The organism is Comamonas aquatilis (assembly GCF_965139575.1).
GTDB lineage: Bacteria > Pseudomonadota > Gammaproteobacteria > Burkholderiales > Burkholderiaceae_C > Comamonas > Comamonas aquatilis.
In genome coordinates this window covers 285,601-399,495 of record NZ_CBCSIW010000001.1, presented here as the reverse complement: position 1 = coordinate 399,495, position 113,895 = coordinate 285,601, and the positions used below count along the sequence as shown (strand labels likewise).

At 60.8% G+C, this 113,895-nt stretch carries 102 protein-coding genes and 5 tRNA genes (2 of these 107 cut by a window edge); 57 read left to right on the top strand and 50 right to left on the bottom strand.

Annotation, left to right across the window (positions count from 1 at the left end; all coding sequences use genetic code 11):
- The 4 genes from ACNAZA_RS01795 to recJ form a co-directional block, all read left to right on the top strand.
- Positions 1-810: the 3' portion of a Bug family tripartite tricarboxylate transporter substrate binding protein gene (locus tag ACNAZA_RS01795; RefSeq protein WP_415794676.1), read on the top strand. 198 nt of this gene lie to the left of the window's left edge; 810 of the gene's 1,008 nt are visible here — the last part of the coding sequence; its start codon lies beyond the left edge, outside the window; it ends in the stop codon at positions 808-810.
- A gap of 47 nt (positions 811-857) precedes the next feature.
- Positions 858-2,183, top strand: coding sequence for a sulfatase family protein (locus ACNAZA_RS01790; protein ID WP_415794675.1), 1,326 nt, complete (start codon positions 858-860; stop codon positions 2,181-2,183).
- 153 nt (positions 2,184-2,336) lie between these two features.
- A complete protein-coding gene (locus tag ACNAZA_RS01785) occupies positions 2,337-3,299 on the top strand; it encodes a phosphoglycerate mutase (RefSeq protein ID WP_415794674.1) in 963 nt (320 codons plus the stop codon).
- A complete protein-coding gene (gene recJ / locus ACNAZA_RS01780; RefSeq protein ID WP_415794672.1) occupies positions 3,296-5,035 on the top strand; it encodes a single-stranded-DNA-specific exonuclease RecJ in 1,740 nt (579 codons plus the stop codon). The genes ACNAZA_RS01785 and recJ overlap by 4 nt, the downstream gene beginning before the upstream one ends.
- A gap of 105 nt (positions 5,036-5,140) precedes the next feature.
- Here the strand turns inward: recJ and ACNAZA_RS01775 are convergent, their stop codons facing one another.
- Positions 5,141-6,847, bottom strand: a complete 1,707-nt coding sequence (locus ACNAZA_RS01775) for a methyl-accepting chemotaxis protein (protein ID WP_415794671.1) — start codon at positions 6,845-6,847, stop codon at positions 5,141-5,143.
- A 408-nt stretch (positions 6,848-7,255) separates the two neighbouring features.
- Positions 7,256-9,001 carry a methyl-accepting chemotaxis protein gene (locus ACNAZA_RS01770; protein WP_415794670.1) on the bottom strand — a complete coding sequence of 582 codons (1,746 nt, stop codon included), beginning with the start codon at positions 8,999-9,001 and terminating at the stop codon, positions 7,256-7,258.
- A 187-nt stretch (positions 9,002-9,188) separates the two neighbouring features.
- On the opposite strand from ACNAZA_RS01770, the gene ACNAZA_RS01765 reads away from it, so the two are divergent.
- Positions 9,189-10,055 (top strand): 3',5'-nucleoside bisphosphate phosphatase, encoded by an 867-nt coding sequence (locus tag ACNAZA_RS01765; protein WP_415794669.1) that lies wholly within the window; start codon positions 9,189-9,191, stop codon positions 10,053-10,055.
- A gap of 47 nt (positions 10,056-10,102) precedes the next feature.
- The gene (locus tag ACNAZA_RS01760; protein WP_120966458.1) at positions 10,103-10,747 is read left to right on the top strand and encodes an L-threonylcarbamoyladenylate synthase; all 645 of its coding nucleotides are present in this window, start codon (positions 10,103-10,105) and stop codon (positions 10,745-10,747) included.
- Positions 10,748-10,852: 105 nt separating this feature from the next.
- On the opposite strand, the gene ACNAZA_RS01755 is transcribed toward ACNAZA_RS01760, so the two are convergent.
- Positions 10,853-12,085: a methyl-accepting chemotaxis protein gene (locus tag ACNAZA_RS01755; protein ID WP_415794913.1), complete on the bottom strand. Its 1,233-nt coding sequence runs from the start codon at positions 12,083-12,085 to the stop codon at positions 10,853-10,855.
- Positions 12,086-12,314: 229 nt separating this feature from the next.
- Between ACNAZA_RS01755 and ACNAZA_RS01750 the strand changes: the two genes are divergently transcribed.
- From ACNAZA_RS01750 to ACNAZA_RS01730, 5 genes are all read left to right on the top strand, one after another.
- Positions 12,315-12,983 (top strand): site-2 protease family protein, encoded by a 669-nt coding sequence (locus ACNAZA_RS01750; protein WP_415794667.1) that lies wholly within the window; start codon positions 12,315-12,317, stop codon positions 12,981-12,983.
- Positions 12,984-13,024: 41 nt separating this feature from the next.
- Positions 13,025-14,326: a tryptophan--tRNA ligase gene (locus ACNAZA_RS01745; protein WP_415794666.1), complete on the top strand. Its 1,302-nt coding sequence runs from the start codon at positions 13,025-13,027 to the stop codon at positions 14,324-14,326.
- A gap of 87 nt (positions 14,327-14,413) precedes the next feature.
- Complete coding sequence (locus tag ACNAZA_RS01740) at positions 14,414-15,127, top strand: response regulator transcription factor (protein WP_415794665.1); 714 nt, start codon at positions 14,414-14,416, stop codon at positions 15,125-15,127.
- Between the two features lie 18 nt (positions 15,128-15,145).
- Positions 15,146-16,933 (top strand): FecR family protein, encoded by a 1,788-nt coding sequence (locus ACNAZA_RS01735; protein WP_415794664.1) that lies wholly within the window; start codon positions 15,146-15,148, stop codon positions 16,931-16,933.
- Positions 16,934-17,053: 120 nt separating this feature from the next.
- Positions 17,054-19,417, top strand: coding sequence for a CHASE2 domain-containing protein (locus ACNAZA_RS01730; RefSeq protein ID WP_415794663.1), 2,364 nt, complete (start codon positions 17,054-17,056; stop codon positions 19,415-19,417).
- 74 nt (positions 19,418-19,491) lie between these two features.
- Here the strand turns inward: ACNAZA_RS01730 and ACNAZA_RS01725 are convergent.
- Positions 19,492-19,568: transfer RNA gene (locus tag ACNAZA_RS01725), tRNA-Arg, on the bottom strand.
- A 249-nt stretch (positions 19,569-19,817) separates the two neighbouring features.
- On the opposite strand from ACNAZA_RS01725, the gene ACNAZA_RS01720 reads away from it, so the two are divergent.
- Together ACNAZA_RS01720 and ACNAZA_RS01715 are read left to right on the top strand one after the other, a co-directional pair.
- Positions 19,818-19,961, top strand: a complete 144-nt coding sequence (locus ACNAZA_RS01720; protein WP_415794662.1) for a hypothetical protein — start codon at positions 19,818-19,820, stop codon at positions 19,959-19,961.
- A 34-nt stretch (positions 19,962-19,995) separates the two neighbouring features.
- Positions 19,996-22,230, top strand: coding sequence for a phosphocholine-specific phospholipase C (locus ACNAZA_RS01715; protein WP_415794661.1), 2,235 nt, complete (start codon positions 19,996-19,998; stop codon positions 22,228-22,230).
- Positions 22,231-22,564: 334 nt separating this feature from the next.
- Here the strand turns inward: ACNAZA_RS01715 and ACNAZA_RS01710 are convergent.
- A tRNA-Ile gene (locus ACNAZA_RS01710) sits at positions 22,565-22,641 on the bottom strand.
- A gap of 62 nt (positions 22,642-22,703) precedes the next feature.
- Entirely contained in the window at positions 22,704-23,711 is a 1,008-nt protein-coding gene (hrcA, locus tag ACNAZA_RS01705) for a heat-inducible transcriptional repressor HrcA (RefSeq protein WP_415794660.1), read from the bottom strand.
- A gap of 29 nt (positions 23,712-23,740) precedes the next feature.
- Here hrcA and ACNAZA_RS01700 point away from each other — a divergent pair, with 29 nt between their 5' ends.
- The 7 genes from ACNAZA_RS01700 to ACNAZA_RS01670 all read left to right on the top strand — a co-directional run bounded on the left by ACNAZA_RS01700 (position 23,741) and on the right by ACNAZA_RS01670 (position 31,349).
- Positions 23,741-24,637, top strand: coding sequence for an NAD kinase (locus ACNAZA_RS01700; RefSeq protein WP_415794659.1), 897 nt, complete (start codon positions 23,741-23,743; stop codon positions 24,635-24,637).
- A complete protein-coding gene (recN, locus tag ACNAZA_RS01695) occupies positions 24,638-26,377 on the top strand; it encodes a DNA repair protein RecN (RefSeq protein WP_415794658.1) in 1,740 nt (579 codons plus the stop codon).
- Positions 26,378-26,380: 3 nt separating this feature from the next.
- Positions 26,381-27,292 (top strand): RNase adapter RapZ, encoded by a 912-nt coding sequence (rapZ, locus tag ACNAZA_RS01690; RefSeq protein WP_415794657.1) that lies wholly within the window; start codon positions 26,381-26,383, stop codon positions 27,290-27,292.
- A 16-nt stretch (positions 27,293-27,308) separates the two neighbouring features.
- Positions 27,309-28,034, top strand: a complete 726-nt coding sequence (creB, locus tag ACNAZA_RS01685) for a two-component system response regulator CreB (protein ID WP_415794656.1) — start codon at positions 27,309-27,311, stop codon at positions 28,032-28,034.
- Positions 28,035-28,039: 5 nt separating this feature from the next.
- The gene (gene creC / locus ACNAZA_RS01680; RefSeq protein ID WP_415794655.1) at positions 28,040-29,503 is read left to right on the top strand and encodes a two-component system sensor histidine kinase CreC; all 1,464 of its coding nucleotides are present in this window, start codon (positions 28,040-28,042) and stop codon (positions 29,501-29,503) included.
- Positions 29,504-29,610: 107 nt separating this feature from the next.
- On the top strand, positions 29,611-31,068 hold the full coding sequence (creD, locus tag ACNAZA_RS01675) for a cell envelope integrity protein CreD (RefSeq protein ID WP_415794654.1): 1,458 nt from the start codon (positions 29,611-29,613) through the stop codon (positions 31,066-31,068).
- Entirely contained in the window at positions 31,065-31,349 is a 285-nt protein-coding gene (locus tag ACNAZA_RS01670; protein WP_415794653.1) for a hypothetical protein, read from the top strand. The genes creD and ACNAZA_RS01670 overlap by 4 nt, the downstream gene beginning before the upstream one ends.
- 57 nt (positions 31,350-31,406) lie before the next feature.
- On the opposite strand, the gene mutY is transcribed toward ACNAZA_RS01670, so the two are convergent.
- From mutY to mutM, 3 genes are all read right to left on the bottom strand, one after another.
- A complete protein-coding gene (gene mutY, locus ACNAZA_RS01665; RefSeq protein ID WP_415794652.1) occupies positions 31,407-32,480 on the bottom strand; it encodes an A/G-specific adenine glycosylase in 1,074 nt (357 codons plus the stop codon).
- A gap of 4 nt (positions 32,481-32,484) precedes the next feature.
- Complete coding sequence (locus ACNAZA_RS01660) at positions 32,485-34,464, bottom strand: dynamin family protein (protein ID WP_415794651.1); 1,980 nt, start codon at positions 34,462-34,464, stop codon at positions 32,485-32,487.
- Positions 34,465-34,756: 292 nt separating this feature from the next.
- Entirely contained in the window at positions 34,757-35,584 is an 828-nt protein-coding gene (gene mutM / locus ACNAZA_RS01655; RefSeq protein ID WP_415794649.1) for a bifunctional DNA-formamidopyrimidine glycosylase/DNA-(apurinic or apyrimidinic site) lyase, read from the bottom strand.
- 83 nt (positions 35,585-35,667) lie between these two features.
- Between mutM and ACNAZA_RS01650 the strand changes: the two genes are divergently transcribed.
- The 7 genes from ACNAZA_RS01650 to pth all read left to right on the top strand — a co-directional run bounded on the left by ACNAZA_RS01650 (position 35,668) and on the right by pth (position 41,541).
- Positions 35,668-37,419 (top strand): tetratricopeptide repeat protein, encoded by a 1,752-nt coding sequence (locus tag ACNAZA_RS01650; protein ID WP_415794648.1) that lies wholly within the window; start codon positions 35,668-35,670, stop codon positions 37,417-37,419.
- The gene (locus ACNAZA_RS01645; protein WP_415794647.1) at positions 37,416-37,952 is read left to right on the top strand and encodes a lipoprotein insertase outer membrane protein LolB; all 537 of its coding nucleotides are present in this window, start codon (positions 37,416-37,418) and stop codon (positions 37,950-37,952) included. Before ACNAZA_RS01650 ends, ACNAZA_RS01645 begins: the two co-directional genes overlap by 4 nt.
- 76 nt (positions 37,953-38,028) lie before the next feature.
- Positions 38,029-38,892 carry a 4-(cytidine 5'-diphospho)-2-C-methyl-D-erythritol kinase gene (ispE, locus tag ACNAZA_RS01640; protein ID WP_415794646.1) on the top strand — a complete coding sequence of 288 codons (864 nt, stop codon included), beginning with the start codon at positions 38,029-38,031 and terminating at the stop codon, positions 38,890-38,892.
- 30 nt (positions 38,893-38,922) lie between these two features.
- Positions 38,923-38,999: transfer RNA gene (locus tag ACNAZA_RS01635), tRNA-Gln, on the top strand.
- 45 nt (positions 39,000-39,044) lie between these two features.
- Entirely contained in the window at positions 39,045-40,004 is a 960-nt protein-coding gene (locus ACNAZA_RS01630) for a ribose-phosphate pyrophosphokinase (protein ID WP_120966438.1), read from the top strand.
- Between the two features lie 154 nt (positions 40,005-40,158).
- Positions 40,159-40,782: a 50S ribosomal protein L25/general stress protein Ctc gene (locus ACNAZA_RS01625; protein ID WP_415794645.1), complete on the top strand. Its 624-nt coding sequence runs from the start codon at positions 40,159-40,161 to the stop codon at positions 40,780-40,782.
- Between the two features lie 129 nt (positions 40,783-40,911).
- The gene (pth, locus tag ACNAZA_RS01620) at positions 40,912-41,541 is read left to right on the top strand and encodes an aminoacyl-tRNA hydrolase (protein ID WP_120966436.1); all 630 of its coding nucleotides are present in this window, start codon (positions 40,912-40,914) and stop codon (positions 41,539-41,541) included.
- 83 nt (positions 41,542-41,624) lie between these two features.
- Here the strand turns inward: pth and ACNAZA_RS01615 are convergent, their stop codons facing one another.
- Complete coding sequence (locus ACNAZA_RS01615; RefSeq protein WP_120966435.1) at positions 41,625-41,882, bottom strand: YfhL family 4Fe-4S dicluster ferredoxin; 258 nt, start codon at positions 41,880-41,882, stop codon at positions 41,625-41,627.
- Positions 41,883-42,195: 313 nt separating this feature from the next.
- Here ACNAZA_RS01615 and ACNAZA_RS01610 point away from each other — a divergent pair, with 313 nt between their 5' ends.
- The 5 genes from ACNAZA_RS01610 (at position 42,196) to ACNAZA_RS01590 (ending at position 47,594) form a co-directional block, all read left to right on the top strand.
- Positions 42,196-43,158 carry an ABC transporter permease gene (locus ACNAZA_RS01610; protein ID WP_415794644.1) on the top strand — a complete coding sequence of 321 codons (963 nt, stop codon included), beginning with the start codon at positions 42,196-42,198 and terminating at the stop codon, positions 43,156-43,158.
- On the top strand, positions 43,155-44,060 hold the full coding sequence (locus ACNAZA_RS01605) for an ABC transporter permease (RefSeq protein ID WP_415794643.1): 906 nt from the start codon (positions 43,155-43,157) through the stop codon (positions 44,058-44,060). Before ACNAZA_RS01610 ends, ACNAZA_RS01605 begins: the two co-directional genes overlap by 4 nt.
- Before the next feature lie 18 nt (positions 44,061-44,078).
- Complete coding sequence (locus tag ACNAZA_RS01600) at positions 44,079-45,113, top strand: ABC transporter ATP-binding protein (RefSeq protein ID WP_415794642.1); 1,035 nt, start codon at positions 44,079-44,081, stop codon at positions 45,111-45,113.
- Complete coding sequence (locus tag ACNAZA_RS01595) at positions 45,110-45,949, top strand: ATP-binding cassette domain-containing protein (RefSeq protein ID WP_415794641.1); 840 nt, start codon at positions 45,110-45,112, stop codon at positions 45,947-45,949. The genes ACNAZA_RS01600 and ACNAZA_RS01595 overlap by 4 nt, the downstream gene beginning before the upstream one ends.
- A 157-nt stretch (positions 45,950-46,106) precedes the next feature.
- Positions 46,107-47,594 (top strand): ABC transporter substrate-binding protein, encoded by a 1,488-nt coding sequence (locus ACNAZA_RS01590; protein ID WP_415794639.1) that lies wholly within the window; start codon positions 46,107-46,109, stop codon positions 47,592-47,594.
- 117 nt (positions 47,595-47,711) lie between these two features.
- Here ACNAZA_RS01590 and ACNAZA_RS01585 read toward each other — a convergent pair whose 3' ends face one another.
- The 17 genes from ACNAZA_RS01585 to ACNAZA_RS01505 all read right to left on the bottom strand — a co-directional run bounded on the left by ACNAZA_RS01585 (position 47,712) and on the right by ACNAZA_RS01505 (position 66,284).
- Positions 47,712-48,359 (bottom strand): LysE family translocator, encoded by a 648-nt coding sequence (locus ACNAZA_RS01585; RefSeq protein WP_415794638.1) that lies wholly within the window; start codon positions 48,357-48,359, stop codon positions 47,712-47,714.
- 73 nt (positions 48,360-48,432) lie between these two features.
- Positions 48,433-49,287, bottom strand: coding sequence for a DUF429 domain-containing protein (locus ACNAZA_RS01580; protein ID WP_415794637.1), 855 nt, complete (start codon positions 49,285-49,287; stop codon positions 48,433-48,435).
- 4 nt (positions 49,288-49,291) lie between these two features.
- A complete protein-coding gene (locus ACNAZA_RS01575; RefSeq protein WP_415794912.1) occupies positions 49,292-50,182 on the bottom strand; it encodes an EamA family transporter in 891 nt (296 codons plus the stop codon).
- Between the two features lie 99 nt (positions 50,183-50,281).
- Entirely contained in the window at positions 50,282-51,004 is a 723-nt protein-coding gene (folE, locus tag ACNAZA_RS01570) for a GTP cyclohydrolase I (protein WP_120970698.1), read from the bottom strand.
- A gap of 150 nt (positions 51,005-51,154) precedes the next feature.
- Complete coding sequence (locus ACNAZA_RS01565; RefSeq protein ID WP_120966427.1) at positions 51,155-51,919, bottom strand: endonuclease/exonuclease/phosphatase family protein; 765 nt, start codon at positions 51,917-51,919, stop codon at positions 51,155-51,157.
- Positions 51,920-51,933: 14 nt separating this feature from the next.
- Positions 51,934-52,434, bottom strand: coding sequence for a dihydroneopterin triphosphate diphosphatase (gene nudB, locus ACNAZA_RS01560; RefSeq protein WP_415794636.1), 501 nt, complete (start codon positions 52,432-52,434; stop codon positions 51,934-51,936).
- Positions 52,435-52,670: 236 nt separating this feature from the next.
- Positions 52,671-54,476 carry an aspartate--tRNA ligase gene (gene aspS, locus ACNAZA_RS01555; protein ID WP_415794635.1) on the bottom strand — a complete coding sequence of 602 codons (1,806 nt, stop codon included), beginning with the start codon at positions 54,474-54,476 and terminating at the stop codon, positions 52,671-52,673.
- Between the two features lie 39 nt (positions 54,477-54,515).
- Positions 54,516-55,139 (bottom strand): DUF502 domain-containing protein, encoded by a 624-nt coding sequence (locus ACNAZA_RS01550; RefSeq protein ID WP_415794634.1) that lies wholly within the window; start codon positions 55,137-55,139, stop codon positions 54,516-54,518.
- A gap of 14 nt (positions 55,140-55,153) precedes the next feature.
- Entirely contained in the window at positions 55,154-55,453 is a 300-nt protein-coding gene (locus ACNAZA_RS01545; protein WP_415794632.1) for an FmdB family zinc ribbon protein, read from the bottom strand.
- A gap of 102 nt (positions 55,454-55,555) precedes the next feature.
- Entirely contained in the window at positions 55,556-57,007 is a 1,452-nt protein-coding gene (locus ACNAZA_RS01540) for a high affinity choline transporter 1 (RefSeq protein ID WP_415794631.1), read from the bottom strand.
- Between the two features lie 35 nt (positions 57,008-57,042).
- Positions 57,043-58,611, bottom strand: coding sequence for a ubiquinone biosynthesis regulatory protein kinase UbiB (gene ubiB / locus ACNAZA_RS01535; protein WP_415794630.1), 1,569 nt, complete (start codon positions 58,609-58,611; stop codon positions 57,043-57,045).
- Entirely contained in the window at positions 58,608-59,216 is a 609-nt protein-coding gene (locus ACNAZA_RS01530; protein ID WP_415794628.1) for a hypothetical protein, read from the bottom strand. The genes ubiB and ACNAZA_RS01530 overlap by 4 nt, the downstream gene beginning before the upstream one ends.
- 135 nt (positions 59,217-59,351) lie before the next feature.
- Positions 59,352-60,383: a Tim44 domain-containing protein gene (locus ACNAZA_RS01525; RefSeq protein WP_415794627.1), complete on the bottom strand. Its 1,032-nt coding sequence runs from the start codon at positions 60,381-60,383 to the stop codon at positions 59,352-59,354.
- Between the two features lie 58 nt (positions 60,384-60,441).
- Positions 60,442-61,173 (bottom strand): bifunctional demethylmenaquinone methyltransferase/2-methoxy-6-polyprenyl-1,4-benzoquinol methylase UbiE, encoded by a 732-nt coding sequence (ubiE, locus tag ACNAZA_RS01520; RefSeq protein WP_120966419.1) that lies wholly within the window; start codon positions 61,171-61,173, stop codon positions 60,442-60,444.
- A gap of 261 nt (positions 61,174-61,434) precedes the next feature.
- Positions 61,435-61,854, bottom strand: coding sequence for a gamma-butyrobetaine hydroxylase family protein (locus ACNAZA_RS01515; protein ID WP_415794626.1), 420 nt, complete (start codon positions 61,852-61,854; stop codon positions 61,435-61,437).
- Between the two features lie 63 nt (positions 61,855-61,917).
- A complete protein-coding gene (locus tag ACNAZA_RS01510; protein WP_415794625.1) occupies positions 61,918-62,358 on the bottom strand; it encodes an HIT family protein in 441 nt (146 codons plus the stop codon).
- Positions 62,359-62,366: 8 nt separating this feature from the next.
- Positions 62,367-66,284 (bottom strand): DUF3683 domain-containing protein, encoded by a 3,918-nt coding sequence (locus tag ACNAZA_RS01505; protein ID WP_415794624.1) that lies wholly within the window; start codon positions 66,282-66,284, stop codon positions 62,367-62,369.
- Positions 66,285-66,795: 511 nt separating this feature from the next.
- Between ACNAZA_RS01505 and ugpB the strand changes: the two genes are divergently transcribed.
- The 5 genes from ugpB to ugpQ all read left to right on the top strand — a co-directional run bounded on the left by ugpB (position 66,796) and on the right by ugpQ (position 71,963).
- On the top strand, positions 66,796-68,109 hold the full coding sequence (gene ugpB / locus ACNAZA_RS01500; protein ID WP_415794623.1) for a sn-glycerol-3-phosphate ABC transporter substrate-binding protein UgpB: 1,314 nt from the start codon (positions 66,796-66,798) through the stop codon (positions 68,107-68,109).
- A gap of 118 nt (positions 68,110-68,227) precedes the next feature.
- A complete protein-coding gene (gene ugpA / locus ACNAZA_RS01495) occupies positions 68,228-69,109 on the top strand; it encodes a sn-glycerol-3-phosphate ABC transporter permease UgpA (protein ID WP_120966415.1) in 882 nt (293 codons plus the stop codon).
- A 57-nt stretch (positions 69,110-69,166) separates the two neighbouring features.
- On the top strand, positions 69,167-70,015 hold the full coding sequence (gene ugpE / locus ACNAZA_RS01490) for a sn-glycerol-3-phosphate ABC transporter permease UgpE (protein ID WP_120966414.1): 849 nt from the start codon (positions 69,167-69,169) through the stop codon (positions 70,013-70,015).
- Between the two features lie 50 nt (positions 70,016-70,065).
- Positions 70,066-71,073: a sn-glycerol-3-phosphate import ATP-binding protein UgpC gene (locus ACNAZA_RS01485; RefSeq protein ID WP_415794622.1), complete on the top strand. Its 1,008-nt coding sequence runs from the start codon at positions 70,066-70,068 to the stop codon at positions 71,071-71,073.
- Positions 71,074-71,186: 113 nt separating this feature from the next.
- The gene (gene ugpQ / locus ACNAZA_RS01480) at positions 71,187-71,963 is read left to right on the top strand and encodes a glycerophosphodiester phosphodiesterase (protein WP_415794621.1); all 777 of its coding nucleotides are present in this window, start codon (positions 71,187-71,189) and stop codon (positions 71,961-71,963) included.
- A gap of 157 nt (positions 71,964-72,120) precedes the next feature.
- Here ugpQ and ACNAZA_RS01475 read toward each other — a convergent pair whose 3' ends face one another.
- The 4 genes from ACNAZA_RS01475 to ACNAZA_RS01460 all read right to left on the bottom strand — a co-directional run bounded on the left by ACNAZA_RS01475 (position 72,121) and on the right by ACNAZA_RS01460 (position 77,032).
- Complete coding sequence (locus tag ACNAZA_RS01475; RefSeq protein ID WP_415794911.1) at positions 72,121-73,068, bottom strand: Bug family tripartite tricarboxylate transporter substrate binding protein; 948 nt, start codon at positions 73,066-73,068, stop codon at positions 72,121-72,123.
- A 207-nt stretch (positions 73,069-73,275) separates the two neighbouring features.
- Positions 73,276-74,904, bottom strand: coding sequence for a tetratricopeptide repeat protein (locus ACNAZA_RS01470; protein ID WP_415794620.1), 1,629 nt, complete (start codon positions 74,902-74,904; stop codon positions 73,276-73,278).
- Positions 74,905-75,116: 212 nt separating this feature from the next.
- Positions 75,117-76,013: an N-formylglutamate amidohydrolase gene (locus ACNAZA_RS01465; protein WP_415794619.1), complete on the bottom strand. Its 897-nt coding sequence runs from the start codon at positions 76,011-76,013 to the stop codon at positions 75,117-75,119.
- A gap of 14 nt (positions 76,014-76,027) precedes the next feature.
- Complete coding sequence (locus ACNAZA_RS01460; RefSeq protein WP_415794618.1) at positions 76,028-77,032, bottom strand: tripartite tricarboxylate transporter substrate binding protein BugE; 1,005 nt, start codon at positions 77,030-77,032, stop codon at positions 76,028-76,030.
- Between the two features lie 148 nt (positions 77,033-77,180).
- Here ACNAZA_RS01460 and ACNAZA_RS01455 point away from each other — a divergent pair, with 148 nt between their 5' ends.
- Complete coding sequence (locus ACNAZA_RS01455) at positions 77,181-78,143, top strand: LysR substrate-binding domain-containing protein (RefSeq protein WP_415794617.1); 963 nt, start codon at positions 77,181-77,183, stop codon at positions 78,141-78,143.
- On the opposite strand, the gene ACNAZA_RS01450 is transcribed toward ACNAZA_RS01455, so the two are convergent.
- Entirely contained in the window at positions 78,108-78,383 is a 276-nt protein-coding gene (locus tag ACNAZA_RS01450) for a hypothetical protein (protein ID WP_415794616.1), read from the bottom strand. The genes ACNAZA_RS01455 and ACNAZA_RS01450 overlap by 36 nt on opposite strands.
- A gap of 74 nt (positions 78,384-78,457) precedes the next feature.
- Between ACNAZA_RS01450 and hemA the strand changes: the two genes are divergently transcribed.
- From hemA to paeA, 7 genes are all read left to right on the top strand, one after another.
- The gene (hemA, locus tag ACNAZA_RS01445) at positions 78,458-79,774 is read left to right on the top strand and encodes a glutamyl-tRNA reductase (RefSeq protein ID WP_120966406.1); all 1,317 of its coding nucleotides are present in this window, start codon (positions 78,458-78,460) and stop codon (positions 79,772-79,774) included.
- A 155-nt stretch (positions 79,775-79,929) separates the two neighbouring features.
- Positions 79,930-81,009, top strand: a complete 1,080-nt coding sequence (gene prfA / locus ACNAZA_RS01440; protein ID WP_415794615.1) for a peptide chain release factor 1 — start codon at positions 79,930-79,932, stop codon at positions 81,007-81,009.
- An 11-nt stretch (positions 81,010-81,020) separates the two neighbouring features.
- Positions 81,021-83,024, top strand: a complete 2,004-nt coding sequence (locus tag ACNAZA_RS01435; RefSeq protein ID WP_415794614.1) for a PEP/pyruvate-binding domain-containing protein — start codon at positions 81,021-81,023, stop codon at positions 83,022-83,024.
- The gene (gene prmC, locus ACNAZA_RS01430) at positions 83,021-83,857 is read left to right on the top strand and encodes a peptide chain release factor N(5)-glutamine methyltransferase (RefSeq protein ID WP_415794613.1); all 837 of its coding nucleotides are present in this window, start codon (positions 83,021-83,023) and stop codon (positions 83,855-83,857) included. Before ACNAZA_RS01435 ends, prmC begins: the two co-directional genes overlap by 4 nt.
- Positions 83,858-84,007: 150 nt before the next feature.
- A complete protein-coding gene (gene grxD / locus ACNAZA_RS01425) occupies positions 84,008-84,328 on the top strand; it encodes a Grx4 family monothiol glutaredoxin (protein ID WP_120966402.1) in 321 nt (106 codons plus the stop codon).
- A 93-nt stretch (positions 84,329-84,421) separates the two neighbouring features.
- Complete coding sequence (locus ACNAZA_RS01420) at positions 84,422-84,859, top strand: ribonuclease HI family protein (protein WP_415794612.1); 438 nt, start codon at positions 84,422-84,424, stop codon at positions 84,857-84,859.
- A gap of 102 nt (positions 84,860-84,961) precedes the next feature.
- Positions 84,962-86,341: a polyamine export protein PaeA gene (gene paeA / locus ACNAZA_RS01415; protein WP_415794611.1), complete on the top strand. Its 1,380-nt coding sequence runs from the start codon at positions 84,962-84,964 to the stop codon at positions 86,339-86,341.
- A gap of 109 nt (positions 86,342-86,450) precedes the next feature.
- On the opposite strand, the gene ACNAZA_RS01410 is transcribed toward paeA, so the two are convergent.
- Both ACNAZA_RS01410 and ACNAZA_RS01405 read right to left on the bottom strand, forming a co-directional pair.
- Positions 86,451-87,101, bottom strand: coding sequence for a lytic transglycosylase domain-containing protein (locus ACNAZA_RS01410; protein WP_120966400.1), 651 nt, complete (start codon positions 87,099-87,101; stop codon positions 86,451-86,453).
- A gap of 12 nt (positions 87,102-87,113) precedes the next feature.
- The gene (locus ACNAZA_RS01405) at positions 87,114-88,856 is read right to left on the bottom strand and encodes a proline--tRNA ligase (RefSeq protein ID WP_415794610.1); all 1,743 of its coding nucleotides are present in this window, start codon (positions 88,854-88,856) and stop codon (positions 87,114-87,116) included.
- A gap of 94 nt (positions 88,857-88,950) precedes the next feature.
- On the opposite strand from ACNAZA_RS01405, the gene ACNAZA_RS01400 reads away from it, so the two are divergent.
- A complete protein-coding gene (locus tag ACNAZA_RS01400; protein ID WP_415794609.1) occupies positions 88,951-89,658 on the top strand; it encodes an RNA pyrophosphohydrolase in 708 nt (235 codons plus the stop codon).
- Positions 89,659-89,726: 68 nt separating this feature from the next.
- Here ACNAZA_RS01400 and proB read toward each other — a convergent pair whose 3' ends face one another.
- The 4 genes from proB to rplU form a co-directional block, all read right to left on the bottom strand.
- The gene (gene proB, locus ACNAZA_RS01395; RefSeq protein WP_120966397.1) at positions 89,727-90,866 is read right to left on the bottom strand and encodes a glutamate 5-kinase; all 1,140 of its coding nucleotides are present in this window, start codon (positions 90,864-90,866) and stop codon (positions 89,727-89,729) included.
- A gap of 110 nt (positions 90,867-90,976) precedes the next feature.
- Entirely contained in the window at positions 90,977-92,092 is a 1,116-nt protein-coding gene (gene cgtA / locus ACNAZA_RS01390) for an Obg family GTPase CgtA (protein WP_120966396.1), read from the bottom strand.
- Between the two features lie 158 nt (positions 92,093-92,250).
- Entirely contained in the window at positions 92,251-92,508 is a 258-nt protein-coding gene (rpmA, locus tag ACNAZA_RS01385; RefSeq protein WP_120966395.1) for a 50S ribosomal protein L27, read from the bottom strand.
- 14 nt (positions 92,509-92,522) lie between these two features.
- Positions 92,523-92,834 carry a 50S ribosomal protein L21 gene (gene rplU / locus ACNAZA_RS01380; RefSeq protein WP_099738605.1) on the bottom strand — a complete coding sequence of 104 codons (312 nt, stop codon included), beginning with the start codon at positions 92,832-92,834 and terminating at the stop codon, positions 92,523-92,525.
- A 237-nt stretch (positions 92,835-93,071) separates the two neighbouring features.
- On the opposite strand from rplU, the gene ACNAZA_RS01375 reads away from it, so the two are divergent.
- From ACNAZA_RS01375 to ACNAZA_RS01340, 8 genes are all read left to right on the top strand, one after another.
- A complete protein-coding gene (locus tag ACNAZA_RS01375) occupies positions 93,072-94,001 on the top strand; it encodes a polyprenyl synthetase family protein (RefSeq protein ID WP_415794910.1) in 930 nt (309 codons plus the stop codon).
- A gap of 39 nt (positions 94,002-94,040) precedes the next feature.
- Positions 94,041-94,117 (top strand) — tRNA-Pro (locus ACNAZA_RS01370).
- A 126-nt stretch (positions 94,118-94,243) separates the two neighbouring features.
- The gene (gene pilB, locus ACNAZA_RS01365) at positions 94,244-95,986 is read left to right on the top strand and encodes a type IV-A pilus assembly ATPase PilB (protein WP_415794608.1); all 1,743 of its coding nucleotides are present in this window, start codon (positions 94,244-94,246) and stop codon (positions 95,984-95,986) included.
- Positions 95,987-96,018: 32 nt separating this feature from the next.
- Entirely contained in the window at positions 96,019-97,236 is a 1,218-nt protein-coding gene (locus ACNAZA_RS01360) for a type II secretion system F family protein (protein WP_415794607.1), read from the top strand.
- Positions 97,236-98,105: a prepilin peptidase gene (locus ACNAZA_RS01355; RefSeq protein ID WP_415794606.1), complete on the top strand. Its 870-nt coding sequence runs from the start codon at positions 97,236-97,238 to the stop codon at positions 98,103-98,105. Before ACNAZA_RS01360 ends, ACNAZA_RS01355 begins: the two co-directional genes overlap by 1 nt.
- A 3-nt stretch (positions 98,106-98,108) precedes the next feature.
- The gene (coaE, locus tag ACNAZA_RS01350; RefSeq protein ID WP_415794604.1) at positions 98,109-98,753 is read left to right on the top strand and encodes a dephospho-CoA kinase; all 645 of its coding nucleotides are present in this window, start codon (positions 98,109-98,111) and stop codon (positions 98,751-98,753) included.
- Positions 98,754-98,840: 87 nt separating this feature from the next.
- Entirely contained in the window at positions 98,841-99,596 is a 756-nt protein-coding gene (zapD, locus tag ACNAZA_RS01345; RefSeq protein WP_415794603.1) for a cell division protein ZapD, read from the top strand.
- 92 nt (positions 99,597-99,688) lie between these two features.
- Positions 99,689-99,898 (top strand): DNA gyrase inhibitor YacG, encoded by a 210-nt coding sequence (locus ACNAZA_RS01340; protein ID WP_120966388.1) that lies wholly within the window; start codon positions 99,689-99,691, stop codon positions 99,896-99,898.
- Positions 99,899-100,020: 122 nt separating this feature from the next.
- Here ACNAZA_RS01340 and ACNAZA_RS01335 read toward each other — a convergent pair whose 3' ends face one another.
- From ACNAZA_RS01335 to secA, 4 genes are all read right to left on the bottom strand, one after another.
- Positions 100,021-100,491, bottom strand: a complete 471-nt coding sequence (locus tag ACNAZA_RS01335) for an NUDIX domain-containing protein (protein WP_415794602.1) — start codon at positions 100,489-100,491, stop codon at positions 100,021-100,023.
- A gap of 25 nt (positions 100,492-100,516) precedes the next feature.
- On the bottom strand, positions 100,517-101,464 hold the full coding sequence (locus tag ACNAZA_RS01330; RefSeq protein WP_415794600.1) for an ATP-binding protein: 948 nt from the start codon (positions 101,462-101,464) through the stop codon (positions 100,517-100,519).
- Positions 101,465-101,728: 264 nt separating this feature from the next.
- On the bottom strand, positions 101,729-102,958 hold the full coding sequence (gene argJ, locus ACNAZA_RS01325) for a bifunctional glutamate N-acetyltransferase/amino-acid acetyltransferase ArgJ (protein ID WP_415794599.1): 1,230 nt from the start codon (positions 102,956-102,958) through the stop codon (positions 101,729-101,731).
- 144 nt (positions 102,959-103,102) lie between these two features.
- Positions 103,103-105,862, bottom strand: a complete 2,760-nt coding sequence (gene secA, locus ACNAZA_RS01320; protein WP_415794598.1) for a preprotein translocase subunit SecA — start codon at positions 105,860-105,862, stop codon at positions 103,103-103,105.
- Positions 105,863-106,169: 307 nt separating this feature from the next.
- Here secA and ACNAZA_RS01315 point away from each other — a divergent pair, with 307 nt between their 5' ends.
- The gene (locus ACNAZA_RS01315) at positions 106,170-106,475 is read left to right on the top strand and encodes a hypothetical protein (protein WP_415794597.1); all 306 of its coding nucleotides are present in this window, start codon (positions 106,170-106,172) and stop codon (positions 106,473-106,475) included.
- An 84-nt stretch (positions 106,476-106,559) separates the two neighbouring features.
- Here the strand turns inward: ACNAZA_RS01315 and ACNAZA_RS01310 are convergent.
- The 6 genes from ACNAZA_RS01310 to petA form a co-directional block, all read right to left on the bottom strand.
- Positions 106,560-106,635: transfer RNA gene (locus ACNAZA_RS01310), tRNA-Thr, on the bottom strand.
- A gap of 103 nt (positions 106,636-106,738) precedes the next feature.
- Complete coding sequence (locus ACNAZA_RS01305; protein ID WP_415794595.1) at positions 106,739-107,248, bottom strand: ClpXP protease specificity-enhancing factor; 510 nt, start codon at positions 107,246-107,248, stop codon at positions 106,739-106,741.
- A gap of 87 nt (positions 107,249-107,335) precedes the next feature.
- Positions 107,336-107,947, bottom strand: coding sequence for a glutathione S-transferase N-terminal domain-containing protein (locus tag ACNAZA_RS01300; protein ID WP_120966382.1), 612 nt, complete (start codon positions 107,945-107,947; stop codon positions 107,336-107,338).
- Between the two features lie 105 nt (positions 107,948-108,052).
- Positions 108,053-108,808 carry a cytochrome c1 gene (locus tag ACNAZA_RS01295; protein ID WP_415794594.1) on the bottom strand — a complete coding sequence of 252 codons (756 nt, stop codon included), beginning with the start codon at positions 108,806-108,808 and terminating at the stop codon, positions 108,053-108,055.
- Between the two features lie 17 nt (positions 108,809-108,825).
- Entirely contained in the window at positions 108,826-110,241 is a 1,416-nt protein-coding gene (locus ACNAZA_RS01290) for a cytochrome b (RefSeq protein ID WP_415794593.1), read from the bottom strand.
- A 14-nt stretch (positions 110,242-110,255) separates the two neighbouring features.
- Positions 110,256-110,858, bottom strand: a complete 603-nt coding sequence (gene petA, locus ACNAZA_RS01285; RefSeq protein ID WP_415794592.1) for a ubiquinol-cytochrome c reductase iron-sulfur subunit — start codon at positions 110,856-110,858, stop codon at positions 110,256-110,258.
- A gap of 149 nt (positions 110,859-111,007) precedes the next feature.
- On the opposite strand from petA, the gene mscL reads away from it, so the two are divergent.
- Complete coding sequence (gene mscL, locus ACNAZA_RS01280; protein ID WP_415794591.1) at positions 111,008-111,442, top strand: large conductance mechanosensitive channel protein MscL; 435 nt, start codon at positions 111,008-111,010, stop codon at positions 111,440-111,442.
- A 131-nt stretch (positions 111,443-111,573) separates the two neighbouring features.
- Here mscL and pdxA read toward each other — a convergent pair whose 3' ends face one another.
- Positions 111,574-112,647: a 4-hydroxythreonine-4-phosphate dehydrogenase PdxA gene (gene pdxA, locus ACNAZA_RS01275; RefSeq protein ID WP_415794590.1), complete on the bottom strand. Its 1,074-nt coding sequence runs from the start codon at positions 112,645-112,647 to the stop codon at positions 111,574-111,576.
- Between the two features lie 71 nt (positions 112,648-112,718).
- Positions 112,719-113,471, bottom strand: coding sequence for a Nif3-like dinuclear metal center hexameric protein (locus ACNAZA_RS01270; RefSeq protein WP_415794589.1), 753 nt, complete (start codon positions 113,469-113,471; stop codon positions 112,719-112,721).
- A gap of 224 nt (positions 113,472-113,695) precedes the next feature.
- Here ACNAZA_RS01270 and ACNAZA_RS01265 point away from each other — a divergent pair, with 224 nt between their 5' ends.
- Positions 113,696-113,895, top strand: partial view of a hypothetical protein gene (locus ACNAZA_RS01265; protein ID WP_415794588.1) — the 5' portion only. Its footprint extends 172 nt past the window's final position; only the first 200 of its 372 coding nucleotides appear in the window; its start codon is at positions 113,696-113,698; its stop codon lies beyond the right edge, outside the window.

The following is a 113,895-nucleotide window of genomic DNA, read 5'->3' as shown; positions in this document are numbered from 1 at the left end:
GAGGTGCTGCAACGCGAACTCAAGCAGCCTTTCGTGGTGGACAACCGCCCTGGTGCCGGCGGCAATATCGGCACGGACAACGCGGCCAAGGCGCCGGCAGACGGCTACACGGTACTGGTCGGAATTGATACCACCTTCACCGTAAACCCCTTCATCTACAAAAGCATGCCATTCAAGAACAGCGACTTGAGAGCCGTCATGCTGATTGCCTCGCAAGGCATGATGGTGGCCGTGAACCCCAAGACCGGTATGAAGACGTTGGAGCAGTTCATTGATCGCGGCAAAAAAGAGGGCCTCACCCTGAGCTCCGCCGGCTATGGCACACCAGGCCATCTGGCCTCGGCCATTCTCACGCATGAGACAGCAGCCAAGGTCAGCCACGTGCCCTACAAAGGCAATGCACCTGCCAGCACCGCTATCATTTCAGGCGAGGTGGATGGCGGCATCATCAGCTCCTCTGCCCTACTGGGCCAGGTGGCGGCAGGCAAGGTCACCCCGCTGGCGGTGACCACCGCCAAGCGCAACCCGCTGGTGCCCAATGTGCCTACCGTGGCGGAGTTGGGCCACAAGAATCTGGAGCAGGAAGTGCTGTTTGCCTTGTGGGTGCCGGCCGCCACGCCCGAGCCCTTGGTGTTCAAGATTCAGAGCGCGCTGGAAAAAGCCATGAAAGACACCCAGCTGCGCGAGCGCATGCGCAGCAACGACCTGGTCTACGAAGGCCTGACAGGAGAGCTTGCTGCCAAGCGCCTGCAGACCACGACCGAACGCTACAAGAGCGTGATCCAGGCCACCGGCATGAAGATGGAATGAGCGTATCGCCAGACTCATTTTCTTGCGACAAAAACGACAAGCAACTCATGAACCGCCCCAACATCATCTTTATCGTGGCCGACGACCTGGGCTATGCCGACCTGGGCTGCTACGGCGGGCGCGAGGCCGAATTCGGCGCGGTCTCGCCCGTGCTCGACTCCCTGGCCCAGAACGGCCTCAAGCTCACCCAGGGCTATGCCAACTCGCCCGTGTGCTCGCCCACCCGCTTTGCACTGGCCACGGCCCGCTACCAGTACCGCCTGCGCGGTGCGGCCGAGGAGCCCATCAACAGCAAGACGCGCGGCACGCCCCTGGGCGCCAAGCTGGGCCTGCCGCCCGAAATCCCTACCGTGCCATCGCTGCTCAAGGACTCGGGCTACCGCACGGCGCTGATAGGCAAGTGGCATCTGGGCTACCCGCCCCATTTCGGCCCGCTGCGCTCGGGCTATGAGGAGTATTTCGGCCCCATGTCGGGCGGCGTGGACTACTTCACCCATCTGAGCTCCTCCGGCCAGCATGATCTGTGGGTGGGCGAGGAAGAGCACCACGACGAAGGCTATCTGACCGATCTGCTATCCCAGCGCAGCGTGGACTTTGTCAACCGCATGAGCGAGGGCGATACGCCTTTTTTCCTGAGCCTGCACTACACGGCTCCGCACTGGCCCTGGGAGACACGCGACGACCGCGAAACCGCCGAGCAACTGGGCGCGGGCATCGCCCATCTGGCGGGCGGCAACATCCACCAGTACCGCCGCATGATTCATCACATGGATGAAGGCATTGGCTGGATCGTCGATGCGCTGCGCAAGAACGGCCAGCTGGACAACACCCTCATCATCTTCACCAGCGATAACGGCGGCGAGCGCTTCTCGGACAGCTGGCCTTTGGTGGGCGGCAAGATGGACCTGACCGAAGGCGGCATTCGCGTGCCATGGATTGCCCACTGGCCCGCCGTGATTGCACCCGCACGCACCAGCACCCAGCAATGCATGAGCATGGACTGGTCTGCCACCGTGCTCGATGCCGCTGGCGTAGCCGCCGACCCCGACTACCCGCTTGATGGCGTCTCCCTCCTGCCCGTGCTGCAGGGCGAGGGCGCGGAATTTGGCCGCCCGCTGTACTGGCGCATGCTTTACCGCGGCCAACGCGCCTTGCGCGAGGGCGACTGGAAATATCTGCGCGTGGAAGACAACGAATACCTGTTCAACATTGCCAGCGACGAACGCGAGCGCGCCAACCAGGCGGGCCTGCAACCCGAGCGCCTGCAGGCCATGCGCGCTAGCTGGGAAGCCTGGAACGCCAGCATGCCGGCCATTGCCGACGATGCCAGCTACAGCCTGGTCTATACCAGCAAGAACATGCCATCGCGCTGAGCGTCACACAGCTCCATGCTGCAGCGCTGCATTCAAGGACTTGAAGCCAAAACAGGCTCAAGTCCTTTATTCATAAGCGTAAAAAGCTATACATTCAATAGCAATACACCCTGCCACCGACCTGTGTGCCACGCATGCCCGACAATAGCGGCCATGTCTTTGACCGCGCCTTTGATTCCGGCAGCCCAGGCTGCCGGTGCCACGCAAATCATCATCGCCTACGCCAGCGGCCCCGCCACCGCTGCCGCTTGGGACGATTTGCAACTGCCCAACCTGCAGGCCGTGCTGGCCCGGATGTCGCCCGACACGGCGATCTCCGGCGATGAACTCGATTTCTCCCCCCCACATGAGCGCATGCTGGCGCGCAGCCTGCAACTGCCCGAAGCGCCCGGCCTGATTGCCTGGGCGGCGCTGGCAGCCCGACAAACAGAGCAGGCCTGCGCCTTCATCACGCCCTGCCACTGGCATATCGGTGCGGATCAGGTGGTGCAAAGCGATCCCGCGGCTGCGCCACTGGGCGAAGAAGAGTCGCGCCAGTTGCTGGCCCTGATTTCGCCCTGGTTTGCCGACGATGGGATTGCCATCGACTATCTGCAACCCGATCTCTGGCTGGCGCGCGGCGCGGCCTTCGAGCAACTGGCCACGGCCAGCCTGGACCGGGTGCAAAACCGCGATGTGCGCCCCTGGTTCCCCGATGCCAAGCAGGGCGCCGTGATCCAGCGCCTGCAAAGCGAGCTGCAAATGCTGCTCTACACCCATGTATTCAACGACCAGCGCGCCGAGCGTGGCCTGCAGCCCATCAACTCCTTCTGGGTGCATGGTGCAGGCCGCCTGACCCAGCTGCCGCAGCCCGACACCGCTGCCGCCTGCGTGAATGATTTGCGCATCCCGGCCCTGCAAGGCGATGTGCAGAGCTGGCGCCAGGCCTGGCAGCAGCTCGATGGCAGCTTGATGGCCCATCTTGGGCAACGCCTGACCCAGGGCGAGGACATCCGCCTGACCTTGTGCGGCGAGCGCAATGCCGTGACCTGGCGCCCAGCCAAACCAGGCCTCATGGACAAGTTCAAGAGCATTTTTGGCGCGAAGCCCTTGCCAAATCTGCGCGAAATGCTATGAAAATCATTCCCCGCCAGATTCCCTCCGACAGCGTTTCTGCCCTGCTCAAGGCCAATGTTCATCCGCTGCTGGCCCAGCTTTATGCGGCACGCGGCGTGTGCTCGGCCGATGAGCTGGACGACGCTCCGGCCAGACTGCTGGCACCTTCCGGCCTGCGCGGCATGGACGCTGCCGTGCAACTGCTGGCCGATGCCATAGCGCAGCAAAAGCGCTTATGCATCGTGGCAGATTACGACTGCGACGGCGCCACGGCCTGCGCGGTGGGCGTGCGCGGCCTGCGCTTGCTGGGCGCGGCCCATGTCGACTATCTGGTGCCCGACCGCGTGGTGGACGGCTACGGCCTCACGGCGCCCATCTCGCGCCGCGTCAAGGAAACCGGTGCCGACATGCTGATCACCGTGGACAACGGCATTGCCAGCGTGGAAGGCGTGGCCGTAGCCAAGGAGCTGGGCCTGGCCGTGCTCGTCACCGATCACCACCTGCCCGGCGACCACCTGCCGCTGGCGGACGCCATCGTCAACCCCAACCAACCGGGCTGCGAGTTTGCGAGCAAGTCCATGGCCGGCGTGGGCGTGATGTTCTATGTACTGCTGGCCCTGCGCACCGAGCTGCGCAACCGCGGCCGCTTTGACCGCCACAGCCAGCCGCGACTTGAAATCCTGCTGCCTCTGGTCGCCCTGGGCACGGTGGCCGATGTGGTCAAGCTCGATGCCAACAATCGCCGTCTGGTGGCGCTGGGCCTCAAGCAGATTCGCAAAGGCCAGATGCAACCAGGCATACGCGCACTGTTTGATGCCGCCGGCCGCCGCCTTGACATGGCCACCACCTTTGACTTCGGCTTTGCCCTGGGCCCGCGCATCAACGCCGCCGGGCGCCTGGCCGATATGACGATCGGCATTGAATGCCTGACCACCGAGGACGCAGGCCGCGCCGAGAATCTGGCGCGCATGCTGGACAGCATCAATCGCGAGCGACGCGAGATTGAGGTCGGCATGCGGGAGCATGCTTTTCTGATGGCCGAAGGCCTGTGCGAAGACGGCATGACGCCGCCGGCCGCCATCAGCGTATTCGACCCCGACTTTCACGAAGGCGTGGTCGGCATCGTGGCCTCGCGCATCAAGGACAAGCTGCACCGTCCCACTTTTGTGTTCGCCGCCAGCGGCGCACCCGGCAAAGAGCACGAACTCAAGGGTTCGGGCCGCAGCATTCCCGGCTTTCATCTGCGTGATGCGCTGGACCTGGTCAGCAAGCGCCACCCCGGTCTGCTGCTGCGCTTTGGCGGCCACGCCATGGCGGCCGGTTGCACGCTTGAAGAAGCGCGCTTTGACGAGTTCGAGCAGGCCCTGGCCCAGGTGGCCCAGGAATGGCTGGACGCCGCCACGCTGACGCGCCGCATGGAAACCGACGGCCCGCTGTCGCCACAGTGGCTGGATACGACGCTGATCGACCAGTTGCAACTGGCCGTCTGGGGTCAGGGCTTTGCCGCACCCACCTTCAGCGAGGAACTGGAAGTGATGTCTCAGCGCCTGGTAGGCGAGAAACACCTGAAACTGGAGCTGCTGCATCACGGCTCCAAGATTGACGGCATCTGGTTCAATCACACCGATCCGCTGCCCAGCCGCATGACGCTGGCCTACCGCCTCGACATCAACGAATGGCGCGGCGAGCGCAAAGTGCAGTTCCTGATCGAAGCCGCCCAAGGCTTTGAAGGCGGTGCGGGCAATATGGGACTTTGATCAGACAGCCACTCAAGCCCTTTGCTCATCACCGTTTGCAGCTATTCATTGCATAGTCAGCCCCCTCATCTGCCAGTCGATGAGGGCGGCTGCTGTCTGCAGACCTTAATACTTTTCCCATTCTTCCTCTGACCTCACGAGCCGCCTGACCGAAGACGTCGGCCTGGGCAAACGGGCGGCCGCAGTTCGCTGCACCCCGTTGGCGGAAATCAAGGCTGGAGCCAGCGTCGGAGCTGAAAATCCATAGTCCATAGTCTCGGCATCGCGGCTCCCCAGTCTGAAGACCGAAACCACTTCCGATAGACGCTGTGCCTGTTCCTGCATGGACAAGGCAGCCGCACTGGACTCCTCCACCAGGGCCGCATTCTGCTGCGTCATCTGGTCCAAATTGCTCACGGCCTGATTGACTTGATTGATACCGTCGCGCTGCTCGGTGGACGAGGCCGTGATCTCACCGATCAGATCGCTTACACGGCGCACGCTGGAAACGATGTCTTCCATGCTCTTGCCCGCCAGCTCCACCTGCTGCGAGCCGGACTGCACGTTGTCCACGCTCGCGGTGATCAGTTGCTTGATCTCCTTGGCCGCTTCGGCACTGCGCTGGGCCAGGTTGCGTACCTCGCTGGCCACCACGGCAAAGCCACGGCCTTGCTCGCCGGCACGGGCCGCTTCCACGGCGGCGTTTAGCGCCAGGATATTGGTCTGAAAGGCAATCGAGTCGATCACGCCGATGATGTCGGCAATCTTGCGGCTGCTGTCGGTGATCTGCTGCATGCTGTTCACCACTTGCTGCACCACCTGGCCGCCCTGCTCGGCCGCTTGTGCTGCCGTTGCCGCCAGCTGGTTGGCCTGACGGGCCGTGTCGGCAGACTGACTGACTGTTGCCGTCAGCTCTTCCATGCTGGCTGCAGTCTCTTCCAGGTTGGCGGCAGTCTGCTCGGTGCGGGCCGACAGGTCCTGGTTGCCGGTGGCAATCTGCCCCGAAGCGGAGGAAACCGACTCCACCCCCGAGCGCACCTGGCCGACCACGGAGCGCAGGCGGGCTGTCATCGCATTCAGCGAGCTGAGCAAATGTCCCAGCTCGTCATGGCGCTCATGCTGCGCCGAGGCGCTCAGATCTCCGCCGGAGATGGCATCGGCCAGCTCCACAGCCTGCTTCAGCGGACGGGTAATGGAACGCATGATGAACACGCCCGTCACCAAGCCCAGCAAGATGATCAAGGCGCAGATGATGCCGCTGATCAGATGGGCGCGCTGGCGCAAACTCTCACCCTGAGCCAGGGCCTGCTGCCGATAGCGTTCCTGCAGCTGCGCATAGGCATCCAGTGCGGCATAGTACTTCTGGACCGCAGGATTGAGTTCGCTGGCAATCAGTTGCTGAGAACGTTCGAACTCATGGGCGCGGCGCGCCTGATCAAGCACCTTGTTGATATCAATCAGCTTGTCGCGGTGCGCCGAGACTTCATCCAGCATCTTCTTGGCTTCGTCCGTGGTGGCCCCCGCTACCACCTTGTCGCGCAAGGCATTGATGGAGGCGATCAACGGCGCCAGCAGCTTGTGCTGCGCCGCTATCAGATTGTCATCCGTGGAGTTGGCAGCCGCCGCAAAACGGTCCATGCTCATTTCGGTCAGCTGACGCCATTCGCGCGCCTGTGCCGCCCCCGCCTGCGCCCTCACCACATCGGCCAAGATGGCCTGATTGACCCGATTGGAATACGTCAGGCTGCCCACTGTCACCAGCAACATGCCACCCAGAAGACCGATCACCAGGGCCCATAGCTTTTGGGCAACGGTGAATTGAAACCACTTCATGAACAAACCCATCTGCAAAGCGCAACCGACAGACCAAGGACACCGCCACACCAGCGTTCATGGCCGCGCAGCAGCCCAACAGCAGACGAAAGACGCAGCCCTCCCCCACAGATTGGCTTCACGCGAATCTGTAATTAAATATTAATAATTGTTACAACTTTTTTGCAACCCACATATGGAGCAGTCTTGTCGGGGGTTACCCCAGGCTGCGTTTTGGGCCATGGCTTCCTGAATCTCGGCTTTCAGTCCTGAAGGGATTCAACGCAAAGCAAGCAATCACAGCATAGAAAATCTCAAGCCATTTGCAATCAAGGGCTTGGCTGGCATGCGCAATCGGCTATCAAAATAGACAAAAAGCCCGCGCTCCTCAAACAGAAGAGCGCGGGCTTTTTTTAGAGAAAGAGTGACTTAAAAGGTTTCCCAGTCGTCGTCAGATTCAGCCGTTTTTGCCAGCGCGGGCTTGGCAGCGGGCACGACCCGAGTCTGGGCCGCAACCTTGACCGGTGCCGGCACCTTGGGAGCTGCAGCAGGCTTGGCAAACACGGGCTTGGCTACGACAGGTCTTACGGCTGCCGCCACGGGCGCGGAAGGACGCAAAGCATAGCTATCCTGGCCCAGCTTGAAGGTGGAAACCACTTCCGACAGACGCTGTGCCTGCTCCTGCATGGACAAGGCGGCCGCACTGGACTCCTCCACCAGGGCCGCATTCTGCTGCGTCATCTGGTCCAGATTGCTCACGGCCTGATTGACCTGGTTGATACCGTCGCGCTGCTCGGTTGACGAGGCCGTGATCTCACCGATCAGATCGCTGACGCGGCGCACGCTGGAAACGATGTCTTCCATGCTCTTGCCCGCCAGCTCCACCTGCTGCGAGCCGGACTGCACGTTGTCCACGCTCGCGGTGATCAGTTGCTTGATCTCCTTGGCCGCTTCGGCACTGCGCTGGGCCAGGTTGCGTACCTCGCTGGCCACCACGGCAAAGCCACGGCCTTGCTCGCCGGCACGGGCCGCTTCCACGGCAGCGTTCAGCGCCAGGATATTGGTCTGAAAGGCAATCGAGTCGATCACGCCGATGATGTCGGCAATCTTGCGGCTGCTGTCGGTGATCTGCTGCATGCTGTTCACCACTTGCTGCACCACCTGGCCGCCCTGCTCGGCCGCTTGCGCTGCCGTTGCCGCCAGCTGGTTGGCCTGACGGGCCGTGTCGGCAGACTGACTGACTGTTGCCGTCAGCTCTTCCATGCTGGCTGCAGTCTCTTCCAGGTTGGCGGCAGTCTGCTCGGTGCGGGCCGACAGGTCCTGGTTGCCGGTGGCAATCTGCCCCGAAGCTGAGGAAACCGACTCCACCCCCGAGCGCACCTGGCCGACCACGGAACGCAGGCGGGCCGTCATCGTATTGAGCGACTGCAGCAATCGCCCCAGCTCGTCATGGCGGTTGTTGGTAACCGAGGCCGTCAAGTCACCAGCGGCAATCGCGTCTGCCAGTGCTACGGCTTCGCTCAACGGACGGGTAATGGAGCGCATGATGACAGCGCCCGTGAACAGCCCCAGCAGCACGATCACGCCACACACCATGGCAATCACCAGATAGGCGCTGCTACGAGCACTCTGGCCCTGAGCCACGGCCTGGGCCCGGCGCTCGTCCTGCAGACGCACAAAGCTTTGCTGGGCAGCCATATAGGATTTGGCTTCCGGCTGCAGCTGCTTTTCCACAATATCGAACGCCGTCGCGAAATCATTGTTGATGCGGGCCTGCTGCACGGCGGTGTTGGCCGCCAGCGTCTTGCGACGGTGCTCGGCAATGACTTCCAGAGCCTTGCGAGAGGCTTCATCCTGCGCGCCATCCACCAGCTGCTTTTGCAGCTCGGTGATGCGGGCAATGCCCTCGGTCATCAGCTTGCGCTGCTGCTCGACCAGATTTTCTTCGGAAGAAATCGCCGCCACGATGGAGCGGTCCACGCTCAGCTGTGTCGAAGCCATCCATTCGCTGGCCAGATTGGCCGCTGTCTGGGTGCGATTGACCTGCTCTGCGATCTCCGCATTGACCTGGTGCAGATACGCCAGACTGCCTGCGGTAACCAGCAGCAAACCTGCCAGCAAACCCGCCACCAGAGCCCAAAGTTTCTGGGATACCGTGAACTGATTGAACTTCATGAAATTACCTGTTTCCTGACCGCCGCCCCGCGCCAAGCCTTGCAGACATGGCCCGTATTCACGGGTTTCGGCATCCGAGTAGAAATATTAACTATTGTTACACCTACCAACAACGCGGCGTGCCATCAAGGGTTGCCCCCAGCCCTCGCAAATCACGGCGCAAAGCACTGCGCCCTACAATGGACCTGTGCCAAAAACCTACTTGAACGCTGATCTGCACAGCCATTCCGTCGTGTCAGACGGCACCTTGACCCCCGAACAACTGGCCCAGCGCGCCGCCAGCAAAGGGGTAGAGCTATGGGCGCTGACGGATCACGACGAGGTGGGCGGCCAGCATCGCGCTGCAGCTGCGGCCCATGCCTGCGGCATGGACTATCTGACAGGAGTGGAAATTTCGGTCACTTTTGCCGGCGCCACGGTGCACATCGTGGGGCTGGGCTTTGATGCCGACGATGCGCAGCTGAGCCAGGGCTTGTACGACACCCGCAACGGCCGCGAGCCTCGTGCCAGGGAAATGGCGCAGCAACTGGAAGCCGCAGGCATTCCAGGCAGCTTTGCAGGGGCGCTGCGCTTTGCCGGCAATCCCGAGCTGATTTCGCGCACCCACTTTGCCCGCTTTCTGGTGGAGACCGGTGTCTGCTCCGATACCTATGAGGTGTTTCGCAAGTATCTGACCGAAGGCCGCCCCGGCTATGTGCCCCACACCTGGTCGCGTCTGCGCGATGCCGTGCGCTGGATTGTGGACGCGGGCGGCGTGGCCGTGATTGCCCACCCGGCGCGCTACAACTTCACGGCCAATGAGGAATACGCGCTGTTCACCGAATTCAAGCACCACGGCGGCAGAGGCGTGGAGGTAGTGACCGGCAGCCACCGCCCGCACGAGTATGCGATCTACGCCGATATGGCCAAGGAGTTCGAGCTGGCCGCATCGCGCGGCAGCGATTTTCACAGTCCCGAGGAGTCGCATACCGACCTGGGCGATCTGCCTCCTCTGCCAAGCCAGCTCACGCCGGTTTGGGAGCTGCTGCATGAGCGCATTCAACGCGCGCAATAAGCAAGACTCAACGCGCCCGACAAGATATCTGCATCGAGAGGCTGTTTATGACAATACGCTTTGAAGTCTATCCCGCGAACCCGCAGCCCCGCATCATCAAACAGGCTGCCGACATGCTGCGCAAGGGTGCCATTCTTGCCGTCCCCACGGACTCCAGCTATGCCCTGGTCTGTCATCTCGACGACAAGAATGCCGTGGACCGCATGCGCCGCATTCGCCAGATCAATGACAAGCACCACCTGACGCTGCTGTGTCGTGACCTGTCCGAGCTCTCCAACTACGCCCGCGTGGACAACCGTCAATACCGTTTGCTCAAGCTGGCCACGCCCGGCCCCTACACTTTTATTCTGGAAGCCAGCAAGGAAGTGCCCAAGCGCCTGAGTCACCCCTCGCGCAAGACCATAGGCCTGCGCGTACCCGACCGCAAAGGCCTGCAACTGCTGCTCGAAGAGCTTGGCGAACCGCTGCTGGCCACCACGCTGATTGCACCCGGCGAAACTGAGCCGCTCAATGATGCCGACTCCATCCTCGAACGCTTTCCGCATGAGCTGGATGCGGTAGTCGATTCAGGAGGCTGCCCCCAGGAACCAACCACGGTGCTGGATCTCACGCCCATGGCGATGAACAACCCTCCCACGGTGGTGCGCCAGGGTGGCGGCCCGCTGGAAGCGATTGGCTTGCAGGCGGTTTAAACCGCTGCAGCAATGAAAAAAAGAGGCGCTTGGCCTCTTTTTTATTAAAATTAATAGCTTAAATCGCTTTTCCCATATGAACCTCAAGCGCTTCGCGCACTGAAATCAAGCTTCTTCGTACTCCAGCACTTTCTGGCTGGCTCGCGCCGATGGCCGCACACCCATGGCGCGCGGTGCGGCGACGCCAGTCATAAAAGCTGCCGAGCGCTGCCAGGCGACTTGCGCGGCATCTTCCTCATCCAGTTTGAAAGCGCCCACCGCCTGCTGCAAATCCTGGGTGCGAGCATTCAAGGCCGCAGCCGCCTGCGTGGCCTGCTGCACCAGCACGGCATTTTCCTGGTTGGTGCTGTCCATGTGCGCCACAGCAGTGTTCACATGGGCAATGCCCTCGCTTTGCTCCTGCAAGGCATGGGAGATCTCGCCCAGCAGACCGCTGACCTGGTCCACGGCCTGCATGATGTCATTCATGGTGCTGCCAGCTTGACCCACCAAGCCTGCACCGCTTTCCACCTGGCTCACGCTGGCAGTGATCAGCTCCTTGATCTGCTTGGCCGCATCGGCGCTGCGCTGCGCCAGGGAACGCACTTCGCTGGCCACCACCGCAAAGCCTCGGCCCTGCTCGCCGGCGCGGGCCGCTTCCACGGCGGCATTGAGGGCCAGGATATTGGTCTGAAAGGCAATGCCTTCAATCACCTGGATGATGTCCACAATCTTGCGCGAGCTGCCGCTGATAGCGTCCATGGTGTGCACCACTTGGCCCACCACAGCACCTCCCCGCTCGGCCGTGGCCGATGCATTGACAGCCAAGGAACTGGCCGAGCGCGCCCGGTCTGCATTCTGGCGTACAGTGGCCGTCAGTTGCTCCATGCTGGCAGCCGTCTCGGTCAGTGCACTGACTTGGGTTTCGGTTCGACTGGAAAGATTGGTATTGCCCGCATCAATCTCACCCGCGCTGATGCTGATGGAGTCAGTGGACTGCTTGATATCACCCACCAGCTCGGTCAGCGTGTCTTCCATGGTGCCAAGCGCCGTGAGCAAACGGCCAAAGTCGCCCTGGATATCGGATGAGAACTCCTGGCTCAAATCACCGGCGGCCACCGTCTCGGCAATCAAAATGGCTTGCTGCAGCGGCTCCACAATGCCGCGACGCAGGCTGAACCAGGCCAGCGCGCACACGACGCAAACCAGGCCGCCCAGGCCCAGCACCCAATACCTGGCGTTCTCCACGTCGGCGAGCAGACCTTTGATTTCGGCAGGCTGCAACTTGCCTGTCTGCAGGCTCTGACTCACATGCCCCAGGGCGCTGAAACCGATAGCTACCAGCAACACCATCAGCATGCTGATAATGCCAAACACAATCACCAGCCGCACGCTGATGCGCAGTCTTGCAAAAATTCCCACGATTGATTCCTTGCCTCATTTTCGGAGAATGAAACAGCCACTTGCGGTTCCAACTCTTTATCAGCGTTGCATTTTGCTACATTCCAGGAGGGTCGCAAGCCAGTGCAAACCTGCAGCAAGCCAGCACAGCCTCACGACAAAGGCTGGCGTCTGAGACAATCGAGCCGTGCAAATCTCCGAACTCATCCAAACCGTACTGATCTACGCACTTCCCGTGCTGTTCGCCATCACCATCCATGAGGCGGCGCACGGCTATGCGGCGCGTCATTTTGGCGACAACACGGCCGCCATGATGGGCCGTATCACGCTCAATCCCATCAAGCACATAGATCCCGTTGGCACCATCCTGATGCCTCTGGTGCTGTACTTCGCCACTTCGGGCGCTTTTCTTTTCGGCTATGCCAAGCCCGTACCCGTACGCTTTGACCATTTGCGTCATCCCAAGCGCGACATGATCTGGGTCGCCCTGGCGGGCCCGGCCTCCAATTTCGTGCAAGCCATACTCTGGGCCGCGCTGCTGCTGGTACTGCTTGGTGCGGGCGTGAACGAGCGCTTTTTCATTGCCATGTGTCGCGCAGGCATCATGGTCAACTTGGTGATGTGGGCCTTTAATCTGTTCCCTGTGCCGCCGCTCGATGGCGGCCGCATCCTGGTCGGCCTGCTGCCTTGGAAGCAGGCTCAATGGGTGGCCCGCATCGAGCCCTATGGCTTTTTCATCGTCATGGCATTGGTGATTGCCGGCGTGATCGGCAGCGTGTGGTTGAGCCCGCTGATGAATCTGGGCCTGTCCGCCATCGACCTGCTTCTCTACCCCTTGATGACCTTGCTGCGCTGAAGCGCCAAGGTCTTGAACTTCGATTCTTCGCTATCTCCGTTATGAGCAATACCCGTTTTCTGACCGGCATCACCCCCAGCGGAACGCCTCATCTGGGCAATTACGCAGGCATGATGCGCCCCGCCATCGATGCCAGCCGCGCCAAGAATGTGGAGAACTTCTACTTTCTGGCCGACTACCACGCCCTCATCAAATGCCAGGATCCCGAGCGCATCCAGCGCTCCACCATCGAGATCGCCGCCAGCTGGCTGGCTGCGGGTCTGGATCCAGAGCATGTGACCTTCTACCGCCAGTCCGATATTCCCGAGATTCCCGAGCTGACCTGGTTTCTCACCTGCGTGACCGGCAAGGGCCTGCTCAACCGCGCCCACGCTTATAAGGCATCGGTGGACAAGAACCATGCAGCTGGCGTAGATGCCGATGACGGCGTGACCGCAGGCCTGTTCATGTATCCCGTGCTCATGGGTGCCGACATCCTGGCCTTCAACGCCCACAAGGTTCCCGTGGGCCGCGATCAGGTCCAGCATCTGGAGATGGCGCGCGACATGGCTTCGAGCTTCAACCATATCTATGGCGGCGAATATTTCGCTCTGCCCGAAGCCGTGGTGGAAGAAAGCGTGGCCACGCTGCCGGGTCTGGACGGCCGCAAGATGAGCAAGAGCTACAACAACACCATTCCGTTGTTTGCTCCGCGCGAACAATTGAAAAAGCTTATCAACAGCATCACCACCGATTCGCGGGCTCCTGGCGAAGTCAAGGAAACCGAAGGCTCGGCCCTGTTCCAGATCTACCAGGCCTTTGCCAGTGCCGAGGAAACCGAAGCCCTGCGCCAGCAATATGCGGCGGGCATCGCCTGGGGTGACGCCAAACAGATGCTGTTCGAGCGCATAGACCGCGAAATCGCCCCCATGCGCGAGCGCTACGAATACCTGATCGCCCACCCGGCCGAGCTGGAAGCGATTTTGCAGGCCGGAGCCGTCAAGGCCCGCAAGCTGGCAACGCCGCTGTTGGCCGAGTTGCGTTCTGCCGTGGGTCTGCGCAATCTGGCCGCCACCGTCAAGAAAGCGGCCAAGGCCGGCAAAGCTGCTCTGCCCCAGTTCAAGCAGTACCGCGAATCGGATGGTCAGTTCTACTTCAAGCTGGTGGCAGCCGACGGCAAGTTGCTGCTGCAAAGCCAAGGTTTCGCCGCGCCCAAGGAAGCCGGCCAGAGCATTGCACAGCTGCAGCGCGAAGGTGCACAGGCTTTGAACGCTCTGCAAAGCCGGCTGCAAATAGTGGACGGCGTGGAAACCGATCAAGTGCTGCAAGCATTGGAGCAACTGCGCGAAGCCGCAGAACAGTAAACTTCTGTCAAAAGAGGGCTGCCCGGCTGCTTAATCCACAAGCATCAGGCAGTATGGATTCATTCCTTTATACGAAAGGAACGGCATATGCGTATCGCTGCTTTGGATGACGATCCCCTGCAACTGGAAATGTTTCGCCAGGTCTGTGCCGAGGCCGGACACAACTGCCACACCTATCTCAAAGGTGCGGCGCTGCAGCAAGACATGCGCCGCGAGAGCTTTGACCTGCTGATCGTGGACTGGCAGTTGCCGGACATGGAAGGCACGGACATCGTGCGCTGGACCCGCAATCACATCAGCAAGGATCTGCCCATTCTCTTTGTCACCCACCGCAGCGAAGAAGCCGACATTGTCGAAGGCCTGAGCTGTGGGGCCGACGACTTCATGATCAAGCCCGTGCGCGTTGCCGAGCTGCGAGCCCGCATGGCCGCCCTGCTGCGCCGCGCCTACCCCGTGCCAGCGCAAAGCGTGCTGGCCTTCGGCCCCTACCATTTCATCACGGCAACCAACGGCATCGAAATCGACGGCCAACCCGTGGAAATCACTCACCGCGAATACACGCTGGCACTGACCCTCTTTCAGAATCTGGGACGGCTGCTCTCACGCGACCATTTGCGCGAAGTCGTCTGGGGCCATAGCGCCGAAGTGCAATCTCGCTCGCTGGACACCCATGTCTCGCGCCTGCGCAACATCCTTAATCTGCGCGCCGGTCAACCCTATGCCATCTCAGCCGTTTATGGATATGGCTACCGGCTGGATGCTCCCGAGTCTGCAGCGCAGGCCCCAGAGCCTGCACATTAACTCTTGCCTCCAACGCCCATGCTCCCGAATCCGCTGCCCCCCATCTCCAACTCCCGCTCCATCGAGCCGGGAACTGTCGGATGGCGCACGGTCTGGGCCGTATGGGGCCTGGCCGGCTTAAGCCTCCCGGGAGTGGCGTTGGCTCAGATCACGCCCATGCCCCGAGGCGGTGATGTCATCGCCCACAAGGTGGTCACCGGCGATACGCTGGAACAGCTTGCCGCCCAGTATCTGGGCGACCACAAGCGCTGGTCGGCGCTACAAACCCATAATCGCGTCAGTGACCCTCACCGCCTGCTTCCAGGCTCGGTACTGGAAATTCCCATCCGCCTCATGCACATGGCTTCCGCGTCCGTGGAATTCGTGCGCGGCGATGTGCGTTCAGCGCGCTCGTTGAGCCACCTGGGAGAAAGCGGCGATGGGTCTGGTGCGCAAGACCTTGGCCCGGCACAAGCCGTACAAAAAGGCCAGTCGCTGCAGGAAGGCGAGCTGCTCAAAATCGCACCCGATGCCTTTGTCTCGGTCCGCCTGGCGGATGGTTCTCTGGTACGCGTGCAATCCGAATCCGAAGTGCAGCTGCGTCAGATGCGCCGCAAAGGCCGTGCCGGCAATCTGCAATCGGTGCTGGATCTGCGCGAAGGCGGCCTGGAAATTTCGGTACCCAAACTCGCCAATGGCGAGCGCCGCTTTGAAGTGCGCACCCCTGCCGCCTCCACTAGCGTGCGCGGTACGCAGTTTCTGGTGCAGAACAATTCGCAAGGCGGCACCACGGCCTCAGTCGATGAAGGCTCGGTCGCCGTTCAGTCAGGCCAGCCTTCCACCTTGCTGCACCCCGGTCAAGGTGTTGCCGTCAACGAGAAAGGCCAGTTGGGCCAAATCACCAGCATGTTGCCAGCCCCCGACATCAGCAACTGGCCCACCTTGGCTGAAGACGCCAACTGGGTCAGCCTGCCCCTGCCGGTGCAGGCGGGTGCCGTGCGCTATCAGGTGCAACTGGCCAAAGACAAGAGCTTGACCGAAGTGCTGCGCAGCGCCCAATTCACCCAATCGCCGCTACGCCTGACGGGCGTGGAAGATGGCGACTATGTGATCGCCATCCGTGGACTGGATGCCAGCGGAATTCCTGGCGCACGCAGCCTGCATGCGCTGCGCGTCAAGGCCCATCCCATGCCACCGCTGTATGAAGCGCCAGCCCAGGACGGCACGGTAGGCAAGGGCCAAGGCGGTCTGCAGTGCACCCAGGTGACAGAAGCCTCCGGCTACCGGATTCAGGTCGCGGCCGCAGGCTCCGACTTCTCGGCTCCCGTGCTCGATGCCAAGGACCTCAAGGACTGTGTATTGCCAGCCCAGGCTTTGGCCGTGCTGCCCGTGGGTTCGTATCAGTGGCGCGCGGCCAGCATTCGCACCCTGAGCAGCGGTCAGGCCGATCAAGGCCCGTTTGCTGCAGCGCAGAACATGAAGCTGGCCCAAGCCCCTCAGCTGCCAGATCTGAAAATGGGCGGCAGCGCCGGAGAAGGCAGCCGCAATATCCGCTGGGCTGGTGAAGAAGGGCAGCGCTACCACTTGGTCGTCGCGACGGAACCCAGCTTTGCCGTGCCGCTGATAGACACCTGGATCGATCAGCCCCAGTGGAGCACCGAAGCCCTGCCTGCGGGCAGCTACTACCTGCAGATGCAGGTGCAGGACAGCAACGGCCTGCGCAGCAATTTCACCAGCGCCAGCCAATTTCGGACCGGCAACTGGGTCACCGGAGGCAACGGCCAGATGCTGACCACCGGAGACGGCTCACGCTTGAGCCGCCAGTAGACAGCAAATGCATAGCTGCTTGCGCTTGATTTCATTGGGCCTCAGATATGTTTGATGCCAAGACCCAGCAAATGATGGTGCCTTCTACTATCAAATTTGTGGTGCATCCGCCATTCCTGCATGGCTGAACGCCTGACCTCTTCGCCTGCCAGCCCGCTGCAGCGACGCCACCAGAATCTGCGCCGTGACTGGCTGCTGCTCAGCGTTTTTCTGCTCTCCCTGGTGTACTGGCTCAGCGGCCCCGGGCAGCTGGACCGCATCAACGGACTGATTCAGGACACTTCTTCCTGGCTGCACCAGCGTCCCGCATCGCCAGACATCGTCATTGTGGCCATTGACGACGACAGCGTGGACACCATAGGCCGCTGGCCCTGGCGCCGCGCCCTGCACGCGGCGCTGCTGGAGCGCATTGCCCTAGGCAAACCCCGCGCCATCGGCCTGGACGTGGTGTTCAGCGAAGAAGATCAGGATTACCCCGGAGATGATCTGCTGCTGCAGCAAGCAATCCAGCAAAGCAGCAAGGTAGTGCTGCCCGTCACCCGCAGCGGTCAGGGTCAGGCCATGCCGCCGCTGCAAAGCTTTTCCCGCACGGCTGCAGCACTGGGACACACCCAGCTGCCCGTGGATGACGACGGCGTGGTGCGACGCTTTTTCACCCAGGAAGGCGATGCCTCACAGCAGTGGTGGCATATGGCTTTGAGTCTGCACTGCATGGGCGAAACCGGCCGCGCCTGCACCAATCCGACGCTCGCGGCAGCCGCCTCGCCCACGCAAACAGGCTCTGGCTGGTATCGCCAGAATGCGCAGGTCATCACCTTTGGCAGTGCAGCTTCAGACCGCCAGCAGCATTCCCCCTTTGTCACTTACTCCTATATCGATGTGTTGCGTGGCGACATTCCCCCCGCCACCTTTCGCGGCAAATATGTGCTGATCGGCGCTACGGCGGCCGGGCTGGGCGAGAAGTTCACTGCCCCGCTAGGCATGGATGCGCGCCTGGTCTCGAACGTGGAGATGCTCGGCCACATACTCAGCGGCGTGCTGCAAGGCACCCATCTGGAACCCGCCACGCCCACACTCGACCGCCTGCTCAACCTGCTGCCCGTGCTGCTGGGCTTGCTGGCTCTGGCGTGGGTGGGCCCATCCGGCGGCCTGATTGCCTGCCTGGGCCTGGCCGTCTGGAGTCTGCTGGTTGCGGGACTGGCGCCACGCTGGGCGCAGGTGCAAACCGCTCCGGCTGCTGCCCTGCTAGGCCTGGCACTGGCCTACCCGCTGTGGAGCTGGCTGCGCCTTCGCGCCGCCGCCAGATTTCTGGCCATGGAGTTGCATGATCTGCAGGGCCAGGGCCTACCGGTGGCCACCTCCACTGCTTTCACCCGCGATGTGCTGGATCAGCGCATTGCAGCGGTGGAACAGGCCTCGCGCCAGTTGCGTGCACTGCACCACTTTGTGAGCGAAAGCCTGCGCCAACTGCCTTCGGCCACTTTTGTCTGTGATGCCAATGGCTCGCTGCTGCTGGCCAATGCCGCCGCACATGTCTATGCCCAAAGCCTGGGGGTTGTGCTGCAGCCCGGCGAAGATGTGATTGCACTGCTGTCCAATCTGCGCTCCAGCGGGGACGACGACAGCCGTCACGCAAGCGCACTGCTCACCCGCGATGCCCTGCAACACAAGCAACTGCCCAAGCATGTGGAAGGCAAGGATGCACAAGGACGCCATCTGATGCTGCTCGCCCAGGCTTTTGAGACGGCAGCCACCTCCGGCTGGTTGATCACTCTGGTCGATATCAGCGATCTGCGCAGTGCCCAGGCCCAGCGCGACCAGGCCATGCAGTTCATCTCGCACGATATACGCGCGCCCATAGGCTCCATCATCACCTTGCTGGAAATGCAGCGCTCTTTGCCCGATGCCTCGGCCAGCACCGACCTGCTGCCGCGCATAGAAAACTATGCCCACGCATCGCTGCAACTGGCCGATGATTTTGTGCACCTCGCTCGCGCCCAACAGCAAAGTTACCGCCAAGAAGCTTTGGATCTGAGTCTGCTCGCCGATCAGGCAGTTTCGGACTGCTGGACTCAGGCCCGCCAGCACAAAGTCAATTTGCAGTTTTCCCTGCCCGAAACCGAAGCCATGGTCCAAGGCGATCCTGGCCTGCTGCAGCGTGCCATTACTAATTTGCTCACCAACGCCATCAAATACGGCCAAGCCGACAACGCAAACACCACGGCCGTCGTGGAATGCAGCATCGTGCAGCAGGACAGCTGCTGGGGTTTTGCCGTGCGCGATCACGGCCCCGGCATGGATGCTGAATCGCTGGCCCGTCTGAGCCGCCCATTCGAGCGCCTGGAACAGCATCAGCGCATGAGCGGCGTGGGCCTGGGTCTGGCCTTTGTGCGCACAGTGGCCACGCGCCACAACGGCCAGTTGAAAATTATCAGCGCGCCAGGTGAAGGCAGCACCCTCACCTTGCTCATCCCCAAGGCCTGAACTTCTCTCACGGCAAAACGGAAAACTGCAAACGAAAAAGCCTCAGAACTTTTCAGTTCTGAGGCTTGTCGTTTTGGTGCGGCTGGCAGGAATCGAACCCACGACCCCTTGGTTCGTAGCCAAGTACTCTATCCAGCTGAGCTACAGCCGCAATACGATGTATTCTAACAGCAGGAAATGCGCCCTCAGATCGAACTGGGCACTTTTTTCCAGAACGGCGGAAAAAAGTCTGCCAGCCATGTCTTCGCATCCAACGGACAAGCGACTAGAGCCGGTCGCTGTGCTCCATCACTGCACAGCTTGTGCCACAGAACCGTCATCGCCATGACATGCGCGATTTCTAGCATTGCGGACTTTCAACAGTACATCGCTTCCCAATGCAAAGGACTCCATGCCGCACATGCGTTTGATCAAGGCACTGACCCTCGCTTGCCTGACTGCCATCGCTCTGACCGCCTGCGGCGGCAACGATGACGAACAACCCGTCGCGCCCCCCACCAATCCTTCCGAACCGGCCAAGCCGGAGTTGCGCTGCGCCCCCTGAACGCCCACGCATTTTCAATCTTCACGACCACCTCATGATCTCGCGCCGCAACTTACTGCAGGCCGGCAAGAATGCCGCCTTTTCCGCCGCTGCCATGGCAGCCTTTCCACCCAGTATTCGCCGCGCTTTGGCCATTCCCGCCAACAACGTCACCGGCACCATCATGGATGTGCAGCATGTGGTGATCCTGATGCAGGAAAACCGCTCGTTCGACCACTACTTCGGCACACTCAAAGGCGTGCGCGGTTTTGGCGACAGATTGACCATCCCCATGCCCAACGGCCGCAAAGTCTGGCAGCAGGAGCGCAGCAACGGCACGGTCATCACACCCTACCACCTGGACGGAACGGCCAACAATGCGCAGCGCGTATCCGGCACGCCTCACTCGTGGGTAGACAGCCAACAGGCCTGGGACAATGGTCGCATGTCACGCTGGCCGGTAGCCAAGACCGATACTTCGATGGGCTACTTCAAGGAGCAGGAGATTCCCTACCAGTTTGCGCTGGCCAATGCCTTCACCATCTGCGATGCCTATCACTGCGCCATGCACACCGGCACCGATGCGAATCGTTCGTTCCACATGACAGGCACCAACGGCGCAATGCCGCAAAGCGTGGCCTTTGTGAACAACGAATGGGATGCGATCAACGGCGTGCCCAGTGATGCCAACATCGGCTATACATGGAAGACCTACGCGGAACGCCTGGAGGAAGCCAAGGTCAGCTGGATCAGCTACCAGAACATGCCGGACGAATGGGGCGACAACATGCTGGGCGCGTTCCAGACGTTCCGGCGCGCCAATCTGGCATCGGGTTTCCCGGTCTCCAGCGGCGGCGCGCCGGGCTCGCCATACTCGAACACCGGACAGGCGCTGCCATATCGCGCCTACGATGCCGCTACCGACAACGCGGCCAACCCTTTGTACAAAGGCGTGGCCAACACGCTGCCTGGCAACAAGCCCGAAGAATACCTCGATGCCTTCAAGCGCGATATTCGCGAAGGCAAGCTGCCACAAGTGTCTTGGGTCAACGCACCGTCGATCTACTGCGAACATCCCGGGCCTTCGAGCCCGGTTCAAGGCGCCTGGTTTCTGCAGGAAGTCATGGATGCATTGACGGCCAATCCCGATGTCTGGAGCAAAACCGTCCTGCTGATCAACTTTGATGAAAACGACGGCTACTTCGACCACGTTCCGTCGCCATCGGCACCATCACAGAATCCCGACAAGACCTATGCGGGCAAGACCACGCTGGCCGAAGCGGACCTGCAAGCCGAGTACTTCACCCATGGCGCACCGGCAGGCAGTCGCAGCCAGCCAGCTGCGGACGGCCGTGTCTATGGCCCCGGGCCGCGTGTTCCGCTCTACGTCATCTCGCCATGGAGCCGCGGCGGCTGGGTCAACTCGCAAGTGTTCGACCACACTTCGGTACTGCGCTTTCTCGAGGCCCGCTTTGGCGTGAGCGAACCGAATATCAGCCCCTTCCGTCGTGCGGTATGCGGCGATCTGAGCAGCGCTTTCAACTTCAAGACGCCGAACAACGAAACCTTGCCCACACTGGGCGGACGCTCCACGCGCGATGCCGCAGACAAGCTGCGTGCCGATCAGCAAAAGCTGCCAGCCGTGCCCGTGCCGCGCGACATGCAGCAACCGCTGCAGGCCGCCGGCACACGTCCGTCGCGCGCCCTGCCCTACGAGTTGCATGCCAGTGCACGCTGCCAGGCCAGCGGCCAGGTGGAGTTGCTGTTTGCGAACACCGGTGCACAGGCTGCCGTCTTCCATGTCTACGACCGCCAGAAACTCGACCGCAATCCGCGCCGCTATATGGTGGAAGCAGGCAAGACGCTGTCCGACACCTGGGATGCCGCGCGCGACAACTTCGGCAAGTACGACCTCTGGGTGCTGGGCCCCAACGGCTTTCATCGCCACTTCAAGGGCGACTTGAACCGCCTCGCCGGCACACAGGCGGCGCCTGAGATTCGCGTCTGCTATGACATCACCAACGGCAATGTTTACCTTGATCTGATGAACAAGAGCGGCCAGCCGTCCGTGTTCACCATAACGCCCATGGCCTATCGCACGGATGGCCCGTGGACGGTGAATGTTGCCGCCGGCGCCAGCGCCGAGCAGCACTGGGAGCTGGAGAGCTACGGACACTGGTATGACTTTGCCGTGACCTGCAACAGCGATGCGTCCTACTACCGACGCTTTGCGGGCCGCGTGGAAACCGGCAAACACACGGTCAGCGATCCCGCAATGGGCGAGGTGTAGAAGATCGCACGCTGATCTCTGATCGCATCCTTGCGGCGCAGTCCTCGGTCCTCCGAGCCAGCGCCGCAATGGGTTCGCGACGTTGGCAAATCGGCGCATGCCATGACTGCCCCCGCCCCGGTGCACAGCCGGCGCAGAGGCTGTCTGCAATCTCATGAAGGAGGAGACGATGCCTGTGATGACGCAGATACCGTCAACCGACGACCTACAGACAGGCGAACGGCAGCCTATTGGACAAGGATAGAAAACTCCGCCTCTTGCCTACGACACGACTACACCAAGTAGAAAAGCAAAAAGCCTGCTACGTTTAAATAGCAGGCTTTCCTATATGTCTTGGTAGGGCGTGGCGGACTTGAACCGACGACCAAGGGATTATGAGTCCCCTGCTCTAACCAACTGAGCTAACGCCCCAACACCCGCCACAACCGATGGCTGTAACCGGAAAAACCTCGCTATTGTATGGCCTAACGAGGCTAGCGCTTGTGACTGAGCGCATTGCTCACAAGTTTCGATGTGATATCGACAATCTGGATCATCTTGTCGTAATGCATGCGTGTTGGGCCGATCACGCCCAAGGTGCCAACCACCTTGCCATCGAGCTCATAGGGAGCACTCACTATTGAGAGCTCTTCAAACGGCACAGTCTGGCTTTCGCCGCCTATGTAAATGCGCACGCCCTCGGCCTGATTGGAAAAGTCCAGCAGGCGCAGAATCTGGGTTTTCTGTTCAAACAGGTCAAATGCTCGGCGCAAATTGCCCATGTCACTGGAAAAATCGCTGACAGACAGCAGATTGCGCTCGCCTGCAATGACTACGTCTTCCTGATCATTGGCACTCATCACCTCGGCGCTCACATCCACCGCAGCCTGCATGAGGGTGGCAACCTCTCCACGCAACTGTTCCACCTCGCTCTGAATGCGCGAACGCACATCTTCCATGGCAAGGCCGGCATAGTGGCGATTGAGGAAGTTGGCCGCCTCAATCAGCTGCGAAGCGCTGTAGTCCACATCGGTGAAGATGACACGGTTTTGCACATCGCCTTCGGGTGAGACGATGATGACGAGAAAACGCCGCTCGGACAGGCGCACAAACTCGATGTGCTTAAACACCGAGCTGCGACGCGGCACCATCACTACGCCCACAAACTGGGAGAGGCTGGACAGCAGATTGGCCGCATTGGCAATCACTTTTTGCGGTTGCTCTGGCATCAGCTCAGGCGTCACAATCCCTGAACGGTCCGCTGTCAACATGGTGTCCACGAACAGACGATAACCTCTGGCCGTGGGAACACGGCCGGCCGAGGTGTGGGGACTGATGATCAGTCCCAACTCTTCCAGGTCCGCCATCACGTTGCGTATGGTGGCAGGCGACAATTCAAGGCCAGAGGCCCGAGAAAGGGTGCGCGACCCCACCGGTTGACCGTCGGCGATATAACGCTCGATCAGCGCTTTGAGCAATAACTTGGCACGTTCTTCGAGCATGCTTTGATTTTAATGATGTAATTTCCCAAATGACATCCACGTTTCGCCATGTTGCCTTGATCGGCAAGTACCACGCACCCAGTGCCGGTGCACCATCCGAAAGTGCCAGCCATGCACTGGGCCGGATTGCCACGTATTTACGCAGTCTCGGTTGTGACGTCATTCTGGATACACAGTCTGCCATTCATGCGAGCCTGACCGATTTTCCCTGCATGGATGTCGACGGACTGGGCCAGCATTGCGATCTGGGTCTTGTCGTGGGCGGCGACGGCACCATGCTCGGTGCCGGCCGTCATCTTGCCAAATACGGTACTCCGCTGATCGGCATCAATGGTGGCCGCCTGGGTTTTGTGACCGATATTGCCCTGGAAGACTTTGAATCCACCATCACGCCCATGCTGCAAGGCGAGTATGAGGAAGACGAACGGCCGCTGATGCAGGCCAGGGTCATGCGCGATGACCAATGCGTGTTTGAAGCCCTGGCCATGAACGATGTCGTGGTCAACCGCGGGTCGACCTCCGGCATGGTCGAGTTGCGGGTCGAAGTGGGCGGCAAGTTCGTTTCGAACCAGCGTGCCGACGGCTTGATCGTCGCCACTCCCACCGGTTCCACCGCCTATGCGCTCTCGGCTGGCGGTCCCATGCTGCATCCATCGATTCCGGCTTGGGTCATGGTGCCGATTGCGCCTCACAACCTTTCGAACCGCCCGATTGTTCTTTCGGACTCGCAAGAAGTGACGATTGAAGTCGTTGCCGGGCGCGATATCAGCGCCAATTTCGATATGCAGTCGCTGGCCTCCTTACAGCACGGCGATCGCATCCTGGTCAAGCGCGCCGACCACAGCGTGCGCTTTCTGCATCCCAAGGACTGGAGCTATTTCGACACCTTGCGCAAAAAATTGGGCTGGAATGAGGGAGGCGCCTGAATGGCTTTGAAGCGCATTGTTCTGCGTGATTTTGTGATCGTCCAGACACTGGATCTGGACTGGCAAAGCGGCTTTACCGTATTGACCGGCGAAACCGGTGCCGGCAAATCGATTCTGATTGACGCGCTGCAACTGGTGCTGGGAGCCCGGGCTGATGCCGATGTGGTCCGCGAGGGCTGCAGTCTTGCCGATATCTGTGCGGAATTTGACAGTCCACCCCGGCTGGTGCCATGGCTTGAGGAAGCCGGCTTTGCCGCTGAAGACGCACTGCTGCTGCGTCGAACCATAGACAACCAGGGGCGCAGCCGCGCCTGGATCAACGGCACGCCCGCCACGGCCACGCAGCTGCGCCATCTGGGCGAGCAGTTGCTGGACATTCATGGCCAGCACGCCTGGCAAAGCCTGACACGTCCCGATGCGGCACGCGCCATGCTGGACACCTACGGCAGCATCAGCACGGCAGAGCTCAAGCGGCTGTGGCAGGCCTGGCGCGAGACCCTGCAAGCCTTGGAGCAAGCTGTTTCGGCTCAAGACAACCTGCAGCGCGAACGCGAGCGCCTGCAGTGGCAGATATCGGAGCTGGACAAGCTCTCGCCCCAAGCCGACGAATGGGATGAGCTCAATGCCCAGCACACCCGCCTGTCGCACGCACAGACGCTGATGGATACGGCGCAAGCGGGCTTGCAGATGCTGGAAGATGACGAAGCCGGCGCCGCGACCCCATTGAACCGGGCCCATCATCTGCTACAGGGCCAGGAGCACCTGGAGCCCGAATTTCAAAGCATTGCCGATGTGTTGAGCTCTTGCGTCGCTCAGCTGCAAGACGCGCGCCATTCTCTGCAAACCTATTTGCGCCGCGCCGACCTGGACCCCGAGCTGCTGGCCGATCTCGATCAGCGCCTGTCGATGTGGATGCAGCTGGCGCGCCGCTACAAGCGCACTCCTGAAGAATTGCCGGCTCTGCTGGAAAGCTGGAGGCAGGAGCTACGCCAGCTCGATGCAGCCGTCGATGTGGAGGGCTTGCGCTCCAGCGAGCAAGCGGCCCACCAGCAGTATCTGAACCTTGCGCGCACCATTTCTCAGCAGCGGGCCCTTGCCGCGCCGCGCCTGTCGCGCGCCATCACCCAATCCATGCAGAGTCTGGGCATGAAAGGCGGGCTGTTTGAAGTCCAGCTGGACACGGCCGAATCCGCCACCCCGGCAGGCACGGACAGCGTCACCTTTCTGGTGGCCGGTCACCCGGGAGCCACGCCCAAGCCGATTGCCAAGGTCGCCTCGGGCGGCGAGCTGTCACGTATTTCCCTGGCCATTGCGGTCACCACCAGCGAACTAGGCGAAGCGGCCACCTTGATATTTGACGAAGTGGATTCCGGCGTGGGCGGAGCGGTCGCGGAAACCGTGGGCCGCCTCATGCACTCGCTGGGCCATTCGCGCCAGGTGCTGGCCGTCACCCATTTGCCGCAGGTTGCAGCCTATGCGGATCAGCACTATCTGGTGGCCAAAAAGCCCAAGAACAACACCACCATCAGCAGCGTGGCACCTTTGTCTGGCGCAGACAGAGAAAGCGAGCTGGCACGCATGCTGGGAGGCGAGCTGATTTCCGATGCAACCATGGCCCATGCTCGAGAAATGCTGGCCGTGGCAAGATTGGCCCAGGCACCGGCTGCGAGCGCCAAAGTCGCCAAGACCGCAGCCTCTCATGTGGCGCGTAAAGCATCTAGCAAGGTCAAGGGAGATTGATTCATGTCTTTGGAGATTGTTCTGATCAGCGGCATGTCCGGATCGGGAAAATCCGTGGCCCTGCACGCTCTGGAGGATGCCGGCTATTACTGCGTGGACAACCTTCCGCCCGAGCTGCTCCAATCGTTTGTGGAGCTCAAGCACCACAGCAACAAGGTGGCCGTTGCCATTGATGCCCGCAGTGCCCAAGGCCTGCCGCAGTTGCCGGCGCAGCTGGAGCGCTTGCAGCAGCAGGGGCTGGTGCCGCACCTGATTTTTCTCGATGCCTCCACCAGCACGCTGGTGCGCCGCTTCTCGGAAACTCGCCGCAAGCACCCTTTGTCGCAGGACAGGATTGCAGACGAGCATTTGGCACTCGAGCAAGGCATAGAAAAAGAACGCGAGCTGCTGGCCGAGCTGCGTGACAAATCCATGGTGCTGGATACCAGCGATCTCAAATCAGCCCAGTTGCAAAGCTATGTCAAACAGGTCATTGCCGTCCCCATGGGGCAGATGACGCTGGTATTTCAATCCTTTGGCTTCAAGCACGGCCTGCCCACAGACTCTGACTATGTGTTCGACGTGCGCATGCTGCCCAATCCCCACTACGAGCAAGAGCTGCGCCCCTTGACCGGACTGGACAAGCCGGTGGCTGACTATCTGCACGGCCAACAGCAAGTGCGGCAGATGCAGCAGGACATAGAGTGTTTTCTGGACCGTTGGCTGCCTTTGCTGGCGCAAGACCATCGCAGCTATGTGACTGTAGGTATTGGTTGCACGGGCGGCCAGCACCGCTCGGTGTTTATGGTGGAGGCTCTGGCCAGGCATTTCGAAAAGCGCTGGCCCACTTTGCGCAGACACCGCTGTCTGGACTTTCGTGGCAAGTTCCTGGATCTGGCGGCGCAATACCTGAGCCCCGCCCCGGCGGAAAAATAAGCGTCCGGACTCTTGCATGCCAAGCCCTGTGTCCCTGCAGCCAGCACCAGGCGGCGCCCCGCAGCTGCTGCTGCTGGAGGACGACCCGGCCATTGCTCGCACCATTTGCTATGCCTTGGAGCGCGAAGGCATTGCGGTCACGCACAGCCTGCTCCTGGCCGATGCCCGGGAGCAATGGAGCCGACAGCGCTTTGACGTCCTGCTGATGGATGTCGGTCTGCCCGATGGCAATGGCCTGGACTGGTGCCGCGAATTGCGCGCCGCAGGTTCATTTGTACCGGTGTTGGTGCTGAGCGCCCGCGGCGAAGAAATGGACAGGGTGCTGGGCCTGGAGCTGGGAGCCGACGACTATCTGTGCAAACCCTTCAGCCCACGCGAGCTGCTGGCCCGCACCCGCGCGCTGCTGCGTCGTTCAAGACAGTTTCAGCCCCAAGCGACCGTCCAGCCTACGTGCTCACTTCAAATAGATGAGCAAGGCCAGCGGGCACTGATTCATGCCACGGCGCTGGATCTGACCCGGCGCGAATATCAGCTGCTGCAATGCCTGATGGAACGCCCCGGCCGCATTCTGAGCCGTGATTTCCTGCTGGAGCAGATCTGGGGGCTGGACAGCGAAAGCACGGACCGCACGGTGGATACCCACGTCAAGACCCTGCGTGCCAAGCTGCGCGAACATCTGCCCACACAGGAAGTCATCACCACGCACCGCGGCCTGGGCTACAGCCTGAGTCTGCCTGCCTGAGCATCATGCGCCTGGGCCTGCGCCTGTTCTTTGCCTTTTTCCTGATCAATGGGCTGGCCGCCTTCTTTGTGTTGCGCGTTTTCATGGTGGAGATCAAGCCCAGCGTACGCAAGGTCACCGAAGACACGCTGGTGGAAGCGGCCTATGCCCTGGCCGCTCTGGCCAGCGAAGACATGGCCAGCGGCGATCTGCAAAACGGACAAAACAGCCACTTTGCCCGGCAGCTGCAAGGCTATAACCAACAGCCGGTGCAGGTCCGCATCTGGGATGCCAAGAAAAGCAGTCTGGACATGCGCATCACCGTGACCGACAAGCAGGGACTGGTGCTGTTTGACTCCCTGGGCAAAGACGAGGGCAGCAACTACTCGCGCTGGCGTGATGTCTATCTGACGCTGCGTGGCGAGTACGGCGCCCGCACTACGCGCGAGGTACAAGACGATGAGGGCAGCAGCGTGATGTATGTCTCCGCCCCCATTCTGGTGAACGGGCAGATTGCCGGCGTGCTCTCCACCTCCAAGCCCGCCCGCTCGGTGCAGAAAATCATCGATAGCGCGGAACGCAAGATCCTGCGCGGCGGCCTGCTGTTTGTGCTGCTTTCCGCTGCGGTAGGCTGCGGTGTGACCTGGTGGTTTGTGGTTCACGTTCGGCGCCTGCGCAGCTATGCGCAGCAGGTGCAGGCTCCCACGCTCAATGAAGCCGCACACAACGCCCTGCCGACAACACCGGCCGCCGTGCCGTCCATGCCTGGTGAGCTGGGCGATCTGGCCCAGGCCATGGACAATATGCGCAAGCGCCTGGAAGGCCGGGACTATATAGAAGGCTATGTGCGCGCCCTCACGCACGAACTCAAAAGCCCGGTCGCAGCCATTCGCGGAGCCGGTGAATTGCTGCTGGAAGAGCTTCCCGCCCAGGATAGAGAGATGTTTGCCCAACAGGTACTGGACCAGTGCCAGCGCCTGCAAAACCTGGTCGATCAGCTGCTGCAACTGAGTCGCCTGGAGCAACGCCAGCAGCTGCATGCGCAAAGCCGCTGCAGCCTGAAAGCCTGCGCCAGGCAAGCCATGGATCAAATGGCCAGCAGCGCCAGTCAGCGCGGCATCACCATGGTGCATGAGGGCGAAGACAGCCACGGCCCGTGGGAGCAAGGCCTGCTGGTGCTGGCCATCAGCAACCTGCTGCAAAACGCCATGGATTTCGCTCCCGCGCAAAGTCAGATCCTCATACGGCTTGCGCCATCGGCCCTCAGCATCAATGACCAGGGGCCTGGCGTTTCACCCCAGTTGTTGAGCCGTCTGGGCGAACGGTTTTTCACCACGCCCCGCCCCGATGGCGAGCGCAGCGGTACCGGCCTGGGTCTGTCCATCGTGCTGCGCATCATGCATTTGCATGGCGGCAGCATGCAGATCCGCAACACCTCGCCCGGTCTGTCCGTCACGCTGATTTTTCCCAGCGGCAAGCTCGTGCACTGAAGTTTTCCGGCGCTTTTGCGACCCACTTCACACAGACTTCACACACTTCTTACCCGGCTCACAGTCGCCTTGGAAACTGCTCCCGAAATCATCCACCGGGAGCTTTGATGAAGAACCGTTTGCTGCTCAAGACAGCTTCTTTGCTGATAGTGCTGGCCCTGCTCATGACAGGCCTTTCCATGATCCAGGATGTGGTTCAAGACCGAATCCGCAACCGGGACTATGCCGTCCAGAGCGTGGTCGCCAGTCTGGCGGGATCGCAAACCCTGATCGGTCCTACGCTGGTGCAGAACTGCACCGAGACCACCAGCACCAGCAATGGGAAAAAAGTGGAATACACCACGCGCGAATTCCAGCGCCTGCTGCTGCCCGACGATCTGCGCCACGATGCCAGCGCCCATATGGAAGAGCGCTCACGCGGGCTGCACCATGTCAACGCCTATGTGCTGCATGACCAGGTCAGCGCCAGCTTCAGCAATGCCGCTCAGTACCTGGAATCACCCAAGCCCAGCGAGCCCCATGCCGTCGTGCGCTGCCAGGAAGTCAACCTGGCCTTCGCACTTTCCGACCCGCGCGGCATCCGCAGCGCCAGCATAGAGGCCAACGGCAAGGATTTGTCGGTGGAGTCCGGCACCCCGCTGAACCGCTATAGCAAGGGCATTCAGGCGCAGGTGATGCCTGCCATGCTCAAGAAAGGCGAGCCGCTCAATGTGAGCATGAAGCTGCAACTGGTGGGCACGGAGAATCTGGCTTTCACCCCCATCGCCACCGAAAGCAAGGTCACGCTCACTGCCGACTGGCCTCACCCCTCGTTTGGCGGCAGTTTCTTGCCCACCCGCCGTGAAATAACGGATAGCGGTTTTACCGCCAGCTGGGAACTGTCCTCGCTGGCATCTTCCGCACGCCAGGCATTCACCCGCCAGCAAAACCTATGCAGCGGCAGCTACCGCAGCGAGGGCATGACCTACACCTCAGCCGAAGCGGCCCGTGACAACAGCGGGCCCTGTCTTGAATCCATGAGCACGGAGTTTGTGAACCCCGTCAACGTCTACTCCCTCAGCGAGCGCGCCACCAAATACGGTATTTTGTTTGTGGTGCTGACCTTTGTGGCCGTGGGTCTGTTCGAGGTCATGAAGCAGTTGCGCGTTCACCCCGTGCAGTACCTGCTGGTGGGCTCGGCGCTGTGCAGCTTCTTCCTGCTGCTGATCAGCCTGTCCGAACACCTGGGCTTTGCCACCTCCTATGTGATTGCAGCCAGCGCCTGCGTGGCACTGCTGGCGTTCTACGCCAGCCATATTCTGGGCAGCGTCAAACGCGGACTGCCGTTTGCGCTGGCCATCTCCACGCTCTACGCTTTGTTGTATGTGCTGCTGCAACTGGAGCAGACCGCGCTGGTCGTGGGATCGATTGCCCTGTTTGCCGTACTGGCTCTGGTCATGATCTTTACCCGCCACGTGGACTGGTATGCCTTCGGCCGCAATGGTTCAGACAGCGATGCGCCAGCCCGCGCATCGAATGAAAGTCAGACCGCCGGCCAGGACTACACACCCGAGGAGCAGGCATGAGCACCCCATCACTGCAAACCGCCCATGTTCAGGCCGTGCTGACCGTCTCTGCCCAGCACCTGCTCGGCCCTGACAGCCAGCAAAGCATTGCCCAATACCTTCAGCTCTGGCAGGCGGCTCAGGCCAGCGGCAACCGCCAAGCCCAGCAAAGCATCAGGCAACAAGTGGTCAGTGCCGGCCGGCAGATACAAGCCAGGCGCTGCAGCCCTCAGGCCCGAGCACTTTGGCTGGCGCTGCTGCAGCTGAGATGCTCCATGGTCATGCCCCGCATGCGCTTCTAGCCGCTGCAGAAAAGAAAAAAGGTGACATCAACGTCACCTTTTTTGGGGCCTCAACGCTCAGATCGGCTGAACTTCGGCATCTAGCAGCTTGCGTATCGGCGCCGGCAGGCCCAGATCGGCCCAGGCGGCGGCATCGGCCCAACACGCGTCAGCCACCTCCGAAACCATAGCAGTTTGTGCTTTATTCATGGGCACCAACACCGGATGCAGATGCAAATCCTTGTGGGTGAGCACATGCAAAAAAGCCGGCATCTCATGCCAGTCCTGGCTCTCGCTGGCCGGCCAGTTCAGATGCGCCGAGCGCTGCAGCGCTTCAAAGCTGTCAAACACCGGCGTGCTGTATAAACCCGCCCAGATGCCGGACTGCGGACGCTTTTGCAACCATACGCGCTGATCCTGGTCCATGGCAATCAGCAGCCACCAGGATTCCGAGGAGCGCTTGACCTTGCGCGTGCGCACCGGATAGCTCTCGGGGTTGCCTGCACGCCCCGCCCGGCATTCCGAATGCAGCGGACAGACCAGACAGCTGGGCTTGCGCGGAATGCAGATGCTGGCTCCCAAATCCATCATGCCCTGGGTATAGCGCGGCATGGACTGCTGCAGATCGCTGGTCGGGCAAAGCTGCTGCGCATGCTCCCAGAGCAGGCGCTCACTCTTGGCCTGTGCCAGATCGCCATCGAATGCCAGCACCCGCGTGAGTACGCGCCGCACATTGGCATCCAGAATCGGCACCCGCTGCGAAAAACAGAACGACGCAATCGCGCCCGCAGTGGAGCGACCGATTCCGGGCAAGCTGACCAGCTCTTCGGCAGTTTGCGGAAACGCCCCGCCCCATTGATCCACCACGGCCTGAGCGCATTTGTGCAGATTGCGTGCGCGGCTGTAGTAACCCAGACCGCTCCACAGCGCCAGCACCGCATCCTGGGGTGCTGCAGCCAGACTGGCTACATCCGGGAAGGCGTCCAGAAAGCGCTGGTAGTAGCCCAGAACGGTGCTGACCTGGGTCTGTTGCAACATGATTTCAGACAGCCAGACACGGTAAGGATCACGGGTTTGCTGCCAGGGCAGGTGGTTGCGGCCATGGGAGGCCTGCCACTGCACCACGGCCGTGGCAATGGAGGGAAGAGTCAAGATTTCAAGCTACCAGGGAAATGTCCAGCGCTGTCGCCTGCGCCGGTACATGCTCTTCATCGAGCGGAGACAGCAAACTGACCGAAGCCTTGGCCAGTTGCACTTGCAGAATATCAAGCTTGGATTCTGCCGCTTCTATCTCGCCTATGCGCTCCTCCAGACCCGTGGCCGCATGCTGTATGCGGTCTATGGCCTCCAGCCTGCGCGAAAAACTGCGCTTGCGTTCACGCAGCTGCGCGTCCAACGGCGCCGTCACGGACTTGCTCCACAAATCCACATCGTTGGCCGCAGACTCGAACACGGTGCGCAAGCGCATGGCCAAGGCCTTGATCAGGCGCTGGGAAAAAGCGCTGCTGCTGAGCTTGAGCGCGTTGCCAAAGCCCAGGTATTGGGTGTAGCTTGACTCAATGCTGCGCAGATCATCGGTGAATTCCGGCAGCAACATGGGAGGCGGGCTCTGCAGCGAAAAGCCGAATTCGGCGTTCAATTCCTTGAAAGTGGCACTGAGCATGGACTGCACATTGGCCGCCTGCTTGTGCGCCTGGTCAGAGACGGCATGCAGACGCTCAAAGGTTTCGGTGTAGATCTTGCGAGCACCGAGCTTGAAGCCGCGCTGGTCCAGCGCATCCTTGAGCTCGCCTAGCTCCTTTTGCAGCGTGCCCGAGCTCAGCAGTTGAAACAAGTCCTTGAGCATGCGCATCTGCACCGTGCGCAAGGCGTGAATCTTGGCCGCGCTGCTGTCGAACTCCTGCTGCTCGTTTTCGATACGGCCGCGCATGCTGGCAATCACCGTGGCGTTCTTGCCGCGCAGATTGCGCAGCTCGGCCCCCTGGTCGTCCAGATCGCTGCGGCGGATGTTGATAACGCGCTCCACCTCGGTACGCAGCTGCTGCACATTCGCCGCCACGGCCGCCTGCAACACCTTCTGGCGCTGACCCATGATGCCGCTGGCCAGCAACTGCTCGAATGCGGACAGACCGCTGGCCTGCAGCAAAGCCGCGTTGTCGCCCACCTTGGCAACCAGGCCCTTCTGGGCAGACACGGGCAGCACGCGCTCCAACGGCACGCCCAGCAGGCGGGCGGATTCCTCGCACTGGCGTCGCACCTGGGCCTGCACCTGCGAGCCCGTGCTCAGGCTGTCCCACAGGGTATCGACCTTGTTGAGCACCACCAGGCGCGAATCCACCAGGGCCTCGCCACCGGCGGGCAGCACATGCTCGCGCCAGATGGCCAGATCGGATTTGGTGACACCCGTATCCGCTCCCAGCACAAAGACTACGGCATGGGCCTGGGGGATGAGATTGACGGTCAGCTCCAGCTCGGCACCCACGGCATTCAGGCCCGGGGTATCCAGAATCACCAGACCCTGGCGCAGCAGGGGATGGGGCATGTTGATCAGCGCATGGCGCCACATGGGCACTTCCACCCAGCCCTCGGCATCCTGCAAGGGGTTGTCGTCGGCATCCTCGTCATGCCAGAAGCCCCAGGCCCGCGCCTGCGCCACAGAGGCCTTGCGCACTTCGGCCACCTTGGACAGCGTGTCTGCAATCTGCTCGGCATTGGCAACATCCAGCGGGTACTCCACCCAGGCATCGGTGCGCATGCGCCACTGGGCCAGGCTTTCCATGGATTCGCGGGTATCGATGGGCAACAGGCGCAGCGAAGGCCTGGCGTCCGATTCCCAGCCCAGCTCCGCAGGGCACATGGTGGTGCGGCCTGCGCTGGCAGGCATGAGGCGGCGGCCGTAATGGGCGAAGAAGATGGCGTTGATGAGCTCGGACTTGCCGCGCGAGAACTCGGCCACAAAGGCAACCATGAGCTTGTCGCTGCGCACCTGGGCCTCCAGGCGCTGCAGACGCTGCTGCACGGCAAAATCCAGTAGGTCTTGCCCCGACAGCCATTCACGCAGAGCATTCAACTGCTGGGCAAAACCTCTGCGCCAGACGCCGTATTGGTCAAACTGCTCGTTGAATGAAGATTCCACGTTATCCCCCGCTCTCAGGCTTTATTTATCAGGGACTGCGTGCATCCCGGCGACGGGCACAGTCGCACCCTCTTTGCACAAAATATAGCATCGCCGCAAGGGCACGCCTCAAGGCGGCGAACCCGGCTTGGGCTCATATGCGCCACAGGCGACGGATATGCATTTTTTTGTGACTTGCATCTGATACTCATCAATTGAGAGCGCATACCGCTCTATCGGCATAGATTATTGATGATATTTCTATCAAAACCATTGCTGATACAGCGCAGATTGCTTCTGTTTTTATAGTTACTCAGGCTTTCTGGCAACGTGCGCAGTAAAACGTGCTGCGCTGACCCTGGCGCAGCAGCTGGATGGGTGAACCACACTGCGTGCATGGCAGGCCGTCGCGGCCGTAAACCTTGGCCTGCAGCTGGAAGTGCCCTTCCATGCCGTTGGCAGCAGAAAAATCGCGCAGCGTGGTCCCGCCTTGCTCAACCGCCTGGGCCAGCACCACGCGAATGGCTTCATGGAGTGCGCGCAGCTTGCGCGGCCTCACTTCACGCGCCGGCATGGTGGGGGCAATGCCGGCGATGAACAGCACCTCGGACGCATAGATATTGCCCACCCCCACAACCACACTGCCGCTGAGCAACAGCTGCTTGATGGGCGTGCGGCTGGCGGCCAGGCCCTCGCGAAAAGCCTCGAAGGTAAAGCTGGATTCCAGCGGCTCCATACCCAGGTGATCCAGCAACTTGCGCGCCAACGCATCTTGCTGGCTGGGCACATAGACCACGGCGCCAAAGCGGCGCGGATCATGCAGCCGCAGCAAACCCCGCGTGGTCTGCAGATCGAAGTGGTCGTGCTTTCCCGCTTCGCCCAGGGCAGGTTCGTCCGGGCCCGCAAAGCGCAAGCTGCCCGACATGCCCAAGTGGATCAGCAGCAGGCCTTCGCTCAAATCCAGCAGCAGGTATTTTCCTCGGCGGCGAACGGCGAGCACCTGCCGCCCCGCTAACGCCTCGGCAGCCATGCCCAGTGGCCAGCGCAAGGGCTTGCCCATGGCTGCGGACACGATGCGCGCACCCGCTATACGGTCCGCAAAAGAGCGGCGTGTGACCTCGACTTCGGGCAACTCAGGCATGCAGAGCGATCTTTGAACTATGTGGTATTGGCTTCGATTATTATGGGTTGATGGTTCATCCTCTTCGCTTTCAGGGACTCGCCATGGCCGCCGTTTTGGCCATGGGCACGGCAATTTCAACCGCCCAGGCGGCAGATGCGCCCATCAAGGAGCCCGCGCCGGCCGCAGAATCTGCCGAGCAGGCGGCGGAACGCGAACTCGATCGTGCCGCACTCAATGCCGAATTGTTCTATGAAATTTTGGTGGGCGAGATGGCCGCCAGCCAGGGCGCTCTGGGCGATGCCCAGGCCTTGATGATGGAAGCGGCGCGCACCAGCGGCAGCGAACAGCTTTACCGCCGCGCCACCGAGTTGGCGGTGCAATCTCGCTCCGGCGATCGCGCCCTGCGCAATGCCCGCGCCTGGCTGGACGCCTACCCCGACTCCCGCCGCGCCAATCGCACCGTGCTGCAGCTGCTGGTGGCCCTGAACCGCATTGCAGACTCCACCAGCTATCTGCGTCGCGAAGTCGAAGCCACCCCCGACGAAGCCAAACCAGCCACTTTTCTGAGCATCACCCAGCTCTATAACAACGCCAGCGACAAGCCGCTGGCGGCCGACGTGGTGGAGCAGGCGCTGGACGCGGAACTCAAGGACAAGAAAAACGGCCCCATGGCCTGGGCCACCATAGGTCATATGCGCCTGCTTGCAGGTCAGAAGGCCGCTGCTCTACAAGCAGTGGACAGCGCCCAGCAACTGGACCCCGACACCGGAGCCATCGCTCTTTTGTCCATGGAGCTGCTGGAGTCAGGCTCTGCCGAAGTCGAACCCATCATCAAGCGCTATCTGCAAAAAAGCCCTTCGCCCCAGATACGCATGGGTTATGCCCGGGTATTGCTGGGCCAAAAGCGCATCGATGATGCCAAGACACAGTTGATGGCCATTACCCAGGAAAGCCCAGATTTCGCCGAGGCCTGGGCTGTTCTGGCCAATCTGCAGCTGCGCGCCGACGAGCTGGGTGCTGCCCAAACCTCCATCGAGCGCTTCGGCGCCCTGCTGCCCCAGCTGCCGCAGGGCGTGAGCCGCAACGCTGGCCAGTCACAGTACTACCTGCTGCAGGCCAATCTGGCCGAGAAGCAAAAACGCTATGCCGATGCCGATGCCTATCTCACACGCATCCCTGACGCCGCCAATTTGCTCAGCGTGCAGGCGCACCGGGCCGAGCTGATGGCCAAGCAGGGCAAGATCCAGCAGGCCCGCGCCCTGATCCGGGCAGTACCCGCCACCGGCCCCAATCAGCAACGCCTCAAAACCATGGCCGAGGTGCAATTGCTGCGCGACGCCGACCAGAACAGCGAGGCCTACGCTCTGCAGCTGACACTGCACAAGCAGTCGCCCGACGATGCCGAGCTGGCCTACGACACGGCCATGCTGGCCGAGCGGGCCGGCAAGTTCGACGAAATGGAAAAACTGCTGCGTGATCTGATGGTGCGCAAGCCCGATTTTCTGCATGCCTACAACGCTTTGGGCTACTCGTTTGCCGAGCGCAATATTCGCCTTGACGAAGCCCAGGCGCTGATCCAGAAAGCACTGGACATGCAGCCTGATGATCCCTTCGTCACTGACAGCCTGGCCTGGGTCAAGTACCGCAAGGGCGATCTGAACGGGGCCGAAAGCCTGCTGGAAAAAGCCTATGCCAAGCGCCAAGATGTAGAGATCTCCGCCCACCTGGGTGAGGTGCTGTGGCAAAACGGCAAACGCGAGCGGGCAATGCAGGTCTGGCGACAGGGTCTCAAGCTCGATGCAGAGAACACCGTACTGCTGGAGACGTTCAAGCGCCTGAACGTCACACCATGAAGCAGCCCTCCCCACGCCTGAGCCGCTGGACGCGGCGCAGCGCCTTGCCAGCGCTGGTCATCGCTGCTACCTTGCTTGCCGGCTGCGCTCAGCCTGCGCGCCAACTGGGAGCGGATGCGCTCGCAGCCTCGGGATACTGGTCCGGACGCATGGCTATGCAGGTACAAGATGCGCAAAACCAGTCGTTCAGCGCAGCGTTCGAGCTGCAAGGCCGGCCCGACCAGGGAACTTTGCTGATCTACAACCCGCTGGGCTCCATCATCGCCCGCTTGAGCTGGACGCCACAGCAAGCCACGCTGCAACAAGGCGAGCGCATCACAAACTCGGAATCGCTGCCTGCACTGATTGCCCAGTTGACCGGCAGCGAAATCCCCGTCGCCGCCCTGTTTGACTGGCTTCAGGGTAAGAGCACCGCCGTGCCGGGCTGGCAGGTGGATCTTTCCAGAATCAGCGATGGCCGCCTGCGCGCAGACCGCAGCAGCCCGCCTCCAGAGGCATCGCTGCGCATCGTTCTCGACCAGGACGCAAAGTAAGCAACACGGCGTCGCCCACGCCACGGCTTTGTGCTCCTGCTATCGTTGCGCCAGTTTTTGCCTCATTGTTTCCACCATGCTCTCGCTTTATGACGTGCCGGCGCCGGCCAAGCTCAATCTGTTCCTGCACATCACGGGCAGGCGCGCCGACGGCTATCACCTGCTCGAATCCGTTTTCATGTTGATCGACTGGCATGACGTGCTGCATTTCGAGCGCACGGCCAGCCACCAGATCAGCCGCGAAGACCTCTCGGGCATGGCGCTGCCTGAGGACGACCTGATCACCCGCGCGGCCCGCGCGCTGCAGCAAGCCACCGGCTGCACCCAGGGAGCACATATCGGCATTCACAAAAACCTGCCGGCACAGGCGGGCATGGGCGGCGGTTCCTCGGATGCCGCCACCGCGCTGCTGGCGCTGAATCGCCTGTGGGGCCTGGGCCTGTCGCGCCAGGAGCTGCAGAAAATAGGTCTAACGTTGGGAGCGGACGTCCCGTTTTTCCTCTGCGGCCATACGGCCTGGGTCAGCGGCATTGGCGAAATCATCACCCCTCTCACCGGCTCGCAGGCTCTGCCCGAGCAACAGTTCATCGTGGTCAAACCAGCGCAAGGTTTGGAGACCGGAAAAATTTTTAGCAGTGATTTGCTGAAACGCGATTCCAAGCCTGCTACAATTGCGGTCTTCGCTGCAAGGCACTTTGGTTTTGGCCAAAACGACTTGCAGCCTGTTGCTGAAGGTTTGCAGCCTGAAGTGAAGAAAGTCAGAAACTGGCTCGAATCCTTCAAATTGCATGCTACAATGACAGGCTCAGGTAGTGCAGTATTTGCGCCGCTGACGCAGGCTATAGATTTGAATAGTGCACCAAGCACATGGCAAATCAAAGTTTGCAAAAATCTGGCAATTCATCCGCTTCACGGTTGGGTTTCAGATAAAAAGTTATAAGGCTGTTTGTTTTCAACAAATAGCCTGTGTAGGGGAGTCGCCAAGTTGGTTAAGGCACCGGATTTTGATTCCGGCATGCGAAGGTTCGAATCCTTCTTCCCCTGCCAAACATCTTCTTGCGTCAAGGCAACCCGTAGCACTGGGACGCTCAAATGCATTCACATCACTCTGATTTCATGGTCTTCACTGGCAATGCCAATCCAGGCATGGCCCAAGAGATCGTAAAGCACCTAGGCACCACCTTGGGCGCTGCCGACGTTGGCCGTTTCTCCGATGGAGAAGTCACTGTCGAAATTAAGCAAAACGTGCGCGCTCGCGACGTGTTCGTGGTGCAATCCACTTGCGCACCGACCAACGACAACCTGATGGAGTTGTTGGTCATGGTTGATGCCCTCAAGCGCGCATCAGCCGAGCGCATCTGCGCCGTGATCCCTTATTTCGGTTACGCCCGTCAAGATCGTCGCCCTCGCTCCACCCGCGTGCCAATCACCGCCAAGGTGGTAGCCAACATGCTGCAGGCTGTGGGCGTGGAACGTGTGCTGACCATGGATTTGCACGCTGACCAAATTCAAGGTTTCTTCGACATCCCCGTGGACAACATCTACGCAACCCCCGTGTTGCTGGGTGATCTGCGCCAGAAGAACTACGAAGATCTGATCGTTGTCTCCCCCGACGTTGGCGGTGTGGTGCGTGCGCGCGCCCTGGCCAAGGAACTGGGTTGCGATCTGGCCATCATCGACAAGCGTCGTCCCAAGGCCAATGTGTCTGAAGTCATGCATGTGATCGGCGATATCGACGGCCGCAACTGCGTGATCATGGACGACATGATTGACACGGCCGGTACGCTGGTCAAGGCAGCCGAAGTGCTCAAGCAGCGCGGCGCCAAGAACGTGTACGCCTACTGCTCGCACCCCATCTTCTCGGGCCCAGCCCTGGAACGCATCGGCAGCGGCTCGGCTCTGGACGAAGTGGTTGTAACCAACACCATTCCTCTGACCGCCGCAGCACAGCAGTGCAGCAAGATTCGCCAGCTGTCCGTGGCACCGCTGTTCGCCGAGACAATTCACCGCATCTCCACGGGTGATTCGGTAAGCAGCCTGTTTACCGCTTAAAATCTCGGGTTTTTCGGCCCTGAGCCATGCAAACCTCCTACGGGAGGTTTGACTGTTCCGGGCCATCGCAAGAGTCAACGGCCTTTTAACAAGGTACAGATTCTTTTATCAAATGGGCGAGACTGGTCGCGGTCCGCCCCACTAGGAGTTAGTTATGCAATTTGTCGCTTTTGAGCGCGCTAAGCAAGGTACGGGTGCGAGCCGCCGTCTGCGTAATTCGGGCAAGACCCCTGGCATCGTTTACGGTGCTGGCGAAGCCCAACTGATCGAAATCGACCACAACGCCCTGTGGCACGCCCTGCAAAAGGAAGCTTTCCACTCCAGCGTTCTGGACATGGAAGTGAACGGTCAAGTGTCCAAGGTTGTGCTGCGCGACGTGCAGTTCCACCCCTTCAAGAAGCTGGTGCAGCACGTTGACTTCCAACGCGTGGAACGCAAGACCAAGCTGCACATGAAGGTGCCATTGCACTTCGAAGGCGTGGAAGAATCTCCAGCCGTCAAGATCGAAAGCTGCACCGTGACGCCCGTGCTGCACGAAGTGGAAGTGATCTGCGAACCAGCACATCTGCCCGAATTCATCACTGTGAACCTGAGCGCCCTGACTTCCAAGTCCGTGCTGGGTCTGCAAGCCGTGAAGCTGCCTTACGGCGTGAAGGCTGTGGTTCGCGGTTCCAACAAGAACCCCACCGTGGTCTCCATCAAGCTGCCCGAAGTGGCTCCTGTTGAAGGCGCAGCACCTGCTCCTGCAGCTGCTCCTGCCAAGAAGGGCAAGAAGTAATTCTTGCGACTTCGTACAGCACCTAGGCGCTGTACGCGTGAAAAAGGCCCACCTCGCGTGGGCCTTTTTCATGGCCGATCACAAGCCCCGCCCCGCCTGCCATACCTGTGCAACGGAGATAATTGCCCCATGATCAAACTGTTTGTCGGCCTTGGCAATCCTGGCCCTGAATACGAAGACACACGCCACAACGCCGGCTTCTGGTGGGTTGACGCACTGGCCCGCGAACTCAAGGTCACGTTGGTGCCCGAGCGCAGCTACTGGGGCTTGATGGCTCGCACCACAGTCAACGGTCAGACCGTCTGGCTGCTGCAGCCTCAGACCTTCATGAACCTCTCGGGCAAATCCGTAGGCGCACTGGCACGTTTCTTCAAAATCCAGCCCGAGGAAATTCTGGTCGTGCACGACGAGCTGGATTTCGAACCCGGCCAGGTCAAGCTCAAGCGCGGCGGCAGCCACGGAGGCCACAATGGCCTGCGCGACATCCATGCCCAACTGGGCTCTGCCGACTACTGGCGGCTGCGCGTGGGCATTGGCCACCCCGGCCACAAAGGCGAAGTCGCCAACTGGGTGCTGAAAAAGCCCTCCCCCGATCAAATGAAGCTGATTGAGGACAGCATTGCCCATTCGCTCAAAGCCTGGCCCGAACTGGTGGCTGGGCAGATGGACAAGGCCACGCTTGCCATCCACACCACCAAGGCTCCACGCCCCAAGCCACCGCGTCAGCCCGCGCCCGAAGCGGAACAGCCCAAGGCTTGAGGCCATAAAAAAAACGCAGACGCTACCAATTCAGTAGCTATCTGCGCTTTTATATTCTGGGTTACAGCCCTGAAACAGCTTGATTAAGCGCTCTTGGTCTGCTGCAGCAGCTCGTACTTCTTGAGCAGGACCTCGCGGCTTTCCACGAATTCGGGATTCACGGGAATACAGGCTACGGGGCAGATCTGCACACATTGGGGCTCGTCAAAATGGCCCACACACTCCGTGCACTTGGACGGAGTGATCTCGTAGAACTGCTCGCCCATGTAAATGGCGTCGTTCGGGCACTCAGGCTCGCACACATCACAGTTGATGCATTCATCCGTAATCATCAATGCCATGTGAACTCCTTGTCTCTCCCAAAACAACCCGCGCTGCGGCGGGCAACAACGGCTTGCCTGTCCCGATTATCCCGTGCCGCACAAGACTTGGTGGGCTCGCGGTCAAAGCCCTGGCGCCGCTTGCTTGCACTCCATGCCTGGGCAATTGCTGCGGTCTGAGCCGCATGCAGCCTGCACGGCTTCACAATTGCCGCTATGCTGCGCGAAAAATGGCGGAAAACGCCCATCCCTTCTGCGCCCGCCAAGCCCTGCCCACCATGAATCACCGCGACTCCGCCGCCTGCGCTTCTACCGCAGGCGCATGTCACCCGCTATGAGCGTGTTCTTTCTCAAGCGCCTGTTGACGCTGGCCATCACCTTGCTGGGCGCCTCCGTGGTCGTCTTTGCCGTGCTGGAAATCCTGCCCGGCAATGCAGCCCAAACATTGATGGGCCCCGACGCATCGCCCGAAGCCGTGCAGGCCATGGCCGAACAGCTGGGACTGGATCAAAGCGCCTGGGCGCGCTACAGCCAATGGATAGCCGGCCTGTTCCATGGCGATATGGGGACCAGCTATGCCTATGGCTCACCGGTATCCGAGCTGGTGCTGGAGCGCCTTGCCATCACCGTGCCGCTGGCGGTTCTGTCCATGCTCATCACCACGGTGCTGGCACTGGCCGCTGGCGTCTATGCGGCCTCACGCCACAGGCGCTGGGGCGATGTGGGCGTGATGGGCCTGGCCCAGATCGGCATTGCCATTCCAAACTTCTGGTTCGCCATCCTGCTGATCCTGCTGTTTTCAGTGAAGCTGCAATGGTTCTCGGCCGGTGGCTTTCCGGGCTGGACCGAGGAAGCCGGTGGCGGCTTCTGGACCGCGCTGCAGGCCCTGCTGCTGCCGGCCATCTCTTTAGCCGTGGTCCAGGCTGCCATCCTGGCGCGCATCACGCGCTCTGCCGTGCTTGAGGCGTTGGGCGAGGACTTTGTACGCACGGCCCGCGCCAAAGGCCTGTCGCGCACCGCCGCCCTGTGGGGACATGTGTTGCGCAACGCCATGATTCCCGTCATCACCGTGATGGGCCTGCAGTTTGCCAATCTGCTGGCCGGCACCATCGTGGTGGAAAACGTGTTCTACCTGCCTGGCCTCGGGCGACTGATCTTTCAGTCCATTGCCAACCGCGATGTCATCGTGGTGCGCAACTGCGTGCTGCTGCTGGCGGCCATGGTGGTGCTTATCAATTTTGTGGTCGATATGCTTTATGCCGCCATCGATCCGCGCATCAAGGCCAGCGATATATGAGCGCACGCCCTGAATCGAACCGTCCCCCTCAGCCTTATCCCACGCGCGCCTTCAGCCGCACACAGCCTCAAAGCTTTGTGCAGCGCGCTCTGCACCACCGCAGCTTTGTGCTGGGGGCCATGCTGACCGCCTTGCTGATTGCCTCCGCCTTGCTGTCTTTTGCCTGGACTCCGGGTTCGGCCTACGAGATAGACATGGATGCCGCCCTGCAAAGCGCCAGCAGCCAGCACTGGCTGGGCACGGACGCCTTGGGGCGCGACGTGGCCTCGCAAATTCTCGTCGGCGCACGCGCCTCCATTGCCGTGGGCCTGATTGCCGTGAGCATAGGTCTGGCGCTGGGTCTGATTCTGGGGCTGATTGCCGCCGCCCGCCGCGGCTGGATCGAGGAAATCATCATGCGCCTGGCCGACTTCACCTTTGCCTTCCCGGCCCTGCTCTCGGCCATCATGCTGACGGCCGTGTTTGGCGCGGGCATGGTCAACGCCATCATCGCCATCGGCATCTTCAACATCCCCACTTTTGCGCGCATCAGCCGGGCCTCGGCCAATGCTGTCTGGGCGCGCGACTATGTGATGGCGGCCCGCGCCTGCGGCAAAAGCCGCTGGGCCATTACCGTGCAGCATGTGCTGCCCAATATCGCCTCGATGCTGGTGGTACAGGCCACGATCCAATTCGCACTGGCCATCCTGGCGGAGGCTGCCTTGTCCTATCTGGGCCTGGGCACCCAGCCGCCCCAGCCCTCCTGGGGCCGCATGCTCAGCGAAGCACAGACGCTGATGTTCCAGGCGCCGCTGCTGGCCGTCTGGCCCGGCGTGGCGATTGCGCTGTCGGTGCTGGGCCTCAACCTTTTGGGCGACGGCCTGCGCGATCTACTGGACCCCCGGCTGGCGCGCGAACGCTGATGGCAAGGAAAGCGATACATGTCTTTGCTTGAAGTCACCAACCTCACCATCAATCTGCAAACCCATCGCGGCCGTGCGCAAGCCGTGCGCGATGTGAGCTTTTCGCTGGAACGCGGCGCCACCCTGGGCCTGATCGGTGAATCGGGCTGCGGCAAATCGCTGACAGCCCTGGCCCTCATGGGACTGCTGCCACAGCATGCCCAGGTGGACGGCAGCATCTTGCTGGACGGCATGGAGTTGCTGGAGCAAAGCGAGAAACAACTCTGCGCGCTGCGCGGCAACCGCATGGCCATGGTGTTTCAGGAACCCATGTCGGCCCTGAACCCCGTGCACAGCATAGGCCGCCAGGTGGCCGAGCCGCTGCGCCTGCATTTGCGACTGAGTCGTGCCCAGGCCCGCAGCCGCGCCATCGAGCTGCTGGAGCGGGTAGGCATTGCCCACGCGGCCCAGCGCTTTGATGACTATCCGCATCAGTTCTCCGGCGGTCAGCGCCAGCGCATCACCATTGCCATGGCCCTGGCCTGCGGGCCCGATCTGCTGATTGCAGACGAACCCACCACGGCGCTGGACGTGACGGTGCAGCAGCACATTCTGGATTTGCTGCAGTCTCTGGTGGCCGAGCACGCCATGGCCCTGGTACTGATCTCCCACGATCTGGGCGTGATTGCGCAAAACGTGGAGCAGTTGCTGGTCATGTATGGCGGCACGGTGGTGGAGTCGGGCATGACCGAGGCCGTGTTTGCCTCTCGCGCCCACCCCTACACACGCGGCCTGTTTGCGGCCCGTCCGCAGCTGCATCTGGCAGCGCAGCGCCAGCCCCTGCCCACGATTGCCGGCACGGTTCCCGAGTTGGTCGACCTGCCCCTGGGCTGCCCGTTTGCCGGGCGCTGCAGCTTTACCGCCCAGCCCTGCTTTGTGGAGCGCCCTCCTGCACACACCTTGCAAACGCCCGGCACCTCAGCCCCCGTCTCGCTGGCTTGCTGGCGCCAGCCCCATGTGGTGCATTGCCTGCGCAAGGAAGCCATAGAGCCGACGACAGGGACGATCGCATGATGCCTTCAGAAGATATCAAAACAGGAGCTGAAAGCGCTTGCCTGCTAAAGGTGACAGGGCTGCATCGCTCTTATTCCATGGCCAGAAGCTCGCTGTGGCGCAAACCCGAGCCGCTGCAGGCCTTGCGCGGCGTGAGCTTCACGCTCAAGGCCGGCCAGAGCCTGGGCGTGGTGGGCGAATCGGGCTCGGGCAAGTCCACGCTGGCACGACTGGTCATGGCCCTCGATACGCCGACGGCCGGCACGGTGCAGCTCAAAGGGCGCGACTTGCACCGGATGAGCAGCCACGAGCTGCGCAGCGCACGCCGCGATTTTCAGATGGTGTTTCAAGACCCTTACGCGTCGCTGGACCCGCGCATGACGGTGGAGCGCATCGTGGCCGAGCCCTTGTGCACGCTGGAGCAGCCACCTGCCCGGGAGGCACAGCGCAGCCAGGTGCAGACCGTGCTGAGCCAGGTCGGCCTGCGCGCCCAGGATGCGGACAAGTACCCGCATGAGTTTTCCGGCGGCCAGCGCCAGCGCATTGCAATTGCACGGGCGCTGATCACCCGGCCCCAGCTCATCGTGGCCGACGAGCCCGTCAGCGCGCTGGATGTATCGGTACAGGCCCAGGTGCTCAATCTCATGCAGCAGCTGCAGCGCGAGCTAGGCCTGTCCTATCTCTTCATCAGCCACGATCTGGCCGTGGTGCAACATGTGTGCGACGAAGTCATCGTGCTCTACCAGGGCCAGATTGTGGAGCGCGGCACACCGCAAAAGTTGTTCTCCGCCCCCGAACACCCTTATACCCAGGCCCTGGTCAAAGCCGCGCCCCGCCTGCCGGCGCAGTATCGTTGAGGCTTTGCCGACACTACCCGTAACGCATATAAATCCGCGACCACCGGGCATGGCGGCACACCTGGTGTAAAAACGCCGTTGAAGCACGGCTGCATTGCGCTGCCTGCTACGTTCTTTGGGTCACTCCACTGCCCCACCCCCTTCGGAGACTTTGTCGATGCTCAACCGCCGCACCTTGCTGGTCAGCTCTGCTGCCGGCTTGCCCCTGCTGTCGTCCTGGCCTACACTGGCCCAGGCCAAGAAAAACAGCGTCACCCTGGCCATGACACTGGAGCCGCCAGGACTGGACCCCACGGCAGGCGCAGCCTCCTCGATTGCCGAGGTCGTGCAATACAACATCTTCGAGACGCTGACCAAGATCAACTCCGACGGCAGCGTCTCGCCCCTGCTGGCCGAGAGCTGGGAAGTCTCCTCCGACCTCAAGACCTACACTTTTCGCCTGCGCAAGGACGTGAAGTTCCAGAACGGCGAGCCCTTCAATGCCGCCACGGTGAAGTTCTCGTTCGAGCGTGCGGCCGCCGACAAAAGCACCAACAAGGACAAGCGCACTTTTGCCGACCTGCGCTGCCGGGTGGCGGACGAGCACACCATCGTCATCACCAACCAGGACATAGACCCCGATTTTCTCTTCGTGCTGGGTCAGGCAACCTCCATCATCGTGGAGCCCAAGAGCGCCGCCACCAATGCCACCAAGCCCGTGGGCACTGGCCCCTATACGCTGGCCGCCTGGGCCAGAGGTGCTTCGGTCACGCTGACGGCCTGGAAGGATTACCGCGCCGCACAAGGCATACGCATACAACGCGCCGTCTTCCGCTTTATCCCGGACTCCGCCGCGCAGGTCGCGGCTCTCCTGGCCGGCGATGTGGACGCCTTCCCCCGCGTCACGCCGCGCAGCGTGCCCCAGTTCAAGCACAACCCGCGCTTCCAGGTGGTGGTGAGCAACTCGCGCGCCAAAACCATTGTGGCCATCAACAACGCCCGCAAGCCGCTGAACGATGTGCGCGTGCGCCGCGCCATCGCCTCGGCCATAGACCGCAAGGCCGTGATCGCCGGTGCGGCCGATGGCTATGGCGTGCCTATTGGCAGCTACTACGTGCCCACGGCCTTTGGCTATGTGGACACCACGGGCGTCAACCCCTTTGATGTGGAACTGGCCAAGGCGCTGCTGGCCGAAGCCGGAGTCAAGACCCCCTTGACCCTCAATATGACGCTGCCACCCACGCCTTACGCACGCCAGGGCGGCGAGCTGATTGCGGCCCAGCTGGCCAAGATAGGCATCCAGGTCAAGCTGCAGAACGTGGAATGGGCGCAGTGGTTGTCCGGCACCTACGGCAACAAGAACTACGACCTCACGCTGATCTCGCATGTGGAGCCTTTTGATCTGGGCAATTTTGCCAAGCCCGACTATTACTGGGGCTACCGCTCGCCCGAGTTCAACGACTTGTTCGAAAAGATCAAGAACGCCTCGCGCCCCGCCGACCGCGCCCGCCTGCTAGGCGATGCCCAGCGCCTGCTGGCCAAGGACGCAGCCCACGCCTTTCTCTACACCCCGCAATGGGTGACGGTGGCCGACAAAAAGCTGCGCGGCCTGTGGAAGGACATGCCGGTGTTTGTGAACGATCTCTCGTCTTTGTCCTGGGGATGACTTAAAACTCCCCCTGTGGCGCTGCGCGCCTTCCCCCCTCTCTCTACGCGCTGCACGCTATGGGAGGGAGACGACAGCCTCGCTGCGGGGCCGCGCCAGTTTTTATGGCTCTCGTCTCTAGCGCTGAACCATCGCCAGTTTCAGCGCCAGCGCACCGAAGACGGTGGCGGCGATGCGGTTGAGCCAGCGCTGGGCACGGGCGGAGCGCTGCAGAATCTGACCGAACAGACCCGAGAAGCAGGCGATGGAACCAAATACCAGCCAGGCCGATGCCATGAAGACACAGCCCAGCACCATGATCTGCACAGGCACGCTGCCGCGCGCGGGGTCTGCAAATTGGGGTAGAAAGGCCAGAAAGAAGATGAGAACCTTGGGGTTGGTCAGATTCATGACCAGGCCACGGCCAACCCAGCCCAGTGCAGATTGCAGTGTCAGCACATCGCGCTGTACCTGTGCCTGCGCGGTTTCGCTGATCTCCACCGGCGCACGCCATGCCCCCCAGGCCATATAGAGCAGATAGGCCGCACCGCAAACCTTGAGCACAGTGAACAGCATGGGCGATGCCGCCACAATCGCTGCGAGCCCCAGGGCCACCGCTGCGGTGTGGCCCACAACGCCCAGGCACAGACCCAGCACCACGCACAGGCCCACGCGCCAGCCGCACTGAGCGGACTGCAGCAGCACAAAAAGATTGTCCGGCCCGGGGCTCAAACCCAGCAGCACGGCCACGCCAAAAAAAGCGATCAAAGTTTCCCAAGCGAGCATGAAGCGTCTCTCTTCTTACGACTACCAAAACAATAGCTGCAACCGCATATAAAACATGGGCTATAGCCTGTTTTTATGCAAAATCTGACAAATCTGCCATCACGATGGCGCCTTCCAGCCCATCCATCTGGGCCGGCAGACCATAGAGCGTATCGCCACCCGCATGGCGCTGTGCGGCCCAGGCGGCTTGCAACATGCAGAGCACGGCATCCAGGGCGTCGCCTTTGGCGTCGTGCAACAGGCTCTGGCGCTGATCGGCACCCAGCTTCAGACTGAGGCCGGTGGCCGTAGCGCCCGATTCCAGCGCGGCCAGCAATTGCAGCCGCGCCGCATGGCGGGCCTCGTCCTGCTTGGCCGCCGCATCGCTTTTATAGCTGCGCCGCCCGATGATGGAGCGCGCCAGCAGGCCTGGATAGGCTTCAAGCGCCACGCGCGGTGCGCCAGCCTGATGCGCTTGCAGGCCCGGAAAATACAGGCCGGCCGCACGCAGACGCGGCAGGCCGGCATGCAACATATAGGCCACCGGCGGATTCACCCATTTCATGGAAGCGCTGGAGCCGGCCGGAATATCCGTGGCCCGGTGGGCAAACTTGCCGCCCACGGGCCGGGCGGCGCAAAAGGCCTTGAACTGCTCGCGTATCTGCGCTCGGCTCAGGCCGGCGTAGAAATCCATGCAGGCAGCCCAGTCCGTGGGCCAGCTCAGCGCCTGTACCAGCTCGCGCGGCAGGCCAAAGGGCAGATCGAAGCCACCCACCCAAGTGCCATGTGCATCGCCGGTCAGCCATTCGCTCCAGCCATCCAGCGTGGCAAAGTGCAGCAGCTCATCCAGGCGCACAGATCGCTTCTCCAGACATAGCTGCCCACGCGCCACCACAATGGGCTTGCGACGAGTCGGGCTGCTGCTGAAGTCGCAGCCTAGCAGCTGCATGTCCTCAGCCCAGGCCCAGGGCCGTCACGCCCAGCGCAATCATCACAGCGCCGGCAATGCGCAGCGCCCGGTCGCCCTCGCCCAGCAGCTTGCCGCCGATCAGGGCCGCGAACAGCATGGAGACCTCGCGCGCAGGCGCCACATGCGAGATGGGTGCGCTCTGCACCGCATACAGCACCAGCACATAGGCAATGGGGCTGAAAAAAGCCACCACCGCCGCGTAACGCCATTGCACCCGCCACAGGCGGCGGGTCTCGCTCCAGTCCGTGACGGCCAGCGGCGCCAGAATGACCAGGCGAATCAGATTGCCCACATAGTCCACCAGAATCGGCGACATCAGCATCACCTTGACGGCATAGCTGTCGACCACCGTATAGGCCGCGATAAACATGCCGGTAAGCAGGCCGTAGTAAAGGCCGGAGAGCACGCGGGCCTTGGCCTCGCTGGATTCGCCCATGCGTATGGCAGCAATCATGCGCGGGCCGCCGGCAATCAGAAATACGCCCACCACCACGCCGGCAATACCGGCGGCGCCCAGGGTGGAGAGTTCCTCACCCAGGAAGGTAATCGCCACCAGCGATGAAATCAGCGGCCCGCTGCCGCGTGCCAGCGGGTAGACCACGGTGAGATCGGCCACGCGGTAGCCGCGCAGCAGCACCACAAAATAAAACACGTGCAGCACGGCGCTGGCCGTGACGAAGACCCATTCCATCCCCCCCCAGGAAGGCACCACATCCTTGCCCAGCCACCAGCCCAGCGGCAGCCAGATCAGGGCATTGAAGACCGAGGTGAAAAGCGAAAAGCGGGCATCGCCCCCCGCCTTCTTGGCCACGATGTTCCAGCCCGAATGAATCAGGCCCGCCAGAATGATGAGGAAAAAAGCTTGCAGTGACATGGATGACATGGCTGCCGCAATCGAAGATGCAGGCGGCAGCTGAAAAGCAAAAGGCCGCGCGACGCGCAGCCTTTTGGAGGAGAGGAATCAGAGCATTGCTTACTTGCGGGCAGCAATCAGCGAAAGAAACTCGCGGCGCAGTTCGTAATTAGTCAGGAAAGCGCCTCGCATCACGGAGTTGAGCATCTTGCTGTCCATCTCGCGCACGCCGCGCCAGGACATGCAAAAGTGCGAAGCTTCCATGACCACGGCCAGACCGTCGGGACGGGTCTTGTCCATGATCAGATCGGCCAGCTGAATGATGGCCTCTTCCTGAATCTGCGGGCGCCCCATGATCCAGTCCACCAGACGGGCGTACTTGGACAGGCCGATCACATTGGTGTTCTTGTTGGGCAACACGCCCACCCAGATCTTGCCGATCACCGGGCACAGGTGATGGCTGCAGGCGCTGCGCACGGTAATCGGGCCGACAATCATCAGCTCATTGAGGTGCTCGGCATTGGGGAACTCGGTGATCGCGGGCTGCGTCACATAGCGCCCCCGGAACACTTCGTTGAGATACATCTTGGCGACGCGGCGGGCCGTGGCTCGGGTGTTGTGATCGTGGACAGTGTCGATCACCATGGAGTCAAGCACGCCCTGCATCTTCTCCTGCACCTCGTCCAGCATCTTTTCCAACTCGCCGGGCTCGATGAATTCGGAGATGTTGTCATTGGCGTGAAAGCGCTTGTTCGCCGCCTGCAGCCGTTCGCGAATCTTGACCGAGACGGGCGTGCCCTCAGTCTGGTTGTCTGTTGTCATGTCGGCCACTTCTCTGAACATGTCAGCCATGGTACCAGCGAATCATCTTCCACAAGCTACAAAGGATTTGCCATGGAAACGCATATTCACAAGGCACAACAAGCTATTAATTCAGGAGCAATTTGCAAACCGGCCTGAACCATTTGCAAGAGAAGCTGCGCCTGGCGGTCGTCACAGCTTGAATTCTGCAATCAGGGGCAGATGGTCGGACATGCGCCACCAGATGCGGCCCTTTGGCACGTGCAGGCCCATGGGAGTCAGCCCCCGCACATAGATATGGTCTAGCTGGGCAATCGGCAGGCGGGACGGGTAGGTCAGAATGCCCTGGGTATCGTCGTACTCGAACAGGCCAAAGCCCGCCAGCATGCGCTTGATCTGGTTGCCCCAGTCATTGAAGTCGCCCGCCACCACCAGGGGCGCATTGGGCGGCACCTCGCGCTCGATAAAGCTTTGCAGCCGGGCAATCTGGCGCAGGCGGCTGCCGGGAATCAGCCCCAGATGCACCACGATGGAGTGCACGCGGCGTCCGTCGATATCCACCTCCACATGCAGCAGGCCGCGCTGCTCGAAGCGGTGATCGGAAATGTCCTCGTGCTGGTAGCCTATGACCGGCCAGCGGCTGAGCAGCGCATTGCCATGCTCGCCGTCCTTGGTATAGGCATTGGTCAGATAGACCGACTCATAACCCTCGGGCGCCAGATACTCGGCCTGGGGCACGTTGGGCCAGTGGTCGAAGTACTGCTCCTCCTTGCGGTTCATCTTGCGCACTTCCTGCAGGCAGACGATGTCGGCATCGAGCTGCTCCACCGCCAGGCCCAGATTGTGAATCTCAAGACGGCGCGCCGGCCCCAGACCTTGCACGCCTTTGTGAATGTTGTAGGTAGCCACGCGCAGAATCTGCGGATCGGCGGGCGCGGACAACTGTTTTTCAGACATAGGCTCAAACTCGTTCAAGACTGTGCGAATGGCTCTGCCGCCGATTGCGTAGCAAAGCGCGGCAACAGCAAAATCGCTTCGGCATTGGATGAAGAAAAGCAACGCTGGGCGGCATCGCGCCAGGCATGCCATTCATGTGCGGTGTGCTCTCTGGGATTCAAGTGCACGCACAGATCGGCGGGCACTTGCAGGCCGAAAACCCGCTCCCGGTTGTGCCACACGCCAGGCGCATAGCGGTGCTGCCACTCGGGGTAGATGGTGTAGAGATTCTCCAGATTCCAGTCCGTCAGCACGCAGCCTTCGGCCAGTGCATCGATACCGGTTTCCTCGCGCACCTCGCGAATCGCGGTGTCGCGCCAGTCCTCGTCGTCAAAGTCCTTGCTGCCCGTGACCGATTGCCAGAACGGCTCGCCGCCCGGCGCCGCCACGGCGCGGCACAGCAGCAGGACCTGGCTGTTCTCGCGGTAAATAACCACCAGGACGGATTCCGGAATCTTGTAAGGCGCTGAACTCATGGACCCATGTTAGCGCGCCGACGATGACACAGGCCTGAGCCATGCCAGCCCTGTGGCTTATTCAAATTCAATAGCTGATAGCGTTTGAATATTCAGCAGTTCAACGCAAAAACCGAATGAAACCCAAACCAAACAGGCGCAAACAGCTATCTTTTTGATTGCATGAAAAAAGCGCCAGCCGCTTTCGCAGTCTGGCGCTTGGTGCTTGACTGCGCGCCGCGCAGTCAAATCCGGGCTCAGGCCTCGGTGGTCGTCACAGCCACGTTGCGCAGCTTGATGTGCAGCTCGCGCAGCTGCTTTTCGTCCACGGACGAAGGCGCTTGCGTCAGCAAATCCTGGGCGCGCTGGGTCTTGGGGAAGGCAATCACGTCGCGGATGGATTCGGAGCCAGTCATCAGCGTGATCAGACGATCCAGGCCGAAAGCCAGGCCACCGTGGGGAGGCGCGCCGTATTGCAGCGCATCCAGCAGGTAGCCGAACTTGGCGCGCTGGTCTTCGGGCGTGATGTTCAGGGCGGCAAACACCTTGGACTGCACGTCGGCGCGGTGGATACGGACCGAGCCGCCACCCAGTTCCCAGCCGTTCAAGACCATGTCGTAGGCCTTGGCGATGCACTTGCCGGGATCGGTGTCCATCAGGTCTTCATGACCATCCTTGGGCGAGGTGAAGGGATGGTGCACAGCCACCCAGCGGCCGCTTTCTTCGTCATGCTCGAACATGGGGAAGTCCACCACCCACAGCGGTGCCCACTTGTCTTCGAACAGGCCGCTCTTCTTGCCGAACTCGCTGTGACCGACCTTCAGACGCAGTGCGCCGATGGAGTCGTTGACGATCTTTTCCTTGTCTGCACCGAAGAACAGCAGGTCGCCGTCCTGTGCGCCGGTGCGCTTGAGGATTTCAGCGATGGCTGCGTCGTGCAGGTTCTTGACGATGGGCGACTGCAGGCCTTCGCGGCCCTTGGCCACTTCGTTGACCTTGATCCAGGCCAGACCCTTGGCGCCGTAGATCTTGACGAACTCGGTGTAGCCGTCGATCTCGCCACGCGAAATCGCCGCGCCGCCGGGAACGCGCAAGGCCACCACACGACCGCCCTTGGTGGTGGCGGGCACGGAGAACACCTTGAAGTCCACATCGCCCATGCAGTCGGTCAGCTCGGTGAATTCGAGCTTGACGCGCAGATCGGGCTTGTCCGAACCAAAGCGGAAGGCCGCATCCTGGTACGTCATGATGGGGAACTCGCCCAGATCCACGTTCAGCTGGGTCTGGAACACTTCCTTGATCATCTGCTGGAAGATGGCGCGGATTTCTTCCTCATTCAGGAACGAGGTTTCGCAGTCGATCTGCGTGAATTCGGGCTGGCGGTCGGCGCGCAAGTCTTCGTCGCGGAAGCACTTGGTGATCTGGTAGTAGCGGTCAAAGCCCGAGACCATCAGCATTTGCTTGTACAGCTGGGGCGACTGGGGCAGCGCGAAGAACTGGCCGTCGTGCACGCGCGAAGGCACCAGATAGTCGCGAGCGCCTTCGGGTGTGGACTTGCCCAGCATGGGGGTTTCGATGTCGATGAAGCCCAGCTTGTCCAGAAAGTTGCGCACCTGGATCGAAGTCTTGTAACGCAGCATCATGTTGCGCTGCATCACGGGGCGACGCAGATCCATCACGCGGTTGGTCAAACGCACGTTTTCCGACAGATTGTCCTCATCCACCTGGAAGGGAGGCGTCACGGCGGCGTTGAGCACGTTCAGCTCGTGGCACAGCACTTCGATCTGGCCGCTCTTGAGCTTGTCGTTGGTGGTGCCGGCGGGGCGTGCACGCACCAGACCCTTGACCTGCACGCAGTACTCGCTGCGAATGTCTTCGGCCACCTTGAACATGTCTGCGCGATCGGGATCGCAGACCACTTGCACATAGCCTTCGCGGTCACGCAGGTCGATAAAGATCACACCACCGTGGTCGCGGCGGCGATTCACCCAGCCGCACAGCGTCACGGTTTCGCCCATCTGGGCTTCGGTCACCAGACCGCAGTATTGGGAACGCATTGCCATGAAAAATCTTCCTGCACCCCTACGGATGCGACAAGGTTGTTATTTAGGTTCTTCGATAGCGGTGAGGTCAGGCGGAGCAACCACACCCATCGAAACAATGTATTTGAGCGCAGCATCCACGCTCATCTCGAGTTCTATGCACTCGCTTTTGCGCACCATCACGAAATAGCCCCCCGTGGGGTTGGGCGTCGTGGGCACGAACACGCTCAGATATTCGTCGCGCAGATAGGCTGCGACTTCACCGCTGGGCGTACCGGTGACAAAAGCCACGGTCCAGACCCCTTCGCGCGGCCACTGCACCAGCACCGCAGTGCGAAAGGCGTTGCCGCTGTCGGAGAAAACCGTGTCGGAGACCTGCTTGACGCTGGAGTAGATGGAACGCACCACGGGAATACGGCGCACCAGCGCATCACCCCAGCCCACAAACTTGCGGCCAATGAAGTTGCTGGCAATGGCACCCACCACCAGCAAAATCAGCAGAGTCAAGATGACGCCAAAGCCGGGGATGTGCACACCCAGCAATCTATCGGGCTGCCAGGCCTCAGGAAGAATGGCCAGCGTCTGGTCCAGCGTTCCGATGATCCAGTTGAGCACACCCAGCGTAATCACCAGGGGAACGATGACCAGCAAACCGGCAATCAACCATTTGCGCAATGCAGACATAGTGTGGAGCAGTCCTAGGTATTGCTGGTCGTGGTGGAGCTGTCAGCCGCTGCGGCAGGCGCCGTGCTGGCTGGCGTGGTGCTGGCGGCAGAACTGTCGGCCGGGGCGGTAGGAGAAGGCTTGCTGCTGCCGCTGTTCTTGAAGTCCGTGGCATACCAGCCCAAACCCTTGAGCTGAAAACCCGGAGCCGTGAGCTGCTTGGAAAAGGCCGGAACCCCGCAAGCTGGGCACACGGTCAGCGGCGCGTCCGAAATTTTCTGCAGCACATCCTTGGCATGACCGCAGGAGCCACACTTGTATGCATAAATAGGCATAGCGCTTAAAACGAGGGAAGTGCAAAAACCCTCAATTATAAGCGCCGCCCCTTGATCTGCTGTGCCTCGGGCTGAAGTCCTTTGGCGCGGGAAATTGCAGCCTCAGGCCTTGAGCACTTCCACACCCGGTAATTCCCGCTGGTGGTTGTTGACCCACTGGGGCAACAACGACCCCAGCACCATGCCGGTCACCGCCGATAAAAGCCCTGCCAGCTGCTGTGGAAATGCCTGATTGAGCGCTGGCGTCACCATGAACACCAGCCACACGCCTATGCCCAGCACCACCGCGCAAACAGCACCCTGGGTGGTGGCACGCTTCCAGTACAGACCAAAGACCAGGGGCACAAAAGCGCCCACCAGAGGCACCTGATAGGCGCTGGCCACCAGTTCATAGATCGGCGTGCCCTGCATCATGATGGAGTAGGCCAGCACGCATGCGGAGAAGACCAGCACACTGATGCGCATGGTCTTGAGGCTGTCCTGATCGCTGACATAGGGGCGAAACTGGCGCCAGATGTTCTCGGTAAACGTTACGCTGGGGGCCAGCAAGGTTGCCGAGGCGCAGGATTTGATGGCCGACAGCAGCGCGCCAAAGAACAGCACCTGCATGGCAAACGGCATCTTGTCCATGACCAGTGTGGGCAGCACTTTCTGCGGATCCTCGGCCAGCAAGAGCTTGGCTTCATTGGGCATGATCAGCAAAGCGCTGGCCACCAGAAACATGGGCACAAAGGCAAAGATCACATAGCAGGCACCACCGATGATGGTGCCGCGCACGGCCGATTTTTCGGTGTCCGCCGACATCACGCGCTGGAAAATGTCCTGCTGGGGAATCGAGCCCAGCATCATGGTGACTGCCGCACCAAGGAAAAAGATGATGTCGTGAAAGCTGGGCTCGGGCAGAAAGCGGAAAAGATCGCGGCTCACGGCCAGCTCCACCACCTTGTCGGCACCGCCGGCCATGTCTCCGGCAAAGAAAGCCAGCGTCAGCAGGCCCAACACCAGAATGATCATCTGCACGAAGTCGGTCACGGCCACCGACCACATGCCGCCAAACAGCGTGTAGATCAGCACCGAGAGCAAGCCTATCGTCATGCCCAGCGGAATGCTGACGCTTCCGCCCGAGAGCAGATTGAAGACCAGCCCCAACGCCGTGACCTGGGCCGAGACCCAGCCCAGGTAGCTGATCATGATGATCAGCGAGCAGACCATCTCGATCACCCGTCCGTAGCGGGCCCGGTAGTAGTCGCTGATGGTCAGCAGCGACATGCGATAGAGCTTGGCGGCAAAGAACACGCCAACCAGAATCAGACACATGCCCGCGCCAAACGGATCTTCAACCAAGGCACGCAGGCCACCTTCGAGAAACTTGGCGGGCACCCCCAGCACCAGTTCGGACCCGAACCACGTGGCAAACGTGGTGGTAATGATCATGTACAAGGGCAGGTGGCGCCCGGCAATGGCAAAGTCAGCCGTGTTCTTTACCCGTTTGGCAGCCCACAGGCCAATGCCTATGGTCACCAACAGGTATGCAATCACCATTGAGAGCAGCACGCTGGCACTCCTGTTGCAAAAATGGGGGTTGGGGTTTAGAAGCGCAGGCGCAGCAGAACCTGCAGCGCAACCAGGCCGATCACAAAGCCAATGCCGCCGCAGACAATGGCCTGCAGCAAGCGATTGGTCGTCTTCTGCTGCTTGAGCAGTTCCTTGAGCAAGGCGTCTTTCTCATGGTCCTTACCCCGGCCGGCCAGGTACTGGTGCAGCACGCGCGGAAAGTCGGGCAGCAGTTTGGCGTAGCGCGGTGCCTGGGCCTGCAATTCCTGCCACAGACGCTGCGGGCCCATCTGGTCGAGCATCCACTTTTCCAGGAAAGGCTTGGCCGTACTCCAGAGATCCAGGTTGGGATCGAGCTGACGCCCCAGGCCTTCGATATTGAGCAGTGTTTTCTGCAGCAGCACCAGCTGCGGCTGAATCTCGACCTGGAAGCGACGCGAAGTCTGGAACAGACGCATCAGCACCATGCCCAGCGAGATTTCGGCCAGCGGGCGATCGAAATACGGCTCGCAGACGGCGCGAATCGCAGCCTCCAGCTCTTCCACGCGCGTGGTGGCGGGCACCCAGCCGCTTTCCACATGCAACTCGGCCACGCGCTTGTAGTCGCGGCGAAAGAAGGCCAGAAAGTTCTGCGCCAGGTATTCCTTGTCGAACTCGGTGAGCGTGCCGACGATGCCAAAGTCCAGCGAGATATAGCGCCCGAAAGTATCGGGTTCCAGACTGACCATGATGTTGCCCGGGTGCATGTCGGCATGGAAAAAGCCGTCGCGAAACACCTGGGTGAAAAAAATCGTCACCCCGTCCCGCGCCAGCTTGGGGATATCCACCCCGGCTTCGCGCAAGCGCTCCACCTGGCTGATGGGCACGCCGTTCATGCGCTGCATGACCATCACATCGGTATGACAGTAATCCCAGAAGATTTCCGGGATCAGCACCAGATCCAGGCCTTCCATGTTGCGGCGCAGTTGCGCGGCATTGGAGGCTTCGCGGATCAGATCCAGCTCGTCATGCAGATAGTTGTCGAATTCGGCAACCACTTCCTTGGGTTTGAGACGTTTGCCGTCGCTGGAGACGGCTTCCAACCAGCCGGCCATCATGTGCATGAGGGCCAGATCCTTGTCGATCACCGTCTTCATGCCCGGGCGCAGCACCTTGACGGCCACATCACTGTGGCTGCCGTCCTTGTTGCGCACCACAGCAAAGTGCACCTGCGCAATCGAGGCGCTGGCCACCGGCTTGCGATCGAACTCCACAAAGATCTGGTCCAGCGATTTGCGGAAGGAACGCTCGATCGTATCCACCGCGATCTGCGCCTCGAACGGCGGCACACGGTCCTGCAGCTTGGCCAACTCCAGCGCCACATCGGGCGGCATGAGATCGCCGCGGGTGGAAAGCACCTGACCAAACTTCACAAAAATCGGGCCCAGCTCTTCCAATGCCTCGCGCAGACGCACGCCGCGTGGCTTGTCCAGCTTGCGACCAAAGGTCAGCACGCCGCGCAGGCGGCGCAACCAGGGATGGGGCAGACCCGAGAGCACCAGCTCGTCAAGGCCGTAACGAAACGCCACCCAGAGGATGGCCCAGCCACGCAAGAAACGGCTCATGGCTGGGAATAGTCAGAGCCGCCAGGCATGGCAGCCACAGGTGCAGCAGAGACGGGGCTGGCAGATTCGGCGGGCGAATTGGCGCCCATGCGGGCGCCGACAAACTGGCGCAGGCCCTGAGCCGCAGTGCGTGCCACCTTGGCAACGGTATGCGCCGGCACATCGCCAATCATGCGGGCGAGGTCTTCCTCCACATCCCACTTGACGTTGTCCACCAGCCAGTTGATCTCGGCCGCCAGTTGCACATCACCTTCGATGCGGATGGCGGGCTTGTCGCCGCGCAAGGCAGTCTGAGCCAGCGAGAAGGGCGAAGTTTGCGTCACTTCCAGCATCAGATCGGGCGCAGCATCTTCGGGAGCCACGTTGAACAGACCGGCGGGCGTGATTTGCAGAGCCACAGAGTACTGACGCCATTGCACTCGGGCAATACGGCCTTTCTGTCGCACGAGGCGCTCCGTCGCCTCTTTTTCCTGCATCAGCACATGATTGAGGAACAGCACCAGACGTTGGTGCAATTCGCTCACCAGCCATTCGGGAGCCTGAGGGCCGGCCATCACGCGTTCCACGAGACCGTTGAGAAAAGAAAGAGGGGACTGTGTTGCCATAGTCCCCCGATTATTCATGAAATGGAGTCCCCCTGAGTGACTACGTCACTTCCCCCTGAGGGGGACGGCATCTTCGCTGCGCGGCGGCGCTTGCTTGATGCCTCTGGCATGAGGCATGCCATTTCAAAAAGTGGCTTATTGCAGGGCTTGCACGCCGGCCACCAACCAGCCGCTGCTGCCGCTCTTGGGCTTGGTCATATTCCAGACTTCGCGGAAGGGGCTGGGGCCTGCGGAGGCTTCCTCGCGGATCATGCCGGAGAACTCCACGCTGGCCATGTAGTCGTTGCCCAGGTCCTCAATACCCAGCAGCTGGGCATCGATCATGAGCACATCGGTGTGGTTGGGTTCGCCGCCGCGCTGGGACTCGCGCTCGGACAGCTGACCACGGATCTCCGACAGCATTTCATCGGTCATCATCGAGCGCAGCGAGCCGATGTCGGAGCGATCCCAGGCCGATTGCAGCGTCACAAAATTGCGCTTGGCTGCGGTCAGGAAACCATCGGTATCGAAACCATCAGGCACACCCCAGACTTGCGAGCCCGACAGGGCAGAGCCAATCATGGAACCACCTGCGGCAGCAGCACCGGCGCCAGCACCGGCCAGCAGATGCTCTTGCTCCCAGGGGCGGGCCGATGCATCGTTGCCCACTTTTTCGGGGTTGTACTGGCGTGCCTGGCTGGCATTGGCGCTACCCGTATTGCCAGCGCCCGCAGGGGCGGCACCCTGAAAAGCGAAGGGGCTGTTGCTCATGGGGGCTGCCGTGGCAGCCTGGTTGTTGCGGCGCGCGCGCATGATCATGCCGATCACTGCCATGGCCACCATGGCCAGCAAAGCCATCATCAAGAAATTGCCAAAGGCTTCGCCAAAGCCCAGCGAATTCGCCAGCCAGGCCAGGCCCAGACCCGCTGCCAGCCCGCCCAGCATGGCGCCCCAAGGCTTCTTGGGAGCTGCAGCAGGCGCTGCAGCCGGCGTACCGGGACGGTTTTGCTGCGCTGCATTTTGCTGCGGAGCCTGTGGATTCTGGGCAGGAGCAGCCGAGCTGTTGCGCTGCGTCACGTTGCTGGACTGTTTGCCGACCGACGAGCCGCCGCCCATGCGCTTGGCATCTGCCTGTCCATGCGCAACCACCAGCATCGCAACCAAGACTATTGACCACAGCTTTCTCATGCTCATTCCCCAATTAATCTGAAAAAAAACTAACCACCAAGCCAAACGCGGGACGCGCTCAGCACTTGATACCCACATGCAGGGCGCAGATGCCGCCCGTCATATTGTGATAGTCCACATGGCCAAAACCGCATTCCTGCATCAAGGCCTTGAGCTCCTGCTGGCCGGGGTGCATGCGAATCGATTCGGCCAGATAGCGATAGCTCTCGGCATCACCGGCAATCATCTGACCCATGGCCGGCAAGATCTTGAACGAATAGAAGTCGTAGACCTTCTCCAGGGGCTTGGCCACCTTGGAAAATTCCAGCACCAGCAACTTGCCGCCGGGGCGCAGCACCCGGTTCATTTCCTTGAGGGCCTGATCCTTGTGCGTCATGTTGCGCAGGCCGAAGGCCACGCTGACCAGGTCGAAGTGACCATCAGGGAAAGGCAGCTTTTCCGCATCGCAGACCAGCGTCGGCAAAATCACGCCCTTGTCGGTGAGGCGATCGCGCCCCACGCGCAGCATGGCTTCGTTGATGTCGGTGTGCACCACCTGGCCGGACATGCCGACCTTCTTGGAAAAAGCCAGGGCCAGATCGCCCGTGCCGCCCGCTATATCCAGCGCCTTATCGCCTTCCTTGAGGTTGGCAACCATGACGGTATATGCCTTCCAGGCACGATGCAGACCACCCGACATCACGTCGTTCATGACGTCATATTTGGAGGCCACGGAGTCGAACACGCCGCGTACGCGACCGGCCTTCTCGCTTTCATCAACTGACTGGAATCCGAAGTGTGTGGAGCTCATAACGATGAATGCTAAGCAGGCAGTGCCGAGGCGTACAGCGACAACCCCGTGCGACTACAGGCTTTGAAGCACTATGGTTTTATAAAAGAATCAGCCTCAAGCCCTTGATATGAAAGCGCTATTAGCTACGTTAAATATAGCACCAGAACACATAACCCTGCGTCTTGCACAGCGGCCTTGTGGTGCTTGCAGCACGATTAGCAAGCATGACGCGCAAATGTCTGCACCCTCAGATGCACGGAATGCGCGGCGCCTGCGCCTTCAGTGAACGCTGCAGCCGTGGCCGCCGGCACTCTTGCCAGGCATGGGCGTATCGCGATCCAGGCCCGCTTCCTGCAAGCGCTGCAGATACTGTTGCCACAGCGCATCCTGCTGGCTGCCGAGCTGATAGAGGTATTCCCAGGTATACAAACCGCTTTCATGGCCATCACTGAAAAACGGCTTGATGGCGTAGTTGCCCACGGGCTCGATGGTGGTGATGCTGACCTCGCGCTTGCCCGTCTGCAGCACTTCCTGGCCCGGGCCATGGCCCTGCACCTCGGCCGAAGGCGAGTACACGCGCAGCAGCTCGAAAGGGATGCGAAAGGACTTGCCGTCCGAGTAAGACACTTCCAGCGCGCGCGAAGCGCCATGCACGGTCAGCGACTCTGGCAAAGGGGTGTTGGCTTGCAATCCGGCCATGATGTTCTCCTTCAATGGATAAAAGGGCGGCACATAGCCGCCCTTTCTCGCAATCTCGATCTCTTATGCCGCCCAGGTATTGAGCGCGGCAACCAGCGCCGCATCGACCTGGGGCAGCCGCTGGACAAGCTCGGATTCCCGCTGCTCGTCGCGTCCGCGCTGGGCGCCCGCCCAGATGGGCGCGGGAAAATGGCTGTCCCAGTCATAACGGGCAATCACATGCCAGTGCAGATGGGCCACCATATTGCCCAGCGCCGCCAAGTTGATCTTGGTGGGCGAGAGCTGCTCGCGCAGCACGCGCTCCACCACGGTCACCGCTTCCATGCACAGGCTGCGATCGGCAGCGCTCAGGTCCGAGAACTCGGCCACATGCGCAGTCCAGACCACGCGGTAAAAGCCGGGAAAGCCCGCCTCCTGGGCACGGATGACGCGCAGCTTGGCACCGCTCCAGATGAGGGTACCGCCGTCGCTGTCACACAAAGGGCATGTTGCAGGGATGCTCATGACTTGCCTTATACCAAGACGCGTTCGATGCCGCCCTGATTGGCGCGATCCACGTATTCGGCCATCCAGTTCTCACCCAGAATGTCGCGCGCCATCTCGACCACGATGTAGTCGGCTTCGAGCAGACCGTTGTTCAGGTCATTGCCGTAGCGCGACAGGCCTTGCAGGCAGCTGGGGCAGCTGGTCAGAATCTTGACGTTGTCCTTGACACCCAGCTGACCGTTGTCACGCAACTCGGCCTCGCCCTTGCGGATTTCTTCGGTCTTGCGGAAACGGATCTGGGTGGAGATATCGGGACGCGTCACGCCCAGCGTGCCGGACTCGCCGCAGCAGCGTTCGCTCTTGAGCACGTTATCGCCCATCAAGGCCTTGACGGTCTTCATGGGGTCCTGCGTCTTCATGGGCGTGTGGCAGGGGTCGTGGTAGAGGTAAGCACCCTTGTTTTCCAGGGTGATGCCTTTTTCCAGCAGATATTCATGGATGTCGATGATGCGGCAGCCAGGGAAGATCTTGTCGAACTCGTAGCCCTGCAGCTGGTCGTAGCAGGTACCGCAGCTCACCACCACGGTCTTGATATCGAGGTAGTTCAGGGTGTTGGCCACCCGGTGGAAGAGAACACGGTTGTCCGTGATCATCTTCTCGGCCTTGTCGAACTGACCGCTGCCGCGCTGGGGATAGCCGCAGCACAGATAGCCTGGCGGCAACACCGTCTGCACACCCGCATGCCATAGCATGGCCTGCGTGGCCAGACCGACCTGGCTGAACAGACGCTCGGAGCCGCAGCCGGGGAAATAGAACACCGCCTCCGTATCCGCACTGGTTTTCTGCGGGTTGCGGATGATGGGCACGTAATCCTTGTCTTCAATATCCAGCAAGGCGCGCGCCGTCTTGTTGGGCAGACCGCCGGGCAGCTTCTTGTTGATGAAGTGGATCACCTGCTCCTTGATGGGCGCCGTGCCCACCGATGCGGGCGGATGCGCCGTCTGCTTCTTGGCGAAGCTTTGCAGCACGTCGGCAGCCAGACGCTGGGCCTTGAAGCCCACGCCCACCATGGCGGTACGCATGAACTTGATGGTGTCCGGATTGGTGGCGTTGAGCATGGTCATGGCCAGCTTGTTGCCGGGACGGAAGCTCTTCTTGTCCATCTTGCGCAGCAGATTGCGCATATTCATGGTCACATCGCCAAAGTCGATCTTGACCGGGCAAGGGTTGAAGCACTTGTGGCAGACCGTGCAGTGATCGGCCACGTCTTCAAACTCCTGCCAGTGCTTGATGGACACACCGCGGCGGGTCTGCTCTTCGTAGAGGAAGGCTTCCACCAGCAGCGAGGTGGCCAAAATCTTGTTGCGGGGCGAATACAGCAGATTGGCGCGCGGCACATGGGTGGCGCACACGGGCTTGCACTTGCCGCAGCGCAGGCAGTCCTTGACGGAATTGGCAATCGCACCGATATCCGACTGCTGCATGATGATGGACTCATAGCCCATCAGGCCGAAAGACGGCGTGTAGGCATTGGTCAGATCGGCAAACATCAGCGACTCGCGCGGCGAGCGCCCGTCGTGGCTTTGATGCGCCGAAGCATCCCACTCTTCATTGCGGATCAGCTTGCCCTTGTTGAAGCGCCCTTCCGGGTCCACCTTCTTCTTGTAGGCGGCAAACGGTGCCAGTTCGGCGTCCGACAAGAACTCCAGCTTGGTGATACCGATGCCGTGCTCGCCCGAGATCACACCATCCAGACTGCGCGCCAGCTTCATGATGCGGGCCACGGCTTCGTGCGCGGTCTGCAGCATTTCATAGTCATCGCTGTTGACGGGAATGTTGGTGTGCACATTGCCATCGCCGGCATGCATGTGCAGCGCCACCCAGACGCGGCCCTTGAGCACCTTCTGGTGAGTGGCATTAACCGCAGCCTGCAGCGGCTGGAAGGCCGCACCCGCAAAAATCAGGGACAGCGGCTCCTTGAGCTGGGTCTTCCAGCTGGCGCGCAGCGTGTGGTCCTGCAGTTGCGGGAACAGTGTTGCCACGCCATCCAGCCAGCCTTGCCACAGCTCGCGCACCTCGGCCACCAGAGCCAGCGCCTGGTGCACGCGGTCTTCCAGCAGTTCGGCCGCAGGAATATCGCCTGCATCATCTTGCTTGCCCAGGGGCAGATCGCCATGCCTGAAAAAGTTGGCCAGCTCGTCGCAGAGCTTGAGCTTGTTGCGCAGGCTCAATTCGATATTGATGCGCTCGATGCCGTCGGTGTACTCGGCCATGCGCGGCAAAGGAATCACCACGTCTTCATTAATCTTGAAGGCGTTGGTATGGCGCGAGATGGCAGCCGTGCGCTTGCGGTCCAGCCAGAATTTCTTGCGCGCCTCGGCACTGATGGCAATGAAACCTTCACCGTTGCGCGAATTGGCAATGCGCACCACTTCGCTGGTCACGCGGGCCACTTCATCGGCATCGTCGCCGGCGATATCGCCCAGCAGCACCATCTTGGGCAGCTTGCCGTTGCCCTTTTTGCTCTTGGTCGCGTAACCCACGGCCTTGAGGTAGCGGTCGTCCAGATGCTCCAGACCGGCCAGCAGCACGCCCGAGCGTTTTTGCTCGGCGAACATATAGTCCTTGATCTCGACGATGGAGGGCACGGCATCCTTGGCGTTGCCAAAGAACTCCATGCACACCGTGCGGGTGTGGGCCGGCATGCGGTGCACCACCCAGCGGGCGCTGGTGATCAGGCCGTCCGTGCCTTCCTTCTGAATACCGGGCAGGCCAGCCAGGAATTTGTCCGTCACATCCTTGCCCAGGCCTTCCTTGCGGAAAGTCTGACCCGGGATATCCAGGCGTTCGCTGCGAATATGGGTCTTGCCATCGGCTTCGAAGTACTTCAGCTCGAAGCAGGCCATTTCGGCATCGTGAATCTTGCCCAGGTTGTGATCCAGACGCGTGACTTCCAGCCACTGCGCATCGGGCGTCACCATGCGCCAGGACACCAGATTGTCCAGCGCCGTACCCCAGAGCACGGCTTTTTTGCCGCCGGCATTCATGGCCACGTTGCCGCCGATGCAGGAGGCTTCGATGGAGGTCGGATCCACCGCAAACACATAACCGCCGCGTTCGGCCGCATCGGCCACGCGCTGCGTCACCACGCCGGCTTCCGAGAAGATGGTGGGCACATCGTGGTCCACGCCGGGGATGCGGCGCATTTCCACCTCGGTCAATGCTTCCAGCTTTTCGGTGTTGATCACCACCGAGCGCCATGTCAAAGGTATAGCACCACCCGTATATCCGGTGCCGCCTCCACGCGGAATAATGGTCAAACCCAGCTCGATACAGCCCTTGACCAGACCGGCCATCTCGGCTTCGGAGTCGGGCGTCAGCACCACAAACGGATATTCGACACGCCAGTCGGTCGCGTCGGTCACATGGGCCACGCGTGAGAGGCCGTCAAACTTGATGTTGTCCTTGGCCGTGTAGCGGCGCAGCGTCTTCTGCGCGCGGCGGCGCAGCTGCTCTGCCTCGACAAAAGTGGCATTGAATTCGTGCACGGCACGGTGGGCCGCTTCCACCAGTTGCCCCACCAGCTGATCGCGCGCGGCGTCACCCTGGGGTTCGCGGCGCTTATCGATCTCGGACAGACGGTGGGCCAGCGCTTCCACCAGGGACTTGCGGCGGCCGGGGTTATCCAGCAAATCGTCCTGCAGATAAGGATTGCGCTGCACAACCCAGATGTCTCCCAGCACCTCGTAGAGCATGCGAGCCGATCGACCTGTACGCCGCTCCTGGCGCAGCTGGTTGAGCACATCCCACATGGATGAGCCCAACAGGCGAATCACGATCTCACGGTCAGAGAACGAGGTGTAGTTATAGGGAATTTCTCGCAGTCGTGCGGGTTCGGCAGCCGGGGCATGCAATGCGGCGGCCAGCGCAATCGGTACATTCATGGGGGTAGACCGTGTTGGGCGTCTGACAGCGCCCCTAAGCCAGTGGGACGCAGATTTTATGCGAGCCGGCCTGCTCATGCAGCCCTGAGGACTCTCCTGTGGGAAAGCGTCTCCTCACCAACGAGAGCAGGCCCGGCCTGCGCTATCACAAATTCTGCATCTGCACCGGAAGCTGCATCACAGGCAAAGTGCATTTCAAGCCTTTGCGCTCTGGGTGCTTTATGTCGCATCAAGACCACGAAGTTCGGGAATCCACCCGTAAAAGCAACCAGTTGCGAAACAAAAACAACCCAAACCGAAAACATGACAACTTGAAACGAAATTGTCTTGACCTAGAATGGCGCAACTTCGCGCATAAGCAAGAGTCATTTTGTTGTCATGCAACTGTAAAACAGCGGGTTTGGCCTGTGGTCTTGCGTGGAGTGGATGAAAACAATGACACGCATATGTCACACGTATAACCTAATGTGCAGCACTGCACATTTCGTCACCGAACGTTAGAGGAGCTTTCATGCAATTCAAGCAACTGGCCCTGGCCGCTGCCGTCGCCGCCACCGCCTTCTCGGCACAAGCCACCACCGAAATCCAATGGTGGCATTCCATGACTGCCGTGAACAACGAGTGGGTCAACGACCTGGCCAAGCAGTTCAACGAGAGCCAGAAGGACTACAAGATTGTCCCTACCTTCAAGGGCGTCTATGACGAATCGATGACGGCAGCCATTGCGGCCTTCCGTTCGGGCAATGCGCCTGACATCCTGCAAGTGTTTGAAGTGGGCACCGCCACCATGATGGCTTCCAAGGGCGCCACCATTCCCGTGGGCAAGGTGATGGCCGATGCCGGTGTGTCTTTCGACCCCAAGGCCTACATCCCTGCCGTGGCCGGTTACTACACCGCCCCCAACGGCCAGATGCTGAGCTTCCCTTTCAACAGCTCCACCACCATCTTCTACTACAACAAGGACGCCTTCAAGAAGGCCGGCCTGAACCCCGACGTCGCCCCCAAGACTTGGCCTGAAGTGTTTGCAGCTGCCAAGAAGCTCAAGGAAAGCGGCCACAGCTGCCCTATGACGCTGGCATGGCAGGGCTGGACCCAGCTGGAGTCCTTCTCCACCTGGCACAACGTGGAGTTCGCCACCGAACACAATGGTCTGAGCGCCAATGGCTACAAGGCCCGCCTGAAGATCAACTCCCCTCTGCACGTCAAGCACATCGATAACCTGGGCGCCGCAGCCAAGGCCGGTGAGTTTGTGTACAAGGGCCGCGCCTCGACGGCACAGGCATCGTTCACCGCCGGTGAATGCGCCATGATCCAGACCTCGTCCGGCTTCTACGGCGACGTGGCCAAGAATGCCAAGTTCAGCTACGGCCTGGCTCCCCTGCCCTACTACCCCGATGTCAAGGGCGCTCCTCAGAACACCGTGATCGGCGGCGCTTCGCTGTGGGTCATGGCCGGCAAGAGCCCAGAACGCTACAAGGGCGTGGCCAAGTTCTTCGAATTCCTGTCGCAAACCAAGGTGCAGGCTGCTTCGCACCAACGCACAGGCTACCTGCCCGTGACCATGGCCGCGTATGACCTGACCGAAAAGTCCGGTTTCTACGCCAAGCACCCCGGCACCGACACGGCTGTGACGCAGATGATCCGCAAGGTGACCGACAACTCGCGCGGTATCCGTCTGGGCAACTATGTGCAGATCCGCACCATCGAGGATGAAGAGCTCGAACAAGTGTGGGCAGGCAAGAAGACCGGCAAACAAGCCCTGGACTCCATCGTGAGCCGTGGCAACGAACTGCTGGCCCGCTTCGAGCGCTCCTACAAAAACTAATCCCCTTGGCATCTTGCTGATGCCATAAGGCCTGCAGTGCCCCAATCCGGGGCACTGCGACCACAACACCCCGTGTGCTGCATCCTGGCTCCGGCGGTTTTTTTATTTGTGAATCCTTATGGAAAAACGCGTACTTTTCCGATCCGGATGGCTGCCCTGGGTGCTGATAGCCCCCCAGCTATTGATCATTGCCATCTTCTTCTTCTGGCCCGCAGGACAAGCCGTGCTGCAGTCCTTCCAGATGGAAGATGCATTCGGCATGAGCACCGAATGGGTGGGCCTGGACAACTTCCGCCAGCTGTTCAGCGACCCCACCTATCTTGAGTCTTTCAAGCGCACAGCGCTGTTCTCGGTTCTGGTGGCTGGCGTCGGCATCACGGTGTCTCTGGCCCTGGCTATTTTTGCGGACCGCATCGTGCGCTTCGCCATGGTCTACAAGACCTTGCTGATCGTCCCCTACGCCGTCGCCCCCGTGATTGCCGGCGTGCTGTGGGTGTTCATGTTCTCGCCCTCCATCGGCGTGGTGGCGTATTTCCTGGGCAAGCTGGGCTATACCTGGAACCACCTGATGAATGAAGGCCAGGCCATGACACTGATTGTGCTGGCCTCGGTGTGGAAACAGATTTCCTACAACTTCCTGTTCTTCCTGGCAGGTTTGCAATCCATTCCCAAGGCGCTGATCGAAGCCGCCTCGATTGATGGTGCTGGCCCATGGCGCCGCTTCTGGAACATCCAGCTGCCGCTGCTGTCGCCCACCACCTTCTTCCTGCTGGTGATCAACATCGTCTATGCCTTCTTTGAAACCTTCGGCATCATTGACGCGGCAACCCAGGGCGGCCCGGGCCAGTCGACTTCGATTCTGGTCTACAAGGTCTATCAGGATGGCTTCAAGGCGCTGGACCTGGGCGGCTCTGCAGCCCAGTCCGTGATCCTGATGCTGATCGTGATTGTGTTGACCGTGATCCAGTTCCGCTATGTGGAAAAGAAGGTGCAGTACTGATGCGCCGCTTCTCCCTGTCCCCCATAGCTTCAAATTCCGTGAACCTGGAGTCCACTCATGGTTGATCGCAACCCCTGGCTCAACATCATCTCCCACGCCGTATTGATTCTGGGCGTGGCCATCGTTGCCTTCCCGCTGTATCTGGCTTTCGTCGCTTCCACCCACACGGCCGATGCCATCGTGCAGTCGCCCATGCCGCTGCTGCCAGGCATGCACCTGTGGGAAAACTACAAGGAAGCCCTGATCGGCTCCGGCAAGCTGGGCTCCAGCACCAACGTCGTCCACATGATGTGGGTGAGCTTTGTCGTCGCCATGATCATCACGGTGGGCAAGATCGCGATCTCGCTGCTGTCGGCCTTCGCCATCGTCTACTTCCGCTTTCCCTTCAAGATGATCTGCTTTTGGGCCATTTTCATGACCCTGATGCTGCCCGTGGAAGTGCGTATCCTGCCCACTTACAAAGTAGTGGCGGAGCTGGGCCTGTTGAACAGCTATGCCGGTCTGTCCCTGCCGCTGATCGCATCGGCCACGGCCACCTTCCTGTTCCGTCAGTTCTTTTTGAGCGTGCCGGACGAGCTGGTGGAAGCGGCCCGCATTGACGGCGCCGGCGCCATGCGCTTTTTCAAGGACATCCTGGTGCCCCTGTCGCGCACCTCGATTGCCGCGCTGTTCGTGATCCAGTTCATCTACGGCTGGAACCAGTACCTGTGGCCGCTGCTCATGACCACCTCGGAAGACATGTACCCCGTGGTGATCGGCATCAAGCGCATGCTGGCCGGCGGTGAAGCCGCCGTGGACTGGAACATCGTGATGGCGACCGCCATCATTGCCATGCTGCCACCGACCCTGGTGGTGATGCTGATGCAAAAGTGGTTTGTCAAAGGCTTGGTGGATACCGAAAAGTAATCCCCGCCTGCCCATCCACCATCTTTTGACCGATTGAACAAGACACCGTTATGGCATCCATTTCCCTCAAGAACATCGTCAAGCGTTACGGCACCGGCAAGGCTGCCGTGCCCGTCATCCATGGCGTGAACGCTGAAATCAAGGACGGCGAATTCGTCGTGCTGGTCGGCCCCTCGGGCTGCGGCAAGTCCACTTTGCTGCGCATGATTGCCGGCCTGGAAGAAATTACCGGCGGCGATCTGATGATTGGCGACAAGGTCGTCAACAACCTGGAACCTGCCAAGCGCAACATCGCCATGGTGTTCCAGAACTACGCGCTGTACCCGCACATGAGCAACTACGAGAACATGGCCTACGGCCTGAAGCTCGCCAAGGTGCCCGAAGACGAAATCAAGCGCCGCGTGGACAAGGCCGCCAAGATTCTGGAGCTGTCTCACCTGCTGGACCGCAAGCCCCGCCAGCTGTCGGGCGGCCAGCGCCAGCGCGTGGCCATGGGCCGCGCCATCGTGCGCCAGCCTCAGGTTTTCCTGTTTGACGAGCCGCTGTCCAACCTGGACGCCAAGCTGCGCGGCCAGACCCGCATCGAAATCCAGAAGCTGCACGCCGAACTGGGCATCACCAGCCTGTTCGTGACCCACGATCAGGTCGAAGCCATGACCCTGGCCCAGCGCATGATCGTCATGAACGGCGGCTATGTAGAGCAGTTCGGCACCCCCGAAGAGGTCTACCACACGCCCGCCTCGGTGTTTGTGGCCGGCTTCATCGGCTCGCCACCCATGAACCTGCTCAAGAAAGCCCCCAATGGCAAGGCCGGTCAGATTCTGGGCATCCGCCCCGAGCACATCGATCTGGTGGATGCCGGCGGCTGGGACTTCAAGGTCGATACCGTGGAACTGCTGGGCGCCGAACGCCTGCTGTACGGCAAGGTCGGCGGTGAAGACGTCACCGTGCGCGTGGAAGAAGGCAAGCCCTTCCCCAAGCCCGGTGAAACCGCCCGCATTTCCGCCCGCGAAGACCGTCTGCACTGGTTCAATGCCGAAACCGGCAAACGCATCTGACAGAACGTTTACACGCCCTGCGAACCACGTTAATCGCTACTGATTAATCTTGAAGAGCGCCCAAGTCCTGCACTTGCGGCGCTCTTGTCACGTTGGCACAAGTTCAATCGATCATGACTACTGCTTTGAAACCCTGGCCCTATCCCCGTTGGGTCGCTCACCGCGGCGCCGGCAAGCTGGCTCCCGAGAACACCATGAGCGCCTTTCGCCTGGGCGCCCACCACGGCTACCGCTTTTTTGAATGCGATGCCAAGCTCAGCAAGGACGGCGTGCTGTTTCTGATGCACGACGCCACGCTGGAGCGCACGACCACCGGCCACGGCATAGGCGGCGAACTGACCATGGGCCAGCTGGCCCAGCTCGATGCCGGCAGCTGGCATTCGCGTGCCTACACGGGCGAGAACCTGCCTACGCTGGAGGCTCTGGCCCGCTGGTGCCTGGCCAATAATCTGCACCTGAACGTGGAAATCAAGCCCACCCCAGGCCAGGAAGAGGAAACCGGGCGCGCCTGCGGCGAGCTGATGAACCGCATCTGGCCCAAGGACATCGTCCAGCCTCTGTTCACCTCATTCAAGCCGGCGTCGCTCAAGGGTGCAAGGGATGTGGCACCGCAGGTGCTGCGCGGCCTGCTGGTCGACAAATTTGCCGATGGCACAGGCGATGCGGATCTGCTGATCGCACTGGAACTGGACTGCTCGGCCATGGTGCTCAACCACGGCCTGTGGAACCGCGAGCTGGTGACCAAGGTGCATGACGCCGGTCTGCGCTGCAGCAGCTACACGGTCAACGATGAATGGGCCGCCCAGCGCCTGATCGATCTGGGCACGGACGGCATCATCACCGATCGCGTGGACATGTTCAGCCCCTCGCAAACCGGCATGGCTATCTAAAACAGAAGCAGATAGCGCTTGTTTTTCATGAGTTCCAGGCATAAGAAGGCCTGAAATTCAATAAACAAATGCGCTAGACGCTACTGAATCAAGAGCATCAAAAAAGCCCGACCGCTTTCAAACGGCCGGGCTTTGGCTTTTCAGCAAGCGATATCCATCAGTCCATCTTCGTGCCGGAAGCCTTGACCGCCGCCGCCCAGCGCGGCATCTCGCCCGCCAGGAACTTGGCAAACGCATCCGCGCCCAGGAAGGCCGGATCGGCTCCCTGCTCCACCATGCGGCTGCGCACTTCGGGCAGTGTCATGACCTGCTGGAAGGCATTGCTGAGCTTGGCAATCACCTCCTTGGAAGTGCCTGCCGGGGCCAGGAAACCGTAGAAGCCCACCACCTCAAAGCCTTTGATGCCGGACTCGATCACGGTGGGTACTTCAGGCAGGGCCGGGTTGCGCTCCTTGCTGGTCACGGCCAGAGCGCGCACCTTGCCCTGCTTGTGATAGGCGGCGGCCTGCGGAATGCTCTCGGCCATGAACTGCACCTGACCGCCGATCAGATCGGTAAAGGCCGGTGCGCTACCCTTGTAGGGAATGTGAACCAGATCCAGCGCCGTCGCACTCTTGAACATCTCGGGCACCAGATGGCTGATACCGCCGTTGCCGGCCGAACCGAAATTGACCTTGCCAGGATTGGCCTTGGAGTACGCAATGAACTCCTGCAGCGTGTTGGCAGGCACCTTGTTGTTGACCAGCAGCGCCAGCGGCTGCATGGCGGTGCGCGCCACGGGAACAAAGTCCTTCAAGGTGGCATAGGGCAACTTGGGATAGAGCGCGGGGTTGATCACCATCACACCGGTATTGGCCAGCATCAGCGTGTAGCCGTCGGCAGGCGACTTCATCACGTCCTGCGCCCCCACGGCACCGCCGGCACCGGGCTTGTAATCCACGATGATGGGCTGGCCCAGCACGCCTTGTAGCTTGTCGGTCAGCAATCGCGCATGCTGATCCAGCGGACCGCCGGCGGGAAAGCCAACGACCAGGCGAATGGGCTTGCTGGGAAAGGCATCGGCTGCCTGTGCGGCCAAAGAGCCCAGCAAACCGGCGGCCGCCATCAGGCCGGCCAGACTGCGGCGTGTGATTTTTTTCATTGTTGTCTCCTCGTTGCGAAAAATGGGAAGCCGCATGCACCCACCCCGAATGCAATGCGGCTTTGTTTAGAGTTTAGCGGCGCAAGCAGACTCAAGCGGCCGCGCCACATCAGCAATTACCCATGAAAAAGCGCCTCCCTCGGGAAGCGCTTTTGGCGGTGCTGACTGGAATCAGCGTTTGGGCTGCCAGACCAGCGCCTTGTTCTGAACCTCGGCCACCTGGACGATGGACAGATTCTGCGCCGTTTCGTCACGGCGCTTGGCCGCTTCGCCACCCAGCTCCATGGCGGCCAGGTTGTACCAGAAGTAGGCTTTGGCGGGATCGCGCGGCACACCCTGGCCCTGCGCATAAACCATGCCCAGGTTGTACTGAGCGGCGGCATCGCCTTGCTCGGCTGCGCGCTGGTACCAGTGCACGGCCTTGCCGTAGTCGCGGGCCGTGCCCTGGCCTTCGGCGTACATCACACCCAGACGATTCTGGGCTGCGGCATGGTTTTGCTGGCCGGCTTTTTCATACCAGCGCAAAGCCTGGGCCGGATTGGCAGCCGTGCCCTGGCCATCGGCATACATGCGTGCCACGTTGAACTGGGCTGCGGCATCGCCTTTTTCGGCAGCACGGGTGAACCACTGCAAAGCGGTGGCATAGCTTTGCGGCACGCCACGGCCTTCGGCATAAAGAGTGCCGATGTTGTTGGTTGCGGCGGCATGGCCTTGGTCGGCCGCCTTGCGGTACCAGACCAGGGCGGTATCAAAGTTCTGGGGCGTGCCCAGGCCTTCGGCATACACGGTGCCCAGGTTGTACTGGGCGTCGGCATGACCCTGATCTGCTGCGCGCTGGAACCACTGGGCCGCAAACGCCGGGCTGTAGACCACGCCCAGACCGTACAGATACAGACGACCCAGATTGTTCTGGCCGTCGGGGTTCCATTGCTCGGCACTTTTTTGCAGCCACGAAGCCGCCAGGCTGTAGTCGCGCGGCACGCCTGTGCCATCCATATACATGCGACCCAGACTGTTCTGGGCACGCGCATCGCCTTGCTCGGCCGCGCGCTGCAGCCACTGTGCAGCCTGTGCAGGGTCGCTCTTCACACCCAGGCCGTCGGCATACATGGCGCCCAGCTGATTCTGGGCTTCGGCATGGCCTTGCTCGGCCGCTTTCTTGAACCAGTCTGCCGCCTTGAGCGGATTGGCCTCCACGCCATTGGCCTTCATATAGCGCTGACCCAGCTCGAACTGGGCCACCACATGGCCTTGAGCGGCCGCTTTTTCCAGCCACTGGGCCGCTGTTCCATAGTTCTGGGGAACGCCCTGACCGTCCTGGTACAGGCGGGACAGGTTGTATTGCGCAATGGCATTGCCCTGCTGGGCAGAACGCAGATACCACTGAGCCGCTTCGCGGTAGTTTTGTGGCAGGCCCTGGCCAGCGGCATAGGCCACGCCCAGGCTGTTTTGCGCACCGGCATGACCTTGGACGGCCGCCTTGCGGAACCACTGGGCCGCCATGGCCGCGTTCTGTGGCACGCCCTGGCCATGGGCATACATCTCGCCCAGCTGGTTTTGCGCTTTGGCATCACCGCGCTCGGCCGCCTGCAGCGGGCCGGAAGCGGCCGTGGAGCGCGCTCCTGGCACGGGCAAGGGCCCGTATTGCAAACGGCTGTTTTCGAATTGCGGGCCGGTGGCGCTGTTACGGGCATCGCGCATGAAGTTCATGCGTCCTTCCGCACCGACTTGCGCTGTAGCGCTCTGGGCAATGGTGGCCAGACTCGTTATGACCAGCGCAGCGATGGGGGTGAATTTCATTCCAGTAGATTTCCTTGATGTGCCTAGTTACATCAGAGACATGAAGACACTAACCAGCGAGCGTAACTGATTCCCACCCAGGATTGGTGACGGAATGGGCTGTCGCGGCTTCTGAGCCACAGTCTTTTGCTACTTTTTTCTCAAAGACCCAGGCTGCTTAGACAAAAAAACACCCGGCGAACCGGGTGCTTTTCTTGGTTTTTTGCAGCAAGTTAGCGCAGCTTGCCCGCTTCTTGCCGCACATAGTCGGCAACCACGGCCATCAACTGCCTGAAATGCTGCTGCAGAGGGACAAACCCGGCATTGGGCTCACGCGTGTCCTCGTTCATATAGACGGGGCGGCGAATTTCAATCTGCAGCGAATGGCGGTTGAGCTGCGGCTGGCCTATGCGCCCAATCAGCTCCACGCCCTTGTAAGGCTCGTTATAGGCCACGCTGTAGCCAAAGCCGGCCAGCGTCTCGCCTATCAGCCGAATGAACTCCGGCGCACAAGTCGTGCCGTCGCGGTCGCCCAGCACAAAGTCGGCCAGCGGCGGGGCATCGGTACGACCCAGGCGCTGGTAGACGTCATTGGGCATGGAATGCAGATTCAGATGCCAGACAGCACCAAATCGCGCCACGCTGGCATCGATGGCCTGCGCCAGCACCGCGTGGTAAGGCCGCCAGTAGCGGGCAATGCGCTGTTCAAGCTCGGCCACCGTGCGTTTGCGCTCGTATAGCGGCGTGGCAACACCGTCCTTGCTGATGCGCTGCCAGATCAGGCCCAGGCCTTGCTGGGTCTTGATGCTGGGCGAAAGCGCGACCGGCCATTCGCCCTCGATCTGTGCCGGGTCCAGATCGGACTCGTTGCGGTTGGGATCGATGTAGGTGCGCGGGAAAGTGGCCTCGATCAGCGTGGCGCCGAATTGCGGCCAGCGATCCCATAGCGTGGCCACATGCGTGTCCTCGCCACGGCGCAGCAGGCTCATGGGCACGGCATGGCCGAAATCGGCCGGATAGGCCGTTCCGCTGTGGGGCGAGTCGCATACCAGCGGCAAGACCTCACCCAGAGGCAGGTGGAGGACGACCGGTTCATCCGGCCGCGCCTGCAAAAAGTCGGCTTGTTGCATTCAGAGCGTCCGCATCAGTCCAGCTTGATATTGGCGCGCTTGGCCACGGCCGTGTAGCGGGCGATCGCAGCCTTGATCTGCTGGGAGAACTGCTCGGGCGTGTTGCCCATGGATTCGCCTGAAATGGACTTTTGCTTTTCCAGGTAGTCAGGCATGGCCATGACTTTGTGAGCCGCCGCATTGAGCTTGTCGATGATGGGCTTGGGCGTGCCGGCGGGCGCCACCAGACCAAACCAGCCGCCATCGCCCATGGGCGCGTAGCCCAGTTCGGTATAGGTGGGCACATCGGGCAGCACGTCGGCGCGCTTGAAGGCCAGCACCGCCAGAGGGCGCAGTTGTCCATTCTTGATATGAGGCAGCGTCGAAGGCAGGTTGTCCGTCATGGCATTCACCTGGCCGCCCAGCGCATCGGTAATCGCCTGGCCTGCGCCCTTGTAGGGAATGTGCAGCAGATCGATACCGGCCAGGTTCATGAAGTTCTCGATATTCGCGTGGCCCAGCGAACCCGTGCCCGGCGAGGCAAAGCTGTACTTGCCGGGATTGGCCTTGGCCAGGGCGATGAACTCCTTCATGGTCTTGGCTGGCACGCTGGCATTGACCACGAACACGCTGGGCACGCTCATCACATTGGTGATGGGAGCAAAGTCCTTGATCGCGTCATAGGGCAGCTTGCGAAAGATGGCGGGGTTGGAGCCGTGGGTGGACACCGTGGCCATGCCTATGGTGTAGCCATCGGGCGCGGCCTTGGCGATTTCGGAGGCACCGATGGAGCCACCCGCACCGCCCTTGTTATCCACCACGACCGACTTGCCCAGCACCGTGCTCATCTTCTCGGCCAGCAAGCGGGCCACCATGTCGGTGGAGCCGCCGGCACCAAAAGGCACGACCAGGCGAATCGGACGGCTGGGGTAATCGGCGGCGCTCTCTGCGGCGAACACGGCAGGTGCTGCGGCAGCCACTGCGGCGCAGGCAGCGATGGTGGACAAAACAGTGCGACGAACGGTGCTACGAACAGCCATGCGGCTTCTCCTTGGTTTTTTTGCTGGACGGTTATGACATCGGATGCGTAGACATCCGACCCTCGTCAGGATTCTGTGGGCCTGCTTGATTCAAGAAAAGCGACAAGATGGCACGCAAGTATTACCAGCCGTCATAATTCGCTCCGTCATGCGCATGCACTCGCCCTCTCTATCAGAACTTCACGCTTTTGCAGCCGCTGCCCGCCTGGGCAGTTTTTCTCTGGCCGCGCAGGAGCTATACGTTACCCAGGGAGGCATCAGCCGCGCCGTGGCTCGACTGGAAGAACATCTGGGCTTTGCCCTGTTTGAACGCCAGGGCCGACGCAACACGCTCACCGCTGCCGGCCAGACCTATCTGCAAGCGGTGGAGCCGGCCATCACCGCCATCGAAGCAGCCTCGGCCGCCGCCCGCAAGCGCCGCCATGGCCCGCAGCTGCGGCTATCGGTGGCGCCCACGATATTCAGCCACTGGCTGATTCCGCGCCTGCCGGATTTCAGCGCCCGCCACCCCGGCGTCATGCTGTCCTTTGCGCCCTACAAGCGCGACGATGCCTTGAACGCCCCCGAAATCGATGCCTGGATTCGCGTGGGCAGCCGCTGGCCGGTCGATATCCATGCCGACTATGTGATCGGCCGCGACCTCATTCCCATCTGTCATCCGCGTGAGCTGCAAGGCCCGCAGGCGATTCAAACCGCCCAAAACCTGCTGACCAGGCCACTGCTGTTTCATACCAATTACCCGGGCAACTGGGCTTGCTGGATGCAGGCCCAGGGCATTACAGAGCCCTGCCCGCCGCCGGCGGCAGACTTTGAAACCGTGGCCTTGCTGACCCAGGCCGTGGCCGCAGGCATGGGCGTGGCCGTGGTGCAGCGCTGTCTGGTGGAAGAGGATCTGGCCTCGGGCCGCGTGGCCCTGGCCTTGAACGCGCCGGTGCATATAGAGCGCGGCTACTTTCTCTGCCGTCCGGCGGGGCGATCGCCGTCCACAACGCTTGAACAGTTCAGGCAATGGGTGCTGGAGCAGGCTGCGCCTCGGGCAATACCGCCTCAAAAGCTTGATTTAGCGCAAAACACCTTAACGCCAGGCTTTGGAAAGAACCCACTGACATAAGGCACTTGACAAGACCAGCAGTGCGTAAGTGGCCATTTTCCCGTCGCGTCCCAGCCACCATAGACCGGCCAGCAAAACCAGACATCCGACAGCAAAATTGATAGCTATCTGCGCTTTATAACCAAGGGCTACACCTTGATTCATCTTGAAAATTCGTGCACAGCTCACCATGCCCAGAGCCATGAAAAAAGCCGGGGCCAGCCAGTTCAGCAAATGATTCACGCTCGCCAGCAGATCCACGCTCACCACTCCGATTCCAAGGCAAAGAACTCGGGTGCTACCCAAGACGGTCTTAAATTTTATAATCTCAGGCTATGGCAGTCTGGGCTCTAGGCATCAATCACCACACGGCCCCGCTTGATATGCGGGGTCGGTTTGCGTTCGCGCTCGATCAGATCGCGCCAACGCTGCAGGGCCTGCGCAGCTCTCTGGGTGGTGCCAACCGCCCCCATGACGCCATAGAAACGGCCATTCTCTCCACCTGCAACCGTACCGAAATCTACTGCGCCGCCGACACGGCCGCCATGGACCACACGGTCAACTGGCTGGCCCACAGCGGTGGCGTGCACCCCGAGCTGCTGCGCCAGCACTCCTATCTGCTGCAGGACGGCTCCGTCGCCCGCCATGCCTTCCGCGTGGCTTCCGGCCTGGACTCCATGGTGCTGGGCGAGGCGCAAATCCTCGGCCAGATGAAGAACGCCGTGCGCGCTGCCGAGACGGCTGGTGCCCTGGGCACCACGCTCAATCAGCTGTTTCAGCGCAGCTTTGCCGTCGCCAAGGAAGTGCGCTCCTCCACCGAGATCGGAGCCCACAGCATCTCCATGGCCGCTGCCGCCGTGCGTCTGGCAGGCCAGCTGTTTGAAGACCTGTCCAAGATCCGCATCCTGTTTGTGGGCGCGGGCGAGATGATCGAGCTGGTCTCCACCCACTTTGCGGCACGCAGCCCCAAGCAAATCACGATTGCCAACCGCACCATGGAGCGCGGCGAGAAGCTGGCGGCCCAGTTCGGTGCCGATACCATGCGCCTGGCCGATCTGCCCGAGCATTTGCACGAGTACGACGCCATCATCAGCTGCACAGCATCCACCCTGCCAATCATCGGCCTGGGTGCTGTGGAGAGTGCTCTCAAAAAGCGTAAACGCCGCCCTATTTTCATGGTTGATCTGGCCGTACCCCGCGATATTGAAGCCGAGGTCAAGCACCTGAACGACGTCTACCTCTACACCGTGGACGATCTGGCCACCGTGGTCCGCACCGGCCAGGCGCATCGCCAGGCCGCCGTGGAGCAGGCCGAAGTCATCATCGACACCGGCGTGCAGAGCTTTATGAGCTGGCTGGACCAGCGCAACCCCGTGGGCGGCACGGTCGCACTGATACAGCAGGTCAACGCCCAGGCCGACGAATGGCGTGCCCTGGAAATTGCCCGCGCCAAAAAACTGCTGGCCAAGGGCGAAGACATAGACACCGTGCTCGAAGCCCTGTCGCGTGGTCTGACGCAAAAAATGCTGCACGGCACCATGGCCCAGCTGCACAAGGGCGATGCCGACCAACGCGCCCAGACGGCCGATACCGTGGCGCGCCTGTTCCTGCGCCCCGGCCGCAACGACTCCGGCTCCCAGAACTCACTTTAGCGGCGCCAGCCCGCTGGTATGCAGGCTGCCCACAACAGGCGCAGCCTTCCGGCCTCTAGCCCTGACGCGGTTCCGCGTCACGGCTTCTCGCTTCTTCCCCCTTTCTATCCGGATGCCTGCTCTGGCGCAGTGCCATCCTCAGCCCCACAAGCCCTATGCAAGACTTTTTGCGCAACCAGCTCGAACGCTATGCCCAACGCCTGGAAGAGCTGGACTTTCTGCTCTCGCGCGAAGACATCATGGCCGACATGAAGCAGTACCGTTCCATCTCGCGTGAACACGCCGATGTGACGGCGATTGCCAGCCGCTACCGCCGCTACCAGCAGACCGAAGCCGACCTGACCACGGCCCGCGAAATGCTGGCTGACCCGGATATGGCGGAAATGGCCCAGGAAGAAATCGCCAACGGCGAGGCCGAGCTGATCAAACTTGAAAGCGAGCTGCAGCGCATGCTGCTGCCCAAGGACCCGGACGACGCCCGCCCCGCCTTCATGGAAATCCGCGCCGGCGCAGGCGGCGACGAGTCGGCCCTGTTTGCCGCCGACCTGACCCGCATGTACACCCGCTACGCCGCCAACGTGGGCTGGAAAGTGGAAGTGATGAGCGCCAACGAAAGCGAGCTGGGCGGCTACAAGGAAGTGGTGCTGCGCATCGAGGGCGACAATGTCTACGGCGCTCTGCGCTTTGAATCGGGCGGCCACCGGGTGCAGCGCGTGCCTGCCACCGAGACCCAGGGACGGATTCACACCAGCGCCTGCACCGTGGCCGTGATGCCCGAGCCCGACGAGGCCGAAGCCATTACGCTCAACCCCGCCGACCTGCGCATCGACACCTTCCGTGCCAGCGGCGCCGGCGGCCAGCACATCAACAAGACCGACTCTGCCGTGCGCGTGGTGCACTTGCCCACCGGCATCGTGGCCGAATGCCAGGACGGCCGCAGCCAGCACAGCAACAAGGCCAAGGCCTTGCAGGTGCTGCAGGCACGCATCCAGGAAAAGGAACGCAGCGAGCGGGCTGCCAAGGAGGCCGCCATGCGCAAGGGCCTGATCGGCTCCGGCGACCGCAGCGACCGCATTCGCACCTATAACTTCCCGCAAGGGCGGCTGACCGACCACCGTATCAACCTGACGCTGTACAAGCTGCTGGCCGTGATGGAAGGCGATCTGGGCGATGTCATCCAGGCCTTGGCCCATGCCCGCGAAGCCGAATTGCTGGCCGAACTCGAACTGAACTGAACTGAACTGAGATGAAACACCTGCTGCCGCGACTGGGATGCCTTCTGCTGTCCAGCCTCTTTCTGGCAGCAGCCGTCACCTCCAGCCATGCACAAGCGGTGCGCAAGCCCTCGGCTTACGAGTCGGGTGCCGGCGCTGCAGTGGATGCAGCCGCCAACCGCGCCAGCCCCGGTGATCTGGCGGTGCTGACCAGTCAGGCCGACTTCGAGCGAATGGCCAGGGTGTTCGACCCGGCCAGCCCCGCAGCCATGCCCCATGTGCTGTTTGTGATTGACCGACAGGCTCGGACCAAAGCACCGCAGCTGCATTTCATCAACACGCCGCGCTACGCCTTTCACGAAGATTTTCTGCGTGCCAAAGGCCTGCTGCGCGGCGGCAAGGCCGAGCTCAAGCGCAACTACCTAGAGGCCAAGCGCCGTTTCATTCTGGGCACGCTGAGCTGGCAGCCTGCGCTCAAGGGCTTCAGCTACGAATTCTGGGAAGGCGACCAGCTCACCCCCGAGCTGCTGCAGATCACGGCCAAGGCACTTGCCTGCGGCTTTTTCGCGCCGGTGCGCTTCAAGGCCAATGCCACGGCGCAGGAAGCCGTGGCTCAGACCGCAGGCCTGGAGGCCGTGACCCAGGCCCAGCTCTTGGGTGCACAAAGCTTTTTGCCGCTCAATACCGGCCGCGCCGTGGGTAGGCTGCGCATTGTTGCGTCCGTGGATGCGGTGCATGACTTGCATCCGCAGGACATTGTGCTGCTGCGCGAAGTTCCCATCAGCCTGCCGCCGGTGGCCGGCGTGCTGACGGAGCGCCCCTCCACCATGCTCTCGCATGTGAATTTGCTGGCGCGCGGCTGGGGTGTGCCCAATGCCTATGTGAAGGACGCCAGCCAGAAGCTGGCGCAGCTCAACGGCCAGTGGGTGCTGCTGGAGGTCAAGACCTCGGACTACCAGCTGCGCGCCGCTACCGAGGCGGAGCGCCAGAGCGCCCAGAACCAGAGCGGCCGCAAGCCCTCCAGCGGCAAGCCCTTGCTGATCCAGCCCGATCTCAGGCACAGCGAACTGCTGCCCCTGGCCCAGCTGCGCAGCGCGGACCGCAGGCGCTGCGGCGCCAAAGCCGCCAATCTGGGAGAGATTCAATCCGCCCGTCTGCCCGATGTGAGCGTTCCCGACGGTTTTTGCATCCCGTTTGCCGCCTATGCCGACTTCATGCGCGGCAACGGCCTGAGCGAACGCATTGCCCGCATGCGCCAGCAACCGGGGTTTGCTACGGATTCAGGAGTTCGCAGACAAGCACTATCTGCGTTGCGGGCCGAAATCGAGCAATGGCCCATACCGCAGTCGGCAGCCGACAGCTGGGTCCAGCGCTGGAGCGGCCAGCTCGCCGGCCAGGGCGTGTTTGTGCGCAGCTCATCCAGCTCCGAGGATTTGCCCCAGTTCAGCGGCGCAGGCCTGTACACCACCGTTCCCAATGTGCGCAGCGCCGGCGATCTGGCGGCTGCCGTGCGCAAGGTCTGGGCCTCGGTCTATAACTTCGAGGCCTGGGAAGCCCGCCAGGCCGCCGGCATAGCCGAGCAGCAGGTCTTCATGTCCGTGCTGGTGCAAAAAGCCGTGGACTCCACCGCCTCGGGCGTGATGATCACCCGCGATCCTTTCGATGCCAGCCGCCGCCACACCACCTATATCGCGGCCAAGCGCGGTCTGGGCATACGCGTGGTGGAAGGCAAACGGGTGGCCGAGCAGATTCTCTACTCCAGCCGCAGCAAGGCCGTGCAGCTGCTCAACCGCTCCGATGACGATGTGGCGCTTCAGCTCGATGCCAGCGGCGGCGTGCGCGAAGTGCCGGTAGCCGCTGGTCGCGCCGTGCTGGACGACCGCCTGGTCCAACGCCTGGCCCGTGCCGGCGCGGGCATCAAGCAACGCTTTGGCGGCAGGCAACAAGATATTGAGTGGGCCGTGCAAGGCGATCAGATCATCATCTTGCAAGCCAGGCCCTTCATCAACGCAGCCAACCAACAGACTTTGAAATGACGATCTCCATTGCACAGGCCTTGAGCGCCGCCCGCCAGGAAGGCATGGAGCGCACCGATGCGCAGATCCTGCTGCTGCACACGCTAGGCCGCGGCCCAGGCGATCGCGCCTGGCTCATCACCCACGATACCGACCTGATCAGCCAGGCTCAGCAGCAGCGCTGGCAGCAGCTGTGCGCGCAGCGCCGGCAAGGCGTGCCCGTCGCCTATCTGACGGGACACAAGGAGTTCTACGGCCTCAGTCTCGCCGTGGACGGCCGCGTGCTCGACCCCCGCCCCGATACCGAAACCCTGGTGGACTGGGCGCTGGAGCTGATGCCCCAGCACACCGCCTGCCGTGTGGTGGACCTGGGCACCGGCAGCGGCGCCATCGCCCTGGCCCTGCAAAGCCAGCGCCCTTCGGCCCAGGTGGTGGCTGTGGATGCCAGTGCCGATGCGCTGGCCGTCGCCCAGAGCAATGCCCGTCAACTGCAGCTAAAGGTGCAATTTGCCCACGGCAGCTGGCTGGAGCCGCTGCTCGGACAGCCGCGATTTGACCTGATCGTCAGCAACCCGCCCTATATCCGCAGCGACGATCCGCATCTTGCCGCCCTGACCCATGAGCCGCTGTGCGCCCTGGCCAGCGGCGAGGACGGTCTGGCCGATATCCGCCACATCATTGCCCAGTCCCCGGCCCAGCTGAAGCCGGGCGGCTGGCTGCTGTTCGAACATGGCTGGGACCAGGCCGAAGCGGTGGCACAGCTGCTGCGCCAGGCGGGCTTTGCAGCCGTCCAGCACCGCCTTGATCTGGCAGGTATCGCCCGTTGCACGGGCGGTCAATGGCTGGCGTCTTGAAGCTGCGCTGCGCGCCCTTATCTTGAAAGCCAGGCCTTGCCTGACCCAATCGATTCCCTCACTTGCGCCGCGAAGCCGGCGACAGTGAAATAATGCCTGCTGCGCTGCAAGTCAAAACATGCAGCAAACCACCGATTTTGGAGCCCCACCATGAGCACACCTCAACAACGCATCGACGAGCTCGTCAAGAACAACGCCATTTTGCTGTTCATGAAGGGCAATGCCAGCTTCCCCCAATGCGGCTTCTCCGGCCGTGCGATTCAAATCCTCAAGGCTTGCGGCGTGGACCCCAAGGCCATCGCCACCGTGAACGTGCTGGAAGATCAGGAAATCCGCCAGAGCATCAAGGATTACAGCAACTGGCCCACCATCCCCCAGCTGTACCTGAACGGCGAATTCGTCGGCGGCTCGGACATCATGATGGAAATGTATGAGTCGGGCGAGCTGCAGCAAATGCTGGCTGGCAAGTAAGCTCGTCACTGCGCACCCAAGCCACCGGATCAGCCTGCCATGCAGGCCGTGCCGGTGGCTTTTTCATGGCCTCTGCGCCGAAATTTCCAGAACATGCCTGCGCTACCACCTGCTCCGGCACACCACTGCTGCATCTACATAGACGGCAGCGCCCTGCCCAACCCCGGCGCCATGACCCTGGGCGCCGTGCTGCTGCTGCCCGACGGCACGCACCGCACGCTGTCGCAAAACCTGCGGCGCCGCGGCTGCAACAACGAGGCCGAACTGCTGGCGCTGATGGCGGCGCTGGAACTGGCCCGGTCACTTTGCGCCCGCCACCTGACCGTTCGCACCGATAGCAGCGTGCTGGTAGAGCAGCTGGGCCCGCCCGGCCCCAAGCCAGCCAGGCCCATAGAACGGCTGCAACCACTGTTTGACCAGGCCCGCGCACTGATGGCCCAGTTTGACGAGATAGCGATGCAGTGGGTTCCACGCCACCGCAATACCGAGGCCGATGCACTGGCCAGGGCCGCACACACCGAATCGCTCTGAAGCAATGCCAGTCCCTAGGACTGCCATCTGCTTTATGTGGTCGAATAGGGGTTGTCCTGTTTCAAGCAGCTGCAAGCCAAGCCTTGCACTGCCGCCCTGCCTATGAGTGTTTCCCAAAGCCTGCTGGTGATTGTTCTGCTGATCTTGCTCAGCGCGTTTTTCTCGGTTGCCGAGATTGCGCTGGCTGCCTCTCGTCGCTTGCGACTGCGCCAACTGGCCGACGATGGCGATCCGCGTGCCGAGCGCGCCTTGCGCGTGCAGGAGGCTCCGGGCGAATATTTCACCGTGGTGCAAGTGGGACAGAACGCGGTCGCCATTTTGGGCGGCATTGTGGGCGAAGGCGCATTCAGCCCCGCGTTGATTCAATTCTTCAGCCTGTGGTTCGAGCCATCTCTGGCGTCCACCCTGGGCTTTTTGCTCTCATTTTTCCTGATCACCTCAGCGTTTATCCTGCTGGCCGATTTGCTGCCACGGCGCATCAGCATGAACGAGCCAGAGCGCCTGATTGTTCTGGTGCTGGCCCCCATGCACTGGTTTGTGGTGGTGTTCAAGCCGGTGATCTGGTTCTACAACCTGGCCACGGACACGCTGTTTCGTCTGCTGGGTCTGCCGGCCACACGCGATGAGCGCATCACCTCCGAAGACATTCTGGCCATGACCGAAGCCGGCACCAAGGCCGGCGTGCTGGCCGCACGCGAGCAGCAGGTGATTGCCAATGTCTTCGAGCTCGATTCGCGCATCGTGGCTTCGGCCATGACCCAGCGCGAGCGCATGGCCTTTTTCTTCAGGGACGATGCAGATGCCATCATCCGCGCCCGCATTGCCGAAGAGCCGTTCTCGACTTATCCCGTCTGCGATGGCGATATCGACCGCGTGATCGGCTATGTGGACGCCAAGGATTTGTTTCAGCGCGCGCTCAACAATCAACCCCTGTCGCTGATGGACGACTCGCTGATTCACAAGGTGCTGATCGTGCCCGACCGCCTCTCGCTGGCTGAGGTGCTGGAGCAGTTCCGTCAGGTACACGAAGACTTTGCCGTCATCGTCAACGAGTACAGCCGCGTGGTCGGCGTGGTCACTCTCAATGATGTGATGAGCACGGTGATGGGTGATCTGGTCAGCGCCTCCGAGGAGGAAGAGCAGATCGTGCGCCGCGACGAGCATTCCTGGCTGATCGATGGCGTCACCCCCATAGAGGATGTGATGCGCGTGCTGCAGCTCGACGATATGCCGCATGACGACGAATACGAAACCTTGGGCGGCTTTCTCATGGTCATGCTGCGCCGCGTTCCCAGACGCACGGATTCGGTCACCTGGGGCGGCTACAAGTTCGAGGTGATGGACGTGGACAGCTACCGTATCGACCAGGTCATGGTCACCCAATTGCCTGAAACCCCGCCCCCGTCGGCAGCCCCCTCGGCAGCCGCTGCGGCCAAGGTACAAAGCAGCGCCGCCCAGGCAGCCAAGAAACATCACTCCTGAATCAGGAGCTTGATACGATTGCTACGGGTGGATATTGGAATTGTTTTGAGTTCAACCCAATAAAAAGAGAGCGCCAGGCGCTCTCTTTTTCGTAGTCTCTCGGAAGCCGTCAGGCCGAGCGCTGCTCATCCAGCAACCAGCGGCGCTGGGCGCCAAACACGGCGTTCGGGTACTGCGGCTGGCCGCGGCTGCCGTTGTAACGGCCCAGAGCCATATAGGCATCGCCGCGCTCACGGTCCAGATAGTGGCGCAGGATCACGCAGCCAAAGCGCAGATTGGTCTGCATGTGAAACAGCTTGCCGATATCGCCATCGCCTATCAGCCGCATCCAGAACGGCATGATCTGCATATAGCCACGCGCGCCCACACTGGAGATCGCATATTTGCGAAAACCGCTTTCCACCTGCACCAGGCCCATGACCATGGACACATCGAGACCGGCACGCTTGGACTCATACCAGACGGTTTGCAAGAAATCTCTACGCACCTGCGCATCGGGCTTGCGCTTGAGCAGTTTTTCGCTGCTGGCCATCAGCCAGCGCAGATAGTCCATGCGCGCCTCGGTGGAGGCGAACTCCAGCTCGGGCGGCGCCTTGCCGACCACGGCCGCACTCAAGGCCGTGCGCACCGAATCGGCCAGCGGCTCTTCCAGCTGCCCCCCCGCCCAGGCCGTCTGCGGCAGCAACCAGCCTGCCGAAGGCAGGGCAAGCGAGGCAGCAGCCGTCAGACAGGCGCGTCGACTCAGGGTTGGGGCAGGCATGGAAATGCCAGCTTACAAGCCCAGGCGGCTCTTGAGGTGGCTCAGCACCTCGGTTGTCGCCAGCTTTGTGGCTTCCGTGTCACGGCGGTGTTGGTATTCCACCTGGCCTTCCTTCAAGCCGCGGTCGCCCAGCACCACGCGGTGCGGCACGCCAATCAGTTCCCAGTCGGCCAGCATGGCGCCGGGGCGCTCGTCGCGGTCGTCCAGAATCACGTCCACACCCAGGGCCAGCAGCTCGTTGTAGAGCTTCTCGGCTTCGGTCTTGACCAGCTCGCTGCGGCCCAGGCCGATAGGGCAGACCACCACGGTGAACGGAGCAATCGCGTCGGGCCAGATAATGCCGCGCTCGTCGTGGTTTTGCTCGATGGCAGCAGCCGGCAGGCGGGTCACGCCAATGCCGTAGCAACCCATTTCAAAGTGCTGAGGCTTGCCGTTGTCGCCCAGGAAAGTCGCATTCATGGCCTGGGAATACTTGGTGCCCAGGTAGAACACGTGGCCGATTTCAATGCCGCGCTCGATGGCCAGCTCGCCCAGGCCGTCGGGCGATTGGTCGCCAGCGACCACATTGCGCAGGTCGGCCACCAATTCGGGCTCGGGCAGATCACGGCCGAAGTTCACGCCGGTGATGTGGAAGTCCTCTTCGTTGGCTCCGCAAACCCAGTCGGCCATCACGGCGACATCGCGGTCCACCACGATCTTGACGGGCTGCTTCAGGCCTATGGGGCCCAGGTAACCGGGCTTGGCACCGAAGTGGTCTTCGATCTCGGGCACGCTGGCAAAACGGAAGCCTGCCAGGCCTTCAACCTTGCCGACCTTGATCTCGTTCATTTCATGGTCGCCACGCAGCAGCAGCAGCCAGACCTGGGTCTTGACCACTTCGCCCTTGTCGTTGAGCGTATCGGTGGCCAGCACCAGCGACTTGACGGTTTGCGACAGAGGCAGGCCCAGTTGCTCGGCCACGGCTTCGCAGGTGGCGTTTCCGGGCGTGGAGACCTTGGCCATGGCCTGGGCGGCCGCAGGACGGGCCTGTGTGGGCGCCAGAGACTCGGCCTTTTCGATATTGGCGGCGTAGTCGCTGTTGGGGCAGTAGACGATGGCGTCTTCGCCGGTGGAGGCAATCACCTGGAACTCTTCGCTCAGATCGCCGCCGATGGCGCCGCTGTCGGCACGCACGGCACGGTACTGCAGACCGAAGCGGTCAAAGATGCGCTTGTAGGCTTCGCGCATGGTCTGGTAGCTGATCTGGGCGGTATCGCGATTCTTGTCGAAGGAGTAAGCGTCCTTCATGATGAATTCGCGGCCGCGCATCAGGCCAAAGCGTGGACGGCGTTCGTCGCGGAACTTGGTCTGGATCTGGTAGAGGTTCTTGGGCAGCTGCTTGTAGCTCTTGAACTCCTGGCGCGCAATGTCCGTCACCACTTCTTCGCTGGTGGGCTGAACAATGAAGTCGCGGCCATGGCGGTCCTGGATGCGCAGCAGCTCGGGGCCCATCTTCTCGAAGCGGCCGGTTTCCTGCCACAGCTCGGCAGGCTGGACCACGGGCATGGTGACTTCAATGCCGCCGGCACGATTCATTTCCTCGCGCACGATGGCCTCGACCTTGCGAATCACGCGCAAGCCCATGGGCATGTAGTTGTAGATACCGGCACCCAGCTTTTTGATCATGCCAGCCCGTGTCATGAGCTTGTGGCTGACCACTTCGGCGTCGGCCGGAGCTTCCTTCAGGGTGGAGATGAGAAATTGGGTGGCTTTCATGGAACTGCTTATTCGCTGGAAATGGGCATGGCCCGCTTGCCGATCACAAGGGGCCATGCATAATGAACACAATTCAAAAATTTGGGGTTCGATTATGCTTGACCGGGACGGATTCCGCCCGAACGTCGGCATCATCCTGCTCAACCAAAGAAACCAGGTGTTCTGGGGAAAACGCATTCGCACCCACAGCTGGCAGTTTCCGCAAGGTGGTATTGACCGGGGGGAGACACCCGAGCAAGCCATGTTTAGAGAGCTGCACGAAGAGGTGGGGCTGATGCCCAATCACGTTCGCGTGGTTGCCCGAACCCGGGATTGGTTGCGCTACGAGGTGCCAGACCGGTACATCCGCCGCGACGCGCGCGGGCATTACAAAGGCCAGAAACAGATATGGTTTCTGCTTCAACTGGTAGGTCACGACTGGGATTTGAACCTGCGTGCCACCGATCATCCGGAGTTTGACGCCTGGCGGTGGAATGACTATTGGGTGCCGCTGGATGTAGTGGTCGAGTTCAAACGCGGCGTCTATGAAATGGCGCTGACCGAGCTGTCACGCTTTGTGCCACGCAGCGAGCAGCAGCGCAATCGCTATTTACGCAGCGGCTTGCGCCCACGTGAGCAGGAAGGAGCCAGCGGCAATGCCTTTGCACCGCCGTCGCCACCGCAGCACATGCAAGCCATGTACCCTGCGCGCACCGGCCACTTTCGCATCAACCCTGGCATGGAGCTGCCGCCAGGTGCCAGCTTTGATCCCGATCCTCAGACCAATCTGACGGACCCTCCGGACACCAAGCCGCTGCAATAAGGCCAGCTAAAAACAAAAGCCGTGATGTTCAACACATCACGGCTTTTTCGTTTTGAAGTCCTGCGAGTTCAGCGCCCGGACACCACCATGTTGTCGCGGTGCACCATCTCCGGGCCGGCGGAATAGCCAAGCAGGCTTTCAATCTCGGCCGAGCTTTTGCGGCACAGCAAACGCGCCTCGGCACTGGCATAGCTGGCCAGACCACGGGCGATCTCAAGACCTTGCTCATCACGCACGGCAATCACCTCGCCGCGCGAGAAATCGCCGTCCACAGCCATCATGCCAATCGGCAACAGGCTCTTGCCTTCATCGCGCAGCTTGGCCACGGCACCGGCATCCACCGTCACCGAGCCGCGCAGCTTCAGATGATCGGCAATCCACTGCTTGCGGGCCTGCATCTTGTGCGTGCGCGCCAGCAGCAGCGTGCCTATGGATTCGCCTTGCGTCAGGCGCAGCAACACATCGCGCTCACGCCCCCAGGCGATCACCGTGGAAGCACCCGAACCTGCGGCCCGCTTGGCGGCCAGGATCTTGGTGATCATGCCGCCGGTACCAATCGACAGGCCTGCGCCGCCGGCCATGGCCTCCAGCGTGACATCACCAGCTTCGGCCACATCAATGAACTTTGCGTCGGGGTTCTTGCGTGGATCGGCGCTGTACAGGCCGCGCTGATCGGTCAGGATGATGAGTGCATCGGCCTCCACCAGATTCGCCACCAGCGCGCCCAGCGTGTCGTTGTCACCAAACTTGATCTCATCAATGACCACGGTGTCGTTTTCATTGATGACGGGCACCACTCCCAGCTGCAGCAAGGTCAGCAGCGTGGTGCGGGCATTCAAATAGCGCTCACGGTCGGCCAGATCGGCGTGGGTGAGCAGCACCTGGGCGCTGGGCACGTTCTGCTCGCGCAGCTTGGTCTCATACATCTGGGCCAGGCCCATCTGCCCCACGGCGGCTGCCGCCTGCAACTCATGCACCTCGGTCGGTCGCGTGGCCCAGCCCAGGCGCTTCATGCCTTCGGCGATGGCACCGCTGGAGACCATGATGACCTCGCGCTTGACGCCATCTTCACCGTTCACCAAAGCCGCCAGCTGGCGGCTCCATTCCTGAATGGCAGCTTCATCCAGGCCCCGACCTTCATTGGTAACCAGACTGGAGCCGACTTTGACGACGATGCGATGCGCATCACGCAACACGTTGGAAGACATGAGGAATTACAGTGTTTAAAGCCTCTAACCCTTATAAATCAAGCGCTAGAAGCTATGAAATTCAAAGCAAAACAGCGCACCAAGTGCGCTGCAGGGATCTAGCCTCTAGCTTATTCCGGATCCTGCGGTGCAAAACGCGGATCGGTCAGATCGGGGCCAGAATCTTCGATTTCGATAAAACGGGGGTCCACTTCCTTGACGCCCTGTTCCAGCTTCTGCTGTGCTTGCACATGCTCGAAGATCTTGCGGATCAGCGGTTCACAGCCTTCACGAGTCAGAGCCGAAATCTCATAGACCGGGCCCTTCCACTTGAAGCGTTTGACAAAGTCCTTGACCTTGGCTGCACGCTCTTCCTGAGGAACCATGTCCAGCTTGTTGAGCACCAGCCAGCGCGGCTTCTCATAAAGCTCGGCATCGTATTTCTTGAGCTCGCCAACAATGGCCTTGGCCTGCTCCACAGGATCCACGGCCTCGTCAAACGGAGCCAGATCCACCACGTGCAGCAGCAAACGCGTGCGCTGCAGATGGCGCAAGAACTGGTGACCCAGACCCGCACCTTCGGAGGCACCTTCGATCAGGCCCGGAATATCGGCCACCACAAAGCTTTTCTCCGGACCCACGCGCACCACACCCAGATTGGGATACAAGGTGGTGAAAGGGTAGTCCGCAATCTTGGGGCGCGCATTGGACACGGCCGTGATGAAGGTGGACTTGCCCGCATTGGGCATACCCAGAAGACCCACATCGGCCAGTACCTTCAGCTCCAGCTTCAGGCTGAATCGCTCACCAGGCCAGCCCGGTGTCTTCTGGCGCGGAGCACGGTTGATGGCGCTCTTGAAACGCAGATTGCCGTAGCCGCCATCGCCACCCTTGGCAATGGTGATGACTTCACCCGGGTTGAGCAGCTCGAACAGCACCTCGCCGGTTTCGGAATCGCTAATGATGGTGCCCACAGGCATGTGCAAAGTGATGTCATCACCGGCAACACCGAACATGTCCGAGCCCTTGCCGTGCTCGCCGCGCTTGGCGTCGTAGCGACGCGAGTAGCGGTAATCCACCAGGGTATTCAGATTGACATCGGCCACGGCGAACACGTGACCACCACGGCCCCCGTCTCCACCGTCAGGGCCGCCAAATTCCTTGTATTTTTCGTGCCGGAAAGACACGCAACCATTTCCGCCGTCTCCGGCCGAAATGTCGATAAAAGCTTCGTCAACAAACTTCATGAGGCATCCAGTTTACAAAATCAGTGTGCACCAGAAGCCCTAGGCCACACTTTTGAGTGGTCAAAACACATGCCCCATTTGCCACTTGGAGCCAACCCACAGCATTCTCAAACAACAAAGCCCCGACAAGTCGGGGCTTTGTTCAGGTCAAATACGACTTAGGCAGCCGTGATGTTGACTGTGTGCTTGGACAGAGCGCCCTTGACTGCAAACGACACGTGGCCGTCCACCAGTGCAAACAGGGTGTGATCCTTGCCCACGCCGACGTTGTCGCCGGGGTGGAACTTGGTGCCGCGTTGACGCACGATGATCGAGCCAGCAGTGATCAACTCACCGCCGAAGGCCTTCACGCCGAGCATTTTTGGTTTGGAATCACGTCCATTGCGCGTAGAGCCGCCGCCTTTTTTCTGTGCCATGACTCAGCTCCTACTTAAGCAGCAATTGCCACGATTTGCAGTTCGGTGAACTGTTGACGATGGCCTTGACGTTTTTGATAGTGCTTACGACGACGCATCTTGAAGATGTGCACTTTGTCGTGCTTGCCGTGAGCAACCACAGTTGCCTTCACAGTTGCGCCGGACACCAGGGGAGCGCCGATCTTGATTTCAGAGCCGTTGCCGACTGCCAAAACTTGATCGATCACAATTTCCTGGCCTACGTCCGCAGCAATCTGTTCTACTTTAATTTTTTCGCCAGCAGCAACACGATATTGCTTGCCGCCGGTTTTTATGACCGCGTACATGTAAACCTCTTTACTTTGAGAGTTCTGCGGACGAATTTCCACAGAGCCGGCAATTCTAGCACGATGCAAAATTTCATGCATAGATACCCGCAAGCTGCGCTATCTTGACCTTGTCGCACCCTCACTGCGCCCAGGTACTCACGCCATATTTCTATAATCGGCAGTCCACTTGGCGGTTCCATCACCTTGACTACAGAAATCACAACTCCCAATCCGCTTGCCCTGATCGCTGACGATATGCGCGAAGTGGATCAAGTCATCGCTCAGCGCCTGACAACCAGCGTCCCCCTGGTTGCCCAGATATCCCAGTACATCATTGCCGCGGGCGGAAAGCGTCTGCGCCCTGCACTGCTGCTCATGGTCAGCAGCGCCCTGGGCTTTCAAGGCCGGGACAAATACATTCTGGCTGCCGTGGTGGAGCTGATTCACACCGCCACCTTGCTCCACGACGATGTGGTGGATGAATCCACCCTGCGCCGCGGCCGCCCTACCGCCAACGAGACCTTCGGCAACCCCGCCAGCGTTCTGGTCGGGGATTTTCTGCACACCCGCTCCTTTCAGATGATGGTGGAAGTGGGTAGCATGCGCGTGCTCAAAATTCTGTCCGACGCCACCAACGTAATTGCAGAAGGCGAAGTTCAGCAACTGATCAACACCCATGATGCGTCTCTGACCGAAGCCGGTTATTTGCACGTCATCCGCTCCAAAACCGCGCAACTGTTCGAAGCCAGCGCCCAGCTTGCCGCCGTGCTGGCGGGCGCATCCCAGGAAGTGGAGCAAGCCTGCGCCACCTATGGGCAAGCCTTGGGCACCGCGTTTCAGATCATTGATGACGTGCTGGACTACACCGGCAATGCGCAGGAAATGGGCAAGAACCTCGGCGACGATTTGCGCGAAGGCAAGTGCACTCTGCCATTGATTGCCGCCATGCAATGCGGCACGCCGGAGCAGGCCAGCATCGTTCGCCATGCCATCGAGCAAGGCTCCACCGACCAGCTGGACGCCGTGGTGGACATCGTGCGCAGCACGGGCGCTCTGGACATTGCCCGCGCCGCCGCCCACGATGAAGCACACCGCGCCATCAAGGCGCTGGAAGCTTTGCCAAACAATGCCCATACAGCCAACTTGCTACAGTTGGCGTCTCAGCTTTTGGAGCGTCGCACTTGAATCGGCAAGTGCCGTTTTGATGCCCTGCATCAAAACCCTCGAGGTGTAGCTTAGCCTGGTAGAGCGCTACGTTCGGGACGTAGAGGCCGGAGGCTCGAATCCTCTCACCCCGACCATTCCCCCTCTTTTGTTGAGCCAAGTTCAAAGGCTTTGCTTTGCAGCGAGCACTAGGCTGATCGATATGACTGCAACATACCAAGAATGATAGGATAACCCTCCTCTCGTCCTACAGATTTGGTTACATGGCTGCAGCTGATTCCTTGCAAAAAAATCCGTCAGCACCGGTCGCCCTGCCCGGCTTAGGTCGGGCGTTGATTTCTGCTGGCAAAATTTCCCAGCAAGCTGCTGAAGCCGCTGTCAAAAAAGCAGCTACCAACAAAACCCCTTTCATCACCGAACTGAGCCAGTCCGGGGAAATCAGCACGCTGGAAATTGCGGAGACGATTTCCACCATGTTCAGCACTCCGCTGCTGGATTTGAATGCCATTGATACCCAGCAGTTGCCACGTGACCTGCTGGACGCCAAGATCAGCAGCACTTACCAGGTGCTGGCCCTGAGCAAGCGCGGCAACCGCATCATTATCGCCACCGCCGACCCCACGCAAGCAGGGGCTGCCGAACAGATCAAGTTCGCCACGCAACTGGCGGTGGACTGGGTGGTTGTGGAGGCCGACAAGCTGAAAAAGCTGGTTGACCAGGCCAGCAAAAGCGTCAGTGAATCGTTGGATTCGTACTCCAGCTCCGGCGATTTCGATTTTGATGACGTCAAGGTCGAGGACGCCCCAGAGGAAAAAGACAACACCACCGGCGCAGATGTGGAAGACGCGCCCGTCGTCAAATTCCTGCACAAGATGCTGCTCGATGCCTTCAATATGCGCGCATCGGACTTGCACTTCGAACCCTACGAGCACACCTACCGCGTACGTTTTCGTATTGACGGCGAGCTGCGCGAGATGGCGTCTCCGCCCATCGCCATCAAGGACAAGCTGGCTTCGCGCATCAAGGTGATTTCGCGCCTGGATATCTCGGAAAAGCGTGTCCCCCAGGATGGCCGCATGAAGCTCAAGGTCGGCCCGGACCGGGTGATCGACTTTCGCGTGAGCACGCTGCCCACCCTGTTTGGCGAAAAAATCGTGATCCGTATTCTGGACCCTAGCTCGGCCAAGATGGGGATTGAGGCCCTTGGTTACGAGCCCGAGGAAAAAGAGCGCCTGCTGTCCGCCATCAAACGCCCTTACGGCATGATTCTGGTCACCGGCCCCACAGGATCGGGCAAGACCGTGTCGCTTTATACCTGCCTGAACCTGCTCAATCAGCCCGGAGTGAACATAGCCACGGCAGAAGACCCCTCGGAAATCAACATGCCCGGGGTCAACCAGGTCAATGTGAACGAGAAGGCCGGCCTTACGTTTGCCGCAGCGCTCAAGTCTTTCCTGCGCCAGGATCCCGACATCATCATGGTTGGCGAAATCCGGGATCTGGAAACGGCTGACATTTCCATCAAGGCGGCCCAGACGGGTCACTTGGTGCTGTCCACGCTGCACACCAACGATGCACCCACCACGCTCACGCGTATGCGCAACATGGGCATTGCGCCCTTCAATATTGCATCCAGCGTGATTCTCATCACTGCCCAGCGCTTGGCTCGCCGCTTGTGCGCTCAATGCAAGCAACCCGCAGATATTCCTCGTGACGCCTTGCTGGATGCAGGGTATGCGGATGAGGAAGTTGACGGCAGCTGGGTGACGTACAGGCCGGTAGGCTGCTCCGCCTGCAACAACGGCTACAAGGGACGCGTCGGCATCTACCAGGTCATGCCCATCAGCGAGGAAATACAACGCATCATTTTGCGCGACGGCAGCGCACTGGAAATTGCGGCCCAGGCCAAGACTGAGGGTGTACGTTCCCTGCGCGGCTCAGGCCTGCATAAAGTCAAACTAGGGCTGACATCACTGGAAGAAGTGCTGGCGGTAACCAACGAATAAGACACGGCGCAAGCCACAAGCGAGGGAGCACCATGGCCACAGCAGCGTCCAAGGGCATCAAGGAATTTGTTTTCGAGTGGGAAGGCAAGGACCGCAACGGCAAAATCGTGCGCGGAGAAACCCGTGCCGGCGGCGGCAACCAGGTTCAGGCTATGCTGCGCCGCCAAGGCATCTTGCCCACCAAGATCAAAAAACGCCGCACCAGGAGCGGCAAAAAGATCAAGCCCAAGGATATTGCTCTCTTTACGCGCCAGCTGGCCACCATGATGAAGGCCGGCGTGCCCTTGCTGCAAGCCTTTGACATTGTGGGCCGGGGCAACACCAACCCCAGCGTGACCCGTTTGCTCAACGACATACGCTCGGATGTGGAGACCGGCACTTCGCTGAGCGCAGCGTTCCGCAAGCACCCGCTGTATTTCAACAGCCTCTACTGCAATCTGGTCGAAGCCGGTGAGGCCGCCGGTATTTTGGAAGCCCTGCTCGATCGTCTTGCCACCTATATGGAGAAGACCGAGGCCATCAAGTCCAAGATCAAATCGGCGCTGATGTACCCCATCTCGGTGGTCGTAGTGGCCTTCGTCGTGGTGACCGTCATCATGATTTTTGTGATTCCCGCCTTCAAGGAAGTATTCACCTCCTTCGGCGCCGATCTGCCTGCGCCCACACTGCTGGTAATGGCCATAAGCGACTATTTTGTGCAATGGTGGTGGCTGATTTTTGGCGTGCTGGGTGGCGGCATCTACTTCTTCATGCAGGCCTGGAAACGCAATGAGCGCGTGCAGCAATTTATGGACAGAGCCACGCTGAAGATGCCTGTGTTCGGCGTCCTGATTGAAAAATCCTGTGTAGCACGCTGGACGCGTACGCTGTCGACCATGTTTGCCGCAGGCGTGCCGCTGGTCGAAGCACTGGACTCCGTGGGTGGTGCCTCTGGCAACTACATCTACCAGAACGCCACGGAAAAGATTCAACAGGAGGTCTCTACCGGCACCAGCCTGACGGTGGCCATGACCAATGCCAATGTCTTTCCCTCCATGGTGATTCAGATGTGCGCCATCGGTGAAGAGTCCGGCTCCATAGACCACATGCTGGGCAAGGCGGCCGACTTCTACGAGGAGGAAGTCGACGACATGGTGGCCGGTCTGTCCAGCCTGATGGAGCCCATCATCATCGTGTTCCTGGGCACGCTGATCGGCGGCATTGTGGTGTCCATGTATCTGCCTATCTTCAAACTGGGTCAAGTGGTCTGATGATTTCCGAATTGGGTATGCATGCCGCAGTTGGCGGCCTGCTGGGTCTGCTGATCGGCAGTTTCTTGAATGTGGTCATCCACCGCCTGCCGCGCATGATGGAGCAGGAATGGCATGCCGAATGCGCGCAGTGGGCCGAGGAGCAAAAGGACAAAGGCGCCAAGATCCAGCTGCCGCCCGCAGCCGAGCCCGTCACCCTGAGCAAGCCACGCTCGCGCTGCCCGCATTGCGGCCACGCGATTGCCTGGTATGAAAACGTTCCGGTATTCAGCTATCTGTTTCTGCGCGGCCGTTGTGCAGATTGCAAAAAGCCCATCAGTCCCCGCTACCCTTTGGTGGAACTGGTCTGCGCCGCCCTGTTTACGTTCTGCCTGGCCCGCTACGGCCTCACGCCCACCGGCTTTGCCTGGTGTGGCTTCAGCGCCGTCCTGCTGGCCCTGGCCCTGATCGACTGGGACACCACGTTCTTGCCGGACTCCCTCACCCAGCCGCTGCTATGGGCCGGCCTGATGGCCTCGGCCCTTCAATGGACGACGGTGCCGCTGAGCCAATCGCTGTGGGGAGCCGTGGCTGGCTATCTGTCTCTGTGGCTGATTTTCTGGGCCTTCAAGCTGGCCACGGGCAAGGAAGGCATGGGCCATGGCGACTTCAAGCTGTTTGCCGCACTAGGCGCCTGGTTTGGCTGGCCCGCGCTGATTCCCATCATTCTCATGGCCTCCGTCGTGGGCACCGTCATCGGCATTGCTCTCAAAATCAATAGCAAGCTGCGTGAAGGCGGCTATGTGCCTTTTGGCCCCTTTCTTGCCGGCGGCGGCTTTGCCTGCCTGTTCTGGGGTCCCCAGGCCATTCTGGGCTACATCGGCCTCTAAGCCATGCTCACACTCCAGACCCCTGCCACCAGCAAGCCCGTCCCCTCTTTTCGACTCGGGCTTACGGGCGGCATAGGCAGCGGCAAAAGCACGGTGGCGCAGCGCCTGGCCGAGCGCGGAGCCGCCGTCATCGACGCGGACCAGATCTCACGCAGCCTGACCGCCGCTGGGGGCGCCGCTCTGCCCGCCATCGCTCAGCAGTTTGGTGCGGACCTGATCCAGGCCGATGGCGCCTTGAACCGCGCCCGCATGCGCGAGCTGGTTTTTGCGCAAGCCGATGCCCGGCAAAAGCTTGAAGCCATTGTTCACCCGTTGATCGCCGAGCAAACCCAGGCCCGGGTACGGCAGGCCATCAGCGAAGGCTGCCGGCTTATCGTTCACGACATACCGCTGCTGGTCGAATCCGGCCACTGGTGCAGCCAGCTCGATGCCGTGCTGGTGGTGGACTGCCGCGAGTCCACGCAAATTGAGCGCGTGATGGCGCGCAGCGGCCTGAGCCGCGAGGCCGTGCAGGCCATCATCGCGGCCCAGGCCAGCCGGGAGCAACGCCAGGCTGCGGCCGATTGGCTGCTCTACAACGACGAAGCCATGTCGCTGGAAGCTTTGCACGCATATACCGATCAAATCGCCGCTTGGTTCGGGCTATGATGCAGGCCATGGCTTGGCCTGTGCGTGTGATCACCGCATGTGCACGTTAACCGCTGAATCCTGCGTGCCCCAAGGAGCCCAGCAAGCGTGATCCTGTACGAATATCCTTTTAATGAGCGCCTAAGAACCTATCTGCGTCTGGAGCAGCTGTATCGCCGCCTGAGCGAGCTGCTCACGCGCGCACATCCGGTAGATCACCATTTCGCCCTGGTCACCCTCTTCGAGATCATCGATGTGGCCGGCCGCTCCGACCTCAAGACCGACATCCTCAAGGATCTGGAGCGCCAGAAGCACCTGCTCGAAGTCCTGCGCGACAACCCCAGCATCTCCCAGCACATGCTGCACCAGGTGGCGCGGCAGGTGGAGCATTGCTTCAAGGCCGTCAACGAGCTGCCCGGCAAGACCGGCCAGTCCCTGACCGAAAACGACTGGCTGATGTCGATCCGCAGCCGCATCGGTATTCCCGGCGGCACTTGCAACTTCGATCTGCCGGCCTACCATGCCTGGCTGAACCTCGACCCGCGCTACCGCCAGCGCGATCTGGAAGACTGGGCTGGCGAGCTCGCTCCTGTGGGCCAGTCGCTGGAGCTGATTTTGCAGCTGCTGCGCGAGACCGGCGTGCCCCAGCGCGTGGTCTCCGAACAAGGTGTATTTCAGCAAGCCATGCCCGCAGGCCGCAGCTTCCAGTTGCTGCGTCTGCGCATTGATGGCAGCTTGCACCTGATTCCCGAGATCAGCGGCAACCGCCTGCTGGTGTCCGTGCGTCTGCTGCGCACCGAAAACGGCAGCAAGCCACTGCCTAGCAACGAGGATGCGGCTTTCGAGCTGACGCTCTGCGCCTGAACGGTTTAGCCAACAGCATCAATGAGCTGCTGCCACCAGCAGATCAATCGCGTGGCGAAGCCGTGTTTTTTCAGCTGTGATACATCTACGCCATGAGCACTGACAACCACTCCCCCACCATGGTGGCCTGCCCCACCTGTGGTGGCCCCAGCGTTTTTGCGCCCAGCAACAAATTCCGCCCCTTCTGCAGCCAGCGCTGCCGTCAGATCGACCTGGGCGCCTGGGCCAATGAAGAGTTCCGCGTACCGGCACAGACACCGCCGGAAGATGCTCCGTTTGGCGACCCAAAAACCGAGCCCTGAGGCATAGACTTCAAAAACAAGAGCGCCTTGCGCTAGCTATTAATGAATTTCAGACATAAAACAACTGAAACTCTTTTGATAGCCACCGCAAGACGCTCATCTTTTCAAATGATCTCTGGCGATCAAGCAGGCTGTCTGGCCTCGTAATACGCGGCATCAAACACCAGGCCACGCTCATCGCTGAGCCATTGCAGCACCGGGTAGGCGCCGGGCAGCACCGGGTGCACCTGCAGCGGTAGCTGCTGCCAGGCCATTTGCTGGCCTTCGCGCATTTCAAATTCACCCGTCCATTCCGTCACCTTGCACCAGTGCAGACGCACCAGAGCGTGCGGATAGTCATGCTCCGTCACCTTCCAGGTGTGGGCCGCGCCAATGGTCACGCCCAGCTCCTCGATCAGCTCGCGGCGCAGGGCCTGCTCCACGCTTTCACCGGCCTCCAGCTTGCCGCCGGGAAACTCCCAGAAGCCCGCATAGGGCTTGCCCATGGGGCGACTGGTCAGCAGCAAGGCGCCATCGGATTCGCGCAGCAGCACGCCCACGGCGACTTCCGTGTGTTTGCGGGTGGACGCAGTCGTTTCAACAGTCACTGGCAACCTTTTCTTTCCAAGTTTTTTGCATTCACTCCAGGTCGGCTTCTTCGGCCAGACCCTGGACATCTTCTATGCGCGCGCCAGCGGTCGCAGGACGTTCGGCACGGCCGGCATAGTCACGCGCAAACTGATGGGCCACACGGCCGCTGCGCGAACCACGCTCCAGCGCCCAGACCAGGGCTTCGGGCCTGGCCGCATCGATGGCCGCCTGATCCATGCCCAGGGCAGACATCCATTGCGCCACCACGCGCAGGTATTCGTCCTGGCTGAAGGGATAGAAACTCACCCACAGGCCAAAACGTTCGGACAGGGAAATCTTCTCTTCCACCACCTCGCCGGGATGAATCTCGCCGTTGTCGGATTTTTGCGTGCTCAGGTTGTCCGTCATGTACTCGGGCAAGAGATGGCGGCGATTGCTGGTGGCATAGACCAGCACATTGGCGCTGGCCGCAGACACCGAGCCGTCCAGAATCGACTTCATGGCCTTGTAGCCGGGCTCGCCTTCTTCAAAGCTCAGATCGTCGCAGTAGATGATGAACTTCTCGGGTCGGCCAGCGACCACGTCCACGATGTCGGGCAGATCGGTCAGATCAGCCTTGTCCACCTCGATCAGACGCAAGCCTTGCGGCGCATAGCTGTGCAGGCAGGCGCGAATCAGCGAGGACTTGCCCGTGCCGCGCGCGCCCGTCAGCAGCACGTTATTGGCCGTGCGCCCCTGCACGAACTGCTCGGTGTTGCGCGCAATCTTTTCTTTTTGCACCTCGATGTTCTGCAGATCCGACAGATTCATCTCGCCCACATGGCGCACCGGCTCCAACACGCCGCAGCCGTTGGAACGCTTGCGATAGCGCCAGGCAATGGCGGTATTCCAGTCCGCAGGCGATTGCAGCGGCTGGGGCAGGATGGCTTCGATGCGCTGCATCAGCTGCTCGGCACGCTCAACCAGGCGCTCCAAAGGGTTCATCACAACTTGCATGACCGGATCTCCATCTGTTTTTATAGCTGCTAGCGTTTGATATTTCTTGGTTTCAAGCTAGAAATAAGCTGAAACCTAATACGAACATACGCATGCAGCTTCTGAAATTGCAGCACCTAAAAACGAGCGCTGACCAACAAGTGACAGCGAGCAAGGGCCGCCCCGCAGCGGGGACGCCTAATCGAGGCTGTCATCCCCCTCCCGCGAAGCGAGAGAGGGGAAGGCGCGGGGCCGCCTAGGCAAAGCGCCTCAAGGGGTGAAAACTTACGACCTGTAATCGGCGTTAATGGTCACGTACTCATGACTGAAGTCGCAAGTCCACACGGTCTGCGCGGCCTCGCCGCGGCCCAGCAGCACGCGCACGGTGATTTCCTGTTGCTTCATCACGCGTTGACCGTCTTCTTCCTTGTACTCGGGGTTGCGGCCGCCGTTGACGGCCACATGCACCTCGTCCAGATACAGGTCGATCCGGGTTTGGTCCAGATCGGCAATACCGGCATAGCCCACGGCGGCCAGAATGCGGCCCAAATTGGGGTCGGAGGCAAAGAAGGCGGTCTTGACCAGGGGCGAGTGGGCAATGGCATAAGCCACCAGACGACATTCCTCTTCGGTCTTGCCGCCTTCGACCTTCATCGTGATGAATTTCGTAGCACCTTCCCCATCACGCACAATGGCTTGAGCCAATTTTTGCGCCACATCCAGCAAGGCCGCCTTGAGCTGCTGGCCTTCGGCGCTGGAGAGCGTGGAGATCTGCGCATTGCCCGCCTGGTGCGTGGCCATGAGCACAAAGGAGTCGTTGGTCGAGGTATCGCCGTCAATCGTCACACGGTTGAAGGAGCCGTCGGCCAGCTCCTTGACCAGGGGCTGCAGCAGCTCGGGCGCAATTGCCGCATCCGTGGCCATAAAGCCCAGCATGGTGGCCATATTGGGGCGAATCATGCCCGCGCCCTTGCTGATGCCGGTGACGGACACCGTCTTGCCACCAATCGTCACGCTGCGGCTGAAAGCCTTGGGCAAGGTGTCGGTGGTCATGATGCCTTCGGCGGCCATGGCCCAGCTATCCGATTGGGCTGCCGCAATCGCCTTGGGCAGTGCCGCCACAATGCGATCCACGGGCAGCTCTTCCATGATCACGCCGGTGGAGAAAGGCAGAATTTGCTCGGCCGTCAGACCCAGCTCCTTGGCCAGCGCGTCGCAGGTGGCACGCGCATGGGCCAGGCCGGCGGCGCCGGTGCCTGCATTGGCATTGCCGGTATTGATGACCATGGCACGGATGCCCTTGCCGGCCAGCAAATGCTCACGGCTGACCTGCACCGGTGCGGCGCAAAAGCGGTTTTGCGTGAACACACCGGCCACCGAAGCGCCCTCGTCCAGCAAGAACACCGTCACGTCCTTGCGATTGGCCTTGCGCACACCGGCTTCGGTAATGCCGATGCGAACGCCATTGATCGCCAACAGATCAGCGGCCACGGGGGCGGAAAGATTCACGGACATTGCAATGTTCCTTGTGATTGAGAAAAAACGCGCTCCATTATCGGAACAATCGGAGTCTTGATCGGCCTTGTTGGCTTTGCCATGGCAAAAAGCTGCGGCACAAACAAAAACACGGGCCGCAGCCCGTGTTTTTATCGGTAGTGATCAGGACAGTTTTCCGTGGCACTGCTTGAACTTCTTGCCGCTGCCGCAGGGGCAGGGGTCGTTGCGCCCCACATGCACGCCATCGGGCATGGCCAGGGTTTCGGCCAGCATCACATCGCCATCCTCGGTATCGCCTTCGGTATCCGAAGGTCCGGCATAGCTCATGTGCTCCAGACTTTGTGCGCCGCGCTCGTTCATGGCCACGGCAGCTTCATCCATCTCCTCGCGGGAGCGAACCTGCACCGTCATCAGCACGCGGGTGACTTCGGTCTTGACCTGGTCGATCAGCTGGCGGAACAGCTCGAAGGCTTCGCGCTTGTACTCCTGCTTGGGCTGCTTCTGGGCATAGCCACGCAAGTGAATGCCCTGGCGCAGATAGTCCAAAGCGGCCAGGTGGTCGCGCCAGTTGCTGTCAAAGCTTTGCAGCAGCACGGCACGCTGGAACTGGGTGAAGTTCTCCTTGCCGATCAGAGCCAGCTTGGATTCATACATCTCGTGCGCCGCCTTGACGACCTTCTCCAGAATCTCTTCATCGGTGATCGAGTCAGAGGCCGCCACGTCGTTCTGCAAGTCTAGCGAGAGCTGCCATTCGCCGGCCAGCGCTTTCTCCAGACCCGGGATGTCCCACTGCTCTTCCATGGACTCGGCAGGCACGAACTGGCGCACCACATCGGTGATCACGTCTTCGCGCATGGCGGCCAACATGCCTTCCAGATCGGCCGAGTCCAGAATGTCGTTGCGCTGCTGGTAGATGACCTTGCGCTGATCGTTGGCCACATCGTCGTATTCGAGCAGCTGCTTGCGCATGTCGAAGTTGCGGGCTTCCACCTTGCGCTGAGCCGATTCGATGGAGCGGGTCACGATACCGGCTTCAATCGCTTCGCCTTCGGGCATCTTCAGGCGATCCATGATGGCCTTGACGCGGTCGCCGGCAAAGATGCGCATGAGCTGGTCGTCCAGGCTCAGATAAAAGCGCGAGGAACCGGGATCGCCCTGACGGCCCGAACGGCCACGCAGCTGGTTGTCGATACGGCGCGATTCATGGCGCTCGGTGGCGATGATGCGCAAGCCGCCCAACTCCACGATCTTGTCGTGTGCAATCTGCCATTCGGCACGCAGCTTGTCGATTTTCTGCTGACGCTCGGTGGGCGTCAGAGACTCATCGGCTTCAAGCTCCGCCAGTTGCTTGTCGATATTGCCACCCAGCACGATGTCGGTACCGCGACCGGCCATATTGGTGGCAATGGTGATCATGCCGGCACTGCCGGCCTGGGCCACGATATCGGCCTCACGCTCGTGCTGCTTGGCATTCAGCACCTGGTGCGGCAGGTTTTCGCGATTGAGCAGCTGATCGATGATTTCGGAGTTTTCGATCGAGGTCGTACCCACCAGCACGGGCTGGCCGCGCTCGTGGCATTCGCGGATGTCCTTGATGGCCGCGTCGTACTTTTCCTTGGTCGTCTTGTAGACGCGGTCCAGCTGGTCCTCGCGCTTGCTGGGACGGTTGGGCGGAATGACCACGGTTTCCAGACCGTAGATTTCCTGGAACTCGTAGGCCTCGGTATCGGCCGTACCCGTCATGCCCGACAGTTTTTTGTACAGACGGAAGTAGTTCTGGAAAGTGATCGAGGCCATGGTCTGGTTCTCGGCCTGAATTTCCACGCCTTCCTTGGCTTCCACGGCCTGGTGCAGACCATCGCTCCAGCGGCGACCCGACATCAAGCGGCCGGTGAATTCGTCAACGATGACGATTTCACCGTTTTGCACCACATAGTGCTGATCACGGAAGTACAGCTGGTTGGCACGCAGCGCGGCGTACAGGTGGTGAACCAGCGAGATATTGGAGGGGTCGTACAGCGAGGAGCCTTGCGGAATCAGGCCGGCATCGGCCAACAGACGCTCGGCGGCCTCGTAACCCTGGTCCGTCAGATAGACCTGGTGGGACTTTTCATCTACCGTGAAATCGCCGGGCTTGGTCACGCCCTCGCCGGTGCGAGGATCGGCCTCGCCTTCCTGGCGAACCAGGGCCGGCACGATCTTGTTCATGGCCACATACATGGCCGTGTGGTCTTCGGCCGGGCCGGAGATGATCAGCGGCGTACGGGCTTCGTCGATCAGGATGGAGTCCACCTCATCGACGATGGCGAAATTGAGCACGCGCTGCACGCGATCGCCGGGCTCGTACACCATGTTGTCACGCAGGTAGTCGAAGCCGTATTCGTTGTTCGTACCGTAGGTGATGTCGGAGTTGTAAGCGGCCTGCTTTTCCTCACGCGAGAGGTTGGGCAGATTGATACCTACCGTCAGTCCCAGGAAGTTGTACAGACGCGCCATGGTGGTCGCATCGCGCCTGGCCAGGTAATCGTTGACGGTCACCACGTGCACGCCCTCGGCCGACAAGGCATTGAGGTAGACCGGCAGGGTCGCAGTCAGCGTCTTGCCTTCGCCGGTGCGCATTTCGGCAATCTTGCCATCATGCAAGGCCATGCCGCCTTGCATCTGCACATCGAAGTGGCGCATCTTCATGACGCGCTTGGAGCCTTCACGCACCACGGCAAAAGCTTCCGGCAGCAAATCGTTCAGCGACTCGCCGTTGGCGACGCGGCCCTTGAACTCTTGCGTCTTGGCGCGCAATGCCTCATCGCTGAGCTTTTCGTACTCAGGCTCCATCGCATTGATGCGAGCGACTGTCTTACGGTATTGCTTTAGCAGACGATCGTTGCGGCTGCCGAACAGTTTGGTGAGGAAATTGGTGGCCATGCGTGCATAGGCGTCTTGATCTTTGCTTGGCGCGCAGAACAAGACGCCCGGAATCCCTTGATTGTTGGTCTTCAGATGGGGCCGTCTCAGCCGCACTCAAGAGCTTCACAAAACGTGAATAAAAACCTCTTGCAATGCCAAAAACTGAAACACGGACCAAAAAATGATTCTAACCGCCTCAAACACCTTTGGCTTTTCGCAGTTTTTCAGGTTTTATACGGGCTTTGATGGGCAGCAAGCCTTCAGAAAACACCGACGGCCCCGCTGATATAAGCTGTCAGTCTGTCCGCTCCAGATCTGTTTTTGTATGTCCACCACCCGCCGCCACCATCCTGTTACCGCATTGGCGGCCATGGAGTCTTCGCCCACCCTGGCGCGACTGGCAGCGCTGACCCAGGATTCGAGCAACCGCCTCAAAGCCGTCACGCCCTTGATTCCGCCCATGCTGCGCGCAAGCTTGCAGGCCGGACCTATTGAAGGCGATTGCTGGTGCCTGCTGGTCAAGAACAATGCGGCTGCAGCCAAGGTACGCCAATTGCTGCCGGCCATGGCCGCCCATTTGCGCACCAAGGGCTGGGACGTTGCCTCCATTCGCCTGAAGGTACAGGGCTAGAGGCAAGATGGGCTTTGCGCAAGCCCGGAACGCCAACAAGCCAAAGAAAAAACCCACATGCTTTCACATGTGGGTTCAAATCTTTGGTGCCGGTTGTCGGAATCGAACTGACGACCTACCGCTTACAAGGCGGGTGCTCTACCAACTGAGCTAAACCGGCGAAGACTGAATTCTAGCCCAGAAATTTCAGGCCAAAAACCAAATACCGCAATTTCTTCAAAGTCGGCTGCAAACGCGCAGCGCGCCCGCAACCGCTGCGGTAATTACTTCACCCTCTTGAGCGCAGGGCGGCCGCCCGCTGGCGGCGGGGTGCGAGGCGCGTCGTCATCCGACTCCGGCGTCTTGGTGGCGACCAGTTGCACCACGCGATCATCGGCTAAGGCCTCGGGGGCCTGGTCTTCGATGAACTCGATCATCTCGTCCTGAGACATCTCTTGCTCGTCCTGCTCAGTCTCTTCGGGCGGAAAGGCCATGCCCTGCCCGGTTTCGCGGGCATAAATAGCCATCACATGGGTGATGGGCACCATGATTTCGCGGGGCTTGCCGCCAAAGCGGGCCTTGAACTCCACGTGCTCGTTGCCGATCAGCAGTCCGCTGGTGGCGTCGTAGCTGATGTTGAGCACAATCTCGCCATCACGCACAAACTCCATGGGCACCTGGGTGCTGCGATCCACGCGCACGGCAATGTGCGGGGTATAGCCGTTATCGGTGCACCATTCAAACAGGGCCCTCAGCAGATACGGGCGTGTGGATGTCGCTTCGGGCGCGTTCATGTCGTTTCCTGACTTATGGATTCCAGAGACAAAAAAGCGGGCAAGGAAGGAAGTCCTTCGCCATGCCCGCTCCAGGTTCTGCCGCAATTACTTGCGCATGACCTTTTCAGAAGGTGTCAGTGCTTCAATGTAGGCTGGGCGCGAGAAGATGCGCTCGGCGTACTTGAGCAGAGGGGCTGCGTTCTTGGACAGCTCGATACCGTAGTAATCCAGGCGCCACAGCAGAGGAGCAATGGCTACGTCCAGCATGGAGAAGTTCTCACCCAGCATGTACTTGTTCTTGAGGAACACGGGAGCCAGCTGTGTCAGGCGGTCGCGAATGTGGGCACGGGCCTTTTCCAGCACTTTTTCGTTGCCCTTGACATTGCGTTCTTCCAGAGCGCTAACGTGCACGAACAGCTCTTTTTCGAAGTTCAGCAGGAACAGGCGCACACGGGCGCGATCCACTGGATCACCAGGCATCAGCTGAGGATGAGGAAAGCGCTCATCAATGTACTCATTGATGATGTTCGACTCATACAAAATCAGATCGCGTTCCACCAGAATTGGCACTTGGCCATAGGGGTTCATCACGCTGATCTCTTCGGGCTTGCTGAACAAGTCCACATCGCGGATCTCGAAATCCATGCCTTTTTCAAACAGCACAAAGCGGCAGCGGTGTGAAAAGGGGCAGGTCGTTCCCGAATAAAGCACCATCATGGTGGAAGCTCCTAAAAATCAAAAAGAGTGGGTCGCCCACGGCGCCCACTCTGCACTAACACGATTGGCTGCAGACAGCATCTGCGCGCAAAAAGCAGCAAAGCTTTACTTGACGTTTTTCCAGAACGCAGCGTTCAGGCGCCACGCAATGAAGATGAAGAAGGCCAGAAACACCAGTACGCCCACGCCCACGCGGGTCCGGGTGTTCTGGGCTGGTTCGCCCATCCATTGCAGGTAATTCACCAGATCGCCAACTGCCTGATCGTACTGCACTGCGGTCATCTTGCCTGGAGACACCTGCTCCCAACCTTTGAACACCTGGGTTTTAGTCCCGTGTTCGTCATGCTCTTCAAAGATGGCACGACGCTCGCCTTGCAGCTGCCAAAGCGCATGCGGCATGCCTACGCTTGGAAAGGCGAGATTATTCCAGCCCGTGGCCTTGGTGTCATCTCGGTAGAAAGTACGCAAGAAGGTATAGAGGTAATCGGCACCGGTTCCGCCAGCACCGGCACGCGAGCGTGCAATCACCGTCAGATCGGGCGGATTGGCGCCAAACCACTCCTTGGCCTCCTTGGGATTGATGGCCGCCTTCATGGTCTCGCCCACCTTGTCCGTGGTGAACAGCAGATTGTCCTTGATTTCCTGATCGGTCAGCCCTATGTCCTTCAGGCGGTTAAAGCGCATGAAGGCAGCAGAGTGGCAGCTGAGGCAGTAGTTGACGAAAATCTTGGCGCCGTTTTGCAAAGAGGCCGTGTCCGAGGTGTTGACCGGTGCCTTGTCCCAGTGGATGCCGCCTTCAGAGGCTTGCGCACCCGCAGCCAGACCCAGAACCGCAACCAAAGTGAGGATCAGTTTCTTCATTCTTGTTTTCTCCTGCTTCAGTGTGGCTTGAATGTCACGCGCTCTGGCACGGGCTTGGTTTCACCCAAGCGACTCCACCAGGGCATGAGCAGGAAGAAGCCAAAGTAAAACAGCGTGCCGACCTGAGAGACTTTCTCACCGATGGGCGAAGGCGCTTGCACGCCCAGATAAGCCAGGACCACGAAGTTCACCACAAACACGGCATACACATACTTGTGCCAGCTCGGACGATAGCGAATCGACTTGACGGGACTGCAGTCCAGCCATGGCAGGGCAAACAGGATGATGACGGCACCACCCATGACCACCACGCCCCAAAACTTGGCGTCGATGGACAGCATCATGGCGATCACGCCCAGAGCCACCACACCCACCACGCCCTTGACGATCACCGGCAGACGCGACTTGAGGATGCCGTAACCGGCACCCAGCACCACGCAGGCAATCAGCACATACATCATCTGGCTGGTGATGGCACGCAGCATGGAATAGAAAGGCGTGAAGTACCAGACGGGCGCAATGTGATTGGGCGTTTTGAGCGGATCCGCAGGAATGAAGTTGTTGTACTCCAGGAAGTAGCCGCCAAACTCGGGCGCAAAAAACACCACCGCTGAGAACAGGAACAGGAACACGGTCACGCCAAAAATGTCGTGCACGGTGTAGTAAGGATGGAAGGGAATGCCGTCGAGCGGATTGCCCTTGGCATCCTTGGGCGCGTTAGGGCCCTTGATTTCAATGCCATCGGGATTGTTGGAACCCACATCGTGCAGCGCCAGCAAGTGCGCCACCACCAGACCCAGCAGCACCAGAGGCACGGCGATCACGTGGAAGCTGAAGAAGCGGTTCAGCGTGGCATCACCCACCACATAGTCGCCACGGATCAGCAAAGCCAGATCAGGACCGACAAAGGGAATGGCTGCAAACAGGTTCACGATCACCTGCGCGCCCCAGTACGACATCTGGCCCCAGGGCAGCAGATAGCCCATAAAGGCTTCGGCCATCAGCACCAGGAAGATGGCGCAGCCGAAGATCCACACCAGCTCGCGCGGCTTGCGGTACGAACCGTAGAGCAGCCCGCGGAACATGTGCAGATAGACGACGATGAAGAATGCCGATGCCCCCGTGGAGTGCATGTAGCGGATCAGCCAACCCCAGGGCACATCACGCATGATGTATTCCACCGAAGCAAATGCCTTGTCGGCGTCTGGCTTGTAGTGCATCACCAGGAAGATGCCGGTGACGATCTGGATCACCAGCACCAGCAGCGCCAGCGAGCCGAAGATGTACCAGAAGTTGAAATTCTTGGGTGCGTAGTACTCGGACATATGGACGCGGTAGGCGTCAAATGCCGTCGGGAAACGGTTCTCAAACCAGTTGCCGATCTTGGCGCCCGCAGTGGCGTTCGGATCGATTTGCTTGAATTCGTGGGCCATTGTTCTTGTCTCCCTCAGGCAGTCTTCTTGTCTTCACCAATCAAGAGCTTGGTGTCAGACAGATACATGTGCGGAGGCACTTGCAGATTGTCCGGCGCGGGCTTGTTCTTGAATACGCGGCCCGCCATGTCGAAAGTCGAGCCATGGCAGGGACAGAGAAAACCGCCCTTCCAGTCTGCCGGCAGCGAAGGCTGGGGGCCGGCCTGAAACTTATCCGTAGGCGAGCAGCCCAGATGAGTGCAGATACCGACCACCACCAGCAATTCAGGCTTGATGGAGCGGGCTTCGTTGCGCGCGTATTCGGGCGTGAATTCTTCGGGGTGGCGCAGAGATTGGGGATCGGCCAGTTCAGCATCGAGTGCCGGCAAATCCTTGAGCTGCTCAGGCGTGCGTTTGATGATCCAGACAGGCTTGCCACGCCATTCGACAGTGAGTTTCTCACCTTCCTTGAGGCCGGAAATATCCACCTCGACTGCGGCACCTGCTGCCTTGGCCTTTTCCGAAGGCTGAAAGGAGCTCACGAAAGGGACGGCTGTCGCCACACCGCCTACGGCACCAGCACATGCTGACGTGATGATCCACGTGCGTTTGCTGGAGTCGACTGGAGAGTCACTCATGGATTTCCTCGAAGTACATCGCTAGATTTGGGGGTCAATGACAAATTCTAGCGGCGAGATCATGGTTATTCCAGCCTCTGTCCGAGGTTGACATAAGCCTAAGTCGCGCAATACTGCGCTATCTCAAACTCTTATGACTGGAACTGCTTATGGGCATGATGCAAGAATTCCGCGAATTCGCAATCAAGGGAAACGTGATGGATCTGGCCGTGGGCGTGATCATCGGCGGGGCCTTCGGCAAGATCGTTGATTCAGTTGTCAACGATCTCATCATGCCTCTGGTCGGCCTGGTTTTCGGCAAGCTGGATTTCTCGAATCTGTTCGTGGTCCTGGGCACTATTCCGGACGGCACAGTCCGGACGCTTGATGCCTTGAAGAAAGCCGGCGTTCCCGTATTTGCCTATGGCAACTTCATCACGGTGGCCGTGAATTTCCTGATTCTGGCCTTCATCATTTTCATCATGATCAAGCAGGTCAATCGCCTCAAACGCGAAGCCCCGGCAGCACCCGAAGCCGCTCCGGCCACCCCCGAAGACGTGCTGCTGCTGCGCGAAATTCGCGACAGCCTGAACCGCAAGGTCTGAGCCCTGCCCCAATCAAAAAAGCCTGTGGCCAATGCCACAGGCTTTGTCATTTTCGATCTCATAACGCCCGGCCGCAGGCTTCAAGAGGGCTGCAGTTTTGAAGCAAGGCGAGCTGCGTTCACGGCACTCGGTCAGCCCGCCAGACTATGCGCCACACGCACGGCTTCCAGCATGCTGTCGGCTTCCGCCACCCCTTGACCTGCGATATCAAAGGCTGTTCCATGATCGGGACTGGTGCGCACCAACGGCAATCCCAGCGTGACGTTGACGCCTTTTTCCACACCCAAGTATTTGACTGGGATCAACCCTTGGTCGTGGTACATCGCCAACACCACATCAAATTCTCCCGGATGATCAGCAGTGTTTCGCGCCCGCATGAAGATGGTATCCGGAGCGAATGGGCCGTGCACATCCAGCCCCTCGGCCTTTGCCTGGGCAATGGCGGGGCTGATGATTTCAATTTCTTCGCGCCCAAAAAGCCCGCCCTCGCCCGCATGGGGATTGAGCCCTGCCACGCCGATGCGCGGAGCGCGCCCCAGGTTCCGCAAAAGCGCCTCATGGGTAATTTTCAGGGTCTGCAGAATCTGCGTCTGTGTGACCGCATCAAGCGCATCACGCAACGACATGTGGATGCTGACCAGCACCGTGCGCAACTGGTCGTTGGCCAGCATCATGCGCACAGGCATTTGCGCCACCGGCACACCCGCATGCAGTGCCGCTTCGGCTTGCAGCAACTCGGTGTGACCAGGGTAATCCACGCCCGCCAGAGACAGGGCCTCCTTGTGCAGCGGCGCCGTCACCAAGGCGGCAATCTCGCCGCGCAAGGCCGCCTGGGCAGCCCATATCACGCAGCGCGCAGCAGCGTCTCCAGCCCGCGCACTGATCTGCCCATAGGCCTGCGGACCCGGCAGGTCTGGCAATGCCAGCAAAGGAATGGCACCGCAAGGCACATCCCACACCTCTTCCGCCCGACTGATGAGCGCAATGGATTGGACGATGGGCTGGGCAATCGCTTGCCCACCATCCGCCAGGCCTGCCACCAGCGCCGTGGCGCGGCGCAGGGTTTGCAGCTCACCGACGACAAAACAGCCACGCATTTCCTGCGGCGCATCGCGAAAGGCCTTGGCAATGATTTCCGGACCGATGCCGGCGCAATCACCTTGCGTAATGGCAATGGCGGCGTTCGTTTGTGCTTGATTGGACATAGATATAAAAATAGTGCCATCACCCACGGAATAAGCGCTGGCAGCTATCAAATGAATACTCAGGCTAAGACTCAGGCCGGATTATCGATCTCGATAAATCGATGTTCCAGCCCCAGTTGCGCCGCCACATGGGCCGCCACCGCCGGTGCGCCATAACGCTCGGTCGCATGGTGCCCTGCCGCGATGAAGGTGGTGCCGGTTTCGCGCGCCAGATGCACCTGCGGCTCGGACATCTCGCCCGTGATATAGGCATCGGCCCCTGCGGCAATGGCCGCCTCAAAAAAGCCTTGCGCCCCACCGGTGCACCAGGCCAGCTTGCGTATGGGCCTGGCGGCGTCGCCCGTGGCCATGGTCACGGCACGACCCAGCTGGGTCTGCACATGACTGGCCAGAGCCTGGGCATTGGCAAACTCTGCGGCAGCCAGCCAACCCAGATTTTGCTCGCCAAAGACGGCTTCACCCTTCACGCCAAGCTGTACGCCCAGTTGGGCGTTATTGCCCAGCTCGGCATGGGCATCCAATGGCAGATGATAGGCAAACAGATTGATGTCATGGGCCAGCAGCAGGCGGATTCTCTCCTTGAGCCAGCCGGTAATGCGGCCATCCATGCCACGCCAGAACAGCCCATGGTGCACAAAGATCGCATCGGCCTTGGCATCTATGGCCGCCTCGATCAGGGCGCGGCTGGCCGTAACCCCGCTGACAATGCTACGGATCTCGTTTTTGCCTTCCACCTGCAGGCCATTGGGACCATAGTCCTTGAAACGCTCAGGTTGCAGCAGGCCGTCGAAGCGGGCCAGAAGTTCATTTCGCTCGATGCTCATGCTGCCGATTGTGCATGAGCGGGCAGCAGCACCTTTAAATACGCAAAGCAAACAATGGCCTTGGCTGGAATGAGATTGTTCTCGCTAAAACAACAATCCCTCTATTGGCCTGGACAATATGCTATTTGCTGATAAAAGCGTATTGCCTTATAATTGAGCACTCGCTGTCTTTTTGCCCGCCCCTACAGCGCTTGTCTGACTCACACGCGACTCTCACGCCGCACGTGGCCGAACTTCCATTGAAGCAATCCGGCTGTCTCACTTTTTTAGGCGAGCTTCTTCAAGCCCCAGCAGACCTGGCGAGTCTTGATCTTCTTTTTCTATCCTTTTATTTTCTGATGGCTTGCCCCTCACCGGTGCCTGCCGTCGTTGACACGATGAATACAACACAAATCACAGAGCGTGTCGGCAACTACGTTGTTAC

Bases quoted from the DNA above. Each gene is read 5' to 3' on its own strand.
- ACNAZA_RS01790 (WP_415794675.1), top strand. From the start codon at position 858: ATGAACCGCCCCAACATCATCTTTATCGTGGCCGACGACCTGGGCTAT.
- ACNAZA_RS01785 (WP_415794674.1), top strand. From the start codon at position 2,337: ATGTCTTTGACCGCGCCTTTGATTCCGGCAGCCCAGGCTGCCGGTGCC.
- recJ (WP_415794672.1), top strand. From the start codon at position 3,296: ATGAAAATCATTCCCCGCCAGATTCCCTCCGACAGCGTTTCTGCCCTG.
- ACNAZA_RS01775 (WP_415794671.1), bottom strand. From the start codon at position 6,847: ATGAAGTGGTTTCAATTCACCGTTGCCCAAAAGCTATGGGCCCTGGTG.
- ACNAZA_RS01770 (WP_415794670.1), bottom strand. From the start codon at position 9,001: ATGAAGTTCAATCAGTTCACGGTATCCCAGAAACTTTGGGCTCTGGTG.
- ACNAZA_RS01760 (WP_120966458.1), top strand. From the start codon at position 10,103: ATGACAATACGCTTTGAAGTCTATCCCGCGAACCCGCAGCCCCGCATC.
- ACNAZA_RS01755 (WP_415794913.1), bottom strand. From the start codon at position 12,085: ATGCTGATGGTGTTGCTGGTAGCTATCGGTTTCAGCGCCCTGGGGCAT.
- ACNAZA_RS01745 (WP_415794666.1), top strand. From the start codon at position 13,025: ATGAGCAATACCCGTTTTCTGACCGGCATCACCCCCAGCGGAACGCCT.
- ACNAZA_RS01740 (WP_415794665.1), top strand. From the start codon at position 14,414: ATGCGTATCGCTGCTTTGGATGACGATCCCCTGCAACTGGAAATGTTT.
- ACNAZA_RS01735 (WP_415794664.1), top strand. From the start codon at position 15,146: ATGCTCCCGAATCCGCTGCCCCCCATCTCCAACTCCCGCTCCATCGAG.
- ACNAZA_RS01730 (WP_415794663.1), top strand. From the start codon at position 17,054: ATGGCTGAACGCCTGACCTCTTCGCCTGCCAGCCCGCTGCAGCGACGC.
- ACNAZA_RS01720 (WP_415794662.1), top strand. From the start codon at position 19,818: ATGCGTTTGATCAAGGCACTGACCCTCGCTTGCCTGACTGCCATCGCT.
- ACNAZA_RS01715 (WP_415794661.1), top strand. From the start codon at position 19,996: ATGATCTCGCGCCGCAACTTACTGCAGGCCGGCAAGAATGCCGCCTTT.
- hrcA (WP_415794660.1), bottom strand. From the start codon at position 23,711: ATGCTCGAAGAACGTGCCAAGTTATTGCTCAAAGCGCTGATCGAGCGT.
- ACNAZA_RS01700 (WP_415794659.1), top strand. From the start codon at position 23,741: ATGACATCCACGTTTCGCCATGTTGCCTTGATCGGCAAGTACCACGCA.
- recN (WP_415794658.1), top strand. From the start codon at position 24,638: ATGGCTTTGAAGCGCATTGTTCTGCGTGATTTTGTGATCGTCCAGACA.
- rapZ (WP_415794657.1), top strand. From the start codon at position 26,381: ATGTCTTTGGAGATTGTTCTGATCAGCGGCATGTCCGGATCGGGAAAA.
- creB (WP_415794656.1), top strand. From the start codon at position 27,309: ATGCCAAGCCCTGTGTCCCTGCAGCCAGCACCAGGCGGCGCCCCGCAG.
- creC (WP_415794655.1), top strand. From the start codon at position 28,040: ATGCGCCTGGGCCTGCGCCTGTTCTTTGCCTTTTTCCTGATCAATGGG.
- creD (WP_415794654.1), top strand. From the start codon at position 29,611: ATGAAGAACCGTTTGCTGCTCAAGACAGCTTCTTTGCTGATAGTGCTG.
- ACNAZA_RS01670 (WP_415794653.1), top strand. From the start codon at position 31,065: ATGAGCACCCCATCACTGCAAACCGCCCATGTTCAGGCCGTGCTGACC.
- mutM (WP_415794649.1), bottom strand. From the start codon at position 35,584: ATGCCTGAGTTGCCCGAAGTCGAGGTCACACGCCGCTCTTTTGCGGAC.
- ACNAZA_RS01650 (WP_415794648.1), top strand. From the start codon at position 35,668: ATGGCCGCCGTTTTGGCCATGGGCACGGCAATTTCAACCGCCCAGGCG.
- ACNAZA_RS01645 (WP_415794647.1), top strand. From the start codon at position 37,416: ATGAAGCAGCCCTCCCCACGCCTGAGCCGCTGGACGCGGCGCAGCGCC.
- ispE (WP_415794646.1), top strand. From the start codon at position 38,029: ATGCTCTCGCTTTATGACGTGCCGGCGCCGGCCAAGCTCAATCTGTTC.
- ACNAZA_RS01630 (WP_120966438.1), top strand. From the start codon at position 39,045: ATGCATTCACATCACTCTGATTTCATGGTCTTCACTGGCAATGCCAAT.
- ACNAZA_RS01625 (WP_415794645.1), top strand. From the start codon at position 40,159: ATGCAATTTGTCGCTTTTGAGCGCGCTAAGCAAGGTACGGGTGCGAGC.
- pth (WP_120966436.1), top strand. From the start codon at position 40,912: ATGATCAAACTGTTTGTCGGCCTTGGCAATCCTGGCCCTGAATACGAA.
- ACNAZA_RS01615 (WP_120966435.1), bottom strand. From the start codon at position 41,882: ATGGCATTGATGATTACGGATGAATGCATCAACTGTGATGTGTGCGAG.
- ACNAZA_RS01610 (WP_415794644.1), top strand. From the start codon at position 42,196: ATGAGCGTGTTCTTTCTCAAGCGCCTGTTGACGCTGGCCATCACCTTG.
- ACNAZA_RS01605 (WP_415794643.1), top strand. From the start codon at position 43,155: ATGAGCGCACGCCCTGAATCGAACCGTCCCCCTCAGCCTTATCCCACG.
- ACNAZA_RS01600 (WP_415794642.1), top strand. From the start codon at position 44,079: ATGTCTTTGCTTGAAGTCACCAACCTCACCATCAATCTGCAAACCCAT.
- ACNAZA_RS01595 (WP_415794641.1), top strand. From the start codon at position 45,110: ATGATGCCTTCAGAAGATATCAAAACAGGAGCTGAAAGCGCTTGCCTG.
- ACNAZA_RS01590 (WP_415794639.1), top strand. From the start codon at position 46,107: ATGCTCAACCGCCGCACCTTGCTGGTCAGCTCTGCTGCCGGCTTGCCC.
- ACNAZA_RS01585 (WP_415794638.1), bottom strand. From the start codon at position 48,359: ATGCTCGCTTGGGAAACTTTGATCGCTTTTTTTGGCGTGGCCGTGCTG.
- ACNAZA_RS01580 (WP_415794637.1), bottom strand. From the start codon at position 49,287: ATGCAGCTGCTAGGCTGCGACTTCAGCAGCAGCCCGACTCGTCGCAAG.
- ACNAZA_RS01575 (WP_415794912.1), bottom strand. From the start codon at position 50,182: ATGTCACTGCAAGCTTTTTTCCTCATCATTCTGGCGGGCCTGATTCAT.
- folE (WP_120970698.1), bottom strand. From the start codon at position 51,004: ATGTTCAGAGAAGTGGCCGACATGACAACAGACAACCAGACTGAGGGC.
- ACNAZA_RS01565 (WP_120966427.1), bottom strand. From the start codon at position 51,919: ATGTCTGAAAAACAGTTGTCCGCGCCCGCCGATCCGCAGATTCTGCGC.
- nudB (WP_415794636.1), bottom strand. From the start codon at position 52,434: ATGAGTTCAGCGCCTTACAAGATTCCGGAATCCGTCCTGGTGGTTATT.
- aspS (WP_415794635.1), bottom strand. From the start codon at position 54,476: ATGGCAATGCGTTCCCAATACTGCGGTCTGGTGACCGAAGCCCAGATG.
- ACNAZA_RS01550 (WP_415794634.1), bottom strand. From the start codon at position 55,139: ATGTCTGCATTGCGCAAATGGTTGATTGCCGGTTTGCTGGTCATCGTT.
- ACNAZA_RS01545 (WP_415794632.1), bottom strand. From the start codon at position 55,453: ATGCCTATTTATGCATACAAGTGTGGCTCCTGCGGTCATGCCAAGGAT.
- ubiB (WP_415794630.1), bottom strand. From the start codon at position 58,611: ATGAGCCGTTTCTTGCGTGGCTGGGCCATCCTCTGGGTGGCGTTTCGT.
- ACNAZA_RS01530 (WP_415794628.1), bottom strand. From the start codon at position 59,216: ATGGCAACACAGTCCCCTCTTTCTTTTCTCAACGGTCTCGTGGAACGC.
- ACNAZA_RS01525 (WP_415794627.1), bottom strand. From the start codon at position 60,383: ATGAGAAAGCTGTGGTCAATAGTCTTGGTTGCGATGCTGGTGGTTGCG.
- ubiE (WP_120966419.1), bottom strand. From the start codon at position 61,173: ATGAGCTCCACACACTTCGGATTCCAGTCAGTTGATGAAAGCGAGAAG.
- ACNAZA_RS01515 (WP_415794626.1), bottom strand. From the start codon at position 61,854: ATGGCCGGATTGCAAGCCAACACCCCTTTGCCAGAGTCGCTGACCGTG.
- ACNAZA_RS01510 (WP_415794625.1), bottom strand. From the start codon at position 62,358: ATGAGCATCCCTGCAACATGCCCTTTGTGTGACAGCGACGGCGGTACC.
- ACNAZA_RS01505 (WP_415794624.1), bottom strand. From the start codon at position 66,284: ATGAATGTACCGATTGCGCTGGCCGCCGCATTGCATGCCCCGGCTGCC.
- ugpB (WP_415794623.1), top strand. From the start codon at position 66,796: ATGCAATTCAAGCAACTGGCCCTGGCCGCTGCCGTCGCCGCCACCGCC.
- ugpA (WP_120966415.1), top strand. From the start codon at position 68,228: ATGGAAAAACGCGTACTTTTCCGATCCGGATGGCTGCCCTGGGTGCTG.
- ugpE (WP_120966414.1), top strand. From the start codon at position 69,167: ATGGTTGATCGCAACCCCTGGCTCAACATCATCTCCCACGCCGTATTG.
- ACNAZA_RS01485 (WP_415794622.1), top strand. From the start codon at position 70,066: ATGGCATCCATTTCCCTCAAGAACATCGTCAAGCGTTACGGCACCGGC.
- ugpQ (WP_415794621.1), top strand. From the start codon at position 71,187: ATGACTACTGCTTTGAAACCCTGGCCCTATCCCCGTTGGGTCGCTCAC.
- ACNAZA_RS01475 (WP_415794911.1), bottom strand. From the start codon at position 73,068: ATGGCGGCCGCCGGTTTGCTGGGCTCTTTGGCCGCACAGGCAGCCGAT.
- ACNAZA_RS01470 (WP_415794620.1), bottom strand. From the start codon at position 74,904: ATGAAATTCACCCCCATCGCTGCGCTGGTCATAACGAGTCTGGCCACC.
- ACNAZA_RS01465 (WP_415794619.1), bottom strand. From the start codon at position 76,013: ATGCAACAAGCCGACTTTTTGCAGGCGCGGCCGGATGAACCGGTCGTC.
- ACNAZA_RS01460 (WP_415794618.1), bottom strand. From the start codon at position 77,032: ATGGCTGTTCGTAGCACCGTTCGTCGCACTGTTTTGTCCACCATCGCT.
- ACNAZA_RS01455 (WP_415794617.1), top strand. From the start codon at position 77,181: ATGCGCATGCACTCGCCCTCTCTATCAGAACTTCACGCTTTTGCAGCC.
- hemA (WP_120966406.1), top strand. From the start codon at position 78,458: ATGGCAGTCTGGGCTCTAGGCATCAATCACCACACGGCCCCGCTTGAT.
- prfA (WP_415794615.1), top strand. From the start codon at position 79,930: ATGCAAGACTTTTTGCGCAACCAGCTCGAACGCTATGCCCAACGCCTG.
- ACNAZA_RS01435 (WP_415794614.1), top strand. From the start codon at position 81,021: ATGAAACACCTGCTGCCGCGACTGGGATGCCTTCTGCTGTCCAGCCTC.
- prmC (WP_415794613.1), top strand. From the start codon at position 83,021: ATGACGATCTCCATTGCACAGGCCTTGAGCGCCGCCCGCCAGGAAGGC.
- grxD (WP_120966402.1), top strand. From the start codon at position 84,008: ATGAGCACACCTCAACAACGCATCGACGAGCTCGTCAAGAACAACGCC.
- ACNAZA_RS01420 (WP_415794612.1), top strand. From the start codon at position 84,422: ATGCCTGCGCTACCACCTGCTCCGGCACACCACTGCTGCATCTACATA.
- paeA (WP_415794611.1), top strand. From the start codon at position 84,962: ATGAGTGTTTCCCAAAGCCTGCTGGTGATTGTTCTGCTGATCTTGCTC.
- ACNAZA_RS01410 (WP_120966400.1), bottom strand. From the start codon at position 87,101: ATGCCTGCCCCAACCCTGAGTCGACGCGCCTGTCTGACGGCTGCTGCC.
- ACNAZA_RS01405 (WP_415794610.1), bottom strand. From the start codon at position 88,856: ATGAAAGCCACCCAATTTCTCATCTCCACCCTGAAGGAAGCTCCGGCC.
- ACNAZA_RS01400 (WP_415794609.1), top strand. From the start codon at position 88,951: ATGCTTGACCGGGACGGATTCCGCCCGAACGTCGGCATCATCCTGCTC.
- proB (WP_120966397.1), bottom strand. From the start codon at position 90,866: ATGTCTTCCAACGTGTTGCGTGATGCGCATCGCATCGTCGTCAAAGTC.
- cgtA (WP_120966396.1), bottom strand. From the start codon at position 92,092: ATGAAGTTTGTTGACGAAGCTTTTATCGACATTTCGGCCGGAGACGGC.
- rpmA (WP_120966395.1), bottom strand. From the start codon at position 92,508: ATGGCACAGAAAAAAGGCGGCGGCTCTACGCGCAATGGACGTGATTCC.
- rplU (WP_099738605.1), bottom strand. From the start codon at position 92,834: ATGTACGCGGTCATAAAAACCGGCGGCAAGCAATATCGTGTTGCTGCT.
- ACNAZA_RS01375 (WP_415794910.1), top strand. From the start codon at position 93,072: ATGCGCGAAGTGGATCAAGTCATCGCTCAGCGCCTGACAACCAGCGTC.
- pilB (WP_415794608.1), top strand. From the start codon at position 94,244: ATGGCTGCAGCTGATTCCTTGCAAAAAAATCCGTCAGCACCGGTCGCC.
- ACNAZA_RS01360 (WP_415794607.1), top strand. From the start codon at position 96,019: ATGGCCACAGCAGCGTCCAAGGGCATCAAGGAATTTGTTTTCGAGTGG.
- ACNAZA_RS01355 (WP_415794606.1), top strand. From the start codon at position 97,236: ATGATTTCCGAATTGGGTATGCATGCCGCAGTTGGCGGCCTGCTGGGT.
- coaE (WP_415794604.1), top strand. From the start codon at position 98,109: ATGCTCACACTCCAGACCCCTGCCACCAGCAAGCCCGTCCCCTCTTTT.
- ACNAZA_RS01340 (WP_120966388.1), top strand. From the start codon at position 99,689: ATGAGCACTGACAACCACTCCCCCACCATGGTGGCCTGCCCCACCTGT.
- ACNAZA_RS01330 (WP_415794600.1), bottom strand. From the start codon at position 101,464: ATGCAAGTTGTGATGAACCCTTTGGAGCGCCTGGTTGAGCGTGCCGAG.
- argJ (WP_415794599.1), bottom strand. From the start codon at position 102,958: ATGTCCGTGAATCTTTCCGCCCCCGTGGCCGCTGATCTGTTGGCGATC.
- secA (WP_415794598.1), bottom strand. From the start codon at position 105,862: ATGGCCACCAATTTCCTCACCAAACTGTTCGGCAGCCGCAACGATCGT.
- ACNAZA_RS01315 (WP_415794597.1), top strand. From the start codon at position 106,170: ATGTCCACCACCCGCCGCCACCATCCTGTTACCGCATTGGCGGCCATG.
- ACNAZA_RS01305 (WP_415794595.1), bottom strand. From the start codon at position 107,248: ATGAACGCGCCCGAAGCGACATCCACACGCCCGTATCTGCTGAGGGCC.
- ACNAZA_RS01300 (WP_120966382.1), bottom strand. From the start codon at position 107,947: ATGATGGTGCTTTATTCGGGAACGACCTGCCCCTTTTCACACCGCTGC.
- ACNAZA_RS01295 (WP_415794594.1), bottom strand. From the start codon at position 108,808: ATGAAGAAACTGATCCTCACTTTGGTTGCGGTTCTGGGTCTGGCTGCG.
- ACNAZA_RS01290 (WP_415794593.1), bottom strand. From the start codon at position 110,241: ATGGCCCACGAATTCAAGCAAATCGATCCGAACGCCACTGCGGGCGCC.
- petA (WP_415794592.1), bottom strand. From the start codon at position 110,858: ATGAGTGACTCTCCAGTCGACTCCAGCAAACGCACGTGGATCATCACG.
- mscL (WP_415794591.1), top strand. From the start codon at position 111,008: ATGGGCATGATGCAAGAATTCCGCGAATTCGCAATCAAGGGAAACGTG.
- pdxA (WP_415794590.1), bottom strand. From the start codon at position 112,647: ATGTCCAATCAAGCACAAACGAACGCCGCCATTGCCATTACGCAAGGT.
- ACNAZA_RS01270 (WP_415794589.1), bottom strand. From the start codon at position 113,471: ATGAGCATCGAGCGAAATGAACTTCTGGCCCGCTTCGACGGCCTGCTG.